Origin of the sequence: Aeromonas sp. 603607, assembly GCF_049171595.1 — a bacterium.
GTDB lineage: Bacteria > Pseudomonadota > Gammaproteobacteria > Enterobacterales > Aeromonadaceae > Aeromonas > Aeromonas veronii.
This window is the reverse complement of record NZ_JAAKOV010000005.1, coordinates 111845-202237: the sequence shown is the minus strand read 5'-3', so window position 1 is coordinate 202237 and position 90393 is coordinate 111845. Positions and strand designations below refer to the sequence as shown.

Annotated in this window: 85 protein-coding genes and 1 tRNA gene (1 of these 86 running past the window's edge); 31 read left to right on the top strand and 55 right to left on the bottom strand. The window is 58.5% G+C overall.

The window, feature by feature from the left end; translation table 11 throughout:
- Window positions 1-401: 401 nt before the first annotated feature.
- Window positions 402-1844 carry an aspartate ammonia-lyase gene (aspA, locus tag G5315_RS07530; protein ID WP_005340569.1) on the top strand — a complete coding sequence of 481 codons (1443 nt, stop codon included), beginning with the start codon at window positions 402-404 and terminating at the stop codon, window positions 1842-1844.
- Window positions 1845-1970: 126 nt separating this feature from the next.
- Window positions 1971-3290, top strand: coding sequence for an anaerobic C4-dicarboxylate transporter (locus G5315_RS07525; protein ID WP_021229055.1), 1320 nt, complete (start codon window positions 1971-1973; stop codon window positions 3288-3290).
- 243 nt (window positions 3291-3533) lie between these two features.
- On the opposite strand, the gene tsaD is transcribed toward G5315_RS07525, so the two are convergent.
- Complete coding sequence (gene tsaD / locus G5315_RS07520; protein WP_005349085.1) at window positions 3534-4547, bottom strand: tRNA (adenosine(37)-N6)-threonylcarbamoyltransferase complex transferase subunit TsaD; 1014 nt, start codon at window positions 4545-4547, stop codon at window positions 3534-3536.
- Between the two features lie 179 nt (window positions 4548-4726).
- Between tsaD and rpsU the strand changes: the two genes are divergently transcribed.
- From rpsU to G5315_RS07495, 5 genes are all read left to right on the top strand, one after another.
- The gene (gene rpsU / locus G5315_RS07515) at window positions 4727-4942 is read left to right on the top strand and encodes a 30S ribosomal protein S21 (protein WP_005309452.1); all 216 of its coding nucleotides are present in this window, start codon (window positions 4727-4729) and stop codon (window positions 4940-4942) included.
- 15 nt (window positions 4943-4957) lie between these two features.
- Entirely contained in the window at window positions 4958-5401 is a 444-nt protein-coding gene (locus tag G5315_RS07510; RefSeq protein WP_421332830.1) for a GatB/YqeY domain-containing protein, read from the top strand.
- Between the two features lie 88 nt (window positions 5402-5489).
- Window positions 5490-7277, top strand: coding sequence for a DNA primase (gene dnaG / locus G5315_RS07505; protein ID WP_421332829.1), 1788 nt, complete (start codon window positions 5490-5492; stop codon window positions 7275-7277).
- Between the two features lie 183 nt (window positions 7278-7460).
- On the top strand, window positions 7461-9356 hold the full coding sequence (rpoD, locus tag G5315_RS07500; protein ID WP_263718854.1) for an RNA polymerase sigma factor RpoD: 1896 nt from the start codon (window positions 7461-7463) through the stop codon (window positions 9354-9356).
- A gap of 187 nt (window positions 9357-9543) precedes the next feature.
- Window positions 9544-9620 (top strand) — tRNA-Ile (locus G5315_RS07495).
- Between the two features lie 170 nt (window positions 9621-9790).
- Here G5315_RS07495 and G5315_RS07490 read toward each other — a convergent pair.
- The 4 genes from G5315_RS07490 to purH all read right to left on the bottom strand — a co-directional run bounded on the left by G5315_RS07490 (window position 9791) and on the right by purH (window position 13965).
- Complete coding sequence (locus tag G5315_RS07490) at window positions 9791-10339, bottom strand: cytochrome b/b6 domain-containing protein (protein ID WP_421332828.1); 549 nt, start codon at window positions 10337-10339, stop codon at window positions 9791-9793.
- The gene (locus G5315_RS07485) at window positions 10320-10694 is read right to left on the bottom strand and encodes a cytochrome b562 (protein WP_005349056.1); all 375 of its coding nucleotides are present in this window, start codon (window positions 10692-10694) and stop codon (window positions 10320-10322) included. The genes G5315_RS07490 and G5315_RS07485 overlap by 20 nt, the downstream gene beginning before the upstream one ends.
- Window positions 10695-10971: 277 nt before the next feature.
- Complete coding sequence (gene purD / locus G5315_RS07480; protein WP_005341242.1) at window positions 10972-12258, bottom strand: phosphoribosylamine--glycine ligase; 1287 nt, start codon at window positions 12256-12258, stop codon at window positions 10972-10974.
- Between the two features lie 114 nt (window positions 12259-12372).
- Window positions 12373-13965: a bifunctional phosphoribosylaminoimidazolecarboxamide formyltransferase/IMP cyclohydrolase gene (purH, locus tag G5315_RS07475; protein WP_421332827.1), complete on the bottom strand. Its 1593-nt coding sequence runs from the start codon at window positions 13963-13965 to the stop codon at window positions 12373-12375.
- A 415-nt stretch (window positions 13966-14380) separates the two neighbouring features.
- Here purH and zntR point away from each other — a divergent pair, with 415 nt between their 5' ends.
- Both zntR and G5315_RS07465 read left to right on the top strand, forming a co-directional pair.
- Window positions 14381-14836 (top strand): Zn(2+)-responsive transcriptional regulator, encoded by a 456-nt coding sequence (gene zntR, locus G5315_RS07470; RefSeq protein ID WP_005341244.1) that lies wholly within the window; start codon window positions 14381-14383, stop codon window positions 14834-14836.
- A 214-nt stretch (window positions 14837-15050) separates the two neighbouring features.
- Window positions 15051-15290, top strand: coding sequence for an alternative ribosome-rescue factor A (locus G5315_RS07465; RefSeq protein ID WP_421332826.1), 240 nt, complete (start codon window positions 15051-15053; stop codon window positions 15288-15290).
- Window positions 15291-15407: 117 nt separating this feature from the next.
- Here the strand turns inward: G5315_RS07465 and hemW are convergent, their stop codons facing one another.
- Window positions 15408-16553 carry a radical SAM family heme chaperone HemW gene (gene hemW / locus G5315_RS07460; protein ID WP_421332825.1) on the bottom strand — a complete coding sequence of 382 codons (1146 nt, stop codon included), beginning with the start codon at window positions 16551-16553 and terminating at the stop codon, window positions 15408-15410.
- Window positions 16554-16643: 90 nt separating this feature from the next.
- On the bottom strand, window positions 16644-17240 hold the full coding sequence (gene rdgB, locus G5315_RS07455) for an RdgB/HAM1 family non-canonical purine NTP pyrophosphatase (protein ID WP_005340539.1): 597 nt from the start codon (window positions 17238-17240) through the stop codon (window positions 16644-16646).
- A 238-nt stretch (window positions 17241-17478) separates the two neighbouring features.
- Here rdgB and G5315_RS07450 point away from each other — a divergent pair, with 238 nt between their 5' ends.
- The 3 genes from G5315_RS07450 (at window position 17479) to G5315_RS07440 (ending at window position 20439) form a co-directional block, all read left to right on the top strand.
- A complete protein-coding gene (locus tag G5315_RS07450) occupies window positions 17479-18642 on the top strand; it encodes a multidrug effflux MFS transporter (protein WP_005340537.1) in 1164 nt (387 codons plus the stop codon).
- Window positions 18643-18777: 135 nt separating this feature from the next.
- On the top strand, window positions 18778-19839 hold the full coding sequence (locus G5315_RS07445) for an oxidoreductase (protein WP_421332824.1): 1062 nt from the start codon (window positions 18778-18780) through the stop codon (window positions 19837-19839).
- A gap of 309 nt (window positions 19840-20148) precedes the next feature.
- Entirely contained in the window at window positions 20149-20439 is a 291-nt protein-coding gene (locus G5315_RS07440; protein ID WP_421332823.1) for a hypothetical protein, read from the top strand.
- A gap of 62 nt (window positions 20440-20501) precedes the next feature.
- On the opposite strand, the gene rimJ is transcribed toward G5315_RS07440, so the two are convergent.
- Together rimJ and G5315_RS07430 are read right to left on the bottom strand one after the other, a co-directional pair.
- Complete coding sequence (gene rimJ, locus G5315_RS07435; protein ID WP_421332822.1) at window positions 20502-21053, bottom strand: ribosomal protein S5-alanine N-acetyltransferase; 552 nt, start codon at window positions 21051-21053, stop codon at window positions 20502-20504.
- Window positions 21053-21607, bottom strand: coding sequence for a GNAT family N-acetyltransferase (locus G5315_RS07430; protein ID WP_421332821.1), 555 nt, complete (start codon window positions 21605-21607; stop codon window positions 21053-21055). Before G5315_RS07430 ends, rimJ begins: the two co-directional genes overlap by 1 nt.
- Window positions 21608-21953: 346 nt before the next feature.
- Between G5315_RS07430 and G5315_RS07425 the strand changes: the two genes are divergently transcribed.
- A complete protein-coding gene (locus tag G5315_RS07425) occupies window positions 21954-23729 on the top strand; it encodes a M4 family metallopeptidase (RefSeq protein ID WP_236562164.1) in 1776 nt (591 codons plus the stop codon).
- A 32-nt stretch (window positions 23730-23761) separates the two neighbouring features.
- On the opposite strand, the gene G5315_RS07420 is transcribed toward G5315_RS07425, so the two are convergent.
- A complete protein-coding gene (locus tag G5315_RS07420) occupies window positions 23762-24655 on the bottom strand; it encodes a LysR family transcriptional regulator (RefSeq protein WP_005340524.1) in 894 nt (297 codons plus the stop codon).
- 92 nt (window positions 24656-24747) lie between these two features.
- On the opposite strand from G5315_RS07420, the gene mdtH reads away from it, so the two are divergent.
- Together mdtH and G5315_RS07410 are read left to right on the top strand one after the other, a co-directional pair.
- Complete coding sequence (gene mdtH, locus G5315_RS07415) at window positions 24748-25944, top strand: multidrug efflux MFS transporter MdtH (RefSeq protein ID WP_421332820.1); 1197 nt, start codon at window positions 24748-24750, stop codon at window positions 25942-25944.
- Between the two features lie 140 nt (window positions 25945-26084).
- On the top strand, window positions 26085-26996 hold the full coding sequence (locus G5315_RS07410) for a bifunctional helix-turn-helix transcriptional regulator/GNAT family N-acetyltransferase (RefSeq protein ID WP_421332819.1): 912 nt from the start codon (window positions 26085-26087) through the stop codon (window positions 26994-26996).
- Window positions 26997-27246: 250 nt separating this feature from the next.
- Here G5315_RS07410 and prfC read toward each other — a convergent pair whose 3' ends face one another.
- The 4 genes from prfC to G5315_RS07390 all read right to left on the bottom strand — a co-directional run bounded on the left by prfC (window position 27247) and on the right by G5315_RS07390 (window position 34173).
- On the bottom strand, window positions 27247-28833 hold the full coding sequence (gene prfC / locus G5315_RS07405) for a peptide chain release factor 3 (protein WP_005340517.1): 1587 nt from the start codon (window positions 28831-28833) through the stop codon (window positions 27247-27249).
- A gap of 219 nt (window positions 28834-29052) precedes the next feature.
- Complete coding sequence (locus G5315_RS07400; protein WP_421236000.1) at window positions 29053-30900, bottom strand: diguanylate cyclase; 1848 nt, start codon at window positions 30898-30900, stop codon at window positions 29053-29055.
- A 195-nt stretch (window positions 30901-31095) separates the two neighbouring features.
- Window positions 31096-32550: an ATPase RavA stimulator ViaA gene (viaA, locus tag G5315_RS07395; protein ID WP_216952886.1), complete on the bottom strand. Its 1455-nt coding sequence runs from the start codon at window positions 32548-32550 to the stop codon at window positions 31096-31098.
- A 9-nt stretch (window positions 32551-32559) separates the two neighbouring features.
- On the bottom strand, window positions 32560-34173 hold the full coding sequence (locus tag G5315_RS07390; protein ID WP_421332818.1) for an ATPase RavA domain-containing protein: 1614 nt from the start codon (window positions 34171-34173) through the stop codon (window positions 32560-32562).
- 313 nt (window positions 34174-34486) lie between these two features.
- Here G5315_RS07390 and G5315_RS07385 point away from each other — a divergent pair, with 313 nt between their 5' ends.
- On the top strand, window positions 34487-34921 hold the full coding sequence (locus tag G5315_RS07385; RefSeq protein WP_257696323.1) for a DNA polymerase III subunit psi: 435 nt from the start codon (window positions 34487-34489) through the stop codon (window positions 34919-34921).
- 109 nt (window positions 34922-35030) lie between these two features.
- Window positions 35031-35480, top strand: coding sequence for a ribosomal protein S18-alanine N-acetyltransferase (gene rimI, locus G5315_RS07380; RefSeq protein ID WP_216952883.1), 450 nt, complete (start codon window positions 35031-35033; stop codon window positions 35478-35480).
- A gap of 7 nt (window positions 35481-35487) precedes the next feature.
- On the opposite strand, the gene G5315_RS07375 is transcribed toward rimI, so the two are convergent.
- Window positions 35488-36018, bottom strand: coding sequence for a hypothetical protein (locus tag G5315_RS07375; RefSeq protein WP_421332832.1), 531 nt, complete (start codon window positions 36016-36018; stop codon window positions 35488-35490).
- Window positions 36019-36215: 197 nt separating this feature from the next.
- Between G5315_RS07375 and G5315_RS07370 the strand changes: the two genes are divergently transcribed.
- A complete protein-coding gene (locus tag G5315_RS07370) occupies window positions 36216-38006 on the top strand; it encodes an AMP-dependent synthetase/ligase (RefSeq protein ID WP_257696325.1) in 1791 nt (596 codons plus the stop codon).
- Window positions 38007-38103: 97 nt separating this feature from the next.
- Here the strand turns inward: G5315_RS07370 and gshA are convergent, their stop codons facing one another.
- From gshA to G5315_RS07350, 4 genes are all read right to left on the bottom strand, one after another.
- Complete coding sequence (gene gshA, locus G5315_RS07365; protein WP_257696326.1) at window positions 38104-39702, bottom strand: glutamate--cysteine ligase; 1599 nt, start codon at window positions 39700-39702, stop codon at window positions 38104-38106.
- Between the two features lie 61 nt (window positions 39703-39763).
- The gene (locus G5315_RS07360; RefSeq protein WP_421332817.1) at window positions 39764-42577 is read right to left on the bottom strand and encodes a M16 family metallopeptidase; all 2814 of its coding nucleotides are present in this window, start codon (window positions 42575-42577) and stop codon (window positions 39764-39766) included.
- A 27-nt stretch (window positions 42578-42604) separates the two neighbouring features.
- A complete protein-coding gene (locus G5315_RS07355) occupies window positions 42605-43042 on the bottom strand; it encodes a YqaA family protein (protein ID WP_257696328.1) in 438 nt (145 codons plus the stop codon).
- Complete coding sequence (locus tag G5315_RS07350; RefSeq protein ID WP_257696329.1) at window positions 43039-44016, bottom strand: NADP-dependent oxidoreductase; 978 nt, start codon at window positions 44014-44016, stop codon at window positions 43039-43041. Before G5315_RS07350 ends, G5315_RS07355 begins: the two co-directional genes overlap by 4 nt.
- 56 nt (window positions 44017-44072) lie before the next feature.
- Between G5315_RS07350 and G5315_RS07345 the strand changes: the two genes are divergently transcribed.
- Window positions 44073-44240, top strand: a complete 168-nt coding sequence (locus G5315_RS07345; RefSeq protein ID WP_005308905.1) for a hypothetical protein — start codon at window positions 44073-44075, stop codon at window positions 44238-44240.
- Between the two features lie 54 nt (window positions 44241-44294).
- On the opposite strand, the gene G5315_RS07340 is transcribed toward G5315_RS07345, so the two are convergent.
- The gene (locus tag G5315_RS07340; RefSeq protein ID WP_257696330.1) at window positions 44295-45305 is read right to left on the bottom strand and encodes a Preprotein translocase subunit SecY; all 1011 of its coding nucleotides are present in this window, start codon (window positions 45303-45305) and stop codon (window positions 44295-44297) included.
- 255 nt (window positions 45306-45560) lie between these two features.
- Between G5315_RS07340 and G5315_RS07335 the strand changes: the two genes are divergently transcribed.
- Both G5315_RS07335 and G5315_RS07330 read left to right on the top strand, forming a co-directional pair.
- Complete coding sequence (locus G5315_RS07335; RefSeq protein WP_139494910.1) at window positions 45561-45857, top strand: hypothetical protein; 297 nt, start codon at window positions 45561-45563, stop codon at window positions 45855-45857.
- 19 nt (window positions 45858-45876) lie between these two features.
- Window positions 45877-46227: a hypothetical protein gene (locus G5315_RS07330; RefSeq protein WP_042053367.1), complete on the top strand. Its 351-nt coding sequence runs from the start codon at window positions 45877-45879 to the stop codon at window positions 46225-46227.
- Window positions 46228-46277: 50 nt separating this feature from the next.
- Here G5315_RS07330 and G5315_RS07325 read toward each other — a convergent pair whose 3' ends face one another.
- The 4 genes from G5315_RS07325 to rpsF all read right to left on the bottom strand — a co-directional run bounded on the left by G5315_RS07325 (window position 46278) and on the right by rpsF (window position 48266).
- Window positions 46278-47018, bottom strand: coding sequence for a ferredoxin--NADP reductase (locus tag G5315_RS07325; RefSeq protein ID WP_201953778.1), 741 nt, complete (start codon window positions 47016-47018; stop codon window positions 46278-46280).
- A gap of 101 nt (window positions 47019-47119) precedes the next feature.
- Entirely contained in the window at window positions 47120-47566 is a 447-nt protein-coding gene (gene rplI / locus G5315_RS07320) for a 50S ribosomal protein L9 (RefSeq protein ID WP_005340490.1), read from the bottom strand.
- Between the two features lie 52 nt (window positions 47567-47618).
- The gene (gene rpsR, locus G5315_RS07315) at window positions 47619-47849 is read right to left on the bottom strand and encodes a 30S ribosomal protein S18 (protein ID WP_005308890.1); all 231 of its coding nucleotides are present in this window, start codon (window positions 47847-47849) and stop codon (window positions 47619-47621) included.
- A gap of 30 nt (window positions 47850-47879) precedes the next feature.
- Window positions 47880-48266 (bottom strand): 30S ribosomal protein S6, encoded by a 387-nt coding sequence (gene rpsF / locus G5315_RS07310; RefSeq protein ID WP_005308887.1) that lies wholly within the window; start codon window positions 48264-48266, stop codon window positions 47880-47882.
- A 237-nt stretch (window positions 48267-48503) separates the two neighbouring features.
- Between rpsF and G5315_RS07305 the strand changes: the two genes are divergently transcribed.
- The 3 genes from G5315_RS07305 to G5315_RS07295 all read left to right on the top strand — a co-directional run bounded on the left by G5315_RS07305 (window position 48504) and on the right by G5315_RS07295 (window position 51304).
- Entirely contained in the window at window positions 48504-49727 is a 1224-nt protein-coding gene (locus G5315_RS07305) for an Nramp family divalent metal transporter (RefSeq protein WP_421332816.1), read from the top strand.
- A 111-nt stretch (window positions 49728-49838) separates the two neighbouring features.
- Window positions 49839-50696, top strand: coding sequence for a hypothetical protein (locus G5315_RS07300; protein WP_421332815.1), 858 nt, complete (start codon window positions 49839-49841; stop codon window positions 50694-50696).
- Between the two features lie 164 nt (window positions 50697-50860).
- A complete protein-coding gene (locus G5315_RS07295; RefSeq protein ID WP_005358045.1) occupies window positions 50861-51304 on the top strand; it encodes a PACE efflux transporter in 444 nt (147 codons plus the stop codon).
- Between the two features lie 127 nt (window positions 51305-51431).
- On the opposite strand, the gene hupA is transcribed toward G5315_RS07295, so the two are convergent.
- Window positions 51432-51704 carry a nucleoid-associated protein HU-alpha gene (gene hupA, locus G5315_RS07290; RefSeq protein ID WP_005340484.1) on the bottom strand — a complete coding sequence of 91 codons (273 nt, stop codon included), beginning with the start codon at window positions 51702-51704 and terminating at the stop codon, window positions 51432-51434.
- A 337-nt stretch (window positions 51705-52041) separates the two neighbouring features.
- On the opposite strand from hupA, the gene rsd reads away from it, so the two are divergent.
- Together rsd and G5315_RS07280 are read left to right on the top strand one after the other, a co-directional pair.
- Window positions 52042-52524 carry a sigma D regulator gene (rsd, locus tag G5315_RS07285; protein WP_216952872.1) on the top strand — a complete coding sequence of 161 codons (483 nt, stop codon included), beginning with the start codon at window positions 52042-52044 and terminating at the stop codon, window positions 52522-52524.
- 101 nt (window positions 52525-52625) lie between these two features.
- Entirely contained in the window at window positions 52626-53006 is a 381-nt protein-coding gene (locus G5315_RS07280) for a PilZ domain-containing protein (RefSeq protein ID WP_421332814.1), read from the top strand.
- A gap of 81 nt (window positions 53007-53087) precedes the next feature.
- Here the strand turns inward: G5315_RS07280 and radA are convergent, their stop codons facing one another.
- The gene (gene radA / locus G5315_RS07275) at window positions 53088-54455 is read right to left on the bottom strand and encodes a DNA repair protein RadA (RefSeq protein ID WP_005341318.1); all 1368 of its coding nucleotides are present in this window, start codon (window positions 54453-54455) and stop codon (window positions 53088-53090) included.
- Between the two features lie 100 nt (window positions 54456-54555).
- Between radA and G5315_RS07270 the strand changes: the two genes are divergently transcribed.
- Entirely contained in the window at window positions 54556-56937 is a 2382-nt protein-coding gene (locus G5315_RS07270; RefSeq protein ID WP_421206094.1) for a PilZ domain-containing protein, read from the top strand.
- Between the two features lie 38 nt (window positions 56938-56975).
- Here the strand turns inward: G5315_RS07270 and G5315_RS07265 are convergent, their stop codons facing one another.
- Together G5315_RS07265 and serB are read right to left on the bottom strand one after the other, a co-directional pair.
- Window positions 56976-57881, bottom strand: coding sequence for an alpha/beta fold hydrolase (locus tag G5315_RS07265; RefSeq protein ID WP_421332813.1), 906 nt, complete (start codon window positions 57879-57881; stop codon window positions 56976-56978).
- Between the two features lie 28 nt (window positions 57882-57909).
- A complete protein-coding gene (gene serB, locus G5315_RS07260) occupies window positions 57910-58920 on the bottom strand; it encodes a phosphoserine phosphatase SerB (protein WP_421332812.1) in 1011 nt (336 codons plus the stop codon).
- 119 nt (window positions 58921-59039) lie between these two features.
- Between serB and G5315_RS07255 the strand changes: the two genes are divergently transcribed.
- Window positions 59040-59675 carry an AhpA/YtjB family protein gene (locus G5315_RS07255; protein WP_266134757.1) on the top strand — a complete coding sequence of 212 codons (636 nt, stop codon included), beginning with the start codon at window positions 59040-59042 and terminating at the stop codon, window positions 59673-59675.
- A 60-nt stretch (window positions 59676-59735) separates the two neighbouring features.
- On the opposite strand, the gene deoD is transcribed toward G5315_RS07255, so the two are convergent.
- From deoD to G5315_RS07220, 7 genes are all read right to left on the bottom strand, one after another.
- Window positions 59736-60452, bottom strand: a complete 717-nt coding sequence (gene deoD / locus G5315_RS07250) for a purine-nucleoside phosphorylase (RefSeq protein ID WP_040096807.1) — start codon at window positions 60450-60452, stop codon at window positions 59736-59738.
- A gap of 76 nt (window positions 60453-60528) precedes the next feature.
- Window positions 60529-61737 (bottom strand): phosphopentomutase, encoded by a 1209-nt coding sequence (locus G5315_RS07245; RefSeq protein ID WP_139408470.1) that lies wholly within the window; start codon window positions 61735-61737, stop codon window positions 60529-60531.
- A gap of 14 nt (window positions 61738-61751) precedes the next feature.
- Entirely contained in the window at window positions 61752-63083 is a 1332-nt protein-coding gene (gene deoA, locus G5315_RS07240) for a thymidine phosphorylase (protein WP_005358033.1), read from the bottom strand.
- A 109-nt stretch (window positions 63084-63192) separates the two neighbouring features.
- The gene (gene deoC / locus G5315_RS07235; protein WP_181223224.1) at window positions 63193-63966 is read right to left on the bottom strand and encodes a deoxyribose-phosphate aldolase; all 774 of its coding nucleotides are present in this window, start codon (window positions 63964-63966) and stop codon (window positions 63193-63195) included.
- A gap of 424 nt (window positions 63967-64390) precedes the next feature.
- Window positions 64391-64561, bottom strand: coding sequence for a XapX domain-containing protein (locus G5315_RS07230; RefSeq protein ID WP_005340467.1), 171 nt, complete (start codon window positions 64559-64561; stop codon window positions 64391-64393).
- Window positions 64562-64686: 125 nt separating this feature from the next.
- Window positions 64687-65961, bottom strand: a complete 1275-nt coding sequence (locus G5315_RS07225) for a NupC/NupG family nucleoside CNT transporter (protein WP_019445565.1) — start codon at window positions 65959-65961, stop codon at window positions 64687-64689.
- Between the two features lie 222 nt (window positions 65962-66183).
- Window positions 66184-66957, bottom strand: a complete 774-nt coding sequence (locus tag G5315_RS07220) for a TatD family hydrolase (RefSeq protein WP_421332811.1) — start codon at window positions 66955-66957, stop codon at window positions 66184-66186.
- A gap of 41 nt (window positions 66958-66998) precedes the next feature.
- Between G5315_RS07220 and G5315_RS07215 the strand changes: the two genes are divergently transcribed.
- Entirely contained in the window at window positions 66999-67631 is a 633-nt protein-coding gene (locus G5315_RS07215; RefSeq protein WP_421332810.1) for a type II secretion system protein, read from the top strand.
- A 325-nt stretch (window positions 67632-67956) separates the two neighbouring features.
- Here the strand turns inward: G5315_RS07215 and luxS are convergent, their stop codons facing one another.
- The 8 genes from luxS to G5315_RS07175 form a co-directional block, all read right to left on the bottom strand.
- Window positions 67957-68466: an S-ribosylhomocysteine lyase gene (luxS, locus tag G5315_RS07210; protein WP_005340462.1), complete on the bottom strand. Its 510-nt coding sequence runs from the start codon at window positions 68464-68466 to the stop codon at window positions 67957-67959.
- An 18-nt stretch (window positions 68467-68484) separates the two neighbouring features.
- On the bottom strand, window positions 68485-69078 hold the full coding sequence (locus G5315_RS07205) for a hypothetical protein (protein ID WP_272502552.1): 594 nt from the start codon (window positions 69076-69078) through the stop codon (window positions 68485-68487).
- 59 nt (window positions 69079-69137) lie between these two features.
- Window positions 69138-69476 carry a nitrogen regulatory protein P-II gene (gene glnB / locus G5315_RS07200; protein ID WP_005308848.1) on the bottom strand — a complete coding sequence of 113 codons (339 nt, stop codon included), beginning with the start codon at window positions 69474-69476 and terminating at the stop codon, window positions 69138-69140.
- A gap of 9 nt (window positions 69477-69485) precedes the next feature.
- Complete coding sequence (locus tag G5315_RS07195; protein WP_266134753.1) at window positions 69486-71108, bottom strand: NAD+ synthase; 1623 nt, start codon at window positions 71106-71108, stop codon at window positions 69486-69488.
- Window positions 71109-71181: 73 nt separating this feature from the next.
- A complete protein-coding gene (locus tag G5315_RS07190) occupies window positions 71182-73290 on the bottom strand; it encodes a type IV pilus modification PilV family protein (RefSeq protein WP_266134752.1) in 2109 nt (702 codons plus the stop codon).
- Between the two features lie 8 nt (window positions 73291-73298).
- On the bottom strand, window positions 73299-74405 hold the full coding sequence (locus tag G5315_RS07185; protein WP_216952861.1) for a PilX N-terminal domain-containing pilus assembly protein: 1107 nt from the start codon (window positions 74403-74405) through the stop codon (window positions 73299-73301).
- 4 nt (window positions 74406-74409) lie between these two features.
- A complete protein-coding gene (locus G5315_RS07180; protein WP_216954532.1) occupies window positions 74410-74997 on the bottom strand; it encodes a PilW family protein in 588 nt (195 codons plus the stop codon).
- A gap of 20 nt (window positions 74998-75017) precedes the next feature.
- Entirely contained in the window at window positions 75018-75569 is a 552-nt protein-coding gene (locus G5315_RS07175) for a pilus assembly FimT family protein (protein WP_421263172.1), read from the bottom strand.
- Between the two features lie 95 nt (window positions 75570-75664).
- Between G5315_RS07175 and G5315_RS07170 the strand changes: the two genes are divergently transcribed.
- Window positions 75665-76054 carry a type IV pilin protein gene (locus tag G5315_RS07170; RefSeq protein ID WP_100654566.1) on the top strand — a complete coding sequence of 130 codons (390 nt, stop codon included), beginning with the start codon at window positions 75665-75667 and terminating at the stop codon, window positions 76052-76054.
- Window positions 76055-76057: 3 nt separating this feature from the next.
- Here G5315_RS07170 and tppA read toward each other — a convergent pair whose 3' ends face one another.
- The 12 genes from tppA to murJ form a co-directional block, all read right to left on the bottom strand.
- Window positions 76058-76459, bottom strand: coding sequence for a type IVa pilus pseudopilin TppA (gene tppA / locus G5315_RS07165; protein WP_421263171.1), 402 nt, complete (start codon window positions 76457-76459; stop codon window positions 76058-76060).
- Window positions 76460-76467: 8 nt separating this feature from the next.
- A complete protein-coding gene (locus tag G5315_RS07160) occupies window positions 76468-79803 on the bottom strand; it encodes a pilus assembly protein (protein ID WP_421332809.1) in 3336 nt (1111 codons plus the stop codon).
- 10 nt (window positions 79804-79813) lie between these two features.
- The gene (locus tag G5315_RS07155; RefSeq protein ID WP_123173790.1) at window positions 79814-80290 is read right to left on the bottom strand and encodes a pilus assembly PilX family protein; all 477 of its coding nucleotides are present in this window, start codon (window positions 80288-80290) and stop codon (window positions 79814-79816) included.
- Between the two features lie 11 nt (window positions 80291-80301).
- Window positions 80302-81402 (bottom strand): PilW family protein, encoded by a 1101-nt coding sequence (locus G5315_RS07150; protein WP_421332808.1) that lies wholly within the window; start codon window positions 81400-81402, stop codon window positions 80302-80304.
- Complete coding sequence (pilV, locus tag G5315_RS07145) at window positions 81399-81794, bottom strand: type IV pilus modification protein PilV (protein WP_272950156.1); 396 nt, start codon at window positions 81792-81794, stop codon at window positions 81399-81401. Before pilV ends, G5315_RS07150 begins: the two co-directional genes overlap by 4 nt.
- 14 nt (window positions 81795-81808) lie before the next feature.
- Complete coding sequence (gene tppE, locus G5315_RS07140) at window positions 81809-82312, bottom strand: type IVa pilus pseudopilin TppE (protein WP_100646794.1); 504 nt, start codon at window positions 82310-82312, stop codon at window positions 81809-81811.
- Window positions 82313-82568: 256 nt separating this feature from the next.
- Window positions 82569-83504 carry a 4-hydroxy-3-methylbut-2-enyl diphosphate reductase gene (gene ispH / locus G5315_RS07135; RefSeq protein WP_227341909.1) on the bottom strand — a complete coding sequence of 312 codons (936 nt, stop codon included), beginning with the start codon at window positions 83502-83504 and terminating at the stop codon, window positions 82569-82571.
- Window positions 83504-83956, bottom strand: a complete 453-nt coding sequence (gene fkpB, locus G5315_RS07130; RefSeq protein WP_421332807.1) for an FKBP-type peptidyl-prolyl cis-trans isomerase — start codon at window positions 83954-83956, stop codon at window positions 83504-83506. Before fkpB ends, ispH begins: the two co-directional genes overlap by 1 nt.
- Complete coding sequence (gene lspA / locus G5315_RS07125; protein ID WP_005340447.1) at window positions 83953-84450, bottom strand: signal peptidase II; 498 nt, start codon at window positions 84448-84450, stop codon at window positions 83953-83955. The genes fkpB and lspA overlap by 4 nt, the downstream gene beginning before the upstream one ends.
- The gene (gene ileS, locus G5315_RS07120) at window positions 84450-87311 is read right to left on the bottom strand and encodes an isoleucine--tRNA ligase (RefSeq protein WP_421332806.1); all 2862 of its coding nucleotides are present in this window, start codon (window positions 87309-87311) and stop codon (window positions 84450-84452) included. The genes lspA and ileS overlap by 1 nt, the downstream gene beginning before the upstream one ends.
- On the bottom strand, window positions 87311-88285 hold the full coding sequence (gene ribF / locus G5315_RS07115; protein ID WP_019445579.1) for a bifunctional riboflavin kinase/FAD synthetase: 975 nt from the start codon (window positions 88283-88285) through the stop codon (window positions 87311-87313). The genes ileS and ribF overlap by 1 nt, the downstream gene beginning before the upstream one ends.
- Before the next feature lie 155 nt (window positions 88286-88440).
- A complete protein-coding gene (gene murJ, locus G5315_RS07110; protein WP_216949684.1) occupies window positions 88441-90003 on the bottom strand; it encodes a murein biosynthesis integral membrane protein MurJ in 1563 nt (520 codons plus the stop codon).
- A gap of 191 nt (window positions 90004-90194) precedes the next feature.
- Between murJ and rpsT the strand changes: the two genes are divergently transcribed.
- On the top strand, window positions 90195-90393 hold the 5' portion of the coding sequence (rpsT, locus tag G5315_RS07105; RefSeq protein WP_005308808.1) for a 30S ribosomal protein S20. It continues 65 nt past the right edge of the window; 199 of the gene's 264 nt are visible here — the first part of the coding sequence; the start codon lies at window positions 90195-90197; the stop codon falls past the right edge of the window.

Here is a 90393-nt window from a genome sequence, read left to right as displayed (position 1 = left end):
GGAAAAGGCGTAAATATCAAAGTGTGTTTGTATGAGGCCCTGGGGCGCCCCATGCAACACGTAATTGGGACATAGCCTTTTTCAAGTTGGTCAACTGACTCCTACGTCATCAGCAATCTAAAAAACCAGCAAAAAGTCACAAAAACATATAAAAATCATCACGATAAAAACTTCATAACATATGTGTACTTTCCTCAAAGTAATTTGAAAATGTCGCAAATTTAGTGATCCACCTCTAATAACCGATACCTCAATTGGAGTAGTATATTGATTAGTTTTTCGGGAGGTCACTCTCCCTACCGCCCCACTCGATGTGTGGTGCTTCAGGATGAGCTGTGCGCAAGGAACTCGCGACCACTCGGTGAGGATTTTTCCATTTATCTGATTTCTGAGGCATTACAATGAGCGACATCAAGAACGTCCGCATTGAAGAAGACCTGCTGGGCACCAAAGAAGTTTCCAATGATCTCTACTACGGTGTGCACACCCTGCGCGCTGTCGAGAACTTCAAGATCAGCTCTCAGAAGATTTCTGACGTTCCGGAATTTGTCCGCGGCATGGTGCTGACCAAGAAAGCTGCTGCACTGGCAAACGGCGAGCTCGGTACCATCCGTCCTGAAATTGCTGACAAGATCGTAGAAGCCTGCGACCTGATGCTGAACACAGGCAAATGCTTCGACCAGTTCCCGGTCGACGTTTACCAGGGAGGTGCCGGCACCTCCGTCAACATGAACACTAACGAAGTACTGGCCAACATCGCCTTGGAAATCATGGGTCTGGAGAAAGGCCGTTACGACGTCATCAACCCGAACGACCACGTCAACAAGTGCCAGTCCACCAACGATGCCTACCCGACCGGTTTCCGCGTTGCTGTGGTCAACAGCACTGACGTGACCCTGCACGCGCTGGAGCACCTGATCGCGGCATTCGATGCCAAAGCGAAAGAGTTCAAAAACATCCTGAAGATGGGTCGTACCCAGTTGCAAGATGCGGTTCCGATGACCCTGGGTCAGGAGTTCCACGCATTCGCCGTGACCCTGCGTGAAGAGATCAAGTCCATCAAGCGTTGCCAGGAGCTGCTGCTGGAAGTGAACCTGGGCGCGACCGCCATCGGTACCGGTCTGAACACTCCGCCCGAGTACTCTGCACTGGCCATCAAGCGTCTGGCCGAGATCACTGGTCGTGCCTATGTGCCGGCAGAAGATCTGATCGAAGCGACCTCCGACTGTGGCGCCTACGTCATGCTGCACGGCGCCATCAAGCGTCTGGCCATGAAGCTGTCCAAGATCTGTAACGACCTGCGTCTGCTCTCCTCCGGCCCGCGCACTGCACTGAAAGAGATCAACCTGCCAGAAATGCAGGCGGGTTCCTCCATCATGCCAGCCAAGGTCAACCCGGTTATCCCGGAAGTGGTCAACCAATCCTGCTTCAAGGTATTCGGTAACGACATCACCATCACCTTCGCCGCCGAAGCCGGTCAGCTGCAGCTGAACGTCATGGAGCCGGTGATTGGTCAGGCAATGTTCGAATCCCTGAGCCTGATGGAAAAAGCCTGTATTTCCCTGCGCGAGAAGTGCGTGGAAGGTATCACCGCCAACCCGGAAATCTGCATGAATCACGTGCTGAACTCCATCGGTATCGTGACCTACCTGAACCCCTTCATCGGACACCACGAAGGGGATATCGTCGGCAAGATCTGTGCCCAGACCGGCAAGAACGTCCGCGAAGTAGTTCTTGAGCGCGGTCTGCTGAGCGCCGAGCAGCTGGACGAAATTCTCTCCATCGAGAACCTGATGAACCCGCAATACAAAGCCAAGCGTTTCACCCGCGAAGCTGCCGTATAAGCGAGTGTGGGCCGGGATCTTCCCGGCCCATAAAGTCAGTTCCCGATTGGTCTTTATCCCCAGCCCGATCGGGAATTGGCTTTTTGCCAAATAAAAACCAAAAAACTAAAAAATGGAGTTATCGCTATGATTGGAATCGAGTTACTTGTCGTGCTCGCCGCTATCTATCTGGGGGCCCGGATAGGCAGCATCGGCATCGGCTTTGCCGGTGGTCTGGGGGTACTGGTATTGACGTGGGGTCTGGGCATGCCCATTCCGAGCGATCAACTGGTCAGCTACATCCCCTGGGATGTGATCATGATCATCGCGTCCGTCATCTGTGCCATCGCCTGTATGCAACTGGCTGGCGGGATGGACTATCTGGTCTTCCTGGCAGAAAAAGCGCTGCGTAAGAACCCCAAATACATCACCTTCGCCGCCCCGGTGGTCACCTACCTGATGACCATGCTGGCCGGTACCGGTCATACCGCCTTCTCCACCCTGCCGGTGATCGCTGAAGTGGCCAAAGAGCAAGGGATCCGCCCATCCCGTCCGCTCTCCATCGCGGTTGTCGCCTCCCAGATCGCCATCACAGCTTCCCCGATCTCTGCCGCTGTGGTTGCCTTCTCCGGCATGCTCGAGCCGTTTGGTGTTGACTACCTGACCCTGCTGGCCATCTGCATCCCCTCTACCTTCCTGGCCTGTATCCTGGGCGCCTTCATTGCCAACATGATGGGCAAGCCGCTGGAGCAGGACGAAGTCTATCTGGAGCGTAAAGCCAAGGGGCTGATCAAACTGCGTGGTACTACCAAGCTCGAGATCAAACCGTACGCCAAGCTGTCGGTCTGGATCTTCATCGCCGCCATCGTTGCTGTCATGGCTTATGCCACTGCCATCTCCGGTAAAGTGGGCCTGATCACCAACCCGCCGATCCCCCGTGACGGCGCCATCATGGGCATCATGCTGGCCGCGGCCACCATCATGACCCTGGTGTGCAAACTAGACGCCACCCAGGTCACCAACATGCCGACCTTCAAGTCCGGTATGTCCGCCTGTATCTGCGTACTGGGTGTCGCTTGGTTGGGTAACGTCTTCGTGAAAGGCAACATGGACACCATCCAGCTGATCGCTGGCGACCTGCTGAACCAGTACTCCTGGCTGCTGGCCGTGGTGCTGTTCTTCGCCGCTATGCTGCTCTATTCACAAGGCGCCACCACCAAAGCGTTGATGCCTGCCGCACTGGCACTGGGTGTCAGCCCGCTGACTGCGATTGCCTCTTTCGCAGCCGTGAGCGCCCTGTTTGTACTGCCGACCTACCCGACCCTGCTGGCTGCGGTAGAGATGGACGACACCGGTTCCACCCGTATCGGTAAGGCGGTCTTCAACCATCCCTTCTTCGTACCGGGCACCGCCACCATCGCCATCGCCGTGGCACTGGGCTTCTTCTTCGGCGGCATCCTGCTGTAATCCTATCGCCTGCCGATTACCAAACAAAAATCCCCGCCAGTTGGCGGGGATTTTTTTATCTCTTTACTCTGTACTTTGCAGTCTGCCCGCACGAGACCTGACCTCTTATCCGGATGGCTCAACCACGGCGACAGCAGACACCACCACGGCGTGCCAGCGGCACTATAACCACCGCTGCCGGATTGCAGGAGCTGTAGGCCACCATGGTACTCACCACCACGCCAGAATGCGGGAACCGTCGGATCAGACCGGATCCAGGGTATCCAGCGGCCAGCGCGGCACGGCTTTGACCGCCAGCGGTTCGAACACGCCCGCTTTCAGGCGCTGCATACCGGCGTAAGCGATCATGGCGCCGTTATCGGTGCAATATTCAGTGCGCGGATAGAACACCTCACCCTTGAGGCTCTCCATCAATTCTGCCAGCTGGGCACGCAGATGACGGTTGGCACTGACGCCGCCAGCAACCACCAGACGCTTAAGACCGGTCTCTTTCAAGGCACGACGGCACTTGATGGCCAGGGTATCGACCACCGCATCTTCAAACGCCCGAGCGATATCGGCACGGGTCTGCTCATCATCACCATTGGCGGCGATGGTGTTGGCGGTGAAGGTCTTCAGGCCGGAGAAGCTCATGTCGAGCCCGGGGCGATCAGTCATGGGACGGGGGAAGTGGAAGCGCCCGGTAGTGCCCTTCTCGGCCAGACGGGAGAGCAGCGGACCACCTGGATAGTCCAGCCCCATCAGCTTGGCGGTCTTGTCGAACGCTTCGCCAGCGGCATCGTCGATGGATTCGCCCAACAGCTGATAACTGCCGATGCCATCAACCCGTACCAGCATGGAGTGACCACCGGATACCAGCAGCGCCACGAAGGGGAACTCGGGAGCTTTCTCTTCCAGCATGGGGGCCAGCAGGTGACCTTCCATATGGTGGACGGCGATAGCAGGCTTGTTCCATGCCATCGCCAGCGAACGACCAATAGTGGCGCCCACCAGAATGGCGCCAACCAGACCCGGCCCCGCGGTATACGCGATGCCGTCGATGTCATCTTTGCCCAGTCCTGCCTCTTGCAATGCCGCCTGGATCAACGGGATCGTCTTGCGAACATGATCCCGGCTGGCGAGTTCGGGGACAACGCCACCGTAGTCCGCATGCAGCTTGACCTGGCTGTATAACTGATGGGAAAGGATCCCTTTTTGATCGTCGAAGATCGCGATCCCGGTTTCGTCACAGGATGTCTCTATGCCCAATACACGCATTGCTAAAAAATTTCACTGCTAAAATGAGACGGCTATGGTAACCTTCGCGGGTTTTTTAAACCAGAGCGATCTCTGCGGGTTTACTTTCATTCCCTGTCCAGAGTATAATTTCGCACCATTTTAAGACATGCTGATCGATTGAAGGTCAGCTAACAATTTATCACTGAGGTGAAAGGCACATGCCAGTAATCAAAGTCCGTGAAAATGAGCCGTTTGACGTTGCTCTGCGTCGTTTCAAGCGTTCTTGCGAAAAAGCCGGTATCCTGTCCGAAGTTCGTAGCCGTGAGTTCTACGAGAAGCCGACTACCATTCGTAAGCGCGCCAAAGCGTCTGCTGTCAAGCGTCACGCCAAGAAGCTGTCTCGCGAAAACGCACGTCGTATCCGCCTGTACTAATCGGGAGATATTGCCGTGTCTCTGAAGGATCAACTCAAGGATCAGCAAAAGCTCGCCATGCTTGCCAAAGATAAGGCACGTCTGGGAGCGATCCGCTTGTTGATGGCAGAAATCAAGCAACGTGAAGTCGATACCCGTATCGAGCTGAATGATGAGGATATCCTCGCTGTCGTGACCAAAATGGTCAAACAGCGCCGCGATTCCATCAGCCAATTTGAAGCTGCAGGTCGCCAGGATCTCGCCGACAAAGAGTCCGCCGAGATCGTTGTGTTGCAGGAATTCCTGCCGCAACAGCTGACCGCAGATGAAATTGCCGCCCTGATCGAGCAAGCCATCGCTGAAAGTGGTGCTGCCGTCATGGCTGATATGGGCAAGGTCATGGCTGTCTTGAAGCCGAAAATTCAGGGGCGTGCCGATGTCGGCGCCGTCAGTGCTCAGGTGAAAACCCGCTTGGCGTAACAGGCAACTCTCTTGTTTGGTCGAAGAAGCCGTGCTTCCCTTGGAATGCGCGGCTTTTTTATTTTCTCCGCAATGAAACAGGACGGTTATGGCAGGCAGGATCCCCCAATCCTTTATCGACGATCTGCTCGTACGCACAGACATAGTCGAGCTGATCGACTCGCGAGTGCGGCTGAAAAAAGCCGGTAAGAACTACCAGGCTTGCTGCCCTTTTCATAACGAAAAAAGCCCCTCTTTTACCGTCAGCCAAGAGAAGCAGTTCTACCACTGTTTCGGTTGTGGCGCCCACGGCAACGCCATCGGCTTTGTCATGGAGTACGACGGTCTCGAATTTCCCGATGCCATCGAAGAGCTCGCCAGCATGCAAGGCATGCAGGTACCTCGCGAGCAGAGCATCGGCGGCTCGGCCAATAGCCAGCCCGCAGTCAGCAAGGATCTGTTCGAGCTAATGAACCAGATCGCCCGCTTCTACGAGAGCAATCTCAAGAGCGCTCCCCATGCGGTGGAGTACCTCAAAGGCCGCGGTCTGACCGGTGAAGTGGTCAAACGATTCAACATTGGCTATGCACCTAGCGATTGGGATCAGGTGCGCCGCCGCTTTGGTACCAGCCGGGATCACGAGCAGTTGCTTATCTCGGGCGGCATGCTGATCACCCGTGACAATGGCCCGGGGAGTTATGATCGTTTCCGCGATCGCATCATGTTCCCGATCCGTGACAAGCGTGGCCGGGTCATCGGTTTTGGTGGCCGGGTGCTGGGTGATGGTACCCCCAAATACCTGAACTCGCCGGAGACCCCCATCTTCCATAAAGGGCGGGAGCTGTTCGGTCTCTACGAGGTGAAGCAGGCACACAAGGATCCACGCCGGATCCTGGTGGTGGAAGGCTACATGGATGTGGTGGCACTCGGTCAGTACGACATCGACTATGCGGTGGCGGCGCTGGGTACTGCAACGACCAGCGACCATATCCACACCCTGTTTCGCACCACCGCCGAGGTAGTCTGCTGCTACGACGGTGACAACGCCGGTCGTGAAGCCGCCTGGCGCGCGCTGGATAATGCCCTCCCTCATCTGCAGGATGGCCGCGAGCTGAAGTTCGTGTTCCTGCCCGATGGCGAGGATCCCGACTCGCTGGTACGCCAGATCGGCAAGGAGGGCTTCGAAGCTCTGCTCGATGAAGCCCAACCGTTCGCCGACTTCATGTTCGAGCGTCTCGGTCGCGATGCGGCGCTCTCCGGTGAGGCGGGCAAGTTCGAAGTAGCCAACAAGGCTGCCGAGCTTATTCGTCGCGTACCGGAAGGGTTTACCCGCGAAGGGCTGATCACTCGTCTCTCCAGCATGATGCGCTGGGGCGAGAACAAACAGCGCATCGCCGAACTCTTTGCCCGCAACAGTCAGCCCAAGGCCGAGGTCAACAAACCCAAGACAGCCAAGCTGACGCCACTGCGGCGTGCGCTGGCACTGATGGTGCAATATCCGGCAGTAACGGCTGAGCTTCCCCCCATGCCGGAATTGGCCGGACTACGCGTACAAGGCATCAAGTTTCTGCTGCAACTGCACCAGCAGATCTTGGCACAGCCCGGTATTACCACAGGTATCCTGCTGGAACACTGGCGTGGTACCAAGGAGGGAGAAATCCTTGCTCAGCTGGCCATGCACGACCTGTTCGAGGAGATCAAACTCGATCAGGAGCCGGATATTCTGGGAGAATTGCAGGACACCTTCGTCGGCTTCATCAACCAGTTTCTGAAACAGCGGATCGAAGAATTGCAGGCCAAAGTGGCTCAGGAAGGACTAAGCTCCGAAGAAACCCAAGAGCTGATGATGCTGATAAGAGAGGTGCAAATTGAGAAAAGAAATGAGAGTGGGGCTTGATATTTGAGTGATTAGTCCCAATATGGATAGCGTTGCCCGAATCGACGGGATGAAAAGCAAAAATTTTATAACCGCCTGGCCCCGACAATACTGCGGGCAGGGGTTTCTCATGACCGACGCCGCAACCAGACATAGCATGTCTGGCGGTTTTCTATTAGAATTGGCTATTTGCGCAGCAGCGCACTGTACGCGCAACCTAGCAACACCAACCGGATGAGTTCTATGGAGCAAACCCCGCAGTCTCAGCTTAAACTCCTCGTTGCCAAAGGTAAAGAACAGGGCTACCTGACCTATGCCGAGGTGAACGATCACCTCCCGCAAGACATTGTCGATTCAGACCAGATCGAAGACATCATTCAGATGATCAACGATATGGGCATTCAAGTGGTTGAAAACGCTCCGGATGCCGATGACCTTATCATGGCTGAAGGTGGTACCGCCGATGAGGACGCTGCCGAAGCAGCGGCCCAGGCTCTGGCATCTGTTGAATCTGAGATTGGTCGCACGACCGATCCCGTCCGCATGTACATGCGGGAAATGGGTACCGTCGAACTGCTGACCCGTGAAGGCGAAATCGACATCGCCAAGCGGATCGAAGACGGTATCAACCAGGTACAAAGCTCCGTAGCCGAGTACCCTGAAGCAATTACTTACCTGCTCGAACAGTACGACAAGTACGAAGCCGAGCAGCTGCGTCTCTCTGACATCATCTCTGGCTTTATTGACCCGAACGAAACCGAAGACATGGCGCCTACCGCCACGCATATCGGTTCCGAGCTCGGCGAAGACGATCTGGCCGACGAAGATGAAGAGGACGAAGAAGACGAAGACGAAGATGGCGACAGCTCTGACGACGACGGTGACGGTGGTCCGGATCCGGAAGTCGCTCGCGAGAAGTTTGGCGAACTGCGTGCCCAGTATGAAGTGACCCGCCTCTCCATTCAGAAGAATGGTCGCGCGCACGAAGATACCCAGGCCGCCATCGCCCAGCTGGCCGATGTATTCCGTCAATTCCGCCTGATGCCCAAGCAGTTCGATCGCCTGGTTAACAACATGCGTGAAATGATGGAGCGCGTCCGCGTGCAGGAACGCATCATCATGAAGCTCTGCGTTGAGCAGGCCAAGATGCCGAAGAAAACCTTCGTCGCGGCCTTCACCAACAACGAGTGTGAAACTGCCTGGTTCGAATACCAGAAGCAGGCTGGCAAAGCCTGGTCTCCCCGTCTGGTTGAAATGGACGAGGATATTCAGCGCGCCATCGGCAAGCTGCAGCAGATTGAAGAAGAGACCGGTCTGTCGATTGCCCAGATCAAGGATATCAACCGTCGCATGAGCATCGGTGAGGCCAAAGCCCGCCGTGCGAAGAAAGAGATGGTTGAGGCCAACTTGCGTCTGGTTATCTCTATCGCCAAGAAGTACACCAACCGCGGTCTGCAGTTCCTCGATCTCATCCAGGAAGGCAACATCGGTCTGATGAAGGCGGTAGACAAGTTTGAATACCGTCGTGGCTACAAGTTCTCGACCTATGCAACCTGGTGGATCCGTCAGGCCATTACCCGCTCCATCGCGGATCAGGCCCGTACCATCCGTATCCCGGTACACATGATCGAGACCATCAACAAGCTCAACCGTATCTCCCGTCAGATGCTGCAGGAGATGGGTCGCGAACCGAATCCGGAAGAGCTGGCCATGCGCATGGGCATGCCGGAAGACAAGATCCGCAAGGTACTGAAGATCGCCAAAGAGCCTATCTCCATGGAGACGCCCATCGGTGATGATGAAGATTCCCACTTGGGCGACTTCATCGAAGATACCACCCTGGCTCTGCCAGCGGATGCGGCGACCAGCGAAAGCCTGCGCAACGCCACCCGCGAAGTGCTGGCTGGCCTGACCGCCCGCGAAGCCAAGGTGCTGCGGATGCGTTTCGGTATCGACATGAACACTGACCACACCCTAGAGGAAGTGGGCAAGCAGTTCGACGTTACCCGTGAGCGTATTCGTCAGATCGAAGCCAAGGCACTGCGCAAACTGCGCCACCCGAGCCGCTCGGAAGTGCTGCGCAGCTTCCTGGACGAATAGTCCTGACCCTGTGTCAAACTGCTCTGCCAAAGCCCCGCCATGCGGGGCTTTGTTTTGTCTGGCATTTACCCTTGCGACCCGCTTTGCCCCCTCTATCGACCTGGACAATTAGTCGCCAAGTGGTTGATATGCCTATAGACTGCCCTTTCCTCTTCCCCTATAATCCACGCCGCTAAACGCACAATTTGGCCCCTTAGCTCAGTTGGTCAGAGCAGTCGACTCATAATCGATTGGTCGTGGGTTCAAGTCCCCCAGGGGCCACCAAATTAGAAAAGGCCGCTCATCATGAGCGGCCTTTTTGCATCTGCTGATCGGGCAATGTCCCGTGATAAGCTCGAGGAGGTCATAGAAAAGACCCGCCATGGGCGGGTCTGGGCAGGGTCCGGATCAGGCGCCTCACTCAGAGACAAGGAGCCTAATGCTGAGCCTCAGGTTTACTCGTTGCTGCCGCTCTGGATGGATAAGCGACGCCCGGCGGGTAGCATCCGGGTAACCAGATTGCTGCGCTGACGCCAGGAGGTGAAGACGATGGCCAGCAGGTGCAGACCAATCAGTCCCTGCAGCGCCACCACGCACCACTCATGCCACTCGTCAGCCCCCAGTTCAAATCCCGTCTCGGTATTTTGAAACCAGCCGCTGCCAGCAGTGGCCAGCACAACCAGCCAGAGCGCCCACACGGCCAGCTTGCCGCTGCCGTGATGACCCGGTGCCGGAGGCTGCCGCTCACGCATCTCGCGCGCTTGCTGGCGAAAATCCTCACCACTGGGGATGAGGGCACCAAGGCGAGCGTAGCCACGGGCGAAAGTGAGCCCCCAGAGCAGACGCAAGGAGACCAGCCCAATGGCACCGTAACCCAGCCACTCGTGCCACTCCTCGCCCGCTTCGTTAACCCAGAGGTTGCCGATGCAGACTGCCGCCAAACCCCAATGGGTCAGACGAACCAGCGGATCCCAGCGAAAGGGCTCACCCTTTTTGCTTGGCATATTTGTGGTACTCCTTCTTCAGGTCGTTGACCTTGGCCAGATGTTCGCGCGCCTTGGCCTCATCACCCGCCTTGAGTGCGGCCAGGCTGGCGTCCAGCTCGGTCTGTACCTCGTTCATTCCTTCAAGGAATTTCTCTTTCTTGGCAGCCGGCATGTTCTTCTGCTTGGCCACATCCAGCTGGGCCTTCATCTCGTTGATGTGCTTCTCCATGGTGGCTGCATCATCAGCCTTGACGGCCTGCTTGTAGTTGAAGCCAATCTTCTTCATTGGCTGTTCCAGATCACCCGCCACTGCAGGCAGGGTCATCAGGCCAAACATCAGGGGCAGCAGCAGGGGGCGGACGGTTTTCAACATGGGATTTCCTTATATAACGACATGCTCGAATTGTTAGGGGTACTTATGAATCCAAACAAGAATTCATCACCAGCATGATGCCATGACTCATGGTGAAACGTTTGTGAAAAATGCTGTTTTTTGTGGCAAATAGTGACAGATATGCCGCGCTTGTTTGCGCTTGGTAACTGATTGAACGCTGGTGACGCGCATCATGAGGATGGTTGAAAGCGGTAAACAGGGACAAAAAACCCCGCCGTAGCGGGGTCTGAATCAGCTGGCCATTTGCGTGCGTCAGTTACTCCTGTTCGCGAGCAATGGCGCGCCAGCCGATATCCTTGCGGTAGAAGACGCCATCCCACTTGATGCGGCCAGCGAGCTGATAGGCACGCTGCTGGGCTTCTGCAACCGTATGGCCCAGCGCTGTGGCGCACAGTACACGACCGCCAGCGGTCAGGCTGGTATCGCCCTCCAGGCGGGTACCGGCATGAAACACCTTCTCACCCGCCACTTCATCCACCGGCAAGCCGCTGATGGGGTGGTTGGTGCTGTAATCGCCGGGATAGCCACCCGCCGCCAACACCACGCCGATAGCGGCGCGGGGATCATAGATGGCCTCTTTCTGATCCAGCTTGCCTGCGCAAGCGGCCAGGCAGAGCTCCACCAGATCGGACTGCATCCGCAGCATGATGGGCTGGGTCTCGGGATCGCCGAAACGGCAGTTGAACTCGATCACCTTGGGATTGCCTGCACCGTCGATCATCAGACCGGCGTAGAGGAAACCTGTGTAGACGTTGCCCTCGGCCGCCATGCCGCGCACAGTCGGCATGATCACCTGCTCCATCACGCGTCGATGTACCTCGGCGGTCACTACAGGCGCCGGGGAGTAAGCCCCCATGCCGCCGGTGTTGAGGCCGGTATCACCGTCGCCAACCCGCTTGTGATCCTGACTGGTGGCCATCGGCAGCACGTGCTCGCCATCGACCATGACGATGAAGCTCGCCTCTTCCCCCTCCAGAAACTCCTCAATCACCACCCGGGAACCCGCTTCGCCAAAGGCATTGCCGGAGAGCATGTCGCGCACCGCGTCTTCCGCTTCCTGCAAGGTCATGGCGACAATCACCCCCTTGCCCGCCGCCAGACCATCGGCCTTGATGACGATGGGGGCGCCCTTCTCGCGCAGATAGGCGAGCGCAGGCTCCACTTCGGTGAAGTTCTGGTACTCGGCGGTCGGAATGGCGTGACGGGCCAGGAAATCCTTGGTGAAAGCCTTGGAGCCTTCCAGCTGGGCAGCGGCAGCAGTCGGGCCAAAGATCGGCTGACCGGCGGCGCGGAAGGCATCCACCACCCCTTTCACCAGCGGCGCTTCCGGCCCGACGATGGTGAGGCCGACCTGCTTCTCTTTGGCAAAAGCCAGCAACCCTTCGATATCGGTCGCCTCGATGGCGACGTTCTCGACACCCGGCTCAAGCTGGGTGCCTGCATTGCCCGGCGCCACAAAAACGTGACGTACCAGTGGGGAGTGTTTGGCCTTCCAGGCCAGAGCGTGTTCGCGGCCACCGTTGCCAATGATCAGTACTTTCATCGTATCGCTCGCTTCTATTTGTGGTCACCGGACGGCCACTCGGGCCGTCAGTCAGTGGAAATAGTCAGTTGAAAAGAGACAACAAAAGGGCCGCCATCGGCAGCCCCTGACCCATCAATGACGGAAATGGCGCATGTTGGTGAACACCATGCACATGCCGTGCTCGTCGGCGGCGTCGATCACCTCCTGATCGCGCATCGAGCCACCCGGCTGGATCACGCAAGAAATACCGGCCTGCGCGGCAGCATCAATACCGTCGCGGAACGGGAAGAAGGCATCGGAGGCCATCACGGAGCCCGCCACGGTCAGCCCTTCGTCCGCCGCCTTGATACCGGCGATTTTGGCCGAATAAACACGGCTCATCTGGCCTGCGCCGACGCCGATGGTCTGGCCATCTTTGGCGTAGACGATAGCGTTGGATTTGACGAACTTGGCCACTTTCCAGCAGAACAGCAGATCTTGCAGTTCGGCTTCGGTCGGCTGGCGCTTGCTGACCACGGTCAGGTCACCCAGCGTCACCATGTCGAGATCCCGCTCCTGTACCAGCAGACCGCCGTTGACGCGCTTGAGGTCAAAACCTTGCGCCGGTGCAGTCCACTGCCCGCATTCGAGCAGACGCACGTTCTGCTTGGCAGCGACCGCTTCGCGGGCCTCCTGGCTGACGCTCGGGGCGATGATCACTTCGACAAACTGGCGGGCCACGATGGCTGCCGCAGTGGCACCATCCAGCTCACGGTTAAAGGCGATGATGCCGCCGAAGGCGGAGGTGGGGTCGGTCTGGTAGGCGCGATCGTAGGCACTCAGCAGGTCGCTACCGATAGCCACACCGCAGGGGTTGGCATGCTTGACGATGACGCAGGCCGGCTCGTCGAACTCCTTAACACACTCCAGCGCCGCATCGGTATCGGCGATGTTGTTGTAGGAGAGCGCCTTGCCCTGCAACTGGGTAGCGCTGGAGACAGAACCCGGAGCGGCATGCTCTTCGGCGTAGAAGGCGGCTGCCTGATGGCTGTTTTCGCCGTAACGCATGTCCTGCTTCTTGATGAACTGGCTGTTGAAGGTGCGCGGGAAACGGGACTCCTCGTCACCCTCCTTGTTGTCACCGTAGGAAGGAACCATGGTGCCAAAGTAGTTGGCGATCATGCCGTCGTAGGCGGCGGTGTGCTCGAAGGCTGCGATGGCCAGATCGAAACGGGTCGCCAGTTTCAGGCTGTTGCCGTTGGCATCCATCTCGCGAATAACCCGATCATAGTCAGCAGCTTTGACGACGATAGCAACATCTTTGTGGTTTTTGGCGGCAGAACGCACCATGGTTGGGCCGCCGATGTCGATGTTCTCGACCGCATCCGCCAGGGTGCAGCCCGCTTTGGCCACGGTGGCAGCAAAGGGGTAGAGGTTGACGACAACCATGTCGATGGGGGAGATAGCGTGCTGGGCCATGATGGCGTCATCCTGATCCCGACGGCCGAGGATGCCGCCATGAACCTTGGGATGCAGGGTCTTGACCCGGCCATCCATCATTTCAGGGAAACCCGTGTAGTCGGAGACCTCGGTCACCGGCAGACCCGCCTCGCCAAGCAGCTTGGCGGTACCGCCCGTGGAGAGCAGGGCAACACCACGCTCGTTGAGTGCCTTGGCAAATTCCAGAATGCCAGTTTTGTCAGACACACTCAGCAGTGCACGGCGAATGGGTCGAGCTTGTTCCATCACACTATCGTCCTCAACATAACGGGGACCGTTCCATGGGAGGCGAGGCTCAACACAGAGAGTCCCCAAATAAATGGAAGTGGGGGATTTCGCAAACCACTCTCGCCCCGACATCCGGCAAAAGCGTTTTAGGAAATGCCCGCTTGGTGCGGCGCTCTGTTATGGGCGCGTATTCTACACAAAAAATGTGACCTGTGGTGGATTTTTTGAAACAGCAAAGCCTTATTTGACGCGGCGTTAAACGTTTTCCACTTGATTTTCTCGAAACGTTTGCACTTTCAGTGTTTTATGGGAAAAAGAGTCGCCAGGAGATGTTTATCTGCCCCTTTTATGCCCTTGGCTGGCAATCCATTGGCAAAGGGGTGATAGTGGATTCCGGTTTTTGTGGCGGCATACATTCAAGGGGAGAGAGAGCATGTATCGGATCGGTGAACTGGCCAAGGCGTGCGGGGTCAAGGCAGATACCCTGCGTTTTTACGAGAAGAACGGGCTTATCTCACCGGGGATCCGCAACGAATCCGGCTACCGTCTCTACAGCGAACAGGACAAGCGGCGGCTGGAGTTTATTATCCGCGCCAAGTCGGTCGGATTCTCGCTGGCCGATATTGGCGAGCTGCTCGACCTCGATACCAACAAGGCCAAAGTCACCTGTCAGGAGGTGAAAGCAGTGGCCGACACCAAGCTGGCCCAGGTGGAGCAGAAGATCATCGAACTGACCCGCTTTCGCGACAATCTGCGCGAGCTCTCCAATATCTGCTGCGGCGGGCCGCGCTCGGCGGAGCACTGCGCCATCCTCGAGACGCTGGAATCTGGCGCCCCGGCCCATCACGAGCATCACAGCCACGACCAGCATGACCCGGTTCACGGCTGACATGGTATGCCTGACTGAGCGTGCCTGACTCAGTGTGACTGACTCGGCGCCGCCGACGCATTGCTCCGGCGGCGATTTGGTGACAAAATCGCCGCGTTTTTAACCGGAGCCAGTGCATCCGGTTGCCGGGCGCTAGCCTGAACAGGCGCCCGCAGCGAAAACCGCCATCCAGACACAAGAATCAACACACCAAGAGAAAAGAAGAGGAGCCATCATGGCCAAAATTCGGGTCGACCAACCCGCCCTCCCCCGTGAGGAAAATGCGCAAGGGGGCCGCTATGCCCATCAGCGCGGCGAGATAAAGGATAACCATCTGCACGCCCTGCTCTCCGATCCGCTGTTTCGCAGCCGGGTCGAGCGCAACAAGAAGGGCAAGGGGAGTTACCAGCGCAAGGCCAAATTCGGCAAGCGGTGGGAGCCCGGCCAACAGCAGATGATCCGCGTCTGCTGCTGAGCGGGTTTCTACCGACCATAAACAATCAGGGCACCATGGGTGCCCTGATTGTTTTGACAGAAGAAGCGATTTGGCAACGCCAACTCACCACCTCAAAGTTGCGCCTCAACAGGCCACTCACTCATCCATAAAGAGTTCGAGCAATACGTTGAGATAGCGATGGCCGAGGGAGGTGAGCTGCCAGCTATCTCCCAGATCCTTGATAAGCTCCTTGCTCTGTGCGATGGAGAGCACCGTCTCGACCCGCTCCAGCGGCAAGCCGGTATAGGCCTCGAACTCCGCCTTGGGGGCCGGTTCAAACAGGCGGAAGCGATTCATAAAGTATTCGAGCGGCAGATCGTCTGCCGTCACCTGCCACTGCTCGTCCAGATAGGGGCGACCCTTGTCCAGATACCCTTTCGGATGCTTCACCTTGGCAGTGCGCAGGATCTGCTGATCCGCGAGATCGGTCACCTTGCCGTGGGCGCCACAGCCGATCCCCAGATAGTCGCCAAAGCGCCAGTAGTTGAGGTTGTGATGGCACTGATAGCCCTCTTTGGCATAAGCCGAGATCTCGTACTGGCGATAACCGCTGGCGGTAAGCATGGCGTGGCCCTGCTCGTAGATATCCCACAGGGTGTCATCTTCCGGCAGTTTGGGCGGCTTGGAGGCAAACGCCGTGTTCGGCTCTATGGTGAGCTGATACCAGGAGAGGTGCGGCGGGGCGCAGTCGATAGCCTGCTGCAGGTCATAAAGGGCATCATCCAGACTCTGATCCGGCAGACCGTGCATCAGATCCAGATTGAAGGTGGGCAACTTGATGGCGTGGGCCAGTGCGGCGGCCTTGCGCGCCTCTTCCGGGCCGTGGATACGCCCAAGCCGAGTCAGCTTCTCCTGCTGGAAGCTCTGCACCCCGATGGAGATGCGGTTGATGCCGGCGCGCTGGAAACCGGCGAACTTGTCCGCCTCCACCGTGCCCGGATTCGCTTCCATGGTGATCTCGCAATCGGCGGAGAGCGGAATGCGGGCCCGCACCCCGTCCAGCAAGGTTTGCATCGCCTCCACCGTCAGCAGGCTGGGGGTGCCGCCGCCAATAAAGATCGAGGAGAGCGGCCGCCCCTGTGCCCACTTCAGATCCTGATCCAGATCCTCCAGCAGGGCGGCGACATATTCGAGGTGAGGCAACTCCCCCTTCTGGGCATGGGAGTTGAAGTCACAGTAAGGGCACTTCTGGACGCACCAGGGCACATGAATATAGAGAGAGAGCGGCGGCAGTTGCAGCATGGGGCTTCCAATAAAACGGGGGCTCAAGGCCCCCATTGTAGATGACTATGTGTAATTGACCGTGTGTAACCGACAAGGTGGCGAAGTGACTCAGTGCGCCGCAGCCAGCGCCGCTTTGAGCTTGGCCAGCGCCTGACCACGATGGCTCAGCTGGTTTTTCAGCTCGGCGGGCATCTGGGCGGCGGTGCAGTCGTGATCCGGCACGAAGAATACCGGGTCATAGCCAAAGCCATGTTGACCGCGCGGCTCGTCGATGATCATCCCTTCCCAGCTCGCCTGACAGATGATGGGGGTGGGATCGTCGGCGTGGCGCATATAGACCAGCACACACCAGAAGCGGGCGCTCTTCAGGTACTCGGGGGCACCTTGCAGCTCGCCGAGCAGCTTCTCGATGTTGGCCTTGTCACCGGCACCCACACCGGCAAAGCGGGCGGAGTAAACGCCGGGGCGCCCTTGCAGCAGATCGACTTCCAGACCGGAGTCATCGGCCACGGCGGGCAGACCGGTAATGCGGGCGGCGTGGCGGGCCTTGATGATGGCATTCTCGACGAAGGTGGTGCCGGTCTCATCGGCATCGGAGACCGCAAACTCGCTCTGTGGGATCACCTGGATCTTCATATCGGCCAGCATGGCTGCCAATTCCTTCACCTTTTTCTGGTTACCTGTTGCCAGGACAAGCTTGTTCATCGAGCACCTCCGCAAAAATAATCTGCGCATTCTATGCGGCGCAAGCGTTTAGTAAAAGCGTCAATTACACCCGCTGTGATGGGGTTACGGGGGATTTGCCGCCATCTAATAACCAGCTTTTTAATACATGTTTCCATAATGGAATAACCAAAGTGATTAAATACCATTTCTATTCATTACTGTGAGTCAGTAGACTCGCGCCCCAATTCATTAACCTGGCTGACTAAAGAGGTGACAGATGCCATTGATACTTTTACTCGTACTACTGGTGCTGTTCAGTCCGCTGGCTATCGACATCTACCTGCCCGCCATTCCGCAGATGGCCGAGCAGCTGGGCGCCGAAGTAACCCTGATGCAGGGCACCATCACCTGGTTCCTGTTCAGCATGGGGCTGGGGCAACTGCTTGTTGGCCCGCTGGCCGATCGCTACGGTCGCAAGCCCATCGCGCTGGGCGGCGTGCTGCTCTATGGCCTGAGCGCGCTGGGGGCCGGTTTTGCCGCCAGCCTCGGCGAATTGATGCTGGCCCGGGTGCTGCAGGGCTTCGGCGCCTGCGCCACCTCGGTCGCCGCCTTCTCGGTGGTGCGTGACAGCTACGGCCCGAAAAAGAGCGGCCAGATGATCTCCTACCTCAATGGGGCCATCTGCTTTATTCCTGCGCTGGCGCCCCTGCTCGGTGGCTGGCTCACCGCCAAGGCGGGCTGGTCTGCCAACTTCTGGTTTATGGCCGGTTATGCGCTCATCGTCGGCAGCTGGCTGATGTGGCGGATGCCGGAGACACGCCCGGAGGAGACCCGCAGCGAAGGGGCCCTCATCAGCTGGTCTCGCTACAGCCCGGTGCTGCGCTCCCCCAGCTTCCTGTTCAATGCGGCGCTGTGCATGCTGGCGATGGCGGTGATCCTCGCTTATGTCACCGCCGCCCCGGTGCAGCTGATGGTGAAACTGGGGCTCGATATGAGCGGCTTTAGCTACTGGTTTACCGCCAACGCCGCGCTCAACATTCTGGCCTGCTTCATGGCGCCGCGCTTTATCGCCAAGGTGGGGCCAAGACGCACACTGCGCATCGGGCTGCTGGTGTTGATGCTTTCGGCCATCACCCTGACTTTGGCCATGCACATCGAACATCCGCTGGCGATGATGGGGCCGGTGTTCCTCTCCAGCATCGGCTTTGCCATGATTCTGGGCTCTGCCGCCGGCATGGCGCTGGCACCGTTCGGCCACTGCGCCGGTACCGCCGCCGCCCTGCTCGGCCTGTTCCAGATGAGCGGCTCCGGCGCCCTGGTTGGTCTGACCGGCGCTCTGATGCACGACCCGCTGAGCCAGCTGGCACTGCATATGTGGCTACTGCTGCCGCCTCTGGTGATGCTGATGACCCGGCGCGGCCGCCGCTTGTGTTTGCAATAAATCCTGTGCTCTGATGGGCACACTCAGGGGGCCATCGGCCCCCTTCTCGTTTGTATCGCCTTTACAGCACATGGCCATCCGGCAGAGAGCCGGCGATGGCAACCCCACTCACTCGATGTCAGCGGAGAACTCCCGATGAGCCACACTCTCAACGCAGCCCTGGTGGGCTATGGCTTTGCAGGCAAGACCTTCCACGCCCCCTTCCTCTCCACCACCCCGGGCTTGTCCCTGAGTTGGGTAGTGAGCCGCGATGCCGCCAAGGTGCAGGCCGATCTGCCCGACTGCCGGGTCGGCTCACTGGAGGAGGTGCTGAGGGATGAGACCGTCGATCTGGTGGTGATCGCCACCCCCAACGACACCCACGCCCCCCTCGCCCGCCAGGCGCTGCTGGCAGGCAAACATGTGGTGATCGACAAGCCCTTTGCACTGGATCTGGCAGAAGCGAAAGCACTGGTCGAACTGGCCGAAAAGCAGCAGCGACTGCTCAGTATCTTCCACAACCGCCGCTGGGACGGGGATTTTCTCACCGTGCGCCGTTTGATTGCCGAGGGGACGCTGGGGCAGATCGCCCAGTTCGAATCCCACTTCGATCGCTATCGCCCCGAAGTACGCCAGCGCTGGCGCGAAGCGGGTGGCCCGGGTTCCGGCCTCTGGTTCGATCTCGGCCCCCATGTACTGGATCAGGCGCTACAGCTGTTCGGCCAGCCGGACTGGTTGCAGGCCGATCTGGCCGAGCAGCGCCCCGGCGCACTGGCGGACGACTACTTCCATATGGTGCTGGGTTACGGTGAACGGTCTGGCGAGATGCGAGTGATCCTGCATGGCAGCTGCTTGGTCTCGGCCACCATGCCGCGTTTCATCGTCCACGGCAGCCAGGGTTCGTTCGTGAAATTCGGTATGGATGTGCAGGAAGAGCAGCTCAAGCAGGGCTTGCGGCCGCCGGCGGCGGATTGGGGCATGGATAGTGAGCCCGGTCAGCTCAGCCGCATTGTCGATGGTCAGTTACAGCAGCAGAGCGTGGTGGGTGAGCCGGGGGATTATGGCGCCTACTATCGCGGTGTCTGCGCCACCATCAAGGGTGAGGGAAGCAACCCGGTGCCAGCAAGTGAAGCGCTGGCGGTGATGGCGCTGCTGGATCTGGCCCGTCAGAGCCACCTTGAGGGAAAACGGCTGCCCTGTCAGAAGCTGTCTGACTAAGGTGCGGGTCATCGGCCGCTATTGATCAACCTTGACCTTGTTAAACCGCCACAAGATGGCAGCAAAGCGGTGTTTTATTGTGCAGTTATCACCATTTAACGGCATCTTGTATTGATATCAGTCGTTGCAGTGGAGCTTTTTATCCACGGCACGAAAAAATGTCATTGTGATATCCGTTTTCATCGGTAACTAATGGGGCTATATTGCGCCCGCCTGCTGCCTCCTGGCTTCTTGTTTCAATACCGGGCAACGGTGGGCGCTGTGATGGTTGCACAGACCATCTCTCCATATTTATTTGAGGGAATGCACATGAACAAAGTACTGGTAGCCGGTATCCTGGGTCTGATGTTGACTGCTTGCGGTCAGAAAGAAGAAAAAGCTGCCGCTCCTGCTGCTGCTCCGGCCGCCGAAGTTGCTGCCACTGTAGAAAAAGCCGCTAGCGAAGCCACCTCTACCGTAGAGAAGGCCACCTCCGAAGCTAGCGAAGCCACCTCTACCGTAGAGAAGGCCACCTCCGAAGCGACTGCAACCGTAGAAAAAGCTGCTACCGAAGCCGCTACCAAGGTTGAAGCTGCAGTGAGCGATGCCAAGGCCAACTAAGCCTGCACCTCATTTGAAGACGGGTCCGAAGGCAACTTCGGACCCGTTTTTTTATCTGTCGCTCAGGGGGCCGGATTAATCAGCGAGGTGAGGATGTGATCCTCCCAGCGGCCATTGATCATCAGATACGCCCGTGCGAATCCCTCCAGCTCGAAGCCGAGCCGCTCCAGCAAGGCGCCACTGCGCTGATTGGCTGGCATATAGCAAGCCATGATGCGATGCAGATCGTGCTCCCGAAACAGGTAGTCGATTGCGGCTGACAGCACCTCTCTCATCACCCCCTGCCCCTGATGCTGCTGGTCGATGGCATAGCCCAGATGACACGCCTTGAAGACCCCCATCAGGATATTGCTGAAGTTGCAGGTGGCGATCACCCGCTCGCCAGCCGGATCGAGGGCCACCAGATTGACGCCGGTGCCGTTGAAGAACTGGCTGTAGCTATCCTGCAGCCGGTTATGCCAGTAAGAAAGCGTGTAGAAATGGTCATCGCGCAGCGGCTCCCAGGGGGTGAGATGGGCACGGTTGCGCCGGTAGAAGTCGAGCATCATGGGGGCCCGATCCGGCGACAGTATGGTCAGGTGGGTGCGGGCCGTCTTGATATGTGGCAGCGACATCAGGACTCCCTCTGTCTTAGCCACTCATCGCGCAGCAGGCTGTAGTGGGCATGGTCCACAATCCGGTTGCCCAGCCGCTCTGCGCGCCGGGTCACCCCCTCAAGCTGCATCCCGAGCCGTTCACAAACAGCCCTGCTGGGCTCGTTATCGGTGGCGGCGCTGATCTCCACCTTCTCCATCCCCATCTCCTCGAAGGCGTGGTGGATCAGGGCCTGACAGGCCCGGGTGATGATGCCGTTACCCTGCCAGCGCTCCGCCAGCCAGTAACCAATGACCACCTTGCCAAGGTCGTGATCGATGCTGTTGTAACCGATAACCCCCACCACCTCCCCCTGATACTCGATAGCGGTGGTGAGCCCCTCGCCGCGGGCGAACTTCTCGATGGCACTGCGAATGAAGAGGGCGCTGTCAACGGGGCGCTGGATCAGTGGCGGCCAAGGTAGCCACTGGGAGAGGAACTCCCGGTTGTCATTGCAGAGGGCAAACAGTTCGCTCGCCATATCTGGCTGCAAGAAGAGCAGCGCAAGCTCGTCGTCCAACTGCCATGAAAACATGGGATTCTCCTTTCAAATCAGTGATCAAATAGCGAATCAGCACCCAATGTAGCCAATCGCCACTGGCCGCGCCAGCCACTTTTACGGCCCCCCTCCGGCAGGCTTCGCAGAGGGTGACAGCGCACGTACTCTCCTCCCTCAAAAGAGGAGGGTGGGTGTCTGAAACCGGATAGTGCTCTCCACATGACGCCGATTAATCCCCCCAAACGGCACTTTGGCAGATCCTGCTACCCCTTTGTGCTGCGCTGTCACTTTTGACAGGGGGCACTTTCCCCCACCGGCACTAGCTTCAAAACGCCCGACCTTTGGTCGGTTTATCAACCTCATCGATTTAAGGAAAGAAGAGATGAATAAAATTTATCTGGCCGTTGCGCTGGCCTGCTGGGGAAGCGCCGCACTGGCGGCACAAGAGGTAGAGATCAACGTAACGGCAAACGGCATCCGGGCCATGACAGGCCTCAGTGCCGCGAGTGGTACCTTGCAGCTGGAAGATGGCGAGTTTCGTCAGGTGCGGGTGGTCAAGCTGCCCAACGGCCAGCAGCGGATCCGCTACGAGCAGGTCTGGAACGGCATCCCGGTAATGGGTCAGGTGGTGGTGGCTGACAAGAGCCTGAACGGCCAGCTGCAACAGGCCAGTGGACGCATGCTGCGCCAGATCGATCAGGATGTGGCAAGCCCGGCCGCCACCCTCTCTCCACAGGATGCCGCCAGCAAGGCCAAGGCGGGCAGCAAGGGGAGCAACGAGCAGGTCAAACTCTACGTGATGCAGGATGAGAACGGGCTGGCCCGGCTGGTTTATCAGGTCTCCTTCATCGCCGAAGGTGACAAGCCCAGCCGCCCCTTCGTCATTCTTGATGCCCAGAGCGGTGAGGAGCTCAAACGCTGGGAGGGGATCAACCACAAGGATGCGACCGGCCCGGGGGGCAACATCAAGACCGGCAAATACGTCTACGGCACCGATTTTGGCCCGCTCATCGTCGATGACAACTGCCGGATGACCAGCCCCAACGTCGATACCATCAACCTCAACCACGCCACCTCTGGCGGCGCCATCCACCAGTTCACCTGCCCGGAGAACCGGGTCAAGGAGATCAACGGCGCCTACTCGCCCCTCAACGACGCCCACTACTTCGGCAACGTGGTGTTCGACATGTACCGCAACTGGTACAACACGGCGCCCCTCACCTTCAAACTGAAAATGCGGGTTCACTACAGCAAGAATTACGAGAATGCCTTCTGGGATGGCAGCCAGATGACCTTCGGTGACGGCGCCACCACCTTCCACCCGCTGGTGAGCCTCGATGTGGCGGCCCACGAGGTGAGCCACGGCTTTACCGAGCAGAACTCCGGGCTGATCTATTCAGGACAATCCGGCGGCATCAACGAGGCCTTCTCCGATATGGCGGGGGAAGCGGCCGAGTTCTACATGAAGGGGAGCAACGACTGGCTGGTCGGCGCCCAGATCTTCAAGGGCAACGGCTCCCTGCGTTACTTCGAGGATCCGACCCGGGATGGCAGATCCATCGGCCATGCCGCAGATTATCAGGAGGGGATGGATGTACACCACAGCTCCGGGGTCTATAACCGCGCCTTCTACCTGCTTGCCACCAGCAGCGGCTGGAACACCCGCAAGGCATTTGAAGTGTTCTTGCTGGCCAACCGCCTCTACTGGGGCGCCAGCACCAACTACCAGCAAGGGGCCTGCGGCGTCAGCCGGGCGACCGCCGATCTGGGTTACAGTCAGGCGGATGTGGCACGGGCCTTCCAGACCGTCGGGGTCGATGCCAGTTGCGGCACCACGCCGCCACCGAGCGACAACGTGCTGCAAAACGGCGTGCCGGTGAGCAACCTCGCCGCCAGCAAGGGTGGCAAGCTCAACTACACCCTGAACGTGCCGGCGGGCACCAGGTCGCTGCAGATCAGCAGCAGCGGCGGCACCGGAGATGCCGACCTCTACGTCCGTTTTGGCAGCGCCCCCACCAGCAGCAGTTATGACTGCCGCCCCTACAAGGGGGGCAATAACGAAAGCTGCTCGTTCACCAATCCCAAGACGGGTATCTGGCATGTGCAGCTGTCAGGGTTTGCAGCGTTCAGTGGCGTAACCCTCAAGGCCAGCTACTGAGCCACCCGATGCGGGTCTTGTCCCGCATCGTTCTACTCATTGCGCCACCGTTTCGCCAGCGTGCGAGCGGTGGCCAACACGGTTTCTCTAGCCGGGTTGGGCCGCTTGCCACCGCGCCACGCCATCATCACATCCCAATGCTCCTGCGGCAGATTGCGTACATCTAGCCTGACCAGCCGCCCCACCTCCAGATCCCGCTTGATGGCCAGCTCCGGCATCAGGGTGATAAACCCGTGTTCCAGCGCCAGATCCCGCGCCGCACTGGCGGGTTGCACCGCATGCAGGGGGCTGGCAGCCCGCCGCAGCCGCCGCAACTGCTGGATAAAGACGTCACACCCCGGCCCCCATACCTGAGGCGCCAGCCGCTGGTCGGCAATATCCTCCAGGGTGAGGCCGTGACAACCGGCCAGCGGATGCAATGGCGAGGCGATAGCGATAATGGGGGAGCAGCAAAGCAGCTCCATCTGCAGGCCCGCAACCGGCGGACGCTTGAGTACAAAGCCGATATCGGCCTCGCCGGTCAGCAGCGACTGCATGATCTCGCCGGAGTGATCCGTGGTGCAGCGGATTTCGAACGGCTCATCCACCAGCTCCATCAATAGCGAGCCAAACACCACGGAGGTGAGGGATGGCAGACTGGAGAGACGGATACAAGGCAGCGCAGGTGCCCCCTGCAGTGCCAACCGTCCTTCACTCAGAGTGGCCAGCGCCGAGCGAGCGGCAGGGAGAAACTCCTCGCAGGCACGGGTCGGCGTCACCCCGCGTCGATGACGCTGAAACAGCGGTGCTCCGAGGCTCTCCTCCAGCTGGGCAATCCGCTGGCTAACCAGCGGCTGTGACCAGCCACGAATGGCCGCCGCCTGACTGAAGCTGCCCAGCTCGGCCACATCCAGCAGCAGTTGCAGATCGTCCAAATCCATAGACATAAATAATCCTGATATGAAATATAGGTAGTTGTCGTCTACCACTATATCTAAACCCTCTCCAGAATGAAGGTATCTGTGAATGAGAGGGCGTTATGGTCGATAGGGCGAGGTTTTGGGGGCGCTGGTTTCTGGCGCTGGATACCACACTGGTGATCCTGGGTTTCTTTGTGGTGATGCCGATGATCAGCCTGCGCTTCGTCGATCAACTCGGCTGGGCGGCCGGTCTGGTGGGGCTGGCCCTCGGCCTGCGCCAGCTGACCCAGCAGGGGCTGGGGATCTTTGGCGGCTCCCTCGCTGACCGCTTTGGCGCCCGCCCGCTCATCGTCACCGGCATGCTGTTGCGCGCCGTAGGCTTTGCCACCCTGGCCTGGACCGACAGTGGCACCATGCTGATTTTCTCCTGCTTCCTCTCCGGACTGGGCGGTTGCCTGTTCGACCCACCCCGGGCCGCACTGGTGATCAAATTTACCCGTCCCCATGAGCGGGGCCGCTTTATCTCCCTGCTGATGATGCTGGAGAGCGCAGGCGCCGTCACCGGTGCCCTGCTCGGCAGCTGGCTGCTGCGCTTTGACTTCACCTACGTCTGCCTGCTGGGTGCCGGGCTCTTCACCCTGGCGGCTCTCTGCAACTGGACCCTGCTGCCCGCCTACCGCCTCTCGGTCAAACCGACTCCGATGCGGGAAGGGTTGGGGCAGGTGCTGGCGGATCGCGCCTTCTGTCGGCTGGTGCTGATCTTAAGCGGCTACTACATGCTGTGGGTACAGGTGATGCTGATTTTCCCTATTCTGGTCAAGCAGCTCTCTGGCACCACCACGGCAGTGGGCTGGATGTACAGCCTGGAAACGGCGCTGTCACTGGCGCTGCTCTACCCTATCGCCCGTTTCAGCGAGCGGCGCTATCGGCTGGAGAGCCGGCTGATGGCGGGTATCCTGCTGATGACGGTGGGGATCGGGCTGGTCGCCTTTGTCAGCACCCTCTCCGGCATCTTCGTACTGCTGGCCTGCTTCTATCTGGGGATCATCATCTGCGAACCGGCCCGGGAGACCCTGATGACCCGGCTGGCCAACCCCACAGCCCGCGGCAGCTACATGGGCTTCAGCCGCCTCGGACTGGCGCTGGGGGGCATGACCGGCTACGTGGGCGGTGGCTCCCTCTATGACTTCTCGCTGCAACAGGGACAACCGGCCCTCCCCTGGCTGGTGCTGGGCACCATAGGCGTCGCCACCATGTTGCTGCTCGCCCGCTGCTTCTCCCGCCGCCCGGAGCTGGCTATCAGAGCCGCCGCCTGACGACCGCCCTGCCTACGGCAGCCCCGCCAACGGGGCTGCCGCTCACCCCAAATTCTGCAAGCCATCACAGCCAAAAGGTTGCGAATTACAACTTTTACGCTATTTTAGTTGTCATGCACAACTAAAAAGGAAGCCACGATATGGATCCCCGTCCCCTGCGCGCCCTGTCGCGCGATCTGGTTCGCGAACTCGGCATGCTCTCCCAGCAGTGCGGCAATCTGGCCCTCACCCCCATCGAGGCTCACCTGCTGATCGAGCTGGAAAACGCCCCGGCCACCAATCAGCAGCTGGCAGAAAAGCTGCACATCGACAAATCCAACGCCAGCCGTCCGCTGGCACGCCTCGCCGAGCGGGAGCTTATCAGCTGGCACCCGCACCCCTCCGACGGCCGCAGCAAGGAGGCCCGCCTCACCGTCAACGGTCAGGGGATGCTGCTGGAGTTGCACCGGGAGATGGACGGGGCGATGGAAGAGATGCTGGCGCAGTTGAGCCTGCCCGAGCGGGAGCAGCTGTGGCAAGGGCTGCGGCTCTATCGCAGCGCCCTCTCCCGCGCCCGTCGCCAGCGGGGCTACCAGATCCGCCCCATCACGGCGGCGGACAATGCCCAGATCGCCTTGGTGATCCGCGCCGTCTCGGCCGAATATGGCCTCATCGCCGACAAGGGCTATGGGGTATCCGATCCCAATCTCGACACCCTCTCCCAGAGCTATCAGGGGGAGAAGAGCAGCTACTGGGTCATCGAAGGACCAGACGGTTCCATCCTCGGCGGTGGTGGTATCGCGCCATTGGAGGGAGAAGAGGGAGTCTGCGAGCTGCAGAAGATGTACTTTATGCCCGCCCTACGCGGACTGGGCCTTGGCAAGCGGCTGGTGTTGCAGGCACTGGACGAGGCGCGCGCGCTTGGTTATCAGCGCTGCTATCTGGAGACCACAGAGGTACTGCGCGAAGCCACCAGCCTCTATGAATCACTGGGCTTTGAACACCTGCCCGGCCCCCTTGGCTGCACCGGCCACGGGGATTGCGAGATCTGCATGGTACTGCCACTGGGGTAGCCCCCCCTCATCCCCAACCCTTCTCCCGCAAGGGGAGAAGGGGGCAAAAACAGTTCCGCGATCTTTCAAGCAGACCTCTGATGATTCCCTCTCCCTCCGGGAGATGGCTAGGGTGAGGGCTGCTTGCGACTGGTATATGCTGAACCATTACCCCCTGCATCCCTCCTTAAACAGGCAAACGGTACAAAACAAGAGACCCCGCCGAAGCGGGGTCTCTTTGATTATCTGCCAATAAGCAAACCAGCGGTGATCAGTGCTCGCGAGTCTGGCGGAACTCCACGTCGGGGTGGCGCTCCTGAGCCAGGCGCAGGTTGACCATGGTCGGCGCGATATAGGTGAGGTTGTCACCGCCATCGAGAGCCAGGTTGACCTCGTTCTTGCGCTTGAACTCTTCGAACTTCTTGACGTCGGTCCCTTCCACCCAGCGGGCGGTGGAGACGTTGACCGCCTCGTAGATGGCCTCGACGTTGTACTCGCTCTTGAGGCGCGAAACCACCACGTCAAACTGCAGCACACCGACCGCACCGACGATGAGATCGTTGCTGATCAGCGGACGGAACACCTGCACCGCACCCTCTTCAGAGAGCTGGACCAGCCCCTTGAGCAGCTGCTTCTGCTTGAGCGGGTCGCGCAGGCGGATGCGGCGGAACAGTTCCGGTGCAAAGTTCGGGATACCGGTGAACTTGAGATCTTCACCCTGGGTGAAGGTGTCACCGATCTGGATGGTGCCGTGGTTGTGCAGACCGATAATGTCACCGGCGAAGGCGTCTTCCGCCTGCTCACGGTCACCGGCCATAAAGGTCACGGCGTCGGAGATGTTCACATCCTTGCCGATGCGCACGTGGCGCATCTTCATGCCTTTGCTGTAAGTGCCTGACACGATACGCATAAAGGCGATACGGTCGCGGTGTTTCGGATCCATGTTTGCCTGGATCTTGAACACGAAACCGGAGAACTTCTCCTCGGTCGCCACCACTTCGCGGCTCTCGGCCTTGCGCGGCATGGGAGACGGCGCCCAGTCGGTCAGGCCATCCAGCATGTGGTCAACACCGAAGTTACCCAGTGCGGTACCGAAGAAGACCGGGGTCATCTCGCCAGCGATGAAGGCATCGTGATCGAACTCGGGAGAGGCGCCCTGCACCAGTTCCAGCTCGTCACGCAGCTGCTGAGCCAGATCTTCGCCGACGGCGGCATCCAGATCCGGGTTGTTCAGTCCCTTGACCACCCGCTTCTCCTGGATGGTGTGGCCCTGACCGCTCTGATAGAGATATGTCTCATCCTTGTAGAGGTGATAGACACCCTTGAAGGATTTGCCGCAGCCGATAGGCCAGGTGATCGGGGCGCACATGATCTTCAGCTCGCGCTCTACTTCATCCATCACTTCCATCGGATCGCGCACTTCGCGGTCCAGCTTGTTCATGAAGGTGAGGATGGGGGTATCACGCAGACGGGTGACTTCCATCAGCTTGCGGGTCCGGTCTTCAACACCCTTGGCGGCATCGATGACCATCAGGCAGCAGTCGACCGCGGTCAGGGTACGGTAGGTATCTTCGGAGAAGTCCTCGTGACCCGGGGTGTCAAGCAGGTTGACCAGACAATCGGCATAGGGGAACTGCATCACCGAGGTGGTGATGGAGATACCACGCTGCTTCTCCATCTCCATCCAGTCGGATTTGGCGTGCTGGCCCGAGCCACGGCCCTTGACGGTACCGGCGCGCTGAATGGCCTGTCCGAACAGCAGGACTTTCTCGGTGATGGTGGTTTTACCCGCATCCGGGTGCGAAATGATCGCAAAAGTGCGTCTCTTGGAGACTTCACTCAGAAATTCAGCTGACATAATTCAACGTTCTTCTATTGAGCGGTGGCATCAGCCACCGTGGGAATAAATCCGGAATGCCGCTCACGGCACATGTATACGCAACGAAAGCCACGCCAGCTGGCGTGTTGCCAACCTGGTGGAGAGAGGGAGGAGGGTTGCGTTACATGGGTCTTATCGCCTGAGTCAAAGCAAAATTGCGCGACATTATACCCGCGCGAGTGAAAAATACCCAGTCCGTCAGTCGTCTGTTTCCACCCGGTTGCGCCCGGCCCCTTTTGCCCGGTAGAGAGCCTCATCCGCACGCCGGATCAACGCGGCCAGATCCTGATCATCATCGCGCTGGCAGGCACACCCGATGCTGATGGTCACCGGATGGGACAAACCGGGCAACGCCCGTTGGCCGACCCTGGCGCGGATCCGCTCAGCCAAACGGGACGCCTCCTCCAGCCCCGTCTCCGGCAGCAGTGCCAAAAACTCCTCTCCACCGGTACGGCCCAGCAGATCCTGCTGCCGCAACTCTCTTGCCACCATTCTGGATACCCACTGCAGTACCCGATCTCCCTGATGATGACCCAGCGAATCGTTGATCCGCTTGAAGTGATCGATATCAAAAAGCAGCAGAGAAAAGGGCATTCGCTGCCTGCGGGCCAGCTCAAAGTGCTCGCGCCCATCCACCAGCACCCGACGCCGGTTATCGATGCCGGTCAGCTCATCGGTAAAGGCCAACCGATGCATCCGACGATTGCGCTCCAGCAACCACCTCATCGTCAGCAGAGCCACTCCACCGCAGAGCACCATCACCACCAGCAACCAGAAGCGACGCTCCTTGATCTGCGCCAGCTCCTGCCGCTGCAACTGCTGCTCGACCCGCAACCGCTTGTTCTCTTCCGCCTGGCGGGTCAGTTCAAACTGGCCGCGCACCCAGGCTGTACTCTGCTCTCGCTGCATCTGGTCGAGGCGCTGCTCTTGCACCAAATGATCCCGCAAGGCCGCCAGCGCAGCCGGATAGTCCCGTTGCAGCTCGAATGCTTCGCTGCGCACTGCGTAGAGATCCATCAGGTAACGAGTGTGCCCCTCAGCCTTCAGGATCGGTTCAATCTTCGCCAGTGCGCTCAAGGCCGGGACCGGATCCCGCATTTTCACCTGCAGTTTGGCCATTACCAGCTCGAGATGGGCGTGGAGGATAGGATCAACTTCAGGGGTGAGCACGCCTGCTGCCTGCGCCAGCAAGCGTCCGGCCTGCTCCAGGCGCGCCAGACCGAGCAGAGCCTCCGCCAGCATCACTTGACGATCCGCATGTTCAATCCGGTACTCGGGTTGTTGCAAAAAGGCGAGACTACGTTCGAGCTCCTGCTGCGCTTCCTGATAGCGCCCCGTCTCCAGATAGACCAGAGCCAGCTGCTCTCTCATCCTGGCCAAACCGAACCCGTCATGGTTGTGGGCAAAGTGTTCATGCAACCGGTTCAGGGTAGTGAGAGCCTCGGCATAGAGACCCATGCGGCGAAACGCGGCGGCAATCTCGAGCTGCGCCCGGTTATACCAGGTGGTCAATCCCAACCGTTCGTAGATGTCGTGCGCCCTAGTGAGATCCACCAGCCCCTGCCCTGACGCCCCCTGAAACGACAACATGGCTCCCCGGTGGGACAGCGCCAGCGCCTCCAGCTTGAGCACAGCGGCCTCCCCTGCCAACCGCAGCCCCTCATCATAATCCCGACGGGCTTGTGCCACCTCGCCGAGCAGCTGATTGAACCAGCCACGACAGATGAGCAACTCGGCAATGGCTGCGTCATCTCCCCGTTGTTGAGCCAGCACCAGTTGGCTGTCGGCATACGCAATCGCACGGCGAGACGCCTGGATGTCATCGGCAGATTGGGCCCAGCAAGCCAGACGACTGATCCGCATCAGCTGGGACGGTGGATAGTCGCTGCCATCCCGCAGCAAGCGAGCAACGCGCTCCCGCAGCAACTCGATAGGCTGATGGACCTGCTCCATCTCCTCCAGTTCATTTTCCAACTGCTCGGGGGACAAGGGTCTGGCTGCCAGCCCGAATACCGCCAGCAACAGCAGCAAGGCAAGTCGGCTCATAAACACTCCGGATGAATGGGGAAAGAGCAGCAGGCGACCCGATACCGGAAAATCACCCTGTAACAACGGCTGTAAAGGCTACCGCAAGGAGAGAGGACTTGAATGGGTTTCATCTCACATTTTACAGCAATATCATAACGTTGGAATGAGGAGGGGGATACAGAGCGAAAGAGGGGGCTGGCTCCCTCCCGGTAACTAATGATGCTGCCAGCGCCGCAGTAGCCGGCCGCGCAGACCGCAATCGAGCAGCCAGCTGTTGTCAAAGACCCGCAACAGTGCCGGTTTGGCGTGCCGGGACATGGCCACTGCGTGAAAGCGGGTCTGGCGCTGGCGATAGCGGTTCATCTGCTCGAGCAGGGCATGGGGCAGACTCTGAGCGATAAAGTCCGAAATAACCAGCACATCTGCCTTGGCAAAAGCGGGCTCATCGAGTTTGACCAGCGCCTTCTCCAGACAAGGCACCAGATCGGTACCACCGTGAAAGCTCATGGAGAGGAAGCGCTCCGCCTTGTCCAGTCCGGTATCGGCGGTGATCTCAAGGGTCGCCACCTCGGTAGAGAAGAGCATCAGGTAGCAACCGCGCTTCTCATCCATCGCCACCTTGAGCAGCGCAAGAAAGAGTGCCTTGGCACACTCCTCGGGATAGCCCCCCATGGAGCCGGAGGTATCGACACAGACGATAAAGGGGCCCCGCTGCTGCAACTGCTGCCCCCCCTGCTCCGGGGTGCGCAGCATGATGCGCTGGCGCGGCAAGGTGCCGCGTGACTGGTAACTGAGCAGGCGCCGCTCCAGATAGCGGCGGTAGAACTCCAGCTCCAGCTCCGGCAGCCCCAGCATCACCGCCTCGCTTGGCAGTAGCCGCATCAGGTCGCTCGCCTGGTGGATGCCCACCAGGTCGTCCGGCACATCGTCGCTGGGGGCGGGCTCCAGCTCCAGCACCTGAACCGGTGGCACCGGCTGCTCCTGCGCCCGGCGATCCCGCTCGCTGCGCCCGAGCAGAGCGGCAATCTCCGCCAGCAAGGGCTCGCGCTGCAACATACGGGCGTATTGCTTGACCAGCACCAGACTGCGTTTGTGCCAGTGCCCCTGCGCCAGATCCCAAAGACCACCGGCTGAGATCTGGTTCGGATCGAGGGCATCGGCCAGGGTGCGGCTCGCCAGCAGCTGATCTTCAATCTCCTGACGCTGCTTCTCCCGCTCCGCCTCGGCGATCTGCTGCTGCAGTTGCAGCAGGCTCCCCACCAGACTGGCGCGCCACTTATCGATAAAGAGCTGGCGCAGCCCCTCGGTGGGGTGAGCCATCAGCTGGCGAACCAGCGAACGGGCCTCACCGGCAAAGGGGCTGTAGTGATCCAGCGACTCCAGCAGGGCGGGCAAACGGCCTATCAGTTCGGTCATCGGCAACTGCCGGTGCGCCTGATAGAGCAGGTACTCCTGCTCCAGCGCCACCGGCACCGGCTTGTGACGGATCTCCTCGCCAAGCTGCTCACCCCAGCTCTGCAGGCGCTTTTTCAGCAGCTTGCCCTGCAGCGGGGAGCGCTTGATGAACTCGGAGATCTTGGGCGACGCAGCAAGCAAAAGAGCCACCTCCCCTGCCAGCTCCCCTTCACCGATCAGGAGCCCCAGATCCAGCATGCCAATCTCAAGCATGAGCGCTCCTTACTCGTCCAGCCTTGGCAACCGCTCGCGCCACTGTGTCAGCTCGCCGCGCAGCAGTTCAAGATCCCGGCTCAGCACGAAGAAGCTGTCTTCCACCTGTTGCAGCCAGCGCTGGGCAATAAAGAGGTGCTGCCGATGACGATCGAACAGAGTACGCTGCTGTTTAAGCTCCAGTACCACCTTGCCAACCTGGGCAAGCAGCTCATCAAGCGCTTGCAGCCAGGGCTCCAGCACCATCTCGGGGATGGCGTTGCGCTCCATCAATACCAGCGGGATCTGCTGGCGCTGGATATCGAGCACCTGCAGGCGCAGCTCATCGTCAAGTACCAGCTCGTAGTGTCCCTCTTTCGGGTTGCCATATTGATAACCCACCAGCGCCTCGCCGGTCGGATGCCAATGGGAAAGCAGGGTACGATCGAACACCAGGGTGCTGGTGAGACGCTCGGGATCGCTGCCATCCAGCGGTGCCGGGGTGAGCAGATGGAAGTGCACCTGCTTGCCAAAGGGTCTGGCGTTGGCGAGGGGGATCTCGATCCCCCTCGCCCGTCGGCCAAACCACTGCTTGCGCTTGCGCGCCTTGCAGCAGAGACGTTGTGCCACGCCCTGTTTGAGCTGTTTGAATTGATCCCGCAGGGCAAGCAGCTGGCGGGTCAAGGCCAGTTGCTGATAACCGTAGAGACGGGAGAACTCGGTCATCATCTCCAGCAGGGCGGTGCGGGACTCCTCGTCATGCCAGAGACAATCCTTGAACAGCACCAGATCCACCGGTGCGACCTCATCGCGGCCATTGAAGAAGGCGCTCGCCTTGATGAGCCGTACCGCCTTCTTCCAGCGGCGATCCGACACATAACAGCGATGGGCCAGCTGGCTGTCTAGCTGCTGGCGCAGCTGATAGATAAGTTCGAAACAGGCATCCGGCAGGCGCACCTGCTCAATCTGGCTCTGCCACTGCTCGTACTCATCCCCCCGTATCTGCAGGGATTCCGGCAGATTCTGGTGGGCGTGACCGTCGCTGGCCAGCATGGATTGAAAGTTGGCTTTCTCCTGCACCCGGTCCATCCAGATCCGCACCAGCATCCGGTCGTAGAGCGCTTCCAGCCCGCTGTCCGGCGCCGGCAGCTCGTTGGAGGCGGTCACCAGCAGCCGCATGGGGATGGGATGCTGGCTATCACCATTGCGGAACTGCCGTTCGTTGATGGCGGTGAGCAGGGTGTTGAGAATGGCGGGACCCGCCTTCCAGATCTCGTCGAGGAACACCACCTCAGCCTCCGGCAGATAGCCGGCAGTGAGGCGCAGGTATTTGCCATCCTCTTTCAGCGCCTGAATGGAGAGGGGGCCAAATACCTCCTCCGGTGTGCTGAAACGGGTCATCAGATATTCAAAGTGGCGGGCGTCGTGAAAGGCCAGCTTGAGGCGACGGGCAATCAGACTCTTGGCGATACCGGGTGGCCCCAGCAAGAAGACACTCTCACCGCTGAGGGCTGCCAGCAGACCGAGGCGCAGGGCATCCTGCCGTTCATAAAGCCCCTCACCAAGGGCTGCCAGCAGCCGGGGCAGGCGCTCCTGGATGGGAATAAGACGCGCAGGGTTCTGGGCTTGAGCTAAAGACGACATAGAGAGTGTTCCGAAGCTGGGATGATGTTAGCCCCAAGGCGTGATATCCATTTGCTCGACCTTGGGTTTTGTCTTGTTATGATGTTTATTCTGGTATCTCTTGCCGCACAATACCCGCCTCTGGCAGGAAAAAACGCAAAGGCAGTGCGATACCGTATCGGCAGCGTGCTGCGCCCATGCATAGCCAGTGTCGTGATGGCACCATGCCCGCATGCGCCAGATGATGCGTTGCAAAGGGTGCAGCAAAAGCGGTTCGAGTGTACCCTGCGCAACACAATTTTCCCCAACGCAGATCAAGAGTGAGTCGCCCCAGATGCAAGATCCCGTTCGTCAGAGCATGTTGGCCCGCATGGGCATTCAAAGCTGGCAACTGCGTCGTCCGGCATTGCTGGGTGCAGATCTCGTACCCGAGCTTGCGCAAGATGCCGTGCAGCCCGACCAGACAGCACCGGCCACCCGCGCTCCGCTGCCCAGCGGCAAACTCTGGTTGCTGGCGCCTCAGCTGCCTGCCACCACGCTGCTGGCGGATATCTGCCAGCTGCTCGGCATGACCCCCGACGAGGTCTCACTGCTCAGCGAGCTGCCGCCTGCCGATCTGCAAACGGCGGATGCCTCACCGCTGCTCTGGCTGACGGAGGCCAACCCGGAACGACCCGATGCGTTGATCTGTCCGCTGGCCCCCAGTGCCGCACAAAAGCGCGCCCTGTGGCAACAACTACGCCGACACCTGGCGAACAGTACGGCATGATCCTGCATCATGCCTTCAACGCCCTCTTGGAAGCCGCTCTTTTTACCTGATTTTACAAAAGTCGTCTTTGCCAACCCCGACATCCTCCACCCAGTCACCCGGAGTCAACATGCCTGAGTTTCGTCCCCTGCTCGAAGCCGATTTCGACCTTGTCTATCCCATAGAGCAGGCCGCCCACAAGGAGCCCTGGAGCCAGGCCAACCTGCTATCCTGCTTCGGTCCTCGCTATCTCAACGGCTTGATGCTGGTCGATGGTCGCCCGGCCGGCTTCTATATCTCGGATCTGGTGGCCGGAGACAGCTCGCTGATGAATATCTGTGTCCACCCCGAATTTCAGGGCAAGGGGTTGGGACGGACACTGCTGCAAGCCTACCTGACTCGCAGCAAACAAGCCGGGGCAGAGGCCTGGTTTCTCGAGGTGCGGGCAGGCAACCAGACCGCCATCAACCTCTACGAGAGCGCCGGCTTTGCCGAGTATTGCCGCCGCGCCGACTACTACGGCACCGGCAATGATCGGGAAGATGCGGTACTGATGTCCCGCCTGTTCGACTTCAGCTGATCCCGCCTCAATCGAGGGGGGCATTGTCCATCGCCGGATCCTGCAAGGAGAGAGTGGTGTGAACCACCGCCTCGAATCCGGCGGCGGAAAGCGGCATATAGAAGCCCCGCAGCCAGGTTTTCCCCGGCATCCAGATCTGCTGTATATCCACCACTATCTTGATCGGTTTGAGGGGTTGACCCGGCTGCTGGATATAGATGCCGGGCGGTGTGGCCACCTTGGGAAAACGGCGCAGGATCTGTGCACTACCATCCCCCTTGCCCGGATTGAGCCGCACCTTGACCAATCGGCTCAACGGCACTCTCATCTCTTCACTGCGCCAGAAGCGTTCGTTCAATGCCTTGCAGCGACGGCACTTGGGGGTCTCCAGCACATAGAGCAGCGGATAGCCCAGCGCCAATGCCTGCTGTTGGGCCTGCTGGTATCCCTCCGCCCCTTCATACCAGGGATTCGCAGGCTGCTGTGTCTTGCCCAGAAAGTACCAGGCCGCCCCGCCCCCCACCATCATGAGCCCGATCACGGCCAATGCCCCTTTCATCCATAGATTCATATCGTTAACTCTCCCTTTGCTCCTTTGCTGTATCGGCCACTCTGCACAAAGGAAGAGCTATTTGCACTCTTTGTGATCCAAGACAAACAGCGAACACTTGTAAGCTGTAATCTTGGAGTTTAAACTCTAGCCCGATTTTTAGTGCCCTTGCGGGCGTACAACTGTAATTAAAGGATGTTTAACTGATGCCGAAGCTTCATCTGGTTCGACTGATGCGTGAACGTATTGCCCAGCTTGGCAACAAGGCTGCCCTGCGGGTTCAGCAGGATGGCCAGTGGCGCGCCATCGGCTGGCGTACTCTGGGCCAGGCCATGGACTACTGCGCACAGGCGCTGATCCGTGCCGGCCACCAGCCCACCGAGATGGTCGGCATCTATGCCCGCAACATGCCGGAATGGACTCAGGCCGATCTCGGCATCTTGGCCGCCCGCGGCGTCAGCGTCCCTATCTATCCCACCAGCACCCTCGATCAGCTGCGCTACATCGTCAAAGATGCCGGCATCAAGGTGCTGTTCGTTGGCGAACAACCTCAGTTCGATCAGGCGCTACAACTGATTGAAAGCGGCGAGATCCGCCAGCTCATCGCCCTCGACGGCAGCGTCAACCTGCGCGGCTGCGAGCAGGCGAGTCACTTCCAGACATTTCTGGTCTCCGGCAACCATCAGCCCAGCGAGCAAGAGCTGCGAGTACGGGAAACCCAGTACCGGATGGATGATCTGCTGACCCTGATCTACACCTCAGGCACCACAGGCGAACCCAAGGGGGTTATGCTCGACTTCAGCAACATCGCCGCCTGTTTCGAGATGCACAACAGCCGTCTGGATCTGAACGAGCAGGATGTGTCGCTCTGCATGCTGCCGCTCAGCCACGTGTTCGAGCGCGCCTGGAGCTACTACGTGCTCTACTGCGGCGCCGAGAACGTCTATATCCGCGATCCGCAGAAGGTGATGGATGTGATTGGCGAGGTGCAGCCGACCGTAATGTGCGCCGTGCCGCGCCTCTACGAGAAGGCCTACGCCATGATCCAGGCCAAAGTCGCTCAGGCTCCGGCTCTGCGCCGCGCCCTGTTTGGCTGGGCGACCCGGGTCGGCAAGCAGATGGTTGCCACCCGTCAGGCGGGCAAGTCCGCTTCCCCGCAGCTCTACGGCCAGCTCTGGCTCGCCGAGCGACTGGTGTTTCGCAAGCTGCGCGCCCGCTTTGGCGGCCGCACCCGCTTCCTGCCGGTGGCGGGCGCCCGTCTGGCCGACGACGTGAACCTCTTCTTCCAGGCGATGGGACTCAACCTCAAGTACGGCTACGGCATGACCGAGACCACCGCCACCGTCTGCTGCTACGAAGACAGCCAGTTCAAGCTCGGCTCCATCGGCACGGCACTGAACGGCATCGAGGTGAAGCTGGGTGAGAACAACGAACTGCTGGTGCGCTCCCCGACCGTGATGCGCGGCTACTACAACAAGCCGGACGCGACCGCAGAAGTGATGACCGAGGATGGCTTTCTGCGTACCGGCGATGCCGGTGAGCTCGACAGCCAGGGCAATATCTACTTCACCGAACGTCTCAAGGAGCTGATGAAGACCTCCAACGGCAAGTACGTGGCTCCGCAGCTGGTGGAAGGCACCATCGGCAAGGATCGCTTTATCGAGCAGATCGCCATCGTCGCCGATGCCCGCCACTTCGTCTCGGCGCTGATCGTCCCCTGCTTCGAGTCGCTGGAGGAGTACGCCCGCTCCATCAACCTGCAGTACCAGTGCAAGACCGAGCTGCTGCGCCACTCCCGGGTAATGGAGTTCTTCGAAGCCCGCATCGCCGATCTGCAAAAAGAGCTGGCCAAGTTCGAGCAGGTGAAGAAGTTCACCCTGCTGCCGAGCGCCTTCTCAATGGAGCTGGGTGAACTGACCCCCACCATGAAGCTGCGCCGCAAGATCATCGAGGCCAAGTACCAGAGTGAAATCGAGGCCATGTATAACCATGTCTGAGTACAACCACGTCTGATATCGCTCAGGTTCAGAGAAATAAAAAAGCCGCTCACTCGAGCGGCTTTTTGTTGGCACTTTGGTCGGTACGAACCCGCCTTCAGGCCGTGGTGGTACTGGTACCGAAGTAGTCGGCCAGGAAGTCATCGAACGACAGGCTATCGCTGCGCTCGCGTTCCCGCTGCTTGGCCAGCGAATCCTTCGCCTCACCGGCAAAGTAGGCCTCATCCCAGTACTGCAGCTCCCCTGCCAGCAGCTCCTCGCGATAGCGGGTCGCCAGCTTGTCACCGTAGCAGCCGTTATCCTTGCCGCTCTCCAGCAGCTCCTTGAGCATGCGGGCGGAGTAGGTCAAATCCGGATTGAGCAGCTTCTCACGGTGCATTGCCAGCGTTTTGCGATAGTGGTTACGGCCGCAGCAGCGATCCAGCAATTCGGCCACCTGAGCCAGCTCGTCGAACAGCTTGAGGCCGTACTCTTTCAGGCCGATGGCATGACCCTGCTCGTCCTCCAGCTCGAGGCCGGGACGACGTCCCTCCAGCACCACCTTGTTCTGGTTGCGGCGGTTGCGGGCAATCTCCTCGTCACTCAGCACCGGAGAGGGGCGCAATAAGCACCAGACCAGGAACAGATCGAAGAAGCGGATCTGATCGGCATCGATGCCGAGCGGGGTGAAGGGGTTGACGTCCACGGTGCGGAGCTCGATGTATTCGATGCCGCGCTGATCCAGCGCATCCGAGGGCTTCTCGCCGCTGCGCGGGGTGCGCTTGGGGCGGATCGGGGCGTATAGCTCGTTCTCCAGCTGCAGCACGTTGTCGTTGAGCTGGCGATACTCCCCATCCACCTTGACCCCGATCTTGGCAAAGTCAGGATTGTGGGTGTTGATGGCGCGGCGCAGGCTGCTGACATAGGCCGGCAGATTATCGTGGCTGATCTTGAGCCCAGCCTGGGCGCTGTTGGTATAGCCCAGATCGGAGAGACGCAGCGCGGTGGCGTAAGGCAGATAGAGGGTACCCTTGCCGGTCTTCTCGAACGGCAGGTTGCTTTTGCGCCCTTTGAGGAAGGATTCGCAGATGGCCGGGGAGGCGCCGAACAGATAGGGCACCAGCCAGCCGAAGCGGTAGACGTTGCGAATAAGCCCCATGTACTTGTCGGAGATAAAGCGCTGGCTGCAGCACCCTTCGCACACCAGATCCTGCCACTCGCTCCAGAAGCTGTCGGGCATGGAGAAGTTGAAGTGCACCCCGGCGATCACCTGCATCAGGCTGCCGTAGCGGTTCTTCAAACCCTGACGGTAGAGGGTCTTCATCTTGCCGATATTGGAGCTGCCGTATTGGGCCAGCCGGATACTCTCTTCCCCGCCGACGAAGCAGGGCATGGAGAGCGGCCAAATCCGCTCGTCGCCCAGATGTTGAATCACATGGTGATGGATGTCGCCGAGCTGCTCCATCAGGCTGTCGATGGAGTCGGTGGCCGGGGTGATGAACTCCAGCAGGCTCTCCGAGTAGTCGGTGGTGATATTGGGATGGGTCAGGGCCGAGCCCAGCGCCCGGGGATGGTCACTCTGGGCGAGTCGGCCATCCGGCGTGATGCGCAGGCATTCACGTTCGATCCCGCGCCTGATCCCCTTGAGCGCGGTGAGGCGCTCCGGTGATCCCAACGCATTCAGCAACTCGGTGAGTGACAAGCTTGTTGTAGTCATATTCACGGCTCATGTGAGGCCGCCCCATCCGGGGCGGCTCTTGATTTTTATAAAGCGTCAGTTACGGCAACTGCAGCGGATAGATGGGAAGATGAAGCTCCTTCAGGGGTTTTTCAAGCTTTTGCTTGTCTCCCACCACCACGATCACCATATCGGCCGGATTGAGCCAACGGGCCGCACTGGCCTTCAGCGCCTCGGGCGACACCGTTTTGATCAGGTTGTTCTGGGCCTGCACATAGTCCGGTTTCAGGTCATACATCACCATCTGCAGCAGGAAGCCCGCCTTCTGGCCCAAGGTCTCGTAAGAGAGGGCATCCTGCTGGGAGACCGCGCTGCGCATATAGGCCAGCTCGACCGGGGTCGGGCCGCTCTTGCGGTAGTTGTCCATCTCCTTGAGGAACTGGCGGATGGCATCGACGGTTGCATCGGCCCGCACATTGGCGCCGGTGGCGAAGGTGCCCACCTCGCGGTTGGCGGAGAAACCCGAGCTGGCGCCGTAGGTGTAGCCCTTGTCTTCCCGCAGGTTGAGGTTGATGCGGCTGTTGAAGTTGCCACCCAGGTTGAAGTTCATCAGCCCGGCGGTGAAGTAATCCCCCGTGGTATCGAACGGCATGGCGCGACGGCCGATACGGATCACCGACTGGGGCGCTCCCGGCTTGTCGACCAGATAGATGCCCGGCTTGGCCTGCTCACCCTTGAGCTTGAGATCCCCCAGGGTCGGCGTTGCCCCTTTCCAGTCGGTCAGGAAGCCAAGTTGCTCCTCGATCTGCTTCTGGTCCACATCACCGACCACCACCACTTTGGCGTTGGTGGGGTTGTAGTAGGCCTGATAGAAGTGCTTCACGTCCGCCAGGGTCAGCTTGGCCACATCGGCCGCAACCCCGTCGGTAGGTTGACCGAGGCGGTTCTGCTTGCCGTAGACCAGCTCGCGGAACGCCTGCCCGGCCAGCCACTCGGGCTGCTGCTGGGCCTGTTGCATCCCTTGCAGCAGCTGCGCCTTGACCCGCTCGAAGTCCGCCTCCCGCATGCCCGGACGCTCCAGCACCTCGCGCACCAGCGCCAGGGTCTGGGGCAACTTGTCCGCCAGCGAGCTGACGGTGATGAGGTTGTTGTACTGGGCGCTGGAGACATCGATGCTTGAGCCCAGCTTTTGCAGCTCATCGCTCAGCTGAGCCTCGGTCAGGCGCACCGTGCCCTGCCCCATCATAGCGGCGGTCAGATTGGCCAGCCCCAGTTGCCCCTTATCTTCGGCACGAATGCCGCCCGGCAGGGCGATCATGATGGAGACCGCGGGGATCTCGTCACTCTTGGTGCCAATGATCTCGATGTTCTTGTCGAGCTTGCCGTGCCAGATGGCGGGCACCTTGACGCTCACCGCCTCGCTCGCCTTGGGCTGCACGCTGCGATCGAAATTGTCTTTTACCGGTCGTTCGGCCAGCGCCTCGTCATGCTTGCTGTAATCCGGCAGCTCGCGCTTGGCGGGGGTAAAGTTTGGGGTGGCAACCTGCCACTCTGTCTTGCCCTTGGGCACCACGCTCAGCACCACCGCCGGCTTGCCGGCGATGAACTTGTCGTAGGCAGCCTTCACCTGCTCCGGGGTCACCTTGCCGATGGCGTCGAGGGTCTTGAAGACGTAGTTGGGATCCTGGGCAAACACCTGACCCATGGCGAGCTGGCTCACCTTGCCGGAGACGCTATCCAGACCCCAGATGGCGGAGGCACGGTACTTGGCGATCGCCTTCTCCAGATCTTCCGGCTTGAGGCCGCGCTGGGCGAACTCGCCGATCACCTTGTCCACCTCCCCCTTGAGGGTCTTGAGGCTGCCATCCTGCGATGGATTGGGGTAGGCGTAGACGGTCAGGGCACAGGCCAGCTCTTCGCAGTAGTGGGACGCCCCCACATCGATCGCCTTGCCGGTTTTCACCAGCGACTGGTAGAGCATGGAGCTGGCGGAACCGCCCAGCACGTCGGAAAACATGTCGAGTGCCGGCTCCTGCGGATCACCAAGGGAGACGGTGGGGTAGCTGATATAGAGCAGCGGCAGGTGCACCTTGTCCTGCAGCGTCACGTAGCGGGTCTCGGGCAGGGTCACCGGCTTTGGCGTCGGCTCGGCCACATCCGGGCCGCGCGGGATGGAGCCGAAGTACTTCTCGATCCACTCGAGAGCCTGCTTGCTGTCAAAGTCGCCGCCCAGAGTCAGGGTGGCGTTGTTGGGGCCATACCAGCGCAGGAAGAACTGCTTGAGGTCGTTCACATCGACCCGGTCGAGATCTTCCACGTAACCGATAGGCTGCCAAGAGTAGGGGTGAGTGCGCGGATAGAGCGCCTCCCCCACCTTCTCGCTCACCAGCCCGTACGGCTGGTTGTCGACCCGCTGGGCCCGTTCGTTCTTGACGGTGGCGCGCTGGATCTCGAACTTCTTCTGGCTCACCGCATCGAGCAGGAAGCCCATCCGATCCGCCTCCAGCCAGAGCACTTTTTCCAGCTGGTTGGCAGGCACAGTTTCGTAGTAGTTGGTGCGGTCCTTGTTGGTGGTGCCGTTCATGTCACCACCGGCCTCGTTGATGATCCGCATATGCTCCTGATCACCGACGTGCTTGGAGCCCTGGAACATCATGTGCTCGAAGAAGTGGGCGAAACCGGACTTGCCGACCGTCTCGCGGGATGAACCGACGTGATAGGTCACATCGAGGTGCACCAGCGGATCGGAGCGGTCGGGAGCCAGGATCACGGTCAGGCCGTTGTCCAGCTTGTACATCTGGTAGGGGATGGCGAGCTTGCCCTCCTCCTTGCCCTGTTCGGCAATCAGGGTCGGTGCCGCCAGCACCGGCAGGGTGAAGCCCAGCAGAATCGTTAAAGGTATGACTTTGTTCACGGTAACCTCGTGAGTGACAAAAACAGGCTAGAAAATGTGACTGGCCAGCAGAAAAACCAGGGCATAACGGAACAATTTGCCGAGCCCGATCAAAATGAGAGAGCGCCAGAAGGAGAGGCGCAGCCAACCGGCCAACAGACAGAGACCATCACCGACCACCGGCGTCCAGGCAAGCAGCAGACACCAGTGACCATGTTGTTTGAGCCAGCCTAAGGCTTTTTGTTCCCCACGGCCTTGAAAATCGTCCGGTTTTTTCTTGAAGGTGGCGAGCCAGCCGAGCCACCAGGTGGTCATGGAGCCGAGGGTATTGCCCAGCGTCGCCCACAGCAGCAGGCTCGCCATGCTCCACTCCCCCTTGGCCGCCATGGCTCCCAGCAGCACTTCCGAGCTGCCGGGCAACAGGGTGGCTGAGGTAAAGGCGCTTAAAAAGAGCCACCCCAGCCCCATCTCCATCATCTCGCTCATCCGGGATAGCCGTCGGCCGCAGGCATCCGCAGCAGCAGCTTGCCGCGCACATGGCCCCCTTCGATGGCCTGATGGGCCAGCGCCCCCTCGGCCAGGGGGAATTCACCGGCGAGGGTGACCTTCACCTCCCCCTGACGCAGCAGCATCAACATCTGACCCAGCTGCTTCTGGTCAGGGTGAACCAGCATGCCGACCACCTCGATACCCGCCGCAGCCCCTGCATCCTTGATCTGCTGGGCGGTAATGGTGGGCACAGTCACCAGACGGCCACCCAGCTTGACGCAGGCGAGCGCCGCCTTGCCGCTCTCGCCGCCTACCAGATCCAGCACCAGATCGACCTGGCCGGCCTCTGCCACCACCCGTGCTGGCCAGTTAGCATCATGGTAATCCACCATCCAGCGCGCCCCCAAAGCATGGAGGAAGCCATGGTTGTCGGGGCTGGCGGTAGCCACCACCTCGGCGCCATAGGCGCTGGCAAACTGCACCGCAAGATGGCCGACACCACCGGCACCGGCGAGGATCAATACCCGCTGACCGCTTTGGAGGCCGCCGTGCTCAAGCAGCCCCTGCCAGGCGGTGAGACCGGCCAGCGGCAGCGCCGCCCCCTGCTGCAGGCTCACCCCGTCGAGTTTGACCAGCTCGCTCTCGCTTGCCACCACAGACTCCCCGTAGCCACCGGCGGTGAGGGGAAAACCGACCATGCCGCACACCCGATCCCCCTCGACCAGCGAGGTCACGCCGGGGCCAACCTTCTCTACCACGCCGGAGATGTCATAACCCGGTGTCCAGGGCAGCTTGTCCTTGTTCTGGGCAGCCGCCCAGCCAAGACCGGCGCGAGTTTTGGCATCGATGGGATTGACCCCCGCAAAGCAGATGCGCACCCGCACTTCGCCATCGGCTGGCACCTTATCGAGGGAAGGGTTGAGCTTGAGTACCGAGGGGTCACCGAATGCGGTAATCTGTAGTTGCGTCATTGCACAATCCATCCTGTTGATTGATCAAGGGTCAACAGAATAACAGCGAGGACACCATGGCTCGAATGTTTCTTATTCCTCTGTTGCTGGCACTGGGGTGGTGGGCGTTTCTGCTCTACTTCCGCATCCCGCTCAAACAGGGGGCCAAGGGGTTTTACTGGATCATCGGCATCGGTGGCGGACTGGCCGCCTTCCTCAGCCTGATGATGGTGCTGACTCACTGAGTGCCACAGCCACTCGATAATGAAAAAGGCCACCGCGTTCCGGTGGCCTTCTTATTATCCAGCTTGCTGCTCCAGCGCCGGATTGAGGTAGTAGTGGCGATTGCTCCCCTGCCCCAACACCCCTTGCGACAGCAGATGGTGGAACACCCGATCCACCTCCTCCAGCGAGAGTGACAGCGCTTGCGCCACCGAGCGCTTGCTGCACTTGAGCTCACCGCTCACCAGCGCACCGCGCACCTGCGCCAGCACTTCGGGGGCCGGCTCGGGGGGCATTGTGGGCTCGGGTTGTGTCGCCATCGCCAACGCTGCCTGCGCCTCTTTGCGAGCTTGCTCCTGCTGCCAGCGCCACATCCGGCGAAAGCGGTTCTCCTCGCCGATCAGGCTGACGAAAAAGGCACCGAACACGTCGAGCAGCACCGAGAGGAAGCAGACCAGCAGGAACTGCACCTGACTGATGCTCATTCCCACCCCGTCCGCCAGACTGCTCATCAGCCCCAACATGGAGGATTGTTCGTTGACCGGCTTGGCATCGCGCTGCTGGCGCAGCTCATCCTGCTGCAAGCGCAGCTTGGTGTTGGCGTGCTGCAACGAGGAGACGCCACTGGAGATGCGCTCCAGCTCGATGTATTTGCGGGCCGCCTCTTCGTTGAGCTGGATCTGCCGCTCGATGCTGGCGATCTGCTCGTCGAAACGGGCCAGCTCCCGCTCGTGGCGCGCCTGCTGGCTCAACACCGTATTGGTGGCGCTGTTGATGCCACCAATACTGCCGCCGATGGAGATGGCCGCAAGCACGCTGTAAAACAGCAGCGACCAGAGAGCACCACTCAGATCCCGCCGCGCCTTGCGCTCGCCGTACTCGTACCAGACGTAAAACTTGCCCAGCTCGAAGATGATGGCCAAGCCGCCGAACAGCCACTTCATCAGCGGATTGTCATCGATGGAGAGGAACAGCAGCAGGGAGAAGATAATGGAGGCCAGAATGGCCAATCCGGTGAAACTGTATACCGTCGTCAGAGCGAACCACCCCTTGGGGTAGCGCTGTGTGGAGGAGTCCTGTGTGGTCATGATGAAGGGGTGTGCTGTGCAGGAAAAGTTGGCTGCCGATTATAGTCGCCAGACTCGCACAGAGAAGGGCAAATGACTGAATTCCTTCAGATTGGCAACCAGCTGCCCAGAGTGCGACCAAAACGGACAAATCGGCAGCAGAAAAGCGATACAATTCCTCCCTGACTTGATCATGTGGTGAGATGAGGTGCGATTCCGCCCGGGTTCAGCCCAGATCCGTACACTCATCCACCGTTGCAATTATCCGAGGCCATCATGAACAGTACGACCACCTTGCTACTCTCCCTTCTTCTGGTTACCGGCGGCGCCGCTGCGACACAGCAATATCCAGAGAGCGGTGGCACCGAATTTTCCGTCGATGAGCTTAAATTCAATCTGGACTGGGATGACAAACAGTTCGGCTGGACCCAGAACGACTGCCTCACTCTGGATATCGGGGAGACCTCCACCGTCGACTGCAAGGCGGTCAAATTCAATCTGGAAGATGAAGAGAATCGCAACCAGCCACCGAAAACCAACCAGGTCCCTGCCAACTCGCAGAGCGACCAGTAACAACAGGAGTACCCTTGCGATGACCCAAGCTAAACACAACCCCGTTATCCGACGCGGCGCCCTGCTGCTTTCCCTGCTCATGGCGCACGGCATCGCGGTTGCGGCACCGCCAAGCAAAAATAGCGATGGCATCAAGATCTCCGGTGATGACATCAAGATCAATCTCGACTGGGATGACAAGGAGTACGACTGGTGGCAAGACAACTGTCTGGATCTTGGCATTGGCGACAGCCGGATCAAACTCAACTGCGACAAGATGGATGGCAAGTACCGGGATCACTACAACCGCAGCATCCACAGCGGCAATAACCCGGGACAGGGTCACGACAAACAGAAGGATAAAAACAAGGGTAACGGCAAGAAAAACTGACCCCCCCTTTCCTTATCCAGCAGGGGCCTGGCGCCCCTGTGCTGATTGTTTTACCAATAATTCTCCGCACTGATATTGCCCGGTGCCCGCCGCAGATTCTTGGCCAACCCCAGCGCCAGCAAGGTTTGCTGGGTCTCTTTCACCATCTCCGGATTGCCGCAGATCAGCACTTGGCTCAGCTCGGGTGAGAACTCCAACCCCACTCTAGCCTGCAGCTGACCATTGGCGATAGCCGCCGGGATCCGCCCTGCCATTGCATCGGGCCAAGGCTCGCGGCTGACAAAGGGGACATAGCAAAAACGCTCGCCATATTGCTCGGCAAAGCTGGCGATCAAATCCTGATAGCTCAGCTCTTCGCCTTTGCGCACCCCGTGCACCAGCACCAGATTCTCGAAACGGTTGAAGGCTTCCCCATCTGCCAACATGGAGAGGAAGGGGCCGATGGCAGTGCCAGTCGAGAGCAGCCAGAGATCGCGCCCGGCGGGCACCTCATCCAGCGTCAGGAAGCCGGTGGCCTGGGATTGCACCAGCAATGTATCGCCCGCTTGCAGCAAGCCAAGGGACGGAGTCAGCTCACCGCTCGGGATCTCGACCAGATAGAACTCGTGGTATGGCGCAGAGGGGGGATTGACGAAGGAGTAGGCGCGCTGAATGCGGCGATCGCCCTGCTCGAGGGCCAGCTTGGTGAATTGGCCTGCCTTGTAGGGGACCAGCTCGGCCGCTACCCGCAGGGAGAACAGGGTGGGTGTCCATTCGATGCGTTCGATGACGCGACCTTCTACCCAAGCCATAATGATCTCCTCCAGTGGAACAGACCTTCACTCTACCCCCGGGCCGGAAAATAAAAAACCCGCGCAAGAGCGCGGGTTTTTTCTGCAAAAGCGAATCGCTATTACAGGGCAACAACCTGGATCTGTACGGTTGCTTTAACGTCAGCGTGCAGCTGAACAGCAACTTCGTAGTCACCGGTGTTACGCAGAACGTTGCCCATGCGGACTTCGCTCTTGGCAACGGCTACGCCGGCAGCAGTGATGGCTTCAGCCACGTCACGGGTACCGATGGAACCGAACAGCTTGCCTTCGTCGCCAGACTTGGAAGCGATAACCACGGTAGCCAGTTCGGCCAGCTTGGCAGCACGCTCTTCAGCAGCAGCTTTGTTGGCAGCCAGTTTGGCTTCCAGCTCAGCGCGACGAGCACCGAAAGCTTCGATGTTGGCTTTGGTGGCCATAACAGCTTTGCCTTGCGGGATCAGGTAGTTACGGGCATAACCAGATTTCACGGAAACTTGGTCACCCAGACCGCCCAGTTTGGCGATTTTGTCGAGCAGGATAACTTGCATTACCTTTCCTCTATAAATTTCGTTGAGTTAGGCTTAAGTGCCGGGCCGATTCTTACTTGTTGTGCAGATCGGTGTACGGCAGCAGAGCCAGGTAACGAGCACGCTTGATGGCGCGTGCCAGCTGACGCTGATACTTGGCGCGGGTACCGGTGATACGGCTCGGTACGATCTTGCCAGATTCAGTGATGTAGTTTTTCAGAGTAACGATATCTTTGTAGTCGATCTCGGTAACGTTCTCGGCGGTGAAGCGGCAGAACTTACGACGACGGAAATAACGTGCCATGGCCTTTATCCTCTAGTCAGTGATCCAGAATTACTCTTCGGAAGCAGCTTCAGTAGCTTCTTCGCGGCGCTCGTCGTCACGACGGGTGAAGCGCTCTTCTTTGGCCTTGGCCATCGGAGAAACTTCAGTCACGGCGTGCTTGGTGCGCATGATCATGTTGCGGATAACGGCATCGTTGAAGCGGAAGTTGGTTTCCAGCTCATCGATAACGGCTTGCTCTGCTTCTACGTTCATTAGAACGTAGTGGGCTTTGTGCAGTTTGTCGATCGGGTAAGCCAGCTGACGACGGCCCCAATCTTCCAGGCGATGAATGGTACCACCGGAGGTGGTGATGGCGCCGGTGTAACGCTCGATCATGCCGGGAACTTGCTCGCTCTGGTCCGGATGAACCATGAAGACGATTTCGTAATGACGCATTTTAGCTCCTTACGGATTAATTCAGCCTCCGCCCAGGTGCAGCCAGACCTCGGAGGCAAGGAACATAAAGGTGTTTAGTCGCTGCTTTTCTAGGGCGGCGTATTGTACGAAATCACATCCCTCACTGCAACTGACTGCCTTAAATGTTTTTCCCGATGGAAACCATCAAAAACAACAATTGATAACGATTATCATTTAGATCTATTCTCTCTCCATATCCTTATGGAGGGTTATGCCATGCAACCCGCACTGACGACTACGATTCCAGCCCGCAAATTCAAACGGACCCTGCTCGGGCCTGCCTTTATCGCCGCCATCGGCTATATCGACCCGGGCAACTTCGCCACCAATATTCAGGCGGGCTCTACCTTTGGCTACCAGTTGCTCTGGGTAGTGGTATGGGCCAACTTGATGGCCATGCTGGTGCAAACCCTCTCGGCCAAACTCGGTATCGTCACCGGCAAGAATCTAGCGGAGCACATCCGCGACCGACTGCCGAAACCGGCGGTCTGGGCCTACTGGGTGCAGGCAGAAATCATCGCCATGGCCACCGATCTGGCCGAATTTATCGGCGCCGCCGTCGGCTTCAAGCTGCTGCTTGGCGTGACCTTGCTTGAAGGAGCCTGTATCACCGCTGTGGTGACCTGGGGGATCCTGATGTTGCAATCCCGTGGCCAGAAACCGCTGGAGTTCGTGGTCGGTGGCCTGTTGCTGTTTGTCGCGGCGGCCTACATCGTCGAGCTGATCTTCTCCCGCCCCCATCTGCCCAGCCTGCTGGAGGGCGCCCTCTTCCCCGGTCTGCCCAACAGCGATGCCGTCTATCTGGCCGCCGGTGTGCTCGGTGCCACCGTGATGCCCCACGTTATCTATCTGCACTCGGCACTGACCCAGCACACGCAGGATCAGGGCTCGGTCAGCCAGCGGCTGCACACCACCCGGGTCGATGTGGCGATTGCCATGACCATCGCCGGCTTCGTCAATCTGGCGATGATGGCGATGGCGGCCGCCGCGTTCCACAGCTCGGGCCACCAGCAGGTAGCAGAGCTGGAATCCGCCTATCAGACCCTCACCCCGCTGCTGGGTCAGGCTGCGGCCACCCTGTTTGGCCTCTCGCTGGTCGCCTCCGGCATCAGCTCTACCGTGGTGGGCACCCTAGCCGGGCAAGTGGTGATGCAGGGCTTCGTGCGCTTTACCATCCCGCTCTGGCTGCGTCGCGCCATCACCATGGCTCCCGCCTTCGTGGTGATCGCCATGGGGCTCAACACCACCGAAATTCTGGTGTTGAGTCAGGTGATCCTGAGCTTTGGCATTGCGCTGGCCCTGATCCCGCTGTTGATGCTGACCGGCGATCGGGCACTGATGGGGCAACATCGCAACCATCCGGTCACACAAGCCATCGGCCGCCTTATCGTTGCGTTGGTGATCGGGCTCAACGCCTATCTGCTGGTTGCCATGATCTAGCGAACCGTCAAACCGAGAAGAGGGGCTCATTAACTCTGGTTAATGAGCCTCTTCGCACTTTGGCGTATGCTGCCGCTTTCTTTTCTCATTTATCGTTGCGGGAGCCTTGCCATGGAACATACCCGAGTCAGCTTCGTGCTGGGCCATCATCAGGAGCAAGCCAGCGTGGTCTGCTGCCAGCGTGGCGACACCACACTGCTGGTCACCGACCTCACCCCCTTTCATCCCCAGAGCCACCTCTGGCCCGATCAGCCGGGGGATGTGGGCCATGCTCGCTGGGAAGGGGGCGAAGCCGCCATTGGCCCCTGCCGGATGGGGGCAATCAGCCCGGATGGCAAGCTGTTTGTCGATACTGCGATTCCGGTAAAACGGGGGGCTGAAGGGTGGCGTTTCGTGGTGGTCCATCCAATGACCGGTGACCACGCGCTGGCCGTTGGCAGCCAGGTCGAATTGCAAGTAGATAGCGCTGCCCGCCACGCCCTGAGCCTTGGCCATAGCGGCTGCCATCTGGCGGCACTAGCCCTCAACCGGGCTCTCGTCCCCTACTGGCGCAAGGAGGTAAGCGAGCGTGATACACTGGGCCAGCCCGACTTCGACCGCCTGGCTATTCAAAGCTCTCGGGTCGAGCCTTGTGGATCGCGGGAGCAGTACCGCATCGGCAAGAGCCTGCGCAAGAAAGGGGTCAACAGCGAGGCGCTGCTGGCAGATCTGGCGCTGATTGAAGAGAAGGCCAACCAGCAGCTGGCCGACTGGATCGCAGCCGGAGGCGAGATCCGCCGCAGCCGCGCTGGCGAGGCGATCATCGATTCCCGTTACTGGCACTGCATGCTGGAAGGCCAGGAGGTGACCATTCCCTGTGGTGGCACCCATGTTGCCTCGCTCGCCGAGTTGGGAGAGGTCAAGGTACAGCTCACTCAAGTGGAAGAGGGCTTTGCCATGCTGACCCGGGTCACGCCAACCGAGGCCTGAGTCGCAAACTTGACCACTCAGGGCTAACGCCCAAATTGGCAATAGAGAAGTATCGCAAATGAGGGGGCATCATCATGCCTCTCAACGCCAGTCATGACGGGCCGATGCTTCTCTTTTAACCACTCCCTGATTAGAATGCGCCTCCCACAGGAGGCACATCACCCATGAGTAGTACCCAACTACGCACCACCCCGGATCGACTTCGTTATCTGGTTCTCTACGAAGGCATCGGGCTGGCACTGGTCGCACCGCTGATCAGCCAGCTGTTCGGTCAGGGCGTCGCCGAGGTCGGTTCGCTGGCCATCTTCTTCTCCATCGTCGCCACTGCCTGGACCTACGGCTGGAACCTGTTGTTCGACAAGGGGTTGCTCAAACTTTGCGGACGCACCAACAAGCGACCACTGGACCGCTTCCTGCACGCGTTTGGCTATGAGGCGAGCTTTATGATGCTCTCCCTCCCCTGCGTCATGTTCTGGCTCGATTTGGGAGTGTGGGACGCCCTGATGCTGGATCTCGGCTTCGTCGCCTTCTACCTCGTCTACATCATGGTCTTTACCTGGGCCTATGAGCGGATCTGGCCGCTGCCATCCAACCCGCAAACGGCATAAAGCCTCAGCCGCAACGAGGCCGACAGAAGGAAAAGTCAGGAAGGACTAATAGGAAGGATGGGAGAATCCCATAAAAACAATGCCAGTCAGCAAGCTGACTGGCATTGGACAAAACAGACTTTCGGACTTACTTGACGGCGTCTTTCAGAGCCTTGCCAGCCACGAATGAAGGCACGTTGGCAGCAGCAATCTGGATCTCTTTACCAGTTTGCGGGTTACGACCGGTGCGGCCTGCGCGGTGGGTGACCTTGAAGGTGCCAAAACCGACCAGTTGCACAGCATCGCCTTCTTTCAAGCTCTGGGTAATACCATTGATGATCTCTTCCAGAGCCACTTTGGCCTGAGCTTTGCTCAGATCTGCTTTGGCGGCAATCGCATCGACAAGTTGAGCTTTGTTCATAACATTTCCTTTATGATCGGGCATTTAGCGCTGGGTCACTCTATGCAAAAAAAAACGCACAGGCAAAGCCTTTATCGAGCCGAACGCGTCAAACGCTGGGGTTTTCATCAAGATCTGCGGAAATAGTCACATTCCACACGCGAAAAACCGTGAGCAGGCCTGAAACCTGCTAGCACGCAGACACAATCCGCTGACTATTTCTTCGCCACTTAACATTATCCCCCCATGGCTATTGACGCTTGCCCAGATTTTCCCTAGTTATAGGTTGTGTCACTGCTCAAACGGCTCGGAATACCGAACAATCGGCCAGCCTTTGCCCCACGGAGGGATAGGGATTATGTTGACGAAACTGGAACAGACCAAGCAGGCGCTGGCAGGCAAGCATAAAGCTATCGACGACTGGCTGGATGCAAGGCAAGCGTTGCTGGTTGGATACATGCAGCTGGCAGGCCTTACTCCGGCGCGGACCAAGCAACGCAGCCTGCCCAAAACAGAAGAGCTGCATCAGTTTTGCGACCGTCTAGTCGACTATGTCAGCGCGGGCCATTTCGAGATCTACCACCACGTCGTCACCGCCTTCGAGCAAGCCAGCGGCGAAACACTGGAGCTGGCCAAGCGCATTTATCCCCATATTCGTGCCACTACCGAGTTTGCCCTCGAATTCAACGACAAATACAGTGATGCCGACGAGGCCCAACTGCTACTGCTCGATGATGACCTCAACGAATTGGGCCCGGTACTGGAGGATCGCTTCAAACAGGAAGATCGCCTGGTCAAGGCACTCCATGTGGTGGAGTTCCTCAGTGCCCAGCAAGCCTGATTGCTATTTTCGGAGCAAGTTCAAGATACTGGCAGCCAAGGTGCATTACACTCAGAGCAATGATTCCCTGTGTCCAGCTGATTCCAAACTAGGAGATGAGCATGTCTGAGCGCCGCCGTTTTGCACGGATCCTCTATTTGACCACGGCCGAACTCACCCAGGGGGAGCACAAGTGGCAGACTCAGCTTGTCGACATATCCCTGCAGGGCGCCCTGTTAATCCGACCGGATGATTGGGAGAGCCGTGACAACCAGGAGTACCAGCTCAGTTTTGTCCTGAGTGGCAGCGACATCGAGATCAAGATGCAGGTCGAGCTAACCCATGAAGCCAGCAAGAAGCTGGGGTTCTACTGCCACCACATCGACATCGACAGTGCCACCCACCTCAAGCGGATGATCGAGCTTAACGTCGGTGACGAAGAGCTGCTCCACCGCGAGCTGGAACAACTGCTGAGCGAACATCTGGAACATAGCCAGCCCTGATGGCAGGTTCCAGCCCATAAAAAAGAGCGCCGAGGCGCTCTTTTTCCGTTGTGCTGTTGTATCGATTGCAATGCTGAGGGATTACAGCGCCTCGAGTGCCTCAGACAGCTTCTTGACCGGCACCACTTCCATCCCTTCGATGGGATGCTTGGGGGCATTGGCGTGCGGCACGATGGCACGGCGGAAACCGTGCTTGGCCGCCTCCTGCAAACGCTCCTGGCCGGACGGCACCGGGCGAATTTCACCGGAAAGACCCACTTCGCCAAAGACCACCAGATCCTTGGGCAGCGCCTGATCCCGGAAACTGGAGACCATCGCCAGTAGCAGCGCCAGATCCGCACTGGTCTCCTCGACCTTGACCCCGCCAACCACGTTGATGAAGACATCCTGATCCGCCATCTGCAGCCCGCCGTGACGGTGCAGCACCGCCAGCAACATGGCGAGCCGGTTGTGATCCATCCCCACCGCTACCCGACGCGGGTTGGAGAGCTGGGAGTAATCCACCAGCGCCTGCAACTCCACCAGCAGCGGCCGGGTGCCCTCCCAGATCACCATGACGATGGAACCGGGCGCCTGCTCCTGCCCCCGACTGAGGAAGATGGCGGAGGGATTGCTCACCTCGCGCATCCCCTGTTCAGTCATGGCAAAGACCCCCAGCTCGTTGACCGCACCGAAGCGGTTCTTGTGAGAGCGCAGAGTCCGAAAACGGGAGTCATGGCCACCGTCAAGCAGCACAGAGCAGTCGATGCAGTGTTCCAGTACCTTGGGGCCAGCCAGACTGCCATCCTTGGTCACATGACCCACCATGAAGATGGCCACATGGTTCTGCTTGGCGTAACGGGTCAGTAACGCTGCTGCCTCACGCACCTGTGAGACCGAACCGGGAGAAGATTGGACATCCGCCACATGCATCACCTGAATGGAGTCGATCACCATGATCTGCGGCTGCTCCTGCTGGGCAATCAGGCAGATCTGCTCAACGCTGGTCTCGGAGAGCATCCGTAGCTTGTCGGTAGGCAAACCAAGGCGGTTGGCCCGCATTGCCACCTGCTGGAGCGACTCCTCACCGGTGACATAGAGAGTTTTCATCCGCTCTGCCAGACCACACATGGTCTGCAGCAGCAGGGTCGACTTGCCCGCCCCCGGGTTACCACCGATCAGAATCGCCGAGCCGGGCACCACACCGCCACCAAGCACCCGATCCAACTCCTTGAAACCGGAAGTAAAACGGGGGATTTCGGTGGTGGCGATCTCTGCCAGTGTCTGTACCTGACTGCCGACCGCGCCGGCATAACCGGTGTAACGGGCACTCTTGCCTGCGGGAGTGACGGAGCCAAGGCGTACCTCGGTGATGGTATTCCACTCCTTGCACTCGCTGCATTGACCTTGCCAGCGTGTGAAGTCGGCACCACATTCGGAACAAACATAAGCAGTTTTATTTTTAGCCATTGATAACTCGGGGACAGGATGAATTCCTGCTTGATATACTTGTTTGCGACCGACAGATCAAACCCAGAATCGGAAAAGTGACTTTCCGTGGCAGGAACACATGGATTCAGTACACCAACAACATCTGATTGAACAACTTGTACCCCTGCTGCGGGAGAAAGATTTCGAAGAGATCTTCAACCGTCTGACCCAGGACGAAAACAGTAACGGCCGTTTTCTGATCAAGATGGAGCTCAATCGCAAATGCTCCCCTTGCCGCAGGGTTATCGACATGCGCGATGAACTGGAGGACGAGTGCCTGGTGCACGAGTTCGACGGTATCACCCACTTTATGCCGGCCGAGGCCATCGGACTGTTTCAGTCCCAGTGCTATCTCTACCGTGACGCCTATACCCTTGGCGTTTACGAAGCGCTGCAACAATGGCAAAAGAACCATCACCACGCCCGGGTGGATGGCCTGCTGCAACCCCCTGTCAGCCCCTTCCGGCAATACGACGTCAACACCATCGTCTTTGCCAGTTACTACGGGCGACGACAAGAGCGGATGCACTTTAGCTCGCCCTTGCTCATCAAACTTCATGACGGGGAGAAGTTGTTCGCCAAAAGTTCCGATCTTTCCCTCGGCGGCATGAGAGTCTCGGTCCCCTATTTGCCCAATTACCAGACCGGCGCTCAGGTCGAGGTCTTCTTTACCGGGCTGGAGCGGGATCACCCCAATCCGGTGCTGCATCAGCCGGTCGGTTACCAGATCCTCGGTGAAGAGAGCAAGGAAGGGAAGTATTGGCTGAGGCTGGTACGCTCCGGTGAGCAGCCCGCCTTCGATGCCTTCCTCAGCGACTTTATCGAAGCCAACAAGATCCGCTATCGGGTCAGCGTCGACTATCTGCTCTCCGCCGCCATCATCAAGGGATATGAGCAGTTCTACCTGCCACGGATGACCGGCATGCCGCTCTTCTTCAGCACAGGAGACTGTCCCTCACTCGAGATAGCACTGCGCACCGAGAACAACCAGCACCTGCTGGAGTATTGGCGCGACGAGAAAAACCGCGATGCCCTGGCGGGACTCTTCTCAGCAAAACGGATGAAACGCCTCTGCCCTGCTCCCGGCACCACGACCGAAACCCTCATCTACTGCTTCACCCACACGGTACGCAGCCATATCTATTTCTTCTCTGCCACTGCTGAAGAGCTGCGCCAGAGTGGTCTCACCGCCCTCTTCTTCCAGGTGGGCTCCCGACGTCCCAGCTGGCGTGTCTACAAGTTTTCACTGGAGGCGTGTGAATCGCTGGAGGCAGATGTAGGGCAGTTGCAGGGGGTCGAAAATTCGCAACTGCAGGATATTCTGTTACTCGAACGTCTCAAACTGATTGGGTATTGCGGCCTGCTGCAGGAGATCAGTCTGGAGTCCCAACGGGAGGAGTTCCGCCCGGAGGGCGAGCTGGGCAATAATGCCAATGAATTGCAACGTTTTGGTCACGAGCTGGGCGTTGCCCCCTTCGAGATTGAATCCCTGCACTATGTCCAGTTGCGCAAGGAGCTGCGCTATATCCACAAAACAGCCGTTGCCATCCATCACAATGGCAAGTCATGGCTTGGCTGGACCCGAGATATTTCTGCCCATGGCCTGCAGGTCGAGCTGGAAGATGCCTTTATCGGCGAGAAAAACGATGTGGTGACCATCGCCCTGCCCCGTCTGCAGGAGTTATCCAAGAGCATGGATCTGCAGCATCTCTCCTACCGGCTGGTTAGTCTCAACATGACTCGCACCGTGCTGCACCTCTGTATCGACGGGGATTCCGATCGTCATACCGGTCGTCAGTTCTTCAGCCTGCTGATCGAGAGCAACCAGAACAAGCTCAAGGCGGCGCAGGAGCAGCGCCGTTATCGCGGACTGGCGCGAGCCCTGCGCAATATTTACACCCACCACCTGTTCAACTCACCGGTCTATATCAACAAACTGAAGGGTGCCCCCAAGCCAGCCGCCATCGGCAAGTCACTCACTCCGCGCAGCCTGCAACAACTGTTAACCGCCTGTGCCGAGCAACCTGAGCAGGAGAACCTCTATCCGCTGTTTCAGGGGGAGTTGTTCAAGGAGCTGCTGATGAATCCGTTGCGAGCCATCGAGCGGGAGGACAAACCGCGTGAAGATGAGGTCTATATTGCCAGCATCCAGACCAAGGCGGGCCTCCCCATCTTCACCAGCCGCCTCGCCAGCAGCTTTAGCAACCTAAAAGAGAAGCGCCAGTTCATCGAGCTGGCACTGCAGCAGGGAGAATTCTACTCGGTGCTGGTCGGCATCTCCCGCACCGGACGCCCCGACACCAACTTCATTGCCAATGAGCTGGACTACATCGCCAAGTTCGCCATTCACAAGGCAAAGCGGCTGGAAGAGGAGTTGTGGAGTGTCGTGGGGGTTGGCGAGCTGACCGACACCACCCAGGCAACTCTGTTCCGGTTCGGCATCACGCAGCCGCCCCGCTGATCCCATCGACACGGGCGCACTATGTGCCCTGTTTTTTGTCATGCTGCCTGCGGATTGAGCAGCCATTCCAGGATCCGGGGAAAGTGATCCTCCTGCGCCTGCGGGGCGGTCAGCATATTGATGTGGTCATAGTCAAGCCGGTTGCCATTATCACGCCCCAGGCGGGTGTGACGAGCAGCCGAGCCTATCTCGTCGCTGAAACGGCGCACATCGGTCGGATGGCCCAATACCTTGTCGGCTCTGGCAGAGATCATCCAGAGTGGCGGCCAGTTGACCCGTGCCGCCCCCTCGTCATAGGCAAAACCGTCGTGAGGATCCCGCCAGGGGCCACACTTGACCCAGGGGATGGTCTCCTGCAGATAGCGCAGCGGCTCGTCGTCAGCACCTATCTTCAGAGTGCGAGCAGCCAGAAAACCACGGCGGCGAGCCAGCCAGGGGGCCAGCCGATTCCAGATCAGATCCACCTTCAGCCAGCGCTCGGGATTGTGCACCGACACGCCGCGTTTGGTACCAAAAAACAGCAGACTGGCCACCTGCTCCGCCAGCTCGGGAAAGCGCACCAGGGTCGAGGCCATGATGACGCCACCCCAGGAGTGGGCCACCCAATGCACCTTGAAGCCATGATGGCGCTCGGCAATCCAGCGATGCAGGGCGGGCAAGTCCTCGGTGATTAGCTCGTGCTGGCCGTGCTCCGCCTGCTCGGCGATGGCCGGAGTGCTGAGCCCCCGTCCCCGCAAATCAGCCACATAGACCTGATAGCCGTGGCGGGCCAAAAAACAGGCCAACCCTTTGCCCGATTCGGTATAGAAGATCCGGCCGTTCTCGATGGCGCCGTGCACCATCAGGATCGGCTCGCCATGCACGGCGACCCGGGGTTTGATATGGCGAACATGCAATTGATGGCCACCACAGGGGATAAACAGAGACTGCTGCAACAATTCCATTTTTATGGGTTTCCTCCTTGAAACACTGTCAGCGCTTGTCCCAACGTTGCTCGCTGCAGGCCCGCGCCGCCAGCAGGCAGATCACCCCCTCTAGATCGTGATGATTGAGGGTGGCCGCCGCCTGCGCCCGCACCAGCGGCTTGGCGTGAATGGCAATGCCAAGACCCGCCACCGCCATCATCTTGAGGTCGTTGGCACCATCGCCGATGGCCACGGTCTGGGCGGCAGCAATGCCGTACTCCTGAGCAAGCTGCTGTAACACCTCGGCCTTGACGCTGGCATCAACGATGCGCCCGCTCACCTTGCCAGTCAGCTGACCCCCTTCCACCGCCAGCTCGTTGGCGAAGATGGCATCGAGCCCCAGCGCCTGCTGCAACTCGCCGGCAAAACGGGTAAAACCGCCGGAGGCGATGGCCACCTTCCAGCCAGCCTCTTTGAGGGTATCGACCATCAGTTGCAAGCCGGGCATCCACGGCATGTTGGCGGCCACCTCGTCGAGAATGGTGACCGGCGCCCCAGCCAGCAGGGCCACCCGGTTGCGCAGACTGTCGGAGAACTCCAGTTTGCCCTGCATGGCAGCAGCTGTTACCGCCGCCACCTGATCGCCGACCCCCGCCAGCCGCGCGATCTCGTCGATGCACTCGATGCGGATCGCGGTGGAATCCATGTCCATCACCAACAGGCCGGGTTCGCTCAGGGTGGGTAGTGCCGGCAGGTGGCAGAGATCGATCTCCCACTCACCGCTCTTGAGCTCGGCCACCAGCTCGGAAGAGAAGCGATCGCAGCCAAGCAGCAGCAGCGGCACCTCCGTCACCTCGGTGGGAGGATAGAGGGTGGCCACCAGCCCCTGCGCAGCCAACAGTGGTGACAGATGCGTCAGATGGGAGGCGCCCAGCCCCTTGCCAAACAGTACCAACCAGCCGCCCGCCTGCGGGGTCTCTGTCGGTTGCAACGCATCGGCGTTGAGCTGCCAACAGGGTGAGCCGGACAACAACGCGGGCCAATCGGATAACAGAGGGGGGAGCCGGGACAACAACATAAGGGATACGCCTTCCTTGGTGATCAGGGGGTTAACAATGCTGACCCAGAGTAGCGTATTGCTTTTTGCGCAGGCAAGCGCCAAGATCCGGCACTCATTGTCAGCATGAGGTCTCGCGCTTGCAGCGTCATCTTCCCATCAAACGTGTACTCAGTCTGGTAGCCGGCCTGCTGCTCGGCTGCTGGGTACTGGTTGTTCTCCTTCATATGCAGGGAGAGAGCCAGGCTGCGCTGCACACCGAAGCACGCAACCGCGCCCAGGCACTGGTCGCCTATGCTGCCCGCGACATGAAGCGCTGGCTCAAGGAGGAGAACAGCAGTGAGCTGGAACGGCTGGCCCGGGATCTGGCGACCGAGCCGGAGATCCTCGATGTCACACTCTATGATGGACGCGGCATTCCCCTCGCCCAGTCGGAACAGGCCGTACCGCTGGAGAGCCTGCTACCCATCGGTGACAATAACAAATCGATGCCGGAACAAGGCAAGGGGCGGATCCAGTTCGTACAGGAGGTCCTGGATGGCGATCAGACACTGGGCTACCTGCGCATCACCCTGGAAGAGCAGCAGATGCTGGCGGACAAGGACACCAGACTCAAAACGATTCAGGAGAAACAGCGGCTGATATTGCTGATTGCGCTGCTGGCAGGTCTGCTTATCTCCTATGGCATTCGTCGCAACTATATGCGAGTGCGCAAGCACAAAAAACGAAGTCCTCCACCCTCCCCGCCGCCAACCAACAATGATGCGGCGCAGTAAACGGATAAAGAAACGGCGACCAGAGGTCGCCGTTTTTGCATGGTTCCAGAGGCTGCGGGATTAGTTGTCGCCCAACAGGACGGAATCCAGCGCGATTTCGATCATATCGTTGAAGGTCAGCTGACGCTCTTCAGAGGTGGTCTGCTCACCGGTACGGATATGGTCGGAGACGGTGCAGATGGTCAGCGCCTTGGCACCGTACTCTGCGGCCACGCCGTAGATACCAGCGGCTTCCATCTCGACACCCAGGATGCCGTATTTTTCCATGACGTCGAACATGGAGGGGTCCGGGGTGTAGAACAGGTCGGCGGAGAAGATGTTACCGACGCGCACGGCAACGCCCTTGTTCTTGGCGGCCTGCACGGCATTGGCAACCAGGTCGAAGTCAGCGATGGCAGCGAAGTCGTGATCCTTGAAGCGCAGACGGTTTACTTTGGAGTCGGTGCAGGCACCCATACCGATCACCACGTCACGCAGTTTCACGTCTTCACGCACGGCACCACAGGAGCCCACACGGATCAGGGTCTTCACACCGTAATCGGTGATCAGCTCTTTTGCGTAGATGGAGCAGGAGGGGATACCCATGCCGTGGCCCATTACGGAGATACGACGGCCCTTGTAGGTACCGGTAAAGCCGAACATGTTGCGCACGTCGCAGATCTGCTCGACGTTCTCCAGGAAAGTTTCAGCGATGTACTTGGCGCGCAGGGGGTCGCCCGGCATCAGCACGGTATCAGCAAAGGCGCCATCTTTCGCATTGATATGAGGAGTTGCCATTCTCTTGATTCCTTCACACTAGGTTGAGTTTTATTGTTTTATAAATTGCCCGCCGCCGAAGTGGCGGGCAGGTAAATTACAGGAAGCTGGTACCGTACGCCAGTTTCGGCAGGCCGTGGTAAGCCGCGATGCTCTGGCCGATATCGGCAAAGGTCTCGCGACGACCGACAGAGCCAGCCTTGACCGGCTTGCCGAAGAACAGCACCGGAATGTATTCGCGGGTGTGGTCGGTACCACCCCAGGTCGGGTCACAGCCGTGGTCGGCAGTCAGCACCACCACGTCGCCATCTTGCAGCAGCTCAAACAGCTCCGGCAGGCGGGAATCGAAATACTCCAGCGCACCGGCATAACCGGCAACATCACGGCGGTGGCCGTAGGAGGAGTCGAAGTCGACGAAGTTGGTGAAGACGATGGTGTTGTCACCGGCCGCTTTCACCTCTTCCAGCGTGCGATCCCACAGCTCGGTCAGACCGGTCCCTTTCACCTGCTTGGTGATGCCCTGCTGGGCATAGATGTCGGCAATCTTGCCGATGGAGACAACCTGGCCACCCGCATCTTTCATGTAATCCAGCACGGTCGGCGCCGGCGGCAGCACTGAGTAGTCGTGGCGGTTGCCGGTACGCTTGAAGTTGCCCTTGCCAGTACCTACGAACGGACGCGCAATCACGCGGCCGATGTTGTAGGGCTCCAGCAGCTCGCGCACTATGTGGCACAGCTCATAGAGCTTCTCGAGGCCGTAGGTCTCTTCATGGCAAGCAATCTGGAACACGGAGTCGGCAGAGGTGTAGAGGATCGGCTTGCCGGTGCGCATATGCTCTTCGCCCAGATCATCCAGCACCTGGGTACCGGAGGCGTGGCAGTTGCCCAGATAACCCGGCAGACCGGCCTTCTCGACGATGGCGTCCAGCAGCTCCTGCGGGAAGCTGTTGTGGTGATCCTTGAAGTAGCCCCACTCGAACAGCACAGGCACACCAGCGATCTCCCAGTGACCGGACGGGGTGTCCTTGCCGGAGGAGAGCTCCTGCGCAAAGCCGTAGGCACCGACCACCTCGATATCTTTCTTCAGCCCTTCCGGGAAGTAGCCGGAAGCCTGCTCGCAGGCATGGCCCAGACCCAGCTTGTTGAGGTTGGGCAGATTGAGGGCGCCACGGCCTTCAATTTCACCTGCCGCACACGCCTTGGCGATATGGCCAAGGGTGTTGGCGCCCACATCTCCGAACTTGTCGGCGTCGGCAGCAGCGCCAATACCGAAAGAGTCCATCATCAGAATAAAGGTACGTTTCATGGGTCTTCCCCTTGTTACAAATCGGCCAGGGTGATACGGCGGTACACTTCAGGCAGTGCCTCCGGCCGCTCGCCACCAATCCGGACAGCCGCCTGCACCATGCTGGCAGCCTGAGCATATTGCTCTTCAGTCTGAGCGTGGATCATCGCGATCGGCTTGTCAGCATCGACGCTTTGACCCAGGCGGATAAAGTCGGTCAGACCGACCGCATAATCAAGTTTGTCACCGGCAGCGCGGCGCCCCCCGCCCATGGCGACCACGGCCAGACCCAGCTCGCGGGTATCCATGGCGGTCACGAAACCGCTGTTGGCCGCGAAGACCGGGCGCACGATGGCGGCTTTGGGCAGGTAAGCGTCGTAACGCTCCATAAAATCGGCCGGGCCACCGAGACCTGTCACCATGCGACCGAAGATCTCGGCCGCCTTGCCGTTATCCAGCACCGCCTGCAGCTTGGTGCGGGCATCGCGCTCGTCGCTGGCCAGACCGGCGGAGATCAGCATCTCGGCGCACAGCGCCATGGTCACTTCGTGGATCCGCGGGTTGCGGTATTCACCGGTCAGGTAGCGCACCGCTTCACGCACTTCCACCGCGTTACCGGCGCTGGAGGCCAGCACCTGGTTCATATCGGTCAAGAGCGCAGAGGTGCGGCAACCGGCACCGTTGGCCACGGCCACAATGCTCTTGGCCAGCTCTTCGGACGCTTCGAAGGTCGGCATAAAGGCGCCGGAGCCCACTTTCACATCCATCACCAGCGCTTCGAGCCCGGAGGCGAGCTTCTTGGAGAGGATGGAGCCGGTTATCATCGCGATGGATTCAACGGTGGCAGTGATGTCACGTACTGCATAGATACGCTTGTCAGCCGGGGCGAGATCGCCGGTCTGGCCGATGATGGCGACACCCGCCTCTTTCACCACTTTCAGGAAACGATCGTTGTCGACCGAGGTCTGGTAGCCGGGAATGGCATCCAGCTTGTCGAGGGTACCGCCGGTGTGGCCCAGGCCACGGCCGGAGATCATCGGCACGAAACCGCCACAAGCGGCCACCATCGGGCCAAGCATCAGGGAGACAACGTCACCCACACCGCCGGTAGAGTGCTTGTCGACAATCGGGCCACCCAGATTGAGGTGATCCCAGGTCAATACCATGCCGGAGTCGCGCATGGCGCAGGTCAGGGCAACCCGCTCATCCATGGTCATGTCTTTGAAGTAGACCGCCATCGCCAGGGCGGCAATCTGCCCCTCGCCGATGGTGTTGTTGGTAATGCCCTGAACGAAGAATTGAATTTCTTGGGTACTGAGCGCTTCACCGTTGCGCTTCTTGCGAATAATTTCTTGAGGCAAAAACATCTTTCATTCCCTCCGCCATTGCTGGCGTTACACAAGCCTGAATCTTTGCCCGCACACCGCATGGTGGGGGCTAACAGGGCGGACAGCCGTCCGCCCTCTCATCAACCTATTAGTAACCGCTGGTGTTGGCTGGCTTGTCGCCATGCCCCAGAGTGGCCAGCAGACTGGCCAGCAGGCTGGATGCACCAAAGCGGAAGGTACGGGCGGATACCCAGTCCTTGCCGAGGATCTCTTCGGCCATGGCCAGGTACTGACCGGCCACGGCGGCATCTTTCACGCCACCAGCTGGCTTGAAGCCGACTTTCGGATTCTTGGCTTTGATCACTTCCATCATGATCCGCGCCGCTTCTGGGGTCGCATTGACCGGCACCTTGCCGGTGGAGGTCTTGATGAAGTCGGCACCGGCATCGATACAGATTTCGGAAGCGCGACGGATCAGCGCCTCTTCTTTCAGCTCGCCGGTTTCGATGATCACTTTCAGCAGCACGTTGGCACCGCAGGCCTCTTTACAGGCTTTGACCAGATCAAAACCGATCTGTTCATTACCGGCCATGAAGGCGCGATACGGGAACACCACGTCCACTTCATCAGCACCGTAGGCGACAGCGGCACGGGTTTCGGCCACGGCGATCTCGATGTCGTCGTTGCCGTGCGGGAAGTTGGTCACGGTCGCAATGCGTACGTCGGCAGCGCCGATCTCACGCAGTGTCTTGCGAGCGATAGGAATAAAACGGGGGTAGATGCAGACGGCGGCAGTCAGGCCAGCCGGTGACTTGGCCTTATGGCACAGGTCGATCACCTTCTGATCGGTGTCGTCATCGTTCAAGGTGGTCAGGTCCATCAGGTTCAGGGCGCGCTGAGCGGCCACTTTCAGATCAGTCATTCTGTTCTCCAAAGTCTCGATTTAATCCAGATAACCGGGCACCACCATACCATCCAGCGATGGATGCACAGGCAGTAATCCCCAGCTATACGGGAATGGAATTACAGTGCGAAGGCACCGGCACTATCGGGATGCTATTCAAAACACCCTGCAGGCACTGCGACTGTAAATAAGGCAAGAGCCCTGTCACTTTCTTACAAAAGTGCGGACTTGGTTCCATGAAGACTTGAGAAAGGCCGACAACATCTGACCCGACTTCCCAATCAATTCCATTTGACCGCCAACACCCGATTTCATCGAGTATTAGTCATTGCCAGCACCCTGCTGGCAACGCCTATTTCAGCCGAGATACCCCCTGTTTGCAAGCCGGATTTGCCAATTTCAGAGGTACCTCACATCTGGCAAATCCAGGTCTAAAAAAGCCTTACGAAAAGAAACGGGTCAGGATCCAGGAGTAGGCCAATCCCCCCAGATAGACCCCGACGATCCCCATTACCCCGGACAAAACGGGAGGCGCCGGGATCGGCAATTTGAGGAAAGAAAACAACAAACCAACTATAAAGCCGGCCACCATCGCCAGTAGCACTTCATTCATAAAACCTCCGATTTGACTCATTTTATTATTAGTTTAGATAGGAAAACGGTTGTCACCGCTCCATACGCGAACGCCACGGCAGATGCCGTGGCGTTCGTGTTTATACCCTGTCAGTCAGGCGGCGATTACATGCCGGACAGTGCCAGGAAGAAGCCTGCGATAGTGGCAGACATCAGGTTGGACAGAGAGCCAGCCAGTACGGCTTTCAGACCAAAGCGTGCAATGGTACCGCGGCGGTTCGGCGCCATGGACCCCAGACCACCCAGCAGGATGGCAACAGAGGAGAGGTTGGCAAAACCACACAGCGCGAAGGAGATGATCGCCTTGGTGTGATCGGACATGGCCACACCGTTGATCAGCACTTCGTCTTTCAGGTACGGAGCGAAGTTCAGGTAAGCCACGAACTCGTTCACTACCAGCTTCTGACCGATGAAGGAACCAGCAACCACTGCTTCATTCCAAGGCACACCGATCAGGAAGGCCAGCGGGGAGAAGATCCAGCCCAGCAGCAGTTCCAGAGAGAGTTGCGGATAACCGAACCAGCCACCCACACCGGAGAAGATGCCGTTGATCATGGCGATCAGACCGATGAAGGCCAGCAGCATGGCGCCGACGTTCAGGGCCAGTTGCATACCGGCAGAAGCGCCAGCAGCAGCAGCGTCAATGACGTTGGCAGGCTTGTCATCCAGCTCGGCATCGGCAGAGCTTTCGTCGTAGTTCGGGGTCTCGGTCTCGGGAACCAGCAGCTTGGCGAACAGCAGACCACCCGGTGCAGCCATGAAGGAGGCAGCAATCAGGTACTCCATCTTCACGCCCATGGAGGCGTAACCGGCCAGTACGGAACCGGCAACGGAAGCCAGACCACCACACATGACGGCGAACAGCTCGGAGTCAGTCATCTTGGAGATGTAGGGACGAACCACCAGCGGCGCTTCGGTCTGACCGACGAAGATGTTGGCAGTTGCAGAGAGGGATTCGGTGCGGGAAGTACCCAGTACTTTCTGCAGACCGCCGCCCAGCAACTTGATGACCATCTGCATGATGCCCAGGTAGTAGAGCACTGCAATCAGGGAGGAGAAGAAGATGATGACCGGCAGAACACGGAAGGCAAAGACAAAGCCGCCGCCACCGAACACTTCAAACATCTTGTTGCTGACCAGACCGCCAAACAGGAAGTCGATCCCGTTCTGGCCGTAGCTGATCACGCTGGATACCGCGTCGGACACGCCGACCAGGATATCGCGACCAACCGGAACATAGAGAACAAACGCCCCCAGACCGGCTTGAATTGCGAACGCACCGACAACGGTACGGACGTTGATTGCCTTGCGATTGCTGGAGAACAGCACCGCGATAAGGACGAGCGTCGCCATCCCTACCAGACCCATGAACAAATTCATTATTATCTTCCTCTAGTAGCACCTAGCTTGTTAGCGAGTTGTTATTAAATCCAACTAATCAAGGGGAGCGCATTATACTAATTAAAGTCCGATAAAATAGAATGCTGGTCACATTTTATCGTTATCAAAATGTCCAAGTGTCACAAAATTAGACAGCAAACGATTTTTACGCTCATTTTTTTTCCTGACAACTAAATCAGGTGTTGCGAATTTGTTTCATAGCTATTGGTCGTGATGGAAAATATGTCGGGCAGTTTCAAATAACACCTTGGCAACATCTGCCGATGGTTCATCCCGCAAGGTCATCAATATTTCCGCTATTTTCGGCAGCGCTTCCGGGGTATTCCGGGTGCCTTGCTCACCTTGTAAGGGCATATCGGGCGAATCGGTTTCCAGCACCAAAGCCTTGAGCGGCATAGCCCGAAATACCTCTCGCGTCTTGCTCGCCCGTTCAAAACTGATCACCCCGCCCACCCCGAGTCGAAAGCCCAGTTGCCAGAAGGCCTCCGCCTGCTGCAACGAACCGCTGAAAGCATGGATCACCCCGCCACGTGGCGGCTTGAAGCGGCGCAACAGCTTGGCCACAGTGTCATTGGCACGCACCGAGTGGATCATCAGGGGAAGCCCGACATCGGCAGCCAGCCGGATCTGAGCCTCAAACAGCGCAAATTGTCCCTCCTGCGGCACGTGAGAACGGAGGTCCAGCCCACACTCGCCAATGGCCACCAGCCCGGCAGGCTGGCTCAGCACCAGCGTTCGCAGCCGCTCCATCACCCCCTCCCGCTGCTCACCGGCATACCAGGGATGAACGCCCAGACCATAAAAGAGGCCGTCATGCTGATCTGCCAGTGCCATCACACGAGTCCAGTTATCCTCTGCGATGGCAGGAATGATATACTCCGTCACCCCCAATGCCCGACAACGGGCCAGCAGTGCCTCCCTGTCCTGGTCGAACACCGGAAAGTCGAGATGGCAATGGGTATCTATCAGCTGCATATCACTCACACCTGTTTGCGGTATTTAATGGGTCATTGAACATGATGAACAACAGAAACAACGGCTTTACCCTGATTGAACTGGTGCTGGTGATCATAGTGCTGGGGATCCTGGCCGTCACCGCCCTGCCCCGCTTTATCAATATCAAGGATGATGCCCTGAAAAGCACGGTCTCGGCGACCGCTGGCAGCTTTGCCAGTGCAGTTCAGCTGGCTCATGCAGGCTGGGTTGTCAAAGTTCAGGGACAAGCGATCGCGCTCTACAATCTGAGCAGCTTTGGCGTGAAAAATATGGATATCAATATGTATGGCTGGCCTGTTGGTTCTGATGAAGACCAAGGTCAAAAAGGACTGGATGAAATGTATATAACAGGCCAGTCCGATTACATATCCGTTAGCAGCGGAGCTGATTGCCGCTTTCTGTTTGAAGACATGATGGATAGCGACTACAGCGTAGAAGCGGTAAATTTTGGCCCGGTGATTGATAGTAAAGCGGATTACTTAACTGATGTTGTCTCCACAGGAGCGATTGATGCGAATGGCGAAGAGCATCTTAACTGCCGCTATATCCTGCGCGACTCAATCAACCGCTTCCAGATCAACTCGGATTATCTAAACGGCCTCGGCTTCGACTACAACAGCGTTACCGGCGCCGTGACCCGCAATTTTGATTGAGCTCAGCCTCTTCTGCGCAAGCTCGCTCTTTGCTTGAATCATCATCATAACGAACCGGCGTGCAGCAGCGCCGGTTCTCCTGAGTGAGCCCCCACTCCTCGCACCATGCATCGTAACGGGCCAGCCAACGCAGCAATATCCCTTTCATCGTCACACCTCCGCCAACAGGTTCAGGTCAAAAACCATCCTAATCAGAGTTGGCAAGGGGAGCAAGTCATCCCCATAACCGCGATCAGGCGGAATAAAAAAGAGCCGGTCAGCATGGCTGACCGGCTCTTTTAACATTCCCTGAAGAGGTTACCCGATGAGCGACAGCTCATCAGCCTCACAGGCTCTTCAGCTTCTCTTCCGGCAGAGCCAGCTCGTCGTTGTGGTTGACGCCGATCCCGCGCTCCAGCACATGACGGGCGATGGCGTGCGCCTCTTCCAGCGAGTGCATGCTGTAGGTACCGCACTGATACTCGTTCAGCTCGGGGATCTTGGCCTGATCCTGCACGGTCAGCACGTCGCTCATGGCCGCCTGCCAAGCTGCGCCAACACGGGCTTCGTCCGGCGCGCCGATCAGGCTCATGTAGAAGCCGGTACGGCAACCCATAGGAGAGATGTCGATGATCTCCACGCCGTTGCCGTTCAGGTGATCACGCATAAAACCGGCGAACAGGTGCTCCAGCGTATGGATACCGCGCTCGGAGAGGATCTCCTGATTCGGTACGCAGAAACGCAGGTCGAACACGGTAATGGTGTCCTTGTTCGGGGTCTGCATGGTCTTGGCCACACGCACCGCTGGCGCTTCCATACGGGTGTGGTCAACGGTAAAACTGTCCAATAACGGCATTTCTGACTCCTGATTTGGTTACCAGAACCAGCCCCCACGGGAGAGCTGATCCTTGCATTGACGGTACTGGGCGCCGTAGCGCTGGGCGCGAGCTTCCACCTTGCGAGAGGTCTTCATCAACCACCCCTTGCTGCGATAGCTGCCACGCCGGTAGCCACCCCACCCTTCGTGATAATTGAGATACTGGCCATAGGCATCCCACTTGGAGGTGCCATTGAGCCGCTGGGCTTTGTTAGTGTACCAACCCATAAAATCGATGGCGTCGGCAAAGTCATCACGGTCACTCCAGCTGTTGCCGGTTTCTCGCTGGTAATCAGCCCAGGTTTCATCTTTGACCTGAGCATAACCATAAGCCGAACTGGCCCGCCCGGTCGGGATGAAGAGGAAATACTGCATCGGCGGCTGAGCATCATGTACGTACGAGGACTCCTGATACATCATGGCCATCACCACATGGATCGGCGTCCCCCACTTCTCGTTCATCTTGAGCGCGGCCTTGTGCCAGTCAGGCTTCTCGCGAAAGATCTGGCACAGATTCTCCGGCTGGGCCGGTGGACGGGTACTGCAAGCAGTAAGGCCCGCCAACAGGCTGGCGACCACCACGAAGCGCATCCACCCCATCAAATGAGACCACACTTCACGCCTCTGGTCAGGTAAAAAGATAGCCAAGGTCAGATCGCGTCTTCGTTCTCTTCGCCGGTACGGATACGAATGACACGCTCCACCTCGCAGACGAAGATCTTGCCATCACCAATCTTGCCGGTACGGGCGGTGTTCTGGATCGCTTCCAGACAGGCATCGAGATCCTCGTCCTGCACCACCAGCTCCACCTTCACTTTCGGCAGGAAGTCGACCATATATTCGGCGCCGCGATAGAGCTCGGTATGGCCCTTCTGGCGGCCGAAGCCTTTGACTTCGGATACGGTCATACCGTTGATGCCGATCTCGGCCAGGGCCTCGCGCACATCGTCCAGCTTGAACGGTTTGATGATGGCTTCAATCTTCTTCATGGTGACTCCTTACCAGTTCTGTTTGCCGAACCCGGATGTAATGGGGTAACGGCGATCCTTACCAAAGTTGCGAGCCGTAATGCGGGGCCCGACCGCCGCCTGACGGCGCTTGTATTCGTTGAGATCCACCAGGCGGATCACCTTGCGCACCACCGCTTCCTCGAAGCCCTCGGCCACCATGTCGGCCACGGACGCATCCTCTTCCACATAACGCTTGAGGATGGCATCGAGGATGTCGTATGGCGGCAGACTGTCCTGATCCACCTGATCCGGCGCCAACTCTGCTGAAGGGGGGCGGTCGATAACCCGCTGCGGGATCACATAGTCGACCGAGTTGCGATATTCGCACAACTTGAAGACCAGCGTCTTGGGCACATCTTTCAGCACGTCAAAACCGCCAGCCATGTCACCGTACAGCGTGGCATAGCCAACAGCCATTTCACTCTTGTTGCCAGTGGTCAGCACGATACGACGACGTTTGTTGGAGAGCGCCATCAGCAGCACGCCGCGGCAGCGGGCCTGCAGATTCTCTTCGGTCGTATCGCGAGCGGTACCTTCAAACAACGGCGCCAGCTGGGTCATAAATCCTTCGAACATCGGCTCGATGGAGATGATGTTGAACTCAACCCCCATCCGCTCAGCCTGCTCCTTGGCATCTTCCACACTCATCTGGGCGGTGTAGCGGAACGGCATCATCACCGCTTGCACCTTGTCGGCCCCGATGGCATCGGCCGCGATGGCCAACGTCAGCGCCGAGTCGATGCCGCCGGATAGGCCCAGCACAGCGCCGTGGAAGCCGTTTTTGGTAACGTAGTCGCGCACTGCCAGCACCAACGCCTTATAGGTCTCGGCCAACGGCTCCAGCGGTGCAGCGGGTTCCCGCGCCTTCACTGGCTGGCCATCGGCAAAACGTACCAGCGCCAGCTCTTCGGCAAACGGGGCCAGCTTGTGAGTCAACTCGCCCTGGCTGCTGAACACCTTGGAGCAGCCGTCGAAAATCAGCTCGTCCTGACCGCACACCTGATTGAGGTAGACCAGCGGCAGACCGGTCTGATCGCAGCGCTCGGCCATCAGCTCGCGGCGGATCCAAGGTTTTTCCTGATCATAGGGCGAGGCGTTGATGGTGAGCAGCAGTTCGGCCCCTGCCGCCTTGGCGGCCAGCGCCGGACCCGGCTGCCACAGATCTTCACAGATGAGCAGCCCCAGCTGGTGACCCCGGAACGGCACCACGCAGGTCTCGCTTGCAGCGGTAAAGTAGCGCTTCTCATCAAACACGCCGTAGTTGGGCAGGTCCTGCTTGAAGTAACGGGCAATCAACTTGCCTCGCTCATAGAGGGAGGCTGCGTTATAAAGAGCCTCACCTTCACGCCAGGGATGCCCGACCAAAATGGCGCAGTTGCCCTGCCATTCGGCAATGCGAGCCAGCGCGGCATCGACCCGCATCATCAGATCGGCGCGCAGCAGCAGATCTTCCGGTGGATAACCGGTCAGGGCCAGCTCGGAGCAGACCAGCAGATCGGCACCTTGCTGCTCGGCCTGAGCCGCCGCAGCGAGCACTTTGTCAGTGTTATCTTCGATGGCGCCTACCGTCAGATTCAACTGGGCAAGCATCAGAGAGAGGGCTTTTGCCATGGCGATGCATCTTGTATTCGAAAATGATGGGGAATGATAAAGAAAAGGCGCTGGCTGTGCCAGCGCCCCGGATTCAAGGGGTACAACTTAGATTGGCCGCATTGGTTACACCATTATCCACCAGCAGGGCACAAGGACCACTAATCACCTGACCGTTGGCGGGTGGCGTCATGGCGATGCTGAGGGAAGCTGGTTTCAACAAGTAAGTTTTATTTCCCTGTGCACTGTAGGAGAAGTTCACCACCAAGCTACTATTTTGCGCTGCCGTACAGACATAGGTAGCCGGCTGGTTGTTAGCCTGGGGTTTATCAATACGGCAAGTAGCCCCCGTAGTTGTGGTACTGACATTCAAGCCACCGAAGGTATTTTTGCTGCAAGATACTGGCGCAGTATTGTTGCCATTCCCCTGCTCAAGACACTCGATCCGTCCCGATACCGTGAGAGTTGGCACAGTCTGGGAGCTGGTATCGATCGAGATAGGCATGGTGGCGACCTTGGCCTCACTTCGATCTACCGGTGAGATAAGTGAAGCTGTGATCCCCGAGTTACCTTGGTAGGCCGTCACCTTGATCGATGCACTTTGCAACACGTTGGATGCATCCTTGGTGCTCTTCTTGGCGGACAAATAACCACGGCTGTAGCTACCAAAATAATAGCTGCCAAGATCAACGACTGTCTTGACAGGCTCGTTGGTCACACCGACATAGTCAGAGGCACTGCCAGTCAACTGGCCACTCAATGGCACCAAGCTCCACTCCGCCAGCATGGTCAGATTGATATCCTGAAACGGAACCTTGGCCAACAGATCCTGAGAGGTCAGATCGAGCTTCGAGAGACTGTCCGGCGAGAGCAGATCCACGTAGATACCTCTAGCAATCAACTGGGCGGTCCCCGTATTCATGGTGATCTTGGTGCTGGTATCTCCCCCTGTCGCAGCATTGGCAGGCAACCAATCCGCAAATTCGGTGATCGTCGGCGGCGTGGCCGTGGGGTTTGCGGTCCAGTTGAGGGTGTTTTTCTGCCAGGTGATGTAGGTAGTAACTACGTACTTGATGTAGTTCTGATAGCTGGTCTGGTTTGCGGGCTTGGCAAGAAAATCAGCGCTGGTCACGACAACTTTGATCAGGTTCCAGTCAGGCAGCGGGCGATAGTAACCATCAAGTCTGACAAAGCGGCAGGCATCCACATAATCGCCACTATTGACCGATGAGAGGCCACTGTTGTAACGCAGTCGACTGGTATTTAGTGGAGCGTAAAACTGTTCGAAACTGCTGCCGCTGCCATCGAAATGATCCTTGCAGCAACTGGTGCAGAGACTCGGTTGATCTCTGACACTGCTGTTGAGTACCCCGGTCTGCTTGGTAACCTGGGAGCCCACATTCCAGTACAACAGGTTGCTGCTGGTCAAAATGGCCTTACCGGGCAGGTAGGCATTGACACTCGAGCCATAACTGCAGGAACAGGAGACCGATGCCAGATCCTGCAGCACCTGTTGAGTATTGCCACCATTGTCTGGCTTATAGGTAACAGTCTCGAATTGCACCAGTTTGCCAACAGAACCATCCTTGGAGGTCACGGTGGGCAATGGCTTGCTGGTCTCTTGCTTGCGCCCTTCCTGGTCAATCTGGATGGAAATGACATCGGGCGCGACCCCGGGGGTATAAACCACATGGGGCGGTTCACGACTGGTATCCAACCCCCCGTTAAACTGATTCTGGGTTAATGACTCAACAGGCGATACCGCACCGGAAAGCAACAAGGAATGGGACTGCCCGACGCTGTCGCTCCAACTGACAGTGACATTGACCACCTTTCGGCCAGGATAGGCATGCAAATAACCCGCCGGGATAGCCGTCTGCCAGCCAGAGCCATTCCAGTACTGATTACTGACGCTCCAACTAAGGGCATAAGTCCCACCGCCATCAGGAGGTGTTGCCGAACTGGAACCTGCCGCGATACTGTTATAAGCAGTAAGCGGTGAAACCGCGCTTACCACTCCATTGAAGGTACGAAACGCATCCAGTTTTGACTCCGCCAGACGCATGGCTACCTCATAACGGCGGCTATCCTGGGAGGTATTGAGCAACGAACGAGACATAGCCACCAGTCCTGCGACCCCCACTCCCAGCAGAACCAGGGTGATCAAAATCTCTAACAGCCCAAATCCCTTGTGCGGTTTCATACATGCTCCTACCAGTCGCGCCAGCTACCAGGCACCAGATTGATGCTCTGAAACGCAGCTCCATTTTCGATATTGCTCAACACCGCCTGATCATACTTGGCATCAAAGGTGCCGTTAGCCGTTTTGCCCAGTTGATAGTTGGCCACCACGGCACCGTTGACGATAGCCCCCCCCTTCAAGCTGATATCAGTAGTCGCCGTAGCAGGCGTGGATGAATAGGCAAACACCAGCCCATAGAGGGTAGCGCTCCCATTGACCATCAGATTGCCATTGCGAACGATGAGTACCACGGGCGCAGCAACCGAGCCGATAGACCCACCCGGTTTGCAGTCTCCATCGACGATAATCAGGCCGCTTGAGGCGGTCGAGAGCGAGTCACAATTATTCAACCGTTGTACTGCTCGTGACTCCAGATTGGCCCACCCCGTAGCGTCATCATTCTCGTTAAACAGATACCAGACCAGGTCTGTGGGGAATGCCGTATCATTATCTTTGATGTCCGACTGCTTATCACCCTTCTGGCTAATGTAGGTACTACACCCGCCGCTGTAGTCTCCCTGGTGGCAAGTCTGACCAGAACCATTGGTCAAATCCACATTGCCATTCGTCCAGACAGATAACGGAACCCCTGGCCCCCCACCGTTAGGGTTGGCCACCACAGTGAAGTTGCCGGATACTGCCATACCACCGGCAACTGTCAGGGGGGCTGCGGGAGTGCCGGCCAACACGCTTATCTTGATGGCCTTCACCTCAACCTCTGCATTGGCGGTACTGTCCACCAGGGTTGCCATAGTGCGCACTTTAACCGGAACTACGTTCGCCCCACCGACAATCACGGTCGGTTCATCCAGAGCCCACAGGGTATAATTGCCAGCCGAAACAGTGATAGATATACCGCTACTGGGGGTGCGCCAAGCTGCATCCTGCGCAAGCCGTCCGACCCCATCCGAGAGACCCAGCTCGGCCAGTGCCAACGCCTGCCGGTACTGTACTTCATTAAGACTGACACGACGGTCAGCAACCATCAGCTTGCCCACCAGCAAAGAGATGCCAAGCAGGATCACAATAAGCAGCAGCGTAATAGTGAATGTGGTAAAGCCAAGATAACGTTTCATGGCATCAATACCCGTCGTTACGCAGCTTGATATCACGCTGCAAGGTGAGTTTAAGTGCACTATTTGCCTTTAACTGACCCGATATGGCCAAGCGCACCGTTCTCGCGCCAGCCGACGCACTGCTTCCAAGCAGCGAAAAAGTGAGGTCAGTCACCTCAATGGTGTCATCGGTACTGAGTAAATTCCCCGTGCTGCAACTGGTACCGAGCTGCACCCCTTTGTCGGTACTGTCGTAGCTGTAAATAAAGATCTCATTGGCACCGAGGGTTCCATTGTTATCATCATCGTATTTCAGCCGGATACAGCGATAAATCTTGGAACCAGTGATCGTCTCATTCATCAGGTCGCTGCCAGTATCAAAATAGAAGGGGGATCTGGAGCCTGATGCAGCATTGAGAAACACAGTAGCTCCCTGATCGTAACCAGTTCGCTGTACATCACGGGCAATCATGTCCGTGATACTTTGCAACTCCTGATTTAGACGACTTACCTGCATCGATGTTTGATTGGCCTTGAGAATAGTGGCGAACAAGGATGTTACGGCTGCAACCAAAAATAGACCTGCGACCATGGCCACCATTAACTCGACGATGTTAAAGCCTCGTGCTAGACCTAATCGCATGGAGAGCTCCCCGTGACTGGCTCGGTTCTCACTCGCCCATTTGTGGCAATAATAACCCTGTGCTCAGAGGTCCCGTTCTTCAGACAAATAGAACCATTGCCCAAACCGCCACTGCCGTGAAGATCTTTGAATGAGCCTCTACGGTTATTGATTTCAAGAGCATTTTCAGAACCGGATAATTCATAGTTTGTCGTCAGAGTAATGCCGTTAAACTCGCTGGCATCAACGCCCTTGCGACCTTCAATAGCAGAACATGAATCCGAGCAGCTATTACATGCCGAATCAAGAGCGATGCGATAGCACCAATTGGCCTGCCCCGCATTGAATATCTTGAAGATTATCGGTTTATTACGTTTGATAGCCTCAGACTTGAGCAGCATTATATCCGTGTAAACGGCTTGGGTAGCCGCCTTGACCATCTGCTCCTGGCGCAATGACTGATAACTGGGGATGGCTACGGTTAGCAGCAGGGCGACCAGAGCCATGGCGATCATCAATTCAATCATGGTAAAACCTGCTGAGCGCCCCTCTGCGAATTCCATTGGCTAAAGACTCCTTTCTTTTCGCACATGCCAGTAGAGTATGATGTCAGTACTATCCTATAGTATCTATCTGTTTAACGAACCCTGCCGCGCCCATGAGAATCAAACAATCCGGAATCACCCTGCTGGAATTGATGGTGGTCGTTGCCATCGTTGCCATCATTGCCGCTGTCGCCTACCCGAGCTTTACTGACGGTCTGCGTAAATCTCGTCGAGCCGATGCCATCAAGGGCTTGCTGACCATGCAGCTCAAACAAGAAGAATTTCGCATCTCCAATGCCAGTTACAGCAGTGCGATAGCCAGTGTGGGCAACCCAACCAGCGATTACTACACCTTTAGCATTTCTGGCGCCAGCGCCACCGCCTACACACTGGTGGCCACCAGCAAGGGGGCCCAGGTCGGCGACAAGGCCGGCAATACGGCCTGTGATACCCTGACTATCAACAAGGCCGACATCAAGACGCCTGCCGAGTGCTGGAACTGAACGCTACCAGCATTCGGTGGCTGTCATGGTGGCTCGTGATACCCCCTGCAGTCCGCTCTGATCGAGAGTCAACAATCCACAGGGATCGCCATTCATCACACCTGTCGGAATGGCGGTCAGGGTATAACGGGCCCCACTGGCATTGAGCGCTACATTGTAATACGCAGCCCCCCCATCCCTCGGCAGGGTCGCCAAGCCGGCAGAGGCTAGGTTACCGGCGTCGTAATTGCCATTGGCAGTAAACTCCCGCTCCAGATATTGCGCCGCTTCCAGCAACACTGCCCTGGCTTCGGCCCGCTTGGCAGCCGCCATGTAGTTGTTGTAACTGGGATACGCGATCGCGGCCAGAATGGCGACCACTGCGACCACTATCATCAACTCAATCAGGGTAAAACCACGTTCCATGCCAACCTCTACTCCAGTTGCAACCAGGACTGGCGGCCACCCAGATCGCCTGCCCCCTCTTCCAGCGTGACCGAGATATTTCCGCTGGAGCCGCTGATATATTTGCGCTCCATCTCGGCATCTTCCACTACGCTTGGCGTTGTGGTGAGCTCATCAAATTGCTTGCCGCTTACCGGCACCTTGATGTCATTGCCGGCTTCATCCTCGATCGCGACGTAATCATCATCGTTGACAGCCCCGTCGCCGTTAACGTCAAACACCGAGTAGGTGAGTCTGGCCCCCGAGATGGGATCCAGCTCCATCAGCCAGGAGCGGCCACCAAAGTCACAGGCATCCGCCGACGGGATCAAGGTATTGAAGATCAGTCGCTTATGTCGATAGAGCATCTCTGAGACGGCCCGCTCACCGACCCCCTTGCTCAAGCTTGGCGATTTCAATAGCAGATACCAACCCTTTTGGCTGGTGTAATTGATATTCCGGTTGGAGACAACCCTCACGTTGAACTTAATAGTGGTGCCGTTGGCCACAAACTCATGGGTGATGCTCTGCTGCAACAGCTGGCTACTGAGCACGGTAGCCCCCGTATCCCAGATACCGTACACCGCTTCCAGCCTCGGCGTGGCGGGAACCAGTTTGTCATCATTGGTAAAATAACTGCCAGTCCCCATCATCACCATAACCCCCCCTTTAGGGTGCCGAATAGCCAAAGGACGCATGGTGATCGGCTGACGCGTACCGGCACTGCAGCTGCCATTACAGGCCTGGAACAGCGGCTTGGGCTTGTTGCCCGTTTTCAAAGCACTTCCCCACTGGGCACTGTTTTTGTCAGTCAGATCGAATTTCCACAAATTGCCGTGCAGGTCACCGGCATAGACATAGTCGACAACCCTGTCCCCGTCTTGATCTACCGGCAAGGGGGAAGATAGACCGTTGGGCTCGCTGGAAGACCCTACCTCGGTATCGATCTCTTTGATGATGGCGCCAGTCGCCAGATCCAGCACAAACAGCCTCGCAGTCTGACTGGTGCTGTTGTAACCATTCGCAACAAGAGCAACCCATTTGTTGTCGGCTTTGACCCGCACCAGAGTGGGTGCCGCCAGTGCAACCCCCATTTCGCTATCGGTGAACTCCCACAGCATCTTGTCGGCGGTGAAGTTATCCGGGGCCGTCACATCTATGGCAAATACCGCCTTGCCACCGGCACCGGTGGATCCCAGCAAGATGCTCTTCCAGCGACTGCCCAGATAGGCATCGCCCACCTTGGGCGTCCCATCCACATAGTAGCGATGGCTGTAATTCGGTCTGGTCAACTGATTCAGCTCGCCCAGCAGGCTGGACGGGATATAGGCCAGTCGCTCGACACCGTCGGCGACTCGAAATCCGTGCAGCATACCGTCATTGGCACCGACATAGAGCATGGGTGGGCGGCGGGTAATCGCCGTCGAGCTTAGAAAAGCCTGGTAACCCTCCCGCTCGGTCTGGGTCAGACCGGCTGCACTGCTGTAACCGTAATCACGCTTGCCCACGTAGACGGGATCAGAATTGATGATGTCGCCGAGCAGATCACTACGATTACGAAACGCACCACCATTGCGCTGCTCACCACTGCGATCACCGCGCAGATAGGCGACACGGCTTTCTCCCTGGTTGTCACCAGCGACATTGAATAGAGCCCGGTTGGTCACATTCAGCGTATCCCAACGAAAGGGGATGCCGACACCATCTTGCCGGGTGAAGATATTGCGTGCCGAAGGCTCGGGGATCAAGGTAGCGGCATCCCAAGCGATCTCCCCAAGGGTGCCATCGCTGTTCAGCGGGATCGAGACCAGTTGCCCCGACCAGTCGCCGCTGTTGTAGCGGGCCTGGTAGATGTGGGTATTGCTGTCCAGCCGGGTTGCGTTGGCGGTCACTGAACTGGCTGAGCTGTTACGGGCGGCAATCTGTGCCAGCGTACTGCTCAGGGCTGCGGCGAAGGTATCGGGATCTGCCGCGCTGAAGAAATTCCCTTTGCTGTTGACGGCCGCATGCCACAGATCATCGATTTTCTTTGCATCGGAGCCGTAGGGGCTGGGCCAACTCACAGGCTTCCCGCTGGCAGGGTTCAAGGTGCCGTTGACCCCCAATCCGACCGTGAAGTTGACCAGATGCTGCCAATTAGCGGGATCCTCCGTGCTGGTCGGAACCTTGTTTGCGAGATCGGGACGCAGATCCGTTTTCCAGTAATGGTAAGCCACATCAGCCAAGGTATCAGCGGTTCCATCATTGTCTTGGTCACCGACCGCAGGGTCAGGATTATAAGCTCGCCCCTCACTCCAGTAACCATCGGTCATCAGAATGTTATAACTCTGGCGACAGGTAAGATGAGGAAGCGTGCTACCGGCACTGGCGGCCCAGGGGCCATCGCCACCCGTCTTGGAAAAGTAGTTTCCCACATGCTGGAGGCTGGTCCGCAGTGGAGTACCGGCAGCTGGAATATCGCGGCTATAGAGATCGTTGAAAAAGTCACTGCGATTAGTACCCGAAAAAGCGGCCACATCACGGATCACACTACCGCTGGCATTGATGGTGGCAAAACCGACTCGCAGCGCTTGCCCCTGGCTGGCAAAGGCACGCCCAATGCCAGCTCGTGCCGCCAAGATCCGCGAGCGATAGTAGGTGTACCAGTTAGCAAAATTTTGAATTTCTTCCTCATAGCTACAGACCGGTTTACTGACACAATCGCTGCGAGTTGGGCGATTAAGGTAAGTCTTACCAGGCCGAATTTCCACCCGAGTGTAGTTACTGCTATTTTTAACATTACCGCTTCCCTTATAGTCAAAGTAAACGGCTGGCCAATATATCTCCTCTGTCACATAATCTCGTTCTTTCGGACCGAAATAATAACGCAGTTTTTCCTCGTTGTTTTCCCGAGTCAGATCTCTGCAACCCATATCGGGCTTGGATGGATTATGCCAAGCGCATTTCGGTTTAGCTTTTTCCATCAAGGAACCATCAGCGTTTACCCAACGCAGATACGTGACCTGAGGATTATAATATAATTTATTATTATAGTTAGAACGGATATAAGCATTACGATCATTATTACTATCAAAGGTTACCGTGTAGTTATTATAATCCTCATTGCCATATATTTTATTAGCCCTTGGATAAACATAACGCGCTTCATTCTCTATGAGTGATTCTGGCATGATTTCGAAATGCATCGAGCCTGAATCATCCAGGGTAAACATGATATTGGGATCGGCCCGGGTGCCGAGATAGAGGGGAACCTGGGCAATATCGAGCGCCGCCTGTGCCGAAGCACAGCAGAGCATCACCGAAAGGCCAAAACCAAGTTTGCCCATACACCGCCTCCTAGCGACTATAGGTCGATTGCAACAGCACCCGGCTCTCGTCAGAGAGACCAAATCCCCTTGCAGTAATACGATATAGACGACGCTCACTGATGGGCTCATCGACTGCCAGATCCTCGCTCCCCCCCTGGGTATAGGGCAACCGTTCGATAAAGTATTCGGGAGCGCGCCCCGCCAGACCACTGTTGGTATAGGTACGCCAGGCGGTCGAAGGGGAGGCAGGATCCACCGCGGTGTCGATAAATTCATACAGGCCCGCGCTGTTGTCATAGGGACCCGAGTTGCCAGCCTCGATATAGCGCTCGGCAGCGCGCAGGCCCGCTTCTGCCGCCTGCAATGCCTGCAGTGCCTCTTTCTGGTTACCCGCCATCTTCTCTTGCAACTGCGCCCCACGCATGCTGGCCATACCCAGCAGGCTCACCATGACCAGAAAAATCAGGCTGATCACCAGCGCCATCCCCTGCTGTCGATCCATCATGACTGGGCTCCTCAAGGTAGCCGATTGCGCAGCGCAACTGTGGTTTCGGCGACCCAGTACCAGTTGCGATCGGTCGCCCGGAAGGTGGCTCCGGCAAAGCTAAGGGCCTGCGGAGACGACACCACATTGCCTTGGTTACTGCGCATAAGAAGCTGTACTCCAATCCCCAGTACATTGTTCCAGTTTGGATTGCTGGCGGCGCTCACATAGCGATCTGCCGCCCGGTCCCGGTTCTGATCCTCGCCGAATGTAAGTTGCATATTGGCCACCCCTTCGATAAGGGGCATACCTGCAGCCACCCCGTTCTTGCGATAAAGCGTATAGGGGCTGCTGGCTGAGGGGCGGGCGATATAGTAGAGACGGGTTTCCACCCTGTTCACGACCGAGCCAAGACCAAACCGCTCCTCGGGTGGGCTGCTGGCCCCCCCCCAGGAACTGCTGGCATTGCCTGGCGTATATTTGTTGTCATTGGAGTGGACGATATTGACCTCACGCCCCCCTGCCACGCCCTGTACTTTGGTGACCTGAAATATTCTGGCCTTCTGACAGTCGGAGACCATGACAATATCTCCCTCGCACAGATCGCTATAACCCTGTGCGCCGGAACCACAATAGTCGGCCTTGCTGGATAGCTGCTGCACAAACAGCTGGGCGGCACTGTTATGATTATCACGACTGAGCGGAACCCCAACCCCAACCGGCCCCTGAACCAACAGGATATCGCTACCCGGCATGGGTCTGGGCTCGGAACCGCTGAACAGAGCAGACAGCTCGGCTGGCAAAGTGGACGTCACATTGTCGTAACCACGCAAAAAGGTGGTGAAGTTGTAGGGCAGTGCCGTACTGTTATTGAGGGTATTGGTGATATTGACCCCCTGTTTGCTGAGACACCCCTGATAGCCCACCATACGCAGCTCTTTTTGCAGCAGATTGGTGGCAAATCCGCTATCTTCCCGCACCCGGGCAATGGCCTCGCCAGTGAGATAGGTTTTGTGATTGCCGAGAAACACCTGAATCATGACCCCCACCGTTATCAGCGAGAGCACCAAGGCGATCATCACCTCGACCAAGCCGATCCCGTGCTGGTGTAGCGGCAAACCGCTCCTGCTCATAGGTCCGTCCTCAGGATCATGCTGCGCGACGCAGGATCAGTCGACAGCCGACTGCTATCCCACTGAATAGTGATGGTGGCCCTTCCGGCACTGACCGATACGGCGCCATCGCCACCTGGTAGCTCGGCTACGACCCGCTTCCAGTGTTGCAGATCCTGAACCGCCATAGAGCTACCCGAGACAGTTTCGCCCAAGTCGATATTGTATTGCCCGTTCAGAGCCGCGCTGCGATTAGCCCGCATCATGTCGTTGATCATGTATGCATACTGGGTCGCCTCGGTACGCGTCAGCGCCGACTGGTTACTCTTGAGAGCCTGCAGTTGCAGAGTCGCCATGCCCAGAATACCGATGGAGAGCACCAGTACCGAGATCATGATTTCAAGCAGTGACAAACCCCGTTCTCGCATCATGGGCAGCTAGCCTCGGTAATGGAAGGGCGACCAGCCACTGTGATGTTGATATCACGGGAGGGCTCATTTCGACACTCATCAGGACGCAGGGAAAATACCCGTGCCAACGGAGTGCGGCCATCAAGAAAACCCTCGCTATTAAAACGCAGCAGGGAGGTATTGCTGCTCAATACCCCGCCCCCCATGTCGGGAAAGCCTCGCAACAACTCACCATTATCCAGTATGCCGTTACCGTTGCCATCGACCCAGATCTGCCAGCCAGCCTCCCAGTGATGCTGGGTCAGGTTATCGGCAGAGGCGGAGAGGGTCACTACCGTGTTGCGGCGAATGGCTTCTGAGCGGGCAAGGTTGATGGCCGCAACAAAGTTGTTAGCCTGAGTATTGAGAGAAATAGTGCGCAGCAAAGCGTTGAAGGAAGGAACCCCCAACGTGAGTAACAAAGAAACGAGCGCTATGGTGACCATAAGCTCGATAAGGCTAAAACCTGAACGCAAAAACATCCTGTTTCGCTCTGATTTGTTCCAGGAGGACAGACACACTCCATGTGTGCTAAGCCAGAGTAAGGGCTTGCTGGCAGTCTATGCCGGGCACTTGGTGTTTCAATCCCGGCAATGCAAAAGTTCGAGCTGCATCATCAATTTTCGCTGCAATCTGGTTGCGAACATGAAAATGGGACTCGTTAGAGCCAAAAAAAACAAAGCCACCTCAACGAGGTGGCTCTGGCAATAAACCGACATCCAGCGAGATGAGAGGGGATCAGAGGATCCGCAGCTCTGGCGGCACTTCAAACACCACGTTCTCTTCACGGCCAGGATGCTCGGCGACCACCTTGCCTCCCAGCTCCCGCAAGCGGGCAATCACGGACTGCACCAGCACCTCGGGGGCGGATGCGCCGGCAGTGACGCCTATCGCCTTCACCCCTTCCAGCCAGCTCGCCTCAATCATCGACGCATCGTCGATAAGATAGGCTCTGGCGCCCACCTTTTCGGCCAGCTCGCGCAGACGGTTGGAATTGGAGGAGTTGCGAGACCCCACCACCAGCATGGCGTCCACCAGCCCTGCCATCTCCCGCACCGCATCCTGACGGTTCTGGGTGGCGTAGCAGATATCGTCCTTGCGCGGCCCCTGGATCTTGGGGAAGTGCTTGCGCAACGCATCGATGACGTCAGAGGTCTCATCCACGCTCAGGGTGGTCTGGGTGACAAAGCAGAGGTCATCCGGGTTCTTCACCTTGAGCTTGGCCACATCTTCAGGCGTCTCCACCAGATACATGCCGCCTTCGCGATTCTCGTACTGCCCCATGGTCCCGATCACCTCGGGGTGACCGGCGTGGCCGATGAGCACAGCCTCGGAGCCCTTGCGGCTGGCGCGATGAACCTCCATGTGCACCTTGGTCACCAGCGGACAGGTGGCATCGAATACCTTGAGGGCGCGGGATTTGGCCATCTCGCGCACTGTCTTGGCCACGCCATGGGCAGAGAAGATGACGATGCTGTCATCCGGCACCTCGTCCAGCTCCTCGACGAAGACTGCGCCCGCCTCTTTCAGCTTGTTCACCACATACCGGTTATGCACCACTTCGTGGCGGACATAGATGGGGGCCCCGAACTTCTCCAGCGCGCTCTCGACAATGCTGATGGCGCGATCGACACCGGCGCAAAAACCGCGAGGGTTAGCGAGCAGAATATCCATTAATGCACCTTCTCCTCATCATCAACGCCCAGGATCTCCACCTCGAAGGTAACGGTATGACCAGCCAGCGGATGGTTGAAATCGACCGTCACCGACATTCCTGCTACCGCCCGGATGATGCCCGGCAGCTCGCTGCCATTGGGCTGAGCGAACAGGATGATGGTGCCGACTTTTGGCTCCACTTCGGCGCCAAACTTGGCACGGTCGAGATGGTAGATATTGTCGGGATTGGAGAGACCAAAGGCCTCTTCCGGCGCCAGAGTAAAACTCTTGCTCTCCCCTTCGCACAGGCCCAGCAGACACTGCTCGAAGGTGGGGGTCAGGCTGCCATCGCCCATCCGCAGGCGGGCAGGTTTGCCGTGCAGCGCCGTGCTGTCGGCAACCGAGCCATCTTCCAGCTTGATGGAGAAGTGGAACAGCACGCTGCTGTTAGCGGTGATCTGCTGGCTCATGCCTGCTCCTTTTTCTCACCACGGAAACCGTCCAGCACGATCATGGCGGCCCCGATAAAGATAAAGCTGTCGGCCAGATTGAATGCCGGCCAGTGCGCACGCTGCCAGTAGAAGTCGAGAAAATCGACCACATGGCCCAGCACCAGTCGATCAAAGACGTTGCCGAGGGCGCCGCCGATGATGAGTGAATAGGCGATACCGCTCCAACGCTGGGTCACCGACTGCTTGCGCAGCCAGTGGATCAGCAATCCACAGATGGCAAAAGCCAGCACCGCGAAGAACCAGCGCTGCCAGCCCCCCTGATCAGCCAGAAAGCTGAATGCGGCGCCCTTGTTGTAGACGTGAACCAGATTGAAGAAGGGGGTGATCTCCACCCCCGGGTAACCAAATGGCAGCAACTTGACCACGGCGAGCTTGCTCGCCTGGTCCAGTACAAAGGCCAGCACTGCCAGCCACAGCCAACGCAGGCCGCTTTTATGTTGAGTCATGTTCATCAGGCAAATTGACGAGTTTCGCCGTCACCCTCAACGTTGGTCACACAGCGACCACAGATCTCTTCGTGACCCGCGATGGCGCCCACATCTTCGACATGGTGCCAGCAGCGGTCGCACTTGGCGGCGGCAGACTGGGCCACGCTCAGCCACAGGTCATCACGCTCGGTCGCCACAGAGCCTTCCGGCGCAGTGTCAGCCACGACCACCTTGGCTTTGGAGGTGAGCAGCACGAAGCGCAGCTCATCGGCCAGCGCGTTCAGACGCGCAGCCAGCTCCGGCTTGGCGAACAGGGTCAGTTCGGCCTGCAGGGAGCCGCCGATACGCTTCTCGCCACGGGCCACTTCCAGCGCCTTGTTCACTTCACCACGCACGGTGAGGATCTCGGCCCAGAAATCGTCATTGAGGGATTCACCCGCTTCCAGACCGAACAGGCCGTCGTACCACTCCTCGGTGAAGACGAACTCGCCGCGCTCGCCCGGCAGCAGAGCCCAGATCTCGTCGGCGGTGAAGCTCATGATCGGCGCCATCCAGCGCACCATGGCTTCTGCAATGTGATACAGGGCGGTCTGGCAGGAGCGACGGGCCAGGCTGTCAGCCTTGGCGGTGTACTGACGATCCTTGATCACATCCAGATAGAAGGAGCCCATCTCGATGGAGCAGAACTGCATCAGCTTCTGGGTTACACCGTGGAAGTTGTACTCGTCGAATGCCGCCATGATCTCGGCCTGTACCGCTTTGGCACGACCCACAGCCCAACGATCCACCACTACCATGTCGGCAGGTGCCACCATGTCGGTCGCCGGATTGAAGCCGTTCAGGTTGGCCAGCAGGAAGCGGGCAGTGTTGCGAATACGACGATAAGCATCGGCAGAGCGCTTGAGGATCTCGTCGGAGACAGTCATCTCGCCGGTGTAGTCAGTGCTCGCTACCCACAGACGCAGGATGTCGGCACCCAGCTTGTTCATCACGTCCTGCGGGCTCACCACGTTGCCGATGGACTTGGACATCTTGCGACCCTGACCATCCACGGTGAAGCCGTGAGTCAGCACTTGGTTGTAGGGAGCTTTGTCTTTCATGGCCACGCCGATCATCAGGGAGGACATGAACCAGCCGCGGTGCTGGTCAGAACCTTCCAGATACATGTCGGCCGGCTTGCCATTGAACTCGGGACGGGCATCAACCACGGAAGCGTGGGTAGAACCGGAGTCGAACCAGACGTCCAGAGTGTCAGGCACCTTGTCATACATGTCGGCATCGTCACCCAGCAGCTCGGCCTTGTCCAGATCCCACCATGCCTGAATGCCGGACTGCTCGACACGCTTGGCTACTTCATGCATCAGGCGCACAGATTCCGGGTGCAGTTCCTGGGTCTCTTTGTGGACGAACAGGGAGATAGGCACACCCCAGGTGCGCTGACGGGAGATACACCAGTCAGGACGGTTCTCGACCATCGCCTGAATGCGGTTTTTACCCCAAGCCGGTACCCAGCCGCTCTGGCCTTGCTGGGCAATACCGTCCTTCTCGATGCGCTCGATTTCCTCCAGTGCGCGCTTGCGCAGACCCTTCTGCTCCATGCTGATGAACCACTGCGGGGTGGCACGGAAGATGATCGGGGTCTTGTGACGCCAGCAGTGCGGATAGGAGTGGTTGAACACCTTGTGGTGCAGCAGGGCGCCGCGCTCGGTCAGCACTTCGATCACGGAGGCATTGGCCTTGAACACATGCTGGCCGGCAAACAGTTCGGTATCCGGCAGGTAAACACCGTTGCTGCCAACCGGGTTGGCCACTTCCAAACCGTACTTCTGGCCGACCACGAAGTCTTCCTGACCGTGGCCAGGGGCGGTGTGAACGGCACCGGTACCGGCATCCAGGGTGACGTGGTCACCCAGTACCACAGGCACGTCGAAGCTGTAGAAGGGGTGGTTGAAGCGCAGCAGCTCGAGCGCGGCGCCCTTGGCGTAGCCCAGATTGTGGAACTTCTCGATACCGGCGCGATCCATCACATCCTTGACCAGCTCGGCGGCCAGGATCAGACGTTCGGGGTGCTCCCCTTCAACCTGCACCAGTGCGTAATCCAGATCGGCGTGCATGGCGATGGCGCGGTTGGCTGGCAGGGTCCACGGGGTAGTGGTCCAGATCACCGCAGAGAGCGGGCCCTTGCCGGTGTGGCCTTCGGCGCAGTCAAACTTGGCGGCAACGCCCGCCTCGTCGACAGCCTTGAAGCGCACGTCGATGGAGGGGGAGTTCTTGTCGTAGTACTCAACCTCGGCTTCAGCCAGCGCAGAGCCACAATCGGTACACCAGTGCACCGGCTTGGAGCCTTTGTGCAGGTGGCCGTTTTCAACGATCTTCGCCATGGAGCGGATGATGTTGGCTTCGGTGCCAAAATCCATAGTCAGGTAGGGGTGTTCCCAGTCGCCCAGCACACCCAGACGGATGAAGTCGGTCTTCTGCGCTTCGATCTGGGTCTTGGCGTATTTGCGGCACTCGGCGCGGAATTCGGCAGCGGAAACCTTCTCGCCCGGCTTGCCGACCATGCCTTCCACTTTCAGTTCGATAGGCAGACCGTGGCAATCCCAACCCGGCACATAGGGGGAATCGAAACCGGAGAGGCCCTTGGACTTGATGATGATGTCTTTGAGGATCTTGTTGACCGAGTGACCGATGTGAATGTTGCCGTTCGCATAGGGGGGGCCATCATGCAGAATGAAAGAAGGCTTGCCCGCTTTGGCGCGGCGAATAGCGCCGTAGAGATCCTGATCGTACCAACGTTTCAGCATGTTGGGTTCGCGTTTGGCCAGATCGCCACGCATCGGAAACTCGGTTTCCGGAAGATTCAGGGTGTGTTTATAGTCGCTCATCAGTCCTGGGTTCCCTTCTTTTCTAAAAGAGTGCTGGGTAAATTGAATTGTGGCAGCCCGAACCAGGCTCGGGCCGCCAGGGCATCTCGTTCGATCTGCTCTTTCAAGGCAGTGAAAGAGGCAAACTTCTGCTCTTCGCGCAGCTTGTGGCGAAGCAGCACCTTGACCTGCTGACCATATAGATCACCAGAAAAATCAAATAGATGTACTTCCAATCTGGCTTGTGTACCGCTCAAGGTCGGCCGTACACCCACATTGGCTACACCGGGGAAGGTCTTGCCGGAACATATCACTTCCACCGCAAACACGCCACCGACCGGGATCACCTGGCGCTTGAGGGCCAGATTGGCGGTGGGAAAACCTATGGTGCGCCCCAACTTGTCGCCGTGGGCCACCCGGCCGCTGATGGTATAGGGACGGCCAAGCATCAGCTCCACCTCCGCCATCCGGCCCGCCTTGAGTGCTTCGCGCACTAGGGTGCTGCTGACCCGCTGCCGTTCGAGCTGGAAGCTCTGGGTACTGATCACCTCGAAGCCGAAGCGATGACCCGCCTCCTCCAGCAGGTGGAAATCCCCTTCCCGCCCCTTGCCGAAGCGAAAATCATCGCCAACCACCAGATAGCGCACCCCGAGCTTCTCTACCAGCAACTGCTCGATGAAGGTCGAGGCCGCCTGCTCGGCAAAGCGGTGGCTGAAGCGCACACAGAGCATGCGGTCGATATGCAGCCCCTGCAGCGCTTCATACTTCTCCCGCAACCGGCTCAGCCGGGCGGGCGCAGCTGTGCCGGCAAACAGCTCCAGCGGCTGCGGCTCAAACAGCATGACGCAGGCGGGCAATCCCAGCTGGGCCGCTTTCTCCTTGAGACGTGCCAATACCGCATGGTGACCCTGATGAACCCCATCAAAGTTGCCAATGGTTAATACACATCCCCGGTGACGGGGCTTGAGATTGTGAATGCCGCGAATAAGCTCCATCAGTGCCTTGTGCGTTGCTGCCATGGAAATCGGCGGATTATATATCAGGCAGCAGGCAGGGTCAGCCCTCATAGCCTGATTTCAACTATCCGGGCCCAAGCCCGCCCATCTGCGGCGCCATGAGGCACTATCCCCATGGCACCGCAGGATCACGACTACTGCTGCCCCGATTTAAGGTGACGCGGCCGAATGCCCAGCAGTAGCAACACCACGGCATAGACCGCAGCCCCCAGCGACAGCAGCATGGTCAGCTGCAAACTGGCCTTACCCATGTTCCATGCCCCCCACTGGGCCAAGTCTGGCGACAGATAGGCGAGCACGCCCCCCATCAGCACGCTGGCGACCAGCAGCTTGAGGCAGAACACGCCGGTATGGCGAGAGGGACGATAGACGCTCTGCTGGTACAACCCCTTGAACAGCAAGGCCGCATTCAGGGTACCCGAGCAGGCGGTCGAGAGCGCCAGCCCCACGTAACCGAGCGGGTAGATGAAGATGAGGTTGCAGACCATGTTGGCAATCATCGACATCACCCCGATCCGCACCGGCGTCTTGGTGTCCTGACGGGCGTAGTAACCGGGTGCCAGTACCTTGATCAGCATCAGGGAGAGCAGACCGGTAGTGGAGGCCAGCAAGCTGGCGCTCGACATGCTCACTTCATGCAGGCCAAATTCGCCGCGCATGAACAGCACTCGCAAAATGGGCTCACGCATGACCGCAATGCCTATCATCGCGGGCATGCCGAGCAGCATCACCATCCGCACCCCCCAATCCATGGTGCGGGAGAAGTCGGCCGGATCGGCATCCACATGCTTCTTCGCCAGCGCAGGCAGGATCACGGTACTGATGGCCACTGCAAACAGCCCGAGGGGGAACTCCAGCAGGCGATCAGAGTAGTAGAGGTAACTGATGGCACCGGTCGCGAGGAAAGAAGCCAGCATGGTGTTGACCAGCAGGTTGATCTGGCTGACCGAGACCCCGAACAGGGCAGGGATCATCAGTGTGCGGATCTTCACCACCCCAGGGTGATTCCATCCCCATTTGGGCCATACCAGCATGTTGATTTGGCGCAAAAAGGGGTACTGGAACAAAAACTGCACCAAACCGCCCAAAAAGACACCAATCGCCAGCGAGATCTCCGGTTTGTCCATCAGTGGCGCAATCCACCAGGCCGCCGCAATCATGGTGATGTTGAGAAACACCGGCGTAAACGACGAGACCGCAAAGCGGCCGAAGGTGTTGAGAATGGCCCCCGCCATGGCGGTAAAGGTGATGAACCAGAGGTAGGGGAAGGTGATTTTGAGCATCAGACTGGCGAGCTCGAACTTCTCGGCCGCAGGGCCGCCATGCAGCCAGTCCCAGAACCAGCCCCAGCCAAACAGCGCGGTCAGCACACCCGAACCGAGCACACCAAGCAGGGTGACCACAGTCACTATCCCCCCCAGCGTGCCCGCCACCGCCGCCAGCAATTCACGCACCTCCCCCTCGTCGCCATTTTTCTTGTACTCCGTCATCACGGGAACAAAGGCCTGGTTGAAGGCACCTTCGGCGAACAGACGACGCAGAAAGTTGGGAATGCGATTGGCAAAAAAGAAGACGTCGGCGGCCACCCCGGCACCGAGCAGATTTGCGATGACCACATCGCGAACCAAGCCCATTACTCGGGATGCCAGCGTCATTCCGGACACTATCATGCCGGATTTGATCAATTTCTTACTCAAGACGAGGCCTCTGGAACTGTCAGAATGAAAAGAATGCTGCTAGAATCGGCCGACAGTTTAACCGTCTCCCTACTGACACACCACCGGGAGGCGGTGTTTATTTGCACAAATCATTTGACAATATGTGGTTGGAAGGGCATATTTCCGGGCCTTTTCAATACACTCGCTAAGACAGTTTTAGGAGTTTTACCTTGGCTAACATCAAATCTGCTAAGAAGCGCGCTCTTCAGTCAGAAAAACGCCGTCAGCACAACGCCAGCCGTCGTTCCATGACCCGTACCTACCTGAAGAAAGTCATTGCTGCTATCGCCTCTGGCGACAAAGCTGCTGCGACTGCCGCTTTCGCTGTTGCTCAGCCGATCATGGATCGTATGGCGACCAAAGGCCTGA

Coding starts and splice junctions, on each gene's coding strand:
- aspA (WP_005340569.1), top strand. CDS start 402: ATGAGCGACATCAAGAACGTCCGCATTGAAGAAGACCTGCTGGGCACC.
- G5315_RS07525 (WP_021229055.1), top strand. CDS start 1,971: ATGATTGGAATCGAGTTACTTGTCGTGCTCGCCGCTATCTATCTGGGG.
- tsaD (WP_005349085.1), bottom strand. CDS start 4,547: ATGCGTGTATTGGGCATAGAGACATCCTGTGACGAAACCGGGATCGCG.
- rpsU (WP_005309452.1), top strand. CDS start 4,727: ATGCCAGTAATCAAAGTCCGTGAAAATGAGCCGTTTGACGTTGCTCTG.
- dnaG (WP_421332829.1), top strand. CDS start 5,490: ATGGCAGGCAGGATCCCCCAATCCTTTATCGACGATCTGCTCGTACGC.
- G5315_RS07490 (WP_421332828.1), bottom strand. CDS start 10,339: ATGCCAAGCAAAAAGGGTGAGCCCTTTCGCTGGGATCCGCTGGTTCGT.
- G5315_RS07485 (WP_005349056.1), bottom strand. CDS start 10,694: ATGTTGAAAACCGTCCGCCCCCTGCTGCTGCCCCTGATGTTTGGCCTG.
- purD (WP_005341242.1), bottom strand. CDS start 12,258: ATGAAAGTACTGATCATTGGCAACGGTGGCCGCGAACACGCTCTGGCC.
- purH (WP_421332827.1), bottom strand. CDS start 13,965: ATGGAACAAGCTCGACCCATTCGCCGTGCACTGCTGAGTGTGTCTGAC.
- zntR (WP_005341244.1), top strand. CDS start 14,381: ATGTATCGGATCGGTGAACTGGCCAAGGCGTGCGGGGTCAAGGCAGAT.
- G5315_RS07465 (WP_421332826.1), top strand. CDS start 15,051: ATGGCCAAAATTCGGGTCGACCAACCCGCCCTCCCCCGTGAGGAAAAT.
- hemW (WP_421332825.1), bottom strand. CDS start 16,553: ATGCTGCAACTGCCGCCGCTCTCTCTCTATATTCATGTGCCCTGGTGC.
- rdgB (WP_005340539.1), bottom strand. CDS start 17,240: ATGAACAAGCTTGTCCTGGCAACAGGTAACCAGAAAAAGGTGAAGGAA.
- G5315_RS07450 (WP_005340537.1), top strand. CDS start 17,479: ATGCCATTGATACTTTTACTCGTACTACTGGTGCTGTTCAGTCCGCTG.
- G5315_RS07445 (WP_421332824.1), top strand. CDS start 18,778: ATGAGCCACACTCTCAACGCAGCCCTGGTGGGCTATGGCTTTGCAGGC.
- G5315_RS07440 (WP_421332823.1), top strand. CDS start 20,149: ATGAACAAAGTACTGGTAGCCGGTATCCTGGGTCTGATGTTGACTGCT.
- rimJ (WP_421332822.1), bottom strand. CDS start 21,053: ATGTCGCTGCCACATATCAAGACGGCCCGCACCCACCTGACCATACTG.
- G5315_RS07430 (WP_421332821.1), bottom strand. CDS start 21,607: ATGTTTTCATGGCAGTTGGACGACGAGCTTGCGCTGCTCTTCTTGCAG.
- G5315_RS07425 (WP_236562164.1), top strand. CDS start 21,954: ATGAATAAAATTTATCTGGCCGTTGCGCTGGCCTGCTGGGGAAGCGCC.
- G5315_RS07420 (WP_005340524.1), bottom strand. CDS start 24,655: ATGTCTATGGATTTGGACGATCTGCAACTGCTGCTGGATGTGGCCGAG.
- mdtH (WP_421332820.1), top strand. CDS start 24,748: ATGGTCGATAGGGCGAGGTTTTGGGGGCGCTGGTTTCTGGCGCTGGAT.
- G5315_RS07410 (WP_421332819.1), top strand. CDS start 26,085: ATGGATCCCCGTCCCCTGCGCGCCCTGTCGCGCGATCTGGTTCGCGAA.
- prfC (WP_005340517.1), bottom strand. CDS start 28,833: ATGTCAGCTGAATTTCTGAGTGAAGTCTCCAAGAGACGCACTTTTGCG.
- G5315_RS07400 (WP_421236000.1), bottom strand. CDS start 30,900: ATGAGCCGACTTGCCTTGCTGCTGTTGCTGGCGGTATTCGGGCTGGCA.
- viaA (WP_216952886.1), bottom strand. CDS start 32,550: ATGCTTGAGATTGGCATGCTGGATCTGGGGCTCCTGATCGGTGAAGGG.
- G5315_RS07390 (WP_421332818.1), bottom strand. CDS start 34,173: ATGTCGTCTTTAGCTCAAGCCCAGAACCCTGCGCGTCTTATTCCCATC.
- G5315_RS07385 (WP_257696323.1), top strand. CDS start 34,487: ATGCAAGATCCCGTTCGTCAGAGCATGTTGGCCCGCATGGGCATTCAA.
- rimI (WP_216952883.1), top strand. CDS start 35,031: ATGCCTGAGTTTCGTCCCCTGCTCGAAGCCGATTTCGACCTTGTCTAT.
- G5315_RS07375 (WP_421332832.1), bottom strand. CDS start 36,018: ATGAAAGGGGCATTGGCCGTGATCGGGCTCATGATGGTGGGGGGCGGG.
- G5315_RS07370 (WP_257696325.1), top strand. CDS start 36,216: ATGCCGAAGCTTCATCTGGTTCGACTGATGCGTGAACGTATTGCCCAG.
- gshA (WP_257696326.1), bottom strand. CDS start 39,702: ATGACTACAACAAGCTTGTCACTCACCGAGTTGCTGAATGCGTTGGGA.
- G5315_RS07355 (WP_257696328.1), bottom strand. CDS start 43,042: ATGAGCGAGATGATGGAGATGGGGCTGGGGTGGCTCTTTTTAAGCGCC.
- G5315_RS07350 (WP_257696329.1), bottom strand. CDS start 44,016: ATGACGCAACTACAGATTACCGCATTCGGTGACCCCTCGGTACTCAAG.
- G5315_RS07345 (WP_005308905.1), top strand. CDS start 44,073: ATGGCTCGAATGTTTCTTATTCCTCTGTTGCTGGCACTGGGGTGGTGG.
- G5315_RS07340 (WP_257696330.1), bottom strand. CDS start 45,305: ATGACCACACAGGACTCCTCCACACAGCGCTACCCCAAGGGGTGGTTC.
- G5315_RS07335 (WP_139494910.1), top strand. CDS start 45,561: ATGAACAGTACGACCACCTTGCTACTCTCCCTTCTTCTGGTTACCGGC.
- G5315_RS07330 (WP_042053367.1), top strand. CDS start 45,877: ATGACCCAAGCTAAACACAACCCCGTTATCCGACGCGGCGCCCTGCTG.
- G5315_RS07325 (WP_201953778.1), bottom strand. CDS start 47,018: ATGGCTTGGGTAGAAGGTCGCGTCATCGAACGCATCGAATGGACACCC.
- rplI (WP_005340490.1), bottom strand. CDS start 47,566: ATGCAAGTTATCCTGCTCGACAAAATCGCCAAACTGGGCGGTCTGGGT.
- rpsR (WP_005308890.1), bottom strand. CDS start 47,849: ATGGCACGTTATTTCCGTCGTCGTAAGTTCTGCCGCTTCACCGCCGAG.
- rpsF (WP_005308887.1), bottom strand. CDS start 48,266: ATGCGTCATTACGAAATCGTCTTCATGGTTCATCCGGACCAGAGCGAG.
- G5315_RS07305 (WP_421332816.1), top strand. CDS start 48,504: ATGCAACCCGCACTGACGACTACGATTCCAGCCCGCAAATTCAAACGG.
- G5315_RS07300 (WP_421332815.1), top strand. CDS start 49,839: ATGGAACATACCCGAGTCAGCTTCGTGCTGGGCCATCATCAGGAGCAA.
- G5315_RS07295 (WP_005358045.1), top strand. CDS start 50,861: ATGAGTAGTACCCAACTACGCACCACCCCGGATCGACTTCGTTATCTG.
- hupA (WP_005340484.1), bottom strand. CDS start 51,704: ATGAACAAAGCTCAACTTGTCGATGCGATTGCCGCCAAAGCAGATCTG.
- rsd (WP_216952872.1), top strand. CDS start 52,042: ATGTTGACGAAACTGGAACAGACCAAGCAGGCGCTGGCAGGCAAGCAT.
- G5315_RS07280 (WP_421332814.1), top strand. CDS start 52,626: ATGTCTGAGCGCCGCCGTTTTGCACGGATCCTCTATTTGACCACGGCC.
- radA (WP_005341318.1), bottom strand. CDS start 54,455: ATGGCTAAAAATAAAACTGCTTATGTTTGTTCCGAATGTGGTGCCGAC.
- G5315_RS07270 (WP_421206094.1), top strand. CDS start 54,556: ATGGATTCAGTACACCAACAACATCTGATTGAACAACTTGTACCCCTG.
- G5315_RS07265 (WP_421332813.1), bottom strand. CDS start 57,881: ATGGAATTGTTGCAGCAGTCTCTGTTTATCCCCTGTGGTGGCCATCAA.
- serB (WP_421332812.1), bottom strand. CDS start 58,920: ATGTTGTTGTCCCGGCTCCCCCCTCTGTTATCCGATTGGCCCGCGTTG.
- deoD (WP_040096807.1), bottom strand. CDS start 60,452: ATGGCAACTCCTCATATCAATGCGAAAGATGGCGCCTTTGCTGATACC.
- G5315_RS07245 (WP_139408470.1), bottom strand. CDS start 61,737: ATGAAACGTACCTTTATTCTGATGATGGACTCTTTCGGTATTGGCGCT.
- deoA (WP_005358033.1), bottom strand. CDS start 63,083: ATGTTTTTGCCTCAAGAAATTATTCGCAAGAAGCGCAACGGTGAAGCG.
- deoC (WP_181223224.1), bottom strand. CDS start 63,966: ATGACTGATCTGAAAGTGGCCGCTCAGCGCGCCCTGAACCTGATGGAC.
- G5315_RS07230 (WP_005340467.1), bottom strand. CDS start 64,561: ATGAATGAAGTGCTACTGGCGATGGTGGCCGGCTTTATAGTTGGTTTG.
- G5315_RS07225 (WP_019445565.1), bottom strand. CDS start 65,961: ATGAATTTGTTCATGGGTCTGGTAGGGATGGCGACGCTCGTCCTTATC.
- G5315_RS07220 (WP_421332811.1), bottom strand. CDS start 66,957: ATGCAGCTGATAGATACCCATTGCCATCTCGACTTTCCGGTGTTCGAC.
- G5315_RS07215 (WP_421332810.1), top strand. CDS start 66,999: ATGATGAACAACAGAAACAACGGCTTTACCCTGATTGAACTGGTGCTG.
- luxS (WP_005340462.1), bottom strand. CDS start 68,466: ATGCCGTTATTGGACAGTTTTACCGTTGACCACACCCGTATGGAAGCG.
- G5315_RS07205 (WP_272502552.1), bottom strand. CDS start 69,078: ATGCGCTTCGTGGTGGTCGCCAGCCTGTTGGCGGGCCTTACTGCTTGC.
- glnB (WP_005308848.1), bottom strand. CDS start 69,476: ATGAAGAAGATTGAAGCCATCATCAAACCGTTCAAGCTGGACGATGTG.
- G5315_RS07195 (WP_266134753.1), bottom strand. CDS start 71,108: ATGGCAAAAGCCCTCTCTCTGATGCTTGCCCAGTTGAATCTGACGGTA.
- G5315_RS07190 (WP_266134752.1), bottom strand. CDS start 73,290: ATGAAACCGCACAAGGGATTTGGGCTGTTAGAGATTTTGATCACCCTG.
- G5315_RS07185 (WP_216952861.1), bottom strand. CDS start 74,405: ATGAAACGTTATCTTGGCTTTACCACATTCACTATTACGCTGCTGCTT.
- G5315_RS07175 (WP_421263172.1), bottom strand. CDS start 75,569: ATGGAATTCGCAGAGGGGCGCTCAGCAGGTTTTACCATGATTGAATTG.
- G5315_RS07170 (WP_100654566.1), top strand. CDS start 75,665: ATGAGAATCAAACAATCCGGAATCACCCTGCTGGAATTGATGGTGGTC.
- tppA (WP_421263171.1), bottom strand. CDS start 76,459: ATGGAACGTGGTTTTACCCTGATTGAGTTGATGATAGTGGTCGCAGTG.
- G5315_RS07160 (WP_421332809.1), bottom strand. CDS start 79,803: ATGGGCAAACTTGGTTTTGGCCTTTCGGTGATGCTCTGCTGTGCTTCG.
- G5315_RS07155 (WP_123173790.1), bottom strand. CDS start 80,290: ATGATGGATCGACAGCAGGGGATGGCGCTGGTGATCAGCCTGATTTTT.
- G5315_RS07150 (WP_421332808.1), bottom strand. CDS start 81,402: ATGAGCAGGAGCGGTTTGCCGCTACACCAGCACGGGATCGGCTTGGTC.
- tppE (WP_100646794.1), bottom strand. CDS start 82,312: ATGTTTTTGCGTTCAGGTTTTAGCCTTATCGAGCTTATGGTCACCATA.
- ispH (WP_227341909.1), bottom strand. CDS start 83,504: ATGGATATTCTGCTCGCTAACCCTCGCGGTTTTTGCGCCGGTGTCGAT.
- fkpB (WP_421332807.1), bottom strand. CDS start 83,956: ATGAGCCAGCAGATCACCGCTAACAGCAGCGTGCTGTTCCACTTCTCC.
- lspA (WP_005340447.1), bottom strand. CDS start 84,450: ATGAACATGACTCAACATAAAAGCGGCCTGCGTTGGCTGTGGCTGGCA.
- ileS (WP_421332806.1), bottom strand. CDS start 87,311: ATGAGCGACTATAAACACACCCTGAATCTTCCGGAAACCGAGTTTCCG.
- ribF (WP_019445579.1), bottom strand. CDS start 88,285: ATGGAGCTTATTCGCGGCATTCACAATCTCAAGCCCCGTCACCGGGGA.